Consider the following 113,424-nt stretch of genomic DNA (forward strand, 5'->3'; position numbering starts at 1 on the left):
CGTCGTCCTCGGGCCCGTCACCTACCTCCTCCTGGCCAAGCCCGCGCCCGGCGCCGCCCCCGGTTTCGCACCGCTCACCCTCCTCGACCGGCTGCTGCCCGTGTACGCCGAGGTCCTCGCCGACCTGCGGGCCGCCGGGGCGGCGTGGGTGCAGCTCGACGAACCCGCCCTCGTCCAGGACCGCACGCCCGCCGAGCTGAACGCCGTCGCCCGCGCCTACCGCGAGCTGGGCGGCCTCACCGACCGGCCGAAGCTGCTCGTCGCCTCCTACTTCGACCGCCTCGGCGAGGCCCTGCCGGTCCTGGCCAAGGCCCCCGTCGAGGGCCTCGCGCTCGACTTCACCCGGTCCGCCGCCGCCAACCTCGACGACCTCGCCGCCGTCGGCGGCCTGCCCGGCAAGCGCCTCGTGGCCGGCGTCGTCGACGGCCGCAACGTGTGGACCAACGACCTGGAGAAGTCCCTCGCCACCCTGGGCACGCTCCTCGGCCTCGCCGGCCGGGTCGACGTCGCCCCCTCCTGCTCCCTCCTGCACGTGCCCCTCGACGTCACGGCCGAACGCGACATCGACCCGCAGGTCCTCCGCTGGCTCGCCTTCGCCCGGCAGAAGGCCCACGAGGTCGTCACCCTCGCCAAGGGCCTCGCCCACGGCACCGGCGCCATCGCCGCCGAACTCGCCGCCAACCGCGCCGGCCTCGCCTCCCGCGGGGGCTCCGCCCTCACCCGCGACCCGGCGGTCCGCGCCCGCGCCGCCGCCGTCACCGACGCCGCCACGCACCGCTCGCAGCCCTACGCCGAACGCGCCGCCGCCCAGCGCGCCCACCTCGGGCTGCCGCTGCTGCCGGTCACCACCATCGGCTCCTTCCCGCAGACCACCGGCCTGCGCACCGCCCGCGCCGACCTGCGCGCCGGACGCATCGGCAGCGCGGCGTACGAGGAGCTCGTCGAGGCGGAGATCCGCGAGGTCGTCTCCTTCCAGGAGAAGGCGGGCCTCGACGTCCTCGTCCACGGCGAGGCCGAGCGCAACGACATGGTGCAGTACTTCGCCGAGCAGCTCACCGGCTACCTGGCCACCCGGCACGGCTGGGTCCAGTCCTACGGCACCCGCTACGTCCGCCCGCCGGTCCTCGCCGGCGACGTCTTCCGCCCCGCCCCGATGACGGTCCGCTGGACCCGCTACGCCCGGTCCCTCACCCGGCGGCCCGTGAAGGGCATGCTCACCGGCCCGGTCACCATGCTCGCCTGGTCGTTCGTCCGCGACGACCAACCACTCGCCGACACCGCTTGCCAGGTCGCCCTCGCCCTGCGCGACGAGGTGCACGACCTGGAGGCCGCCGGCACCCCGGTGATCCAGGTGGACGAGCCGGCGCTCCGCGAGGCCCTGCCGCTGCGGGCCGCCGACCGCCCGGCGTACGTGGCGTGGGCGACCGAGGCGTTCCGCCTCGCCACGAGCGGCGTCCGGCCGGACACCCAGATCCACACCCACATGTGCTACGCCGAGTTCGGTGACGTCCTGGCGGCCATCGACGCCCTCGACGCCGACGTCATCAGCCTGGAGGCCGCCCGCTCGCACATGCAGGTCGCCGCCGAGCTGGCCGCCGCCGGCTACCCGCGCGAGGTCGGCCCCGGCGTGTACGACATCCACTCGCCGCGCGTCCCCGCCGTCGCCGAGGTGACGGAGCTGCTGCGGACGGCCCTGACCGCCGTCCCCGCCGACCGCCTCTGGGTCAACCCCGACTGCGGCCTGAAGACCCGCACCTGGCCCGAGGTCCGCGCCGCCCTCGACCACCTCGTCCAGGCGGCCCGCATCCTGCGCGAGGAGCTGGGGCACCGGGCACCCTGACCCCGGGAGCCGGCGGACCGGACCGGCCTGCCCTGCCGGCGGCGACCGGTTCCGGCCGGAGGTTCCTGGGTACGGCTGGGGGAGCGAGGCTTTCCACGGAGGTGGCGCGGATGACGGAGGAGCCGGGGCCGGGGCCGTTCCCCACGATGACGGCGGCGGTCCAGGAGACGTACGGCCCGGCCGACCTCGGGGCCACTCCGCTGTTCGGCGGCGGTTTCATCAACTTCGGCCACTGGGAGGGCATCCCTCTCGACCCCTTCCCGGACGCGGCGGACCGGGCCCGCAGCCAGCAGGCCCTGTACCACCGGGTGCTCGCCTCGCTCGGCCCCACCCGGGGCCTGAGCGCGGTGGAGGTGGGGTGCGGGCTGGGTACAGGCTGTGCCCTGGCGCTCGAAGCGTACGGGGTCGCGCAGGTCACCGGCGTCGACATCCATCCCCAGCAGCTCGACCGGGCCCGCCGCGCCCACGCCGGGCTGCTGGCCGGCGGCACGGAGCGGCTGCGGTTCGTGCGGGGCGCGGCGGAGAGCATGCCGTTCGGCGACGCCGCGTTCGACCGTCTGTACAGCGTCGAGGCCGCCCAGCACTTCCGGGACCTCGACGCGTTCGCGCAGGAGGCGGCCCGCGTCCTGAAGCCCGGCGGCCGTGCCGCCGTCAGCAGCTTCTTCGTGCCCGACGCCGACCCGGCCCGGCCCGCGCAACTGGCCGGGCTGCTCGACACGTTCGCCACCGGCCTGGACGTGGCCCACAGCGTCCCGGAACTCACCGGATGCCTGGAACGGGCCGGGCTGACGGACGTCCGCGTCACCTCGATCGGCGCCGCGGTGTGGCCCGGCTGGGACCGCTGGCTGTCGGCCACGTGGGAGCCGGGCACCTGGCCGCGCAACTTCCTGCGGTCCTATCGCGAGGGCCTCCTCGACTACTACACGGTCACCGCTGCCCGGCCCGCGCCCGTCACGACACCAGGGGACCGTCCTCCAGCTCCGTCAGCCTGACCGTGCACAGGCCGCCGCGTTCCGTCCGGACGTCCGTGACCTTGAGCTGGGTGCCCGGCAGGAGGATGTACTCCTCCTCCTCGGTGAAGGCGGAGAAGTCGCGGATGCCCACGGCACGGACCGGGGTCACCTCGAACAGGGTCCGTCTGCCGCGGCTGCCGAGGAACGCGCGCGCCACGTGGAGCTTCGGTGTGCACGAGGACACACCCCACCAGGTGACCGTCCTGCCCGGCGGGTACTGGGCGCGCAGGTCCAGCGACACGCCGCGCCACAGCGGCTCGGTACGGGCGGGCAGCCCGGAGACGGCCGAGAACAGCAGGCGGAGGTACGGGAGGTAGGGGGTGAGCCGGGAGCGGTCCGGGGTGCGCAGGATCGCGTTGATCTCCCGGTAGAACGCGGACTCGCACGTGTAGAGGTGGAGGGCGGCGATCGCGTCCGCGGACAGGCCGCCAGGCGCCGCGTCCGCCCGCCGCTTGCCGAACTCGTGGGACCGCCGGACGTGCCCGTCGAGCCCGGCCAGCACCTGCGCGACCGGCCCGGTCGCGTCGCGGAAGTCCATGAGCGGCGTGTCGAAGACCCCCGTGACGGCGGGGAGGACGAGCCCCTCGTCCTTCACGCTCGACAGCCGCTCCAGGTACAGCTGGTGCAGCTCCATGGTGGAGGTGATGAACGCACCCATGCGCGCCGCCACGTCGCGGTCCGTGCCGCCACCGTCGTCCGCCGGCTCGTTCCACCCCTTGGCCGGCAGCCAGTCGACCGCGTCGGCGCCCAGCGACGCGAGGGCGTCGTTGACCACGGCGAAGTGGTCGCCGTCGCAGAAGACGTCGCCCTGTGCGGCCGGGTTGCAGTGGTCGATGTGCCGGACCTCGACGCCGGGGTACTTCTCCTGGAGCCGCAGGACCACCTTCTTCAGGTTCCGCGCGTGCGCGCCCCACCAGGCGAAGACGACGCCACGGTCCTCCTCGTCCGCGTCCTGCTTGGCCTTGAGGATCTCCTCGACGATCCGCTCGACGGCCGGCCGCCAGAAGGCGGTGTGCCGGTCCGTCGCCGTCGACCCGTCGCTGCTCGCGGTCAGCGCGGCGTTCAGCAGCAGCACGCCCTGCGTGAGCATCGCCTGGAACCACTCCGGCGGCTGGACGGTGTCCCGCTCCTTCAGCAGCGCGCGGACGTCCGCGATCGGCGTCTTCTTGGCGATGCCGTACTTCCACATCGCCGCCGCCTTGATGATGCAGCGGATGCTGACGACCCGGCCGAACTGGCTGTCCTTCCAGTCGTGGAAGGTGTTGTCGAACATGGCGATGCCGGTCGCGCTCTCCGGCCGCGGGTACGGGTTCTGGCCGAAGACGACGACCTTCCACTTGTGCGGTGGATGCGGCTTGAGCGCCTGGAAGGTCAGTTCGCGGACGGGAACGACGTCCGGGCCCCGCCCGGGGCCGATGAAGTCCGCCGCGCCGGGCTGTGCCTCGATGACGGGCCGCAGCAGCGGAAGCCACGGTTCCCCACCGCCCTTGAACAGGTCGGCGAGGGCCAGCGGGTCGTGCGCGCCGGGCGCACCGGGCGTGGACGAGGTGGTCGCATCACTCATGGCGGGGACGATAGGACAGGGCACTGACAGCCACCGGGGGCGTGCTTCTGACGGACCCTCTGTCAGTGGTGCGGGCTAGCGTTCCGGTCAGCCGAGTGGCCTTCCGATCGGAGTGAACCATGACCGAGTACCCCGTGCCGTCCCCGCTCAGGGTCGTGCTGACCGACATCGACACCGCGGTCGTCGAGGCGTGGCGGGCGGCCTTCGCCGACCACCCGGAGATCGAGATCCGCCGGGGCTCGATCCTCGACGAGGCCGTCGACGCGTGGGTCAGCCCCACCAATTCCCGCGGCCGGATGGACGGCGGCGTCGACGCGGCCGTCAAGCGGCACCTCGGGGCCGGCATCCAGCTGCGCGTGCAGCGGGCCATCCGCGACGGTTTCGCCGGGCGGCTCCCGGTGGGCAGCGCGGTGTGCGTTCCCTCCGGCGCCGTCACCCCGAAGTTCCTGATCTCGACGCCGACCATGGAGCACTCCGCGCAGAACGTGAGCGAGACCCTCAACGTGGCCCTGGCCTGCGCCGCCGCGTTCCAGGCCGTCCACCGGCAGAACGAGAGGGCGCCCGGCAGCATCCGGTCGGTGGCCCTCGTCGGCATGGGCGCCCGGACGGGCCGGGTGCCGGCCCGGGTGTGCGCGAACCTCATGTGGACGGGCTGGACGCTGTTCCAGGACCACCGTTTCGAGGACGACGACGAGTTGCGCAGCACCATCCTCGCGCAGCTCGACGACATCGAGAACGTGCCCCAGGACACGCGGGTCCGCATCACGCCGCCGCCCGCGCGCCCCGCCTCCCGCTCCCGCCGCCGCTGAGTGGCTGCACCCGGGTGACCACCCGGGTGACAACGCCGCCGACACCCCGCGCACACCGCACCGGTGTGCCCCGCGCCGCCCTTGAATGAGCCGGGACGCCCCCGGCACACAAGGAGTCACCCCCATGCGCGGTGTCATGATGCACGCCCCCGGCGACATCCGGGTGGAGCAGCGCGCCGACCCGGAGATCGTCGCCCCGACCGACGCGGTGATCCGCCTGTCGGCGACCTGCGTGTGCGGGTCCGACCTGTGGCCGTACCGCGGCATCGAACCCGTCGAGGGGCCGTCGCCGATGGGTCACGAGTACGTGGGCGTCGTCGAGGAGACCGGCAGCGAGGTGACGTCGGTCCGGCCCGGCCAGTTCGTGATCGGCTCCTTCTTCGCCTCCGACAACACCTGCGAGATCTGCCGGTCCGGCTACCAGTCGTCCTGCGTCCGGCGCGAACTGATGGGGCTGTACGGCGCCCAGGCGGAGCGGCTGCGCGTACCGCTCGCCGACGGCACGCTCGTCGCCACCCCCGAGGTCCCGCCCGACGACCTCGTCCCCGCCTACCTCGCCGCGTCCGACGTCCTCGGCACGGGATGGTTCGGGGCGCTCGCCGCCCAGGCCGGGCCCGGGAAGACGGTCGCCGTCGTCGGGGACGGCGCGGTCGGGCTGCTCGCCGTGCTGGCCGCGCGGCAGCTCGGGGCCGAACGGGTCGTCGCCATGAGCCGCCACGAGCCGCGCCAGAAACTGGCCCTGGAGTTCGGCGCGACCGACATCGTCACCGAGCGCGGCGACGAGGGCGTCGAACGCATCAAGGAGCTCACCGGCGGGCTGGGCGCGCACTCGGTCGTCGAGGCGGTCGGCACGCAGGAGTCGATGCTCCAGGCCATCCGCTCCACCCGCCCGGGCGGGCACGTCGGCTACGTCGGTGTCGCCCATGGCGTCGCCCTGGACGGGCAGGAGCTGTTCTTCTCCCACGTCCACCTGCACGGCGGCCCGGCACCGGTGCGCGCGTACCTGCCGGAGCTGATCGGCCTGATCCGCAACCGGACGATCGACCCCGGCAAGGTCTTCGACCTGACCCTGCCCCTGGACGAGGCCGCCGAGGCGTACCGGGCGATGGACGAACGCCGCGCCATCAAGGCCCTGCTGCGGGTGTGAGTGCGGAGGACGTCCCCGACGTGGCGCCGACGGCCCGCACGGCGGTGGCGTGGCTGCCGCCGCAGGAGCTGTGGCCCGCGATCCAGGACATCCGCTGGGAGCACGACCCGCAGGTACGGCGGTGGCCACCGCACGTCAACCTGCTCTTCGGCTTCGTGCCGGAGGAGGAGTTCGAGTGGGCGGTGCCGCTGCTCTGCGCCGCGGCGACGGACTGTGCGCCGTTCACGGCGCGGCTGGCCGGCGTCCGGTACTTCCGGCACCGGCACGACGCGACCGTGTGGCTGGACCCCGCCGCGGCCGGCGCGGCACCGTGGGCCCGGCTCCACCGGGCGCTGGAGCTGCGGTTCCCGCAGTGCCGCGGCCGCCGCGGCGGTTTCACGCCGCACCTGTCCCTGGGCCGCAGCCGGGACCCGCGGCGGCTGGCCGCGGAATGCGCCGCCCGGCTCGGCGCCCGGCCGGCCGTGGTGGAGGACGTCGTCCTGCTCTCCCGGCGCGGCGAGGAGCCGATGGAGCCCCGGGCCGTGATCACGCTGGGCGCGGGGGAGGTCCATCCGCCGCCCTAGCAACCGGGGCCCTACGGGGTGCGGCTGAGCCGCTCCAGCCACCAGTGCACCGTGCGGCGCAGTTGTTCGTCGACGGGTGTGGCCCGGACGGAGAACGCCGCTTCGTACGCGCTCGCGTCCACCACGAAGGGGCGGTCGAACTGGTACCGGATCTCCTTCAGCTCCCGCAGCAGAGGGGAGAACAGCGACGCGACGCCCAGCACCGCCGACGGGATCGCGCGGACCGGGACCGTGGCCGTCGCGGTGCGGTACGCGAGGCGGTCCACCATCTGCCGGACGGACTGCGGCGGCTCCGTCGGGACGTGCCAGGCCCGGCCCCAGGCCCGCTCGTCGCCCGCGACCTCGGCCATCACCCGGGCCACGTCGGGCAGGTACGTCCAGCTGTGCGGGGCGTCGGGGTCACCGAGCACGGAGACCGGCCTGCCGTGCAGCAGGCGGGGCATGACGCGTGCGGCCAGGTGTCCGCCGTCGGTCACGCCGGGGCCGAAGAAGTCCGAGGCCCGCACCTCGACGGCCTTGACGCGGCCCTGCTCGTGCAGCGTGCGCGCCTGCTCCCACACGGCGGCGCGTACGCGGCCCTTCGGGCCGGTGGCGGCGAGCGGGAGGTCCTCGGTCAGGGGCCCGTCGACGGGGCCGTAGCCGTAGAGGTTGCCCAACAGGACCAGGACGGCGCCGGTCGCCTCGGCCGCCGCGCAGAGCGACGAGGCCAGCGGCGGCCAGTCGCTCGCCCAGCGGTGGTACGCCGGCGCCGCGCAGCCGTGGATCGCGGCCGCACCGCGCGCCACCTCGGTCAGGCGCCCGGCGTCGGTCGCGTCGAGGGCGACGTGCTCGATGCCGGGCTCGTCGGTCCCGCCCGAGCGGGTGACGACGCGGACCGTGTGGCCCTGCCCGGCCAGCAGCCGGGCGGTGGCGGCCCCGGCGGGCCCGAAGCCGACGACGACGTGAGTGCTCATCAGCGCACCCTAGCGCGAGGGGTCCGGCCCCTCGCGCCAGGGTCTGCGGCGCACCGGGCCCCAGGGGCCCGGCTGCTCCTCGATTTCCTGCGTCGCCTCGTCGATGACTTTCCGTGAGATCCAGGCCAGAGGCTCGACGTCGCGGACCAGGGGCTCGTTGTCCGGGCCCCGCGCGGCCTCGCGGCCCCGGAGCAGCCAGGGGCGCACGCCCTCGCCCCGGAGCCGGGGGAGGTGGCAGTAGTCGTAGAGGCGGCGGGCGGCCCACAGCCGTATCGGCCGGTCCTGCCACCACGGCTCGACGTCCAGGGAGTTGGCGGACAGGCCGGGCAGCGGCGTGCCGGTGAGCTCGTCCACGCTGGAGGACGCCGCCAGGTCCACGCCGGGCCCGCGGGACCACCGTACGTACAGGTGCCGGGCGCGGGCCATCCACTCCGCCACCTCGTCCAGGGAGTGGAGCGTGGGAAGGTCGTCGGGGCTCTCGCTCATGGTCCTCCGCGGACGGGCCCGGCCGGCCGGGGCGAGAGCCGTGGTCGTCGTTCCCGTCCACCGCCCCGGCCGGCCGCCGGTCCTCCCGCCGCGTCCGTCACGTTCAGTCGCCGGACAGGACCTGCAGCAGGTCGCCGGCCTTCTGCTCCGGCAGGGCCCGCGCCACGTCCGCGAGGGCCACCATGCCCACCAGGTCGTGCCCGTCGATGACAGGCAGCCGGCGCACCTTGTGCTCGGCCATGGTCCGCACGACCACGTCGGCGTCGTCGTCCGCGCCGACGGTGACGGCCTCGCCCTGGGCCAGCTCGCCGGCCGTACAGCGCGCCGGGTCCTTGCCCTTGCCGAGCACCTTCACCACGATGTCGCGGTCGGTGAGCACGCCCTTGAGCCGCTTGTCGGTGCCGCACACCGGCAGCGCGCCGACGCTCAGCTCGGTCATCCTCCGCGCGGCGTCCAGGACGCTCTCCTCGGCGCCCACGCACTCCGCGCCCGGAGTCATGAGGTCTCGTGCCGTCGTCACGTGTCACTCCTTCCTCGTCGTCCGCCGGCCGCGGCCGGCGGGAGCGGGGGCTTCGCAACACGCCTGCCCGACGACGGGCGCCGTTAACGCGCGGGCAGCTCCGATCACCCGAGGCGGGCGCCTCAGCCGCCGACCGGCCGCTCCTCGAAGTGCCGCAGTTCCGCCGGGCGGGCGAAGAAGTGGTCGATCGCCTGCCCGAACCGCACGGCCTGCTCGCTCTTGAAGAAGTCCACCAGGTGGTGCTCCAGCGTCTCCCAGCCCACCCGCAGCAGGTAGCAGCCCGGGGACTCGGCGTCGCGGTGCAGGTCGACGGAGCGGCACCCCTCGGCGGACAGCAGGACGGGCCGCGCGGCCAGGAGGGCCTGCTCGAACTCCTCCTCTTGGCCGGGGGTGACGTAGAGGTACGCGTATTCGTAGATCATGGTCGGTCTCCTCAGGGGAAGGGCCGGGGTCCGGGGAAGGGGCGGGGAAGGTCAGGCCACGGCCTTGATGCGGGTGACGGTCAGGGCTCCGGCGAGCCCGACGAGCAGCGTGAACCCGTACAGCGCCGGGTAGTTGTGGCCACCGCCGAGGCCGAGCAGCAGGGGGGCGAGGGCCGGGCCGACGGACTGCGGCAGGACGTCCGCGCTGTTGATGACGCCCAGGTCCTTGCCCACCTCGTCCGAGCTGGGCAGCACCTCGGTGGCCAGCGCCATGTCCACGGCGAAGTAGAAGCCCGACCCGATGCCGAGCAGCGCCTGCGCCGCGTACACCTGCGGCAGGGCGTCCGCGGTCGCCAGCAGCGCCAGGCCGCCGGCGAGCAGCAGCGACGCGGCCGTCACGAAGGGCTTGCGGCGCCCGGCGCGGTCCGACAGCCAGCCGCACAGCACCGACGTCACCGCGCTCAGGCCGTAGTTCACCACGGTCAGCAGCGCGACGACGGCGGCCACCGAGCCCTCGCCGACGCCGAGCCGCGAGGTGAGGAAGTACGGCAGGTACGGCACCGGGGCGACGGACGCGAAGTAGGTCAGGAACCGGGTGAGCCACACCCACCCGAAGTCGGGGTGGGCGCGCGGGTCGGTCCAGAAGCTGCCGAGGAACTCGCGCACCGAGAACGGGGCGCGCCCGGCCGGGCCGGGCCGGTCGTGCAGCGGCACCGCGAACAGCACGACGACCGCCACGGCCACGGCGGCCGGCACGAGGAACCCGGCGGCGCCCGCCGAGAACACGGCGGCCGCCCCCATCCCCAGCGGCACGGCCAGCCGCTGGCTGAACCCCACGACGCCGGAGACCGTGCCGCGCTGGGCGGGCGGCACCTGCTCGGGCACCGTGGCCGCCAGCGCGGCGATCGTCGCGTTGAAGCACAGCTGGGCGAAGCACCAGCCCGCGGTGACGGCGGCGACCGACGGCACCAGGGCCACGACGGCCAGCCCGAGGCCCCCGCCGGCCACCCCGCCGACCATCCACGGCCGGCGCCGCCCCCACCGGGACGTGCTGCGGTCCGACAGCCGGCCCGCCAAGGGGTTGGCCAGCAGCGCGACCAGCGCCCCCAGGCTCGCCGCCACGGCCAGGCTGGTCTCCTTGTGCTGCGGGTCGACGTCCTCGATCCGCAGCGCGAGGGTGACGAGCGCGACCGACAGCACGGCGCTGTACAGGCCGAGGTAGCCCAGCCCGAGCCGGAGGACGAACGCCCGGGACACCCGCGCCCCGGCCCCGGCACCGGGGGACGTGCAGGACCCGGCGACGGGGCCCGAGGGCGCCGTCACAGCGCCGTGCTCCCGGGCCTCGTACCCCTCACGCCCCTCCGTCGCCATCAGCGGGCCCCAGGCGGGCGAGGGAGTCCGCCACGCTGTCGAGCAGGGCCTGCCACGCGTTCTCGAACGCCTCGACCCCCTCCTCCTCCAGGGTGCGGACCACGTCGTCGTAGTCGACACCGGCGCGGGCGAGCCCGGCGAGCACCGCGGCGGCGTCCTCGTGCCGCCCCCGGACCGTGTCGCCCTCGATCCGGCCGTGGTCCGCCACGGCGTCCAGCGTCTCCTCGGGCAGGGTGTTCACCGTGCCCGCCGTGACCAGCCCCGTGACGTACAAGGTGTCCGGGTAGGCCGGGTTCTTGGTGCTGGTCGACGTCCACAGCAGCCGCTGCGGCCGGGCGCCGGCGGCCAGGAGCGCCTGCCAGCGCGGCGTCCCGCTCAGCTCCTCGTACACCCGGTGCGCCAGCCGGGAGTTGGCGAGGCCGGTGCGGCCGCGCAGCGCCAGGGCCTCCTCGCCGCCGGCCTTCTCCAGCCGGCGGTCGGTCTCGGTGTCGAGCCGGGAGACGAAGAAGGAGGCGACCGAGGCGATGCGGCGGATGTCCAGGCCGTCGGCGCGCGCCTGCTCCAGGCCCTCGGCGTACGCCTCCCACACGGCGCGGTAGCGCTCCAGAGAGAAGATGAGCGTGACGTTGACGTTGATGCCCTCGGCGACGGCCCGGGCAATGGCGGGGAGGCCGGCCCGGGTCGCCGGGATCTTGATGAGGAGGTTGGGCCGGTCGACCGTCCACCACAGGTGCCGGGCCTCGGCCAGGGTGGCCTCGGTACGGTGCGCCAGCCGTGGGTCGACCTCCAGGGACACGTACCCGTCGAGGCCGCCGGTGCGGTCGTGCACCGGCCGCAGCACGTCGGCCGCGGCCCGGACGTCCGCCGTGGTCAGGGCGCGCACCGCCTCCTCGGCGGTGACGCCGCGCAGCGCGAGGTCGCGCAGCTGGTCCGCGTACGCGGAGGCGTTGCCGCCGGCGATGGCGCGCCGGAAGATGCCGGGGTTGGTGGTGACGCCGGTGACCGCCTTGTCGCGCAGGGCGGCCGTGAGGCCGCCGGAGACGAGGAGGTCGCGGCTGAGGTCGTCCAGCCAGACCGACACGCCGTGGCCGGTGAGCCGGCGGAGCGCTTCGGCCGGTGCTTCCGCAGGGGGTGCCATGGGGGGTGACTCCTGATCTCGTGGGGGGCGGCCCGTCAGGCCTTGATGGCGGCGCCGGCGTCGACGGGCAGGGTGGCCCCCGTGACGTAGCGGGCCTCGTCGGAGGCGAGCCACAGCACGGCGTTGCTGACGTCGGCCGACTCCACCCAGGGAACGGGCATCAGGCTCAGGGCGGTGGCGGCCTCGGCGAACTCCTCCAGGGTCGGGTCCTCCACGTCCGACAGCAGCAGCCGGCGGCCGGTGACGTTCTGCACCATGTCGGTGTCGACGTTGCCGGGGTGGATGCTGTTGACCCGGATGAAGTGGGGCGCCAGTTCGTTGGCCAGGGACCGCATCAGGCCCACGAGGCCGTGCTTGGACGCGGCGTAGTGCGCCATGTTGGGGCGGCCGAGGGTGCCGGCCACGGAGTTGGTGAAGATGATGGAACCGCCGCGGCCGGCCTCGATCATGTGCGGGACGACCGCGCGGATCGTGTTCCACGCGCCGGTGAGGTTGACGTCGATCATGTCGCGCCACTGCTTCTCGGACAGCTCCCAGGCCCGGCCCAGCGAGCCGATGCCGGCGTTGGCGCACACCACGTCGATGTGCCCGAACTCGGCGAGCCCGGCGGCGACGACCTCTTCGACCTGCCGCAGGTCCCGCACGTCGGCGCGGGCCGTGACGATCTTCGCGCCCTCGTTCTCGACGAGGCGGCGGGTCTCCTCCAGATCGTCGCCGGTGGCCAGCGCGTAGTGGGTGCTGCCGACCTCCTCGCAGATGTCGGAGGCGATGACGGACGCCCCCTCCTGTGCCAGCCGCACGGCGTGCGACCTGCCCTGGCCCCGGGCGGCGCCGGTGATCAGGACGACCTTGCCTTCCACACGTCCCATGGAGGAACTCCTTCTCGGTGTTCAGGCGGTCTCGGCGGTGACGGTGACGGGCCGGGCGTCCTCGGCCCTGGCCCGCAACGCCCGGACCGCGGCGCCGGGGTCGGCGGCGGCGTACACGGCCGAGCCGGCCACGAAGGAGTCGGCCCCCGCCTCGGCGCAGCGGGCGATGGTGGTCTCGTTGACGCCGCCGTCGACCTGGAGCCACAGCGGTACGCGGCGGCCGCCGAAGCGGGCGAGCGCGTCGATGGTGCGCCGGGCGCGGCGGACCTTCTCCAGCGTGAAGTCGAGGAACCGCTGGCTGCCGAAGCCGGGTTCGACGGTCATCACCAGGAGGGTGTCGGCCTCGGCGAGCAGGGCCTCGTAGGGCTCCAGCGGGGTGGCGGGGTTGAGCGCGAGCCCGGCCTGGGCGCCGGCCGCGCGGATGGCCCGCAGGGTGCGCACGGGCGTGATGGTGGCCTCGGCGTGGATGGTGACGCTGCGGGCGCCGGCCTCGGCGTAGCCGGGGGCCCAGCGGTCCGGGTCGGCCACGCCGAGGTGGATGTCGAGGGGCAGACGGACGTTCTTCACCAGGGACTCCACCACGGGCAGCCCCACGGTGAGGTTGGGCACGAAGTGGTTGTCCATGACGTCGACGTGGAGCAGGTCGGCGTCGTCGGCGACGGCGGCCGCCTCGTCGGCGAGCCGGGTGAAGTCGGCGGCGAGGATGCTCGGGGATATGCGCACGCTCATGACGGGACTCCCGGGGGGTCGCCGGGGACCGACAGGCGGATCCCGGCGGGCGTGACGGCGAGCGAGAGGGACCCCACGCCGTCCACGACGGTGTGGGCGGCGGCGAGTTCGGCGTCGCCGTGCCGGAAGCGGACGGCGACGGTGGTCATGCCGGCCGCGCGGGCGGCGGCGATGCCGTGCGGGGAGTCGTCGACGCCCACGGCGGTGGCGGGGTCGACGCCGAGCTTCTGCGCGGCGAGCAGGAAGCCCTCGGGGTCGGGTTTGGGGCGCAGGACGTCGTCGGCGCTGACGATCACGTCGGGGACGGGGAGGCCGGCGCTGCGCAGCCGCGCCTGCGCCACTTCGGTGTCGTTGGAGGTGACGAGGGCCCAGCGGTCGCGGGGCAGCGAGGCGAGCAGCTCCGCCGCGCCGGGCAGGGCGACGACCTTTGCCACGCGGGCGCGTTCGGCGAGCCGGACCTGCTCGGCGTGGTGCCGGATCTCGTCCTCGGTGAGGTGGGGGAGCAGGGTGCGCACGATGTCGGCGCGCTTCTGCCCGTAGAAGTCCGCGAGGTCGAACACGTCCCCGACGCCGGCGGACCGGGCCCACTCGCCCCAGCAGTCCTCGGCGTCCTGGTAGGAGTCGACCAGCGTGCCGTCGAGGTCGAACAGGACGGCGCTGTGAATGGTGGCCATGCAAGCAACTTCCCGTGTGGGGGTGGCTGAGTGGCATATTCACCCTACGGGCGCTCCCACCGATCACCCCTAGGGGGGAACCAGTCATTCCGGTCTGGTGCGGTGCCGCGCGGGGCGGCGGGGCATCGGTCCAGCTCGGCCGTCGTGCGCCGTGACCCGGCGCGGAGTGTCCCCTTCCGGCAGGCGCCCGGCCCCTCGCGCGGCGTGTACCCCGGGGGCCGTGCGTTCCCCGGGGTAAGGGCGCGCCGTGGGGCGCGGCCGGCGGGTGGCGCGAAGAGGTTGACACTTTGCGGGGCCCTGGGCGTACCCGCGGGATCAGGTGGCGGAGAGCGCCGTCCGGACGAGGCCGAGCACCTCCTCGTCGCTCAGCCCCAGCGCGCGGGCCTCGGCGACGAGCCGCCGGGCCCCGATGGTCAGCCGGGCGCGCCCGGCCGTCGGGCCTCCGGTGACGACGGCGCCGCGGCCGCGCCGCAGCTCCAGCAGCCCCTCCTCGCGCAGCCGCTGGTAGCCGCGCAGCACCGTGTGCATGTTGACGCCGAGCGACGTGGCCAACTCACGGGCGGACGGCAGGCGTTCGCCGGGCCGGACGGAGCCGTCGGCGAGGGCGCCGCGTACGCACGCCGCGATCTGGTCGCCGAGGGGGACGGGGGAGGAGAGGTCGACGCGGAACAGCACGGGTCAGCCTCCGTCGGGGGTGCGGCGGGCGCGGTCGGCCAGGGTGTTGAGGAGGGCGGCGGCGGTGGCGGCGTCGTCGACCGTGACGACGAATTCGCTGCCGGTCGTCAGCCGCAGGGAGATCGCGTCGCCGGAGCGCAGCACGATGCCGCTCGCGCCGGGCACGGCCCGGTAGCCCCAGCCGCCGAAGTCGCGCCACGGGTCGACGGTCCGCCGGCCTGCCTCGGCGATGCGCTCGAGCGGCACCGTGACGCGCGGCCAGGGGGCGAGGGAGGGCGTGACGGTGAGGCCGCGCCGGTCGGCGGTGACCCGGGCGCCGGCCAGCAGGGCTATGAGGGCCCCGGAGACGAGCAGCGGCAGGGCGGACGGCCACCCCGCCGTCCACCCGACGGGGAGGCCGGCGGCCGCCGTCAGCGCGCCGACGGCGGGCAGGACGCGGGAGCCGGCGACGCGCGACCAGCCGGCGGTCTCGGCGTCGCCGAGCGCGAGCCGCGCCGCACCGGCCACCGGACCCGAGGCGGCGGCGGGGGCTTCCGGGTCCCTGCCGCACAGCGGCCAGCACGCGCCGGCGACGAGAGCCGCGGACCCGAAGGCGAGTGCTGCCTGCGTGCCCGGCACGGTGGCGGAACTCGCCTCCTCCGCGCGGGCGTTGGCGAGCAGTACGGCGGTGATGATCCAGCCCAGGGCCACGGCGGTGCCCGCGCCGAGGACCGCCAGGGCGCGCTGCGGGCCGGGCGTGGAGCGCAGCCGGTACGTGAGCCCGCCGAGGAGGGCTCCCATGCCGAGGAGGACGGCCAGGGCCGTGCCGAGGAGGGCGCCCCGCCCCGAGAAGCCGTCGGCCTTCCCGCCGGCCCCGAAGTGGGTGGCGGGACGGTCGGGCAGCCGGCCGGCGACGGACAGGTACACCGCCAGGACGACGGCGGCGGCGAGCACGGACGGCACGACGGCGACCAGGACGCGCCGGACACCGACGGGCCCGGCGGGCCCCTCGGCCCCGTCGGACCCCGAGCGGCCCTTCACGAGCGAGTTCACTTTTCCTCCCCTTGTTCGCATCCAAGTAGAACAATTCCCGGGCCGGAAAGGGAAGAGGTGTAACCGCTCGTCGCACCAGGATTCGCAAGTTTGTGTGGCGCTGGACACCCGCATCGAAGGATCCGAGCCGCGTGGGGTTAGCATGTGAGCGCCGCCTAGCTCGAAAGAGACGCTTGTGACTGTCAACGAGGACTCGTTCACAAACTGGAAGCTGCGCGAGGAGATCGCGGAGTCGATGATCCCGGTCATCGGGAAGCTGCACCGGGAGCGGGACGTCACCGTCCTGGTCCACAGCCGCTCCCTGGTGAACAAATCGGTGGTCAGCATCCTGAAGACCCACCGGTTCGCCCGGCAGATAGCCGGTGAGGAGCTCTCGGTCACCGAGACCATGCCGTTCCTCCAGGCCCTCACCGCCCTCGACCTGGGCCCCTCCCAGATCGACATCGGCATGCTCGCCGCGACGTACAAGGCCGACGACCGCGGTCTGTCGGTGGCGGAGTTCACCGCCGAGGCCGTCGCCGGCGCCACGGGCGCCAACAAGATCGAGCGCTGTGAGCCGCGCGACGTCGTCCTCTACGGCTTCGGCCGCATCGGCCGCCTCGTCGCCCGCCTCCTCATCGAGAAGGCCGGCTCCGGCAACGGGCTGCGGCTGCGCGCCATCGTGGTGCGCCCGGGCGGCGGCCGGGCCGCCGACGACGTGGTCAAGCGCGCCTCGCTGCTGCGGCGCGACTCCATCCACGGCCAGTTCCAGGGCACGATCACCGTCGACGAGGCCAACGGCACGATCGTCGCCAACGGCAACGAGATCAAGATGATCTACGCCAACGACCCGTCGGAGATCGACTACACGGCGTACGGCATCAAGGACGCCATCCTCATCGACAACACGGGCAAGTGGCGCGACCGCGAGGGCCTCTCGCAGCACCTCCGCCCCGGCATCGACAAGGTGGTCCTCACCGCGCCGGGCAAGGGCGACGTCCCCAACATCGTCCACGGCGTCAACCACGACACGATCAAGCCGGACGAGCAGATCCTGTCCTGCGCGTCCTGCACCACCAACGCGATCGTGCCGCCGCTGAAGGCCATGGCCGACGAGTACGGCGTCCTGCGCGGTCACGTCGAGACCGTCCACTCGTTCACGAACGACCAGAACCTGCTGGACAACTACCACAAGGCCGACCGCCGCGGCCGCTCCGCGCCGCTCAACATGGTCATCACCGAGACCGGTGCCGCCTCCGCCGTCGCGAAGGCCCTCCCGGACCTCGACGCGCGCATCACCGGCAGCTCCATCCGCGTCCCGGTGCCGGACGTCTCGATCGCCATCCTGAGCCTCCAGCTCGGCCGCGAGACGAACCGCGAGGAGGTCCTCGACTACCTCCGCAACGTGTCGCTGACCTCGCCGCTCAAGCGGCAGATCGACTTCATCAGCGCGCCCGACGCGGTCTCCAGCGACTTCATCGGCTCGCGCCACGCGTCGATCGTGGACGCCGGCGCCACCAAGGTCGACGGCGACAGCGCGATCCTCTACCTCTGGTACGACAACGAGTTCGGCTACTCCTGCCAGGTCATCCGCGTCGTCCAGTACGTGTCGGGCGTGGAGTACCCGACCTTCCCGGCCCCGGTGGCCTGACACCCCTCCGCGAGGCACCGGCCCGCCCCGGCCCGTACGACGCCGTACGGCCCGGGGCGGCGGCCGAAAACACCCCGTTCCCCCGGCAGCCCCGGGGATCTAGGGTGGTCGGCTGTGACAGCTGAGGTGCGGGGGGCGGACGTGGCCGGGCAGGGCGTCGGAGCGCGGCAGGGCGCCGTGCTGGTCACCGGTGCCGCCGGGTTCGTCGGACGGCACACCGTCGAGGCGTTCCACCGGGCCGGTTTCCGCGTCACGGCCGTCGACCTCCGCCCCGCCCCCGTCCCCCTTATGCGCGCGGCCCGGTGGGAGCGCGCGGACTACGCCGACGCCGCACTGCTCGCCCAGGTCGCCGCGGGCCGGTTCGGCACCGTGGTGCACCTGGCCACCGCGGGCGACGAGGCGGCCGGCCCCGCCGAGGCGGCCCTCACGGGCCCGGCCCGGCTGGCCGACGCCTGCGCGGCGGGCGGCGCACGGCTGCTGTACGCCTCCTCGTACGCCGTCTACGGCGTCCAGCACCGGCAGGAGCCCCTTCCCGAGGACGCCGAGGACGACCGCACCCGCTGCTCGGGCCCGCTCGGCTCGTACGCCCGGTCGCTGCTGGCCCTCGACCGGCACATGCGGGCCCGCCACGCCACCGGCCTGGACTGGGCGGGGCTGCGCTGCACCCACGTCTTCGGCCCGGACGAGCAGGACAAGGGCCTGGCGGCCTCCTTCCTCAGCCGGCTCGTGCGCGCGGCCGCCTCCCGGGGGCGCGTCCGGCTGTACGACGACACGCTGACCGCCGCCCGCGACCACCTGCCCGTCGGCACGGTCACCGAGACCCTCGTCCTCCTCGCCCGCCGCCCCGAACCCGTCCCCCCGGACGTCTACAACCTCGGCAGCGGACACCCCGTCAGCTTCGCCGAGCTCCTCCAGTGGTGCGCCCGCGCGCGCCGCGAGGCGGGCGGCGGCGCCCTGGAGGTGGACCTCGTCGCCAACCCGGCCGCCGCCACCTACCGCCACTACACCTGCGCCGGCACCACCCGGCTCGACAAGGCGCTGCCCGGCCGGCCCACGGTGACGCGGCAGGACGTCGAGAGCCGCACCGCCGCGCTGTTCGCGCACTTCAGCCCCCTGTAAGGAGCGGCGCCGGGCCCCGTCGTGCGGGGAGCGCGCGCACGTGCCAGCGTGGAGGGAGGAGTGCCCGTACGCGCGGGAGGACGCCGTGAAGCTGTCGTTCCTCGACCGGCTGTACGAACAGCCGGGGCCCTGGGCCTCCGTCTACCTCGACACCTCCCGGGACGTCCGCGACCCCGAGAAGGCCCTCTCCCTGCGGTGGCGGCACCTGCGCGACGCCCTCGTCGCCGCGGGCGCGGACGACGACACCGTCGGCGCGCTGGGCGAGGTGATCGGCGCGGACCGCGAGGTGGCGGGCCGGCACGGCCAGGCGCTCTTCGCGGCGCGGGGGCGGCTCGTGCTCGTCGAGGAGCTGCCCGAGCCGCCCCCGCGCGACACGGCACGGTTCGGCCCGTTGCCGTACGCCCTGCCGCTGGCCGTGCAGTACGCGCCCGACATCCCGTACGCGGCCGTCGCCCTGGAACGCCTTGCGGACGGGGCCGAGGAGGTCGTGGTGGAGGTGGAGAGCGGCCGCTGGCCGATGAGCCGGGTCGTGCCCGGCCCGTCCGACCTGTACCGCGTCGCCGCCGCCGACTGGGAGCAGGAGGCGCCGCACCTGGCCGGCCGGCTGGAGGAGCTGGCCGGCCGGGGCGACGCCGAGGTGATCGTGGTGCGGGCCGACGCGGGCGACGAGTGGGCGCGCGGCGTGCTGGTGAACCGCCTGCCGCGGCGCGTGCGCGACCGCCTGCTCACCGTGCAGAGCGTCGCCACCGCCGAGGACGTGCCGCCCCGGCCGGGCGTCGGCCGCGCCCTCCTGGAGAACGAGCTGACCCGCCTCCTCGACGGCCGCTTCGCCGCCGCCGACCGCGGCCGGCTGGACCGCTACCGGGCCCAGCAGGCCCGCGAGCCCAGCGCGGCGGACGGCATGACCGCCGTCGTCGCCGCCCTGCACCGCGGCCGGGCCGACACCCTGCTGGTCAACGACCCCGTACGGCTGCCCGCCCGCGTCTGGGCCGGCGCCGAGCCCACCCAGCTCGCCCTGTCCGCGGAGGAACTCCGCGCGGCACGGGCGACCGCCGTCCGCGAGGAGGCCGCGGAGGACGCCCTGCTGTGGGCCGCCGTCGGCACCGGCGCCGAACTGCTCGTGGTGCCGTCCGGCACGCTGACCCTGCGGGACGGCGCCGGGGTGCTGCTCCGCTACTGAACCGGCGCGCCGGCCACGGAGCGGCGGCCGCCGTTGGCCTGCTGCCAGGAGCGGTAGACCGCCACGGCCTCCTCCCGCGGCTCGTACCGCATGGGCAGCCGGCGCTCGTCCCACGGCTTGGCGAACTCCTCGTAGAACGTCGCGAGTTCGAAATACTTCCGGTCGTCGACGTAGTGCGGTGCGTACGCCTCGCGGGTGGTCAGGAAGACCACCTCGTCGGGGGAGCAGTAGTAGAGCGAGCCCAGGCACATCGGGCACGGGTGGGCCAGCACGTAGATGGTCGTGCCGGTCAGGTGCTCGGTGCCGAGCCGGGTGCACGCCTCACGGATGGCGAGTATCTCGGCGTGGGCGGTGGGATCGCCGGTCTGCGCCACCTTGTTGGCGCTCTCGGCGAGGACCTCGCCGTCCTTGACGACGACGGTCGCGAAGGGACGGCCGCCCTCGGCGACGTTGCGGCGGGCGAGGTCGATGGTGCGCTGGACGAAATCCATGGCCGGCTCCGTGCTCAGAAGGGCTTGGTGGGCAGGTACTTGCCGTCGAGGGTGATGACGGCGCGCTCGCCGCCCTCGGGGTCGGCCACCTTCTTCACATCCAGCCGGAAGTTGATCGCCGAGATGATGCCGTCGCCGAACTGCTCGTGGACCAGCGCCTTGAGGGTGGTGCCGTAGACCTGGAGCATCTCGTGGAAGCGGTAGATCGTCGGGTCGGTGGGGATGCCGCCGGGGATCGAGCCGCGGGTGGGGACGGTCCGGAGCAGCAGCACCGCGTCCTCGTCGAGGCCGAGCAGCCCGGCGACGGCCCGGGCGGACGCCTCCGGGAGGGGGTGCTGGCCGAGGACGGCGGCGGTGGTGAAGGCGACGGACAGGCCGGCGGCGTCGGCGATCTGCTGCCAGGTGAGGTTCTTGCGGATCTTGGCCTCGACCGCGGCGTTGGCCAGGGTCTCGCGGGCGGTGGGGTCGAACTGTGCGTGCACCACGGGGTGCTCCTTTTCTTCGGGTGGTTTCGGGGAGTTCCGGGGTCAGGAATCCAGTTCCTCGACGGTCCCGGTCGGGATGTCGAAGAACCAGCCGCGCAGCCGCAGCGTGCCCTCGGCGAGGGCCCGGGCGACCGACGGGTGGGTGGCCAGGCTGGCCAGCTGGGCCCGGACGTTGGCACGCACCAGCGCGTCCACCGTGGCGGGCCGGGGGACACGGGCGGCGGACGCGTCGGCGTGCCGCAGCCAGCCGGCGACGGCCGGCGCGCCGGCCAGGTCGTGCCCCTCGGCGAGCGCCGTCATCGCGCCGCACGCCGAGTGGCCGCAGACCACGACCTCCCGCACGCCCAGCACCGACACCGCGTACTCGATGCTCGCCGCGACGCCGTCCGCGCCGGGGGTGTGGGCCGGCACGAGATTGCCGGCGGTCCGCACGACGAACAGCTCGCCGGGCTCGCAGCCGCAGATCAGCTCGGGCACGACCCGGGCGTCGGAGCAGCCGACGAACAAGGTGTGCGGCGTGTGGTCCGTGGCCAGGCGGGCGAACAGGTCCGCCTTGGCCGGGAAGACGTCCCGCCGGAATCGCGCGACGCCCTCGGCGAGGTCTCGCATGGGTCACTCCCTTCGGTGGCCGCCCACCTCCGTGGGCCGGCAGAAACCACCCTGCACGACCTGCACCTATAGCGTCCAAGACGTGGAACACATGCTTCCCATAGGTGCCGCCTATAATGGTCCTCATGGCTCTGGAACTGCGTCATCTGCGCTATCTGCTCGCCGTCGCCGAGCACGGCAGCTTCACCCGCGCCGCCGAGGACCTCCACCTGTCCCAGCCCACGCTGTCCCAGCAGGTCAAACAGCTGGAGCGGGCCCTGGGCGTCCAGCTCCTCGACCGCTCCGGGCGCACCGTGCGGCTCACCGACGCCGGCGAGGTCTACGCCGGTCACGCCCGCCGCGCGCTGCGCGACCTGGCCGCCGCGGAACGCGCCGTCCACGACGTGCTGGACCTCTCCCGCGGCCACCTGCGGCTGGGCGTCACGCCCACCTTCACCGCCTACCTCGTGGGCCCGCTCGCCGCCGCGCTGCACACCCGGCACCCCGGCATCGGCCTCACCGTCCGGGAAGCGACCCAGGACCGCATCGAAACAGCCCTGCTCGCCGACGAACTCGACCTCGGCATCGCCTTCGCCGGCCCCCACCTGCCCGGCACCGAGGCCACCGCCCTGTTCACGGAGACGCTCAGCCTCGTCACCGGCACGCCCCCCGACGCCACCACCACCGCCCCGGAACCGCTACCGGTCCACGCCCTCGAGGACCGGCAACTCGCGCTCCTCAGCGGTGACTTCGCCACCCGCGGCCACATCGACGCCTACCTCGCCCGCCACGGGGCCGCCCCCCGCATCGCGGTCGAGGCCAACTCGGTGCAGGCCCTCACCGAGATCGTCCGGCGCACGTCCGTGGCCACCGTGCTGCCCGACGCCATCACCGACGACCACCCCGCCCTGACGCCCGTCCCCCTGGACCCGCCCCTCCCGGTCCGCACGGTCGTCCTGCTGCGGCGCGAGGGCGCGTACCACAGCGCCGCGTCCCGCGCCTTCACCCGGCTCGTCCGCGAGCTGGTACGGGAGCGGGGCTACGCCCCGGCGACCTGACGCCCGCACGGGGCCCGGCGCGTCAGTTCTCCACCGTCTGCACCTGCGGCGGGTGGCCGTTCCACGTCACGAACACCGACGACGTCCGGGCGCCCGCCACGAAGTCCACCCGGATCCAGGCCGCTTGCGTCCACACCCGCATCTGCCGGCCCTCGTCGGGCGTCGCCGACACCAGCGTGGCCGAGGCCCCGCCTACGTCGAAGACCGCCCGGCCGCCCTTGACCACGTAACTGCGCACCCCACCCGAGGCAGCCGCCGTGAAGGACCCCTCCGGTGGCGCGGCGGGGACCGGCGAGGCCGACGGCGAGGGCGGCGCCGGCGACGGCGTCAGGGACGGGGACGCGGACGGCGCCGGCGATCCTGCGGTGCCCGGCGCGCCGGCCGTCGCCACGGTCGCCACGGCCGCCGGGGACGACGGCGCCGCCCGGCCGATCGGCAGCGCGCGCGGCGGTTCGTACGCCGTGCCCGTGAGCACCGTCCGTACCCCGTACCAGGACACCGCCGTCGCGGCGCCCGTCGCCAGCACCCACGCCAGTGCCGGCACCACACCTCGCCTCATGCGTCTCATCCTGCCTCACCCGTATGGCGTACGGTGCGGCCCATGGCAAGACTGCTCGTCGTGGAGGACGACCCGTTCGTCCGCTCCGCCCTCATCCGGCAACTCACCGAGGCGTCCCACACCGTACGCAGCGTCGGCACCGCCCTGGAGGCACTGCGCGAGGTCGCCCAGGTCGGCTTCGACGCCGTCGTCCTGGACCTCGGCCTGCCCGACCTCGACGGGGCCCAGGCCCTGAAGATGCTGCGCGGCATCACCGACGTCCCCGTCGTCGTCGCCACCGCCCGCGACGACGAGGCCGAGATCGTCCGGCTGCTCACCGACGGCGCCGACGACTACCTCGTCAAACCCTTCTCCGCCGCCCACCTGACCGCCCGCATCACCGCCGTCCTGCGCCGCGCCGGCTGCCGCACGGAACGGGGCGGCGGCACCGCCGGGGAGCCGCTGCCCGAACGCGTGCTGGAGGTGGGCGGCCTCCGCGTCGACCCGCTGCGCCGCCACGCCCAACTGGACGGACAGCCGCTGGAGCTGACCCGGCGCGAGTTCGACCTGTTGGCGTACCTGGCCGCCCGGCCGGGCGTCGTCGTCCCGCGCAAGGAGCTCCTCGCCGAGGTCTGGCACCAGTCCTACGGCGACGACCAGACCATCGACGTCCACCTGTCCTGGCTGCGCCGCAAGCTGGGCGAGACCGCCGCCCGGCCGCGCTACCTGCACACCCTGCGCGGCGTCGGCGTGAAGCTGGAGGCGCCCGGGGAGCACCCCACGGCATGAGAGGCATGCGATGGGCCCTGGTCAAGGTCTCGCTCGCGGGCACCGTGATGGTCGTGCTGGCCTTCGCCGTGCCGCTCGGACTCGTCGTCAAGGAACTCGCCCGCGACCGGGCCTTCGCCGACGCGGAGCGGCAGGCCGCCCAGATCCGGCCGGCGCTCGCCATCACCACCGACCGCGCCCAGCTCGAACGCGCCGTCGCCAGCACGCAGGCCGGCGAGACCGGGCGGCTCGCCGTGCACGTCCCCCGCACCGCCGACGGCCCGCACGAGGCGTACGCCGTCGGCCGGCCCCGGGCGGACCTGCGCGCCGTGGCGGCTGCCCGCCGCGGCCGCTCCCTCGTCGCCGCCGTGCCCGGCGGGTACGCGCTCCTCCAGCCGACCGCCCTCGACCCCGAGGCGTTCGCCGTCGTCGAGGTGTACGTGCCGCACGACGCCGTCGACAACGGCGTCACCACCTCCTGGATGATCCTCACCGGTGTCGGGCTGGCCCTCGTCGCCGGCTCCGTCGCCACCGCCGACCGCCTCGGCCAGCGCCTCGTCCGCCCCGCCGAACGCCTCGCCAGGGCCGCCGTGGAGCTGGGCGAGGGCCGGCTGGGCGTCCGCGTCCGCGAGGACGGCCCCGCCGAACTCCGCGCCGCCGCCGTCGCCTTCAACTCCATGGCCGACGACATCGTCCAGCTGCTCGCCGCCGAACGGGAACTCGCCGCCGACCTCTCGCACCGGCTGCGCACCCCGCTCACCGTGCTCCGCCTCAACGCCGCCTCGCTCGGCGACGGCCCGGCAGCCGACCAGACCCGCGCCGCCGTCGACCAGCTGGAACGCGAGGTGGACCAGCTGATCCGCACCGCCCGCGAGGAGAGCCGCAGCAAGCCGCAGCCCGTGCTCGGCTGCGACGCGAGCGAGGTGATCCGCGACCGCATGGCCTTCTGGTCCGCGCTGGCCGAGGACGAGGGCCGCACCGTGCGGCTCGCCGGCACCGGCACCCCCGTCCGCGTCCCCGTCGCCCGCGCCGACCTCGTCGCCGCCCTGGACGCCATGCTCGGCAACGTCTTCCGGCACACCCCGGAGGGCACCGGCTTCGCCGTGGACGTCCACCACAGCAAGGACGCCGTGATCGTGCTCGTCTCCGACGCCGGGCCCGGCATCGCCGACCCCGGCGCCGCACTGCGCCGCGGCCACGGCGCCGGCGGCGCCGGGTCGACGGGCCTGGGCCTGGACATCGTGCGCCGGGTCGCCGAGTCCACCGGCGGCGACGTACGGATCGGGCGGTCGGTGCTCGGCGGCGCCGAGGTGCGGGTGTGGCTGTCGCTCACGGGCGGCGCGCGCCCCCGCCGCCGGCCCCGGCGCGGCCGGGCACGCTCCCTGACGGCCCGGCTCCGACGCCCCGTCATTAACCGTCACCGATGCGATCCTTAAGGGCGTCATAAGAACCCGCGCCCGGGCCCCGATCGGGCGATTCGTCCCTTTCGCTGTCGCTAGCGTGCCGTCGTGTCGTCCCCCCGAACGAGAACAGGCAGGCACGCGATGGGTTCCTCCGCACACCGCCGGCGCACCGGCCGCAGGACGAAGGCGGCCGGTGCCGTCCTCGCCGCGGCGATCGCGACGGCCGCCGCCCTCACCCTCACCGGTACGGCCCAGGCGGCGTCCGTCGGCGCGGACTTCTCCACCACCAGCAGCTGGTCGGGCGGCTACACCGGGCAGTACGTCGTGACGAACGGCACCGGACACGAAGTGCGGGGCTGGAAGCTGACGTTCGACCTCCCGGAGGGCGCACGGATCACGTCGCTGTGGAACGGCCGCCACACCGTGAGCGGCCGCAGCGTCACCGTCGAGCCGGAGAGCTGGAACGCCACCCTCGCGCCCGGCGCCTCGGCGGCCGTCGGGTTCGTCGTCGGCGGACCGGGCACCGCACCCACCAACTGCCGCATCGACGGGGCGAAGTGCTCCGTCGACCGGAACCCGGAACCGCGGCCCACGCAGCAGCCCACCGGCCGGCCCACGCAGCAGCCCACGGGGCAGCCCACCGGGCAGCCCGGCGGTGCCGCCGCCCGCTTCGCCCCCTACGTCGACACCTCCCTCTACCCGGCGTTCGACCTGACGGCGGCCGCGGAGAAGACGGGCGTGAAGCACTACACCCTCGCCTTCGTCACCTCCGGCGGCGGCTGCACGCCCAAGTGGGGCGGGGTCACCGACCTCGGCAACGACGCCGTGGCGGCGCAGATAGGCAAGCTGCGGGCGGCCGGAGGTGACGTCCGCGTCTCCTTCGGCGGCGCCGCAGGATCCGAACTGGGCCTCACCTGCTCCTCCGTGGACGAGCTGGCGGCCGCCTACGGCAAGGTGGTCGACACCTACCGGCTCACCAAGGCCGACTTCGACATCGAGGGCGGCGCACTGCCCGACACCGCCGCCAACACCCGGCGCGCCAAGGCCATCGCCCGGCTCCAGCAGCAGCACCCGGGCCTGGACGTGTCCTTCACCCTGCCGGTGATGCCGACCGGCCTCACCCAGGCCGGCGTCGACCTCGTCGCGAACGCGAAGCAGAACGGTGTCGCCGTCTCGTCCGTCAACGTCATGGCGATGGACTACGGCGCGTCGTTCAACGGCGACATGGGCCAGTACGCGATCGACGCCGCCACCGCCACGCAGCGCCAGATCAAGGGCGTGCTGGGACTGGGCGACGCGGCCGCGTGGAAGGCTGTGGCGGTCACCCCGATGATCGGCGTCAACGACGTGGCGAGCGAGGTCTTCACCGTGCAGAACGCGACCCGGCTCGCCGCGTTCGCCCGCGAGAAGGGCCTGGGCTGGCTGTCCATGTGGTCCGCGACCCGCGACAAGCCGTGCCCCGGCGGCCCGCAGAACTCCGCGTCCGCGACCTGCAGCTCCATCCAGCAGGACGCGTTCGCCTTCACCAAGGCGTTCGCCGCCGCCCAGCGCGGCTGACGCCCCCGCAGACCGCCCCGCACGCCGGCGACCCCCCACCACGAGCCGGCGTGCGGGGCACCCCCACCCCCACCCAAGGAGCACCCCCATGCGCACGCACCACCGTGCCGTCGTCGTGACGTCCCTGTTCGGCGCCGCGCCCCTCGCCCTCGTCACGCTGGCGGCGGGGCCGGCCGCGGCCCACGGCTCCCTGACCGACCCGGTCAGCCGGGTGTCGGCCTGTTTCGCGGAGGGTCCGGAACACCCGCGGTCGGCGGCCTGCAAGGCCATGGTCGCGGCCGGCGGCACCCAGCCGCTGTACGACTGGAACGAGGTCAACATCGGTGACGCCGCCGGCCGGCACCGCAGCATCATCCCCGACGGCCGGCTGTGCAGCGCCGGACGCGACAAGTACCGCGGCCTGGACCTGCCGCGCGCCGACTGGCCGGCGTCGAAGCTGGCCCCCGGCCCGCACACGTTCCGCTACCGGGCCACCGCGCCGCACCGCGGCACGTTCGAGCTGTACGTCACCAAGGACGGGTACGACCCGAAGAAGCCGCTGAAGTGGTCCGACCTGGAGGCCAAGCCGTTCGCCAAGGTCACGAACCCCCTGCTGCAGAACGGCAGCTACGTCTTCCGGGGCACCGTCCCGAAGAAGTCCGGCCGCCACCTCGTCTACAGCATCTGGCAGCGCTCGGACAGCCCCGAGGCGTTCTACACCTGCTCCGACGTGGACTTCGGCGGCTCCCGCGGGGTGGCTGCCGCCGCGGCGCCGAGCGACGACCAGATCGACCGGGAGGCGGCCCGGTCGACGGTCTCCCACGCCGGGCACGGCGGCGACGCCCACGGCCCGGCGGCGCAGGGCGGCACGGGCCACGCCGTCCCCGCCGCGGCCGCCGGTGCCACGACCGTCCAGGCACCGGCCGCCCCCGGCCAGGGCGGCAACCTCGCCGAGACCGGCGGCGACGGCACGAGCACGCAACTGGCGCTCGCGGGCGCCGCGACCCTCGCGGCCGGCGCGACCACGCTCCTCCTGGTCACCCGCCGCCGCGCGGCCCGCAACCGCGCCTGAGCCGGGTCAGCCCTCCACGCTCAAGTGGGTGAACGCCGTCGTGTGGCGCAGGCCCCCGGGGAGGGCGCAGTCGGTGGGGAGGGCGGCCGGGAGGGTCTGGATCGTCTTCTCCGCCGTGGCGCCCTTGCCCCGGCCGGCGACCACCACGCCGTGCAGGGTCGCGGTGTTGACGCCCGCCAGGCGCGTCGAGGGCCCGGAGCGGTAGGCGATGACGGTGGTGCTGCCGTCGCGATAACGCAGCGTCTCCCGCGACTGGTTGGGGGCGAACAGCACGCACTCGCCGCCGGTGGTGCCCTCCGTGTGGTACGTGGCCGTGACCTCGCGCCCGGGGGCGACGGTGCAGTGGTAGACGCCGTCGACTGTCACGGGCGTGGGCGCCGAGGACAGCAGGTGGAGCCCGCCGTACGTGATGTCCTCCCGGCCCGAGCAGGCGAACGACGCCGCGCGTCCGGGGTGCCCGTGGCCGGCCGGGGCCCAGGCGGTGGTCGCCGCCAGCGCCCCGGCGACGGCGAGGGCCGCCAGGACGGTTCTCACGCCTCGCGTGCGGGTCATGCGTTCTCCTTCGTCGGCTTCGTCGGCCCTGGCGGGGTCCCCGGGCGTGGTCTGGTTACCCCGGTGCCCCGCCGTTCCCCCCGCCGCCCACCACGGCGCCGGAGCGCGCGCCCCCGCGACCGGCGCACCTCCGGCCCCCGGCGCCCTGCCCGTACGCCCCGTCACCCCGGCACCGTGAACCGGCATGAGCGACACGAGCGCCACGAGTTGCACGAAGGCAGGGCCGGCGGCAGCTCCGCGCGTGGCCGCCGTCGCGGTCGCCGTCCCGCCGCACCGGCACCGGCAGCGGGACATCGCGGCGGTGTTCGCCGAGGCGTTCCTCTCCGCCGACGCGGCGGTGCGCCGGCAGTTCACGGCGATCGCGGCGCACTGCGGCATCGCCCACCGCAACCTCTCGCTGCCCCTGGAGGAGTACCGCCGGCGGCGCACGTTCACCGAGTACAACGCGCTCTGGGCGGCGACCGCGGCCCGGGTCGGCCACGAGGCCCTGACCGGGGCCCTCGCGGCGGCCGGCGTACGGCCGGACGAGGTGGGGGCCCTCGTCACCACCACCGCCACGGGTGTCACCCTGCCGTCGTACGACGCCGGGCTCGTGCACGGCGCCGGCCTGCCGGAGGACGTGACGCGCCTGCCGTTGTTCGGCCTCGGCTGCGCCGGGGGAGCCGCCGGTCTCGGCCGGGTGCGCGACCACCTGACGGCCTACCCGGACGGGGTGGCCGTCCTGGTGGCGGTCGAGCTGTGCTCGCTCGCCTTCCAGTGCGCCGACACCTCCCCGGGCAACCTCGTCGCCACGGCGCTCTTCGGCGACGCCGCCGCTGCCGTCGTGGTGGTCGGTGCCCGCCGCGCCGATCGCACCCACCACGCCTCCGGGCCGTCCCTCGTCGCCGGGCGCAGCCGCCTCCACGCCGGCACCGCGCACCTGATGGGCATGCGCGCGGGCTCGCACGGCCTGGCCGCGTTCCTCTCCCCGGAGATCCCCGCGCACGCCGAGAAGCACCTGCCCGACGCCGTGCACCGCTTCCTCGCCGGCCACGGACTGACGGTGGACGACATCGCCGCCTGGGTGGTCCACCCCGGCGGCCCGAAGGTCATGGAGGCCGTGGTCCGCTCCCTGGGCCTGCCGCCCGCCGCCCTCACGTCGTCCCGCGCCTGCCTGGCCGAGCGCGGCAACATCTCCTCCGCCTCCGTCCTCGACGTCCTCCGCCGCACCATGGCCGCGCCGCCGGCCCCCGGCGCGTACGGCCTGCTGCTGGCCCTCGGCCCCGGCGTCACCACCGAACTGCTGCTCCTGCGCTGGTAGCCGTCCGGCCCCGTTTCCGCCGTGCCCGCCGGGGTACCCGGTCGGCCGTGGGGCTTCTGACGCTTCCCGGGGTCTACGCGCCGCAGGAGGACAGCGCCCTGCTGGCGCAGGCCCTGCGGCAGGAAGGGCCGCTGCCCGGTGCCCGCGTCCTCGACGTCGGCACCGGCACCGGGGTCCTGGCCATCACGGCCGCCCGCGCGGGCGCCGAACGCGTCGTCGCCGTCGACGTGTCCCGGCGGGCCGTGCTCACCGCGCGGCTCAACGCCGTGCTGGCGCGGCAGCGCGTCCACGTCGTCCGCGGCGACCTGCTGGCCCCGGTGGCGGGGGAGCGCTTCGACCTGGTCCTGGCCAATCTGCCGTACGTGCCGTCGCGCCGGGCGGGCGTGCCGGACCACGGGCTCGCACGGGCCTGGGAGGGCGGCCGGGACGGCCGCGAGGTGGTGGACCGGTTCTGCGCCGGCGTGGGGCCGCTGCTGCGGCCCGGCGGGGTGCTGCTGATGGTGCACTCCGCGTTCTCCGGCCCCGGGGCCACCCTGGACCGGCTGCGGGAGGCGGGCCTGGCCGCCGAGGTCACCGGGCGCCGCGTCGTGCCGTTCGGGCCGGTGCTGCGCGGACGCCGCGGCTGGCTCCGGGCCCGCGGGCTGGCCGGGCCCGGCGAGGACAAGGAGGAACTGGTGGTGATCCGTGGCCGGCGCCCCGCCCCCTGACGAGCGGCCCGCCCGGCGGGTGTGGCACGACCCGGGCGGGCCCGTGGTGATCGAGGGGCCCGTCGAGGTCGTCATGGACGACGGCTCGGTGGTGCGCTCCGACCGGCCCGTCGTCGCCGTCTGCACCTGCCGGCGCAGCCGCATCCTGCCGTGGTGCGACACCAGCCACCGCGAACGGCCCGGCCCCGCCCCGCCGTCAGGCGGCCGGGAGCGGGACGCGCAGTGACGAGCCGCCCGAGCGCCACGCGCCGAGCACGGCGCCGGCGAACCGGTCCTCCAGCCACTGCGTGGCCCTGATGCCGAACACCACGTCGCCCGCCAGCCCCGGCTCGCGCCGCACCAGGTCCTCGACGACCTCGTGCCGTACGAGCTGCTCGTGCACGGCGTCCGCCTCCACGTGCTCGGCGTAGAACCGCACCGCCGCCGGCCCCGCCCCGAGCCGTTCCAGCGCGCGCACCAGCCGCCGGGAGGCCGGCGACGAGGTGATCTCCAGCACCGCGAAGTGGCCCACCAGGCTGCCGCGCAGCGCCCGGTGCAGCCCGAACAGCGACATGACGTTGACGGTGGCCAGCGTCGTGCCGGGCACGTGGCCGGCGTAGTGCCCGTACGTGTCGTCGAGGCCCAGGTCCCGCATCAGGTCCGCGTACAGCCGGGAGTGCACCCGGTCGGCGCGGCCGGCGCCGAACTCGTCGTACTCCACGGCGACCAGGCCCGCCTTGGCCCGGCCCGTCAGCCGGGGCACGGCCCACAGGTGCGGGTCGGCCTCCTTGAGCTGGTAGAGCGAGCGGTGGACGGCGTACTCGCGCAGATGCGACGTCCCGCCCTCGTCCTGGAGGAAGCCCGACACGCCGCCGCCGTCACCGGGTTCGGCCAGGACGCGGCGCAGGGCGGCGGTGACGTCGTCGCCGGGCGGGACGTCCGCGCGCAGCTGCTCCAGGAACCGGCGTTCCAGCGCGGCCCGGAAGCGCAACAGGTCCGGGTCCCACTCCCAGGCGTCCGGCACTCCGTCGAGGCCGTGGTAGTGCAGCTCGTAGCAGAGGCAGAGGGCCAGGTGGAGGTCGTCGCCGTACGGGTCGGCCGCGGCGGCCGCGGCACCGCCGGGCGGCGCCCGGTGGCCGGGCGGGCCGTCGAGCAGCTCCAGCAGGGCGGCGGACAGCTCCCCGCGCGGGTGCGGGCGTCTCATCCCTCCTGCCTACCACGCCGGGGCCGGTTCCGCCGCTCGGGGGACGCCCGGCTGCTCGCCCGCCTTGCGTGATCCCCGGGTGTTAAGGTAAGCCTTACCTACTCTTTGCCGACGGTGCCGATCACTCCGCCTGGGGGTCTCGTGACGACTGCAGTGGACGTCGCTTCCACGACCGGGACGGTCGCCGTGCCCTCGGCACCGGCCCGCGTGGACGTGCTGCGCGAGACCTACGAGGGGACCGCCGCCGCGCTGGGCTCCCTCGTCCGTCTGGAGGTGCCGGCCCGCGCCGGCGCCGGCCAGGTCACCGGCGCACGGCTCGTCAAGGACCCCGCCCTGCGCGAATGGCTCGTCGACCTGGCGGGCCGGCGCATCACGGAGACCCACGGCGTGACGCCGCGGCGCGACGTGGCGGCCCTGGAGGCCCTCCACCAGTACGCCTTCCTCGCCACCGCCGCCATGAGCGGGCCGTGGTTCCTCACGCGGCGCGTGCCCTGGCTCGGGCCCGACGGCATCGGCTACGACGAGACGTCCGGCACGCTGACCGTCTCCCCCTCCTACGTCACCTGCCTGCCCGGTGACCCGGCGGCCGGACTGCCCGGCGTCCGCGTCGTGCCGGACGAGGAGCAGCTGCGCGCGGTGCTGCGCGCCGCCGTCGCCCACCACCTGGGGCCCGTCCTGGAGGAGTTCCGCCCGCTGCTGCGCCGTGGCCCCCGCGCCGTGTGGGGGCTGGCCACCGACGAACTGGCCGAGGGCATCTGGTACGTGGGCCGGGTCACCGGCCAGGAGGGCCGCGCGGTGGCCGCCGCCGGCGCGCTGCTGCCGGGCTCGACCCCGCCGTTCGTGGGCGCCGCCGGTTTCCGGCCCTGTGGGGAGGGTGACGAGGAGGCGGACGGCGAGGCCACCCGCACCCGCGTCAACTGCTGCCTCTGGTACACCGTCACCCCGCAGAAGCTCTGCGGCACCTGCCCGCGCCGCAGCCGCTGAGGGCGGCACAAGAAGAGGCCGGGCGCTCCGTCACGGAGCGCCCGGCCCTTCCGCGTGCGGTGGTCAGGCGCGGGCGGCGTCGACCCCGTACGTCTTGGCGACGTCGTCCAGCACGGAGTTGGCGCCGTACAGGCCCACGGCGAGCATCCAGGTGGTGTCGTCCACCTCGTGGACCTGGCCCTTCAGCTGCTTCCAGAGCGGGTTGGCCTGGAACTTCTCCTTGTTCTTCGTGCCGGCCCCCGACGGGTCGGGGTAGGCGGTGACGAAGATGTCGTCCGCGTCGACCTTCTTGATCTGCTCCTCGGAGATGTCGGCGTTGAAGCCGGTGCCCTTGGCGTCCTGCGGCTTGTCGAAGCCGAGGTCCTTCAGGACGACACCGATGTAGGTGTCCTCCTTGTACAGGCGCGTCGGGCCGTCCACGAACCGGACGACGGAGACCGAGGGGTTGGCGCCCTTCTTCTTGCGGACCTCCTCGCCGACGGCCTTGGCGCGCTTGTCGTACGCGGCGATCTTCTCGTCGGCGAGCTTCTCCTTGCCGAGCGCCTTGCCGACGAGCTTGAGGTTGTCCTTCCACGTCGCGCCGGTGTCCTCGGTGAAGACGGTGGGCGCGATGCCCGACAGCTGCTTGTACAGCTTCTCGTGACGGACCTTCGCGGAGAGGATGAGGTCCGGCTTCAACGCCTGGATCTTCTCCAGGCTGGGCTCCTCGAGCATGCCCACGGGCTTGGCCTTGCCGGCGTACGCGGCGGCGTCCTTGCCGAAGTAGGCGGGCAGCTTCTCGTCAGGGGCGGCGAACGTGGTGTAGCCCACGACCTCCGACTGGAGGGCCAGCGTGGCGTCGACGAACGTCATGTCGAGGGCCACGATGCGCTTCGGGGCCTTCTTCAGCTCCGTCTTGCCCATGGCGTGCTCGATGGTGCGGGGGAAGGCCGAGCCGACGGCGGACGAGGAGTTGTCGCTCTTGTCCGTATCCTTGTCCGAGTTGCCGCCGCAGGCGGCAGTGGCGAGCAAGCCCGCGGTAACAGCGACGGCTCCGACAGTGCGGCTGAAACGGCTGAGCCAACGGGCTCTCATCTACGGGGTCCCTTCTCTGTTCACGTGGTACGCCATAAGGATAGGCTCACCTAAGTGGCCGGAAATCGTCGTGGAGGGGATCGTGACCGAAGCGCTACCTGCACCACCCAGGGAAACGCCCCGGAAACAGGGGCGGATCCAGCAGGTGGCGACCGAAAGAACCAGGAAACGGCGGACGGCGACGGCCGCCCTGACCGGCCTGCTGGCCCTGGCCGTGCTGCTGAGCATCGCGCTGGGCGCCGAACCCCTGACCCCGGGCCAGGTCTGGCACGGCCTGTGGCACGCCTCCGGCTCCGAGGGTGACGTCATCGTCCGCTCGCTGCGCCTGCCCCGGACCGTGACCGCGCTGGTCGCCGGCGTCGCCCTGGGTGCCGCGGGCGCCCTGATGCAGGGCCACACCCGCAACCCCATCGCCGACCCCGTCGTCCTCGGCATCAGCGCCGGGGCCGGCATGGGCGTCGTCGCCTCCCTCTTCCTCATCGGCGTCAGCAGCCTGTACGGCTACGTGTGGTTCGGCTTCCTCGGCGCCGCGCTGGCCGGGACGCTGGTGTACGCGGTGGGCGCGCTCACGCGCGGCGGCGCCACGCCCGTGACCCTGGCCCTGGCCGGCGCCGCGGCGCACGCGCTGTTCACCGCCGTCACGGCCGGCATGGTGCTCTTCGACCGGCAGGCCCTGGAGACATACCGTTTCTGGACGGTGGGCTCGGTCGCCGGCCAGCCGCTGGAGCTCACCGCGAAGGCACTGCCGTTCGTCCTGGCCGGGCTGGTGCTGGCCGCCCTGAACACGCCGGGCCTCAACGCCCTGTCGCTGGGCGAGGACGTGGCCCGGATGCTCGGCGTGCGCATCGGCCCGACCCGCGCCGTCGGCATGGCGGCGGTCACCCTCCTCACGGGCACGGCGGTGGCGATGTGCGGGCCCATCGGCTTCGTCGGCCTGGTCGGCACGCACGTCGCCCGGTACTTCTCCGGGCCCGACTACCGCTGGATCGTGGCGCAGGCCGCGCTCATCGGCGCGGCCCTCATGCTCCTCGCGGACACCCTCGGGCGGCTGGTGGCGCGCCCCGGGGAGCTCCAGGTGGGCATCATGCTGGCGCTCATCGGCGCGCCGGTCTTCATCCAGCTCGTCCGCCGCCGCGAGGCGGTGCGGATATGACCACGGACGTGAGGACCGGCAGGAGGAAGGCCGTCGTCCCCGGGCGCACGCCCCTGCGGGCCGGCCCCGTCTCGGCGGTGTGGCGGCCGCGCACCCTGCTGATCCCGCTGCTGACCCTCGCGGTGCTCCTCCTGGGGGTGCTCGTCAACTGCGGGCGCGGCGACATCGACATCCCGGTCGGCGACGTGGCCCGCGCGCTGCTGGGCATGGGCGACGAGACGAACCGCTCGGTGGTGACCGAGCTGCGGCTGCCCCGCTCGGTGACCGGCGCCCTCGTCGGCGCCGCGCTGGGGCTGGCCGGCGCCGTCGTCCAGGGCCTGGCGCGCAACCCGCTGGCCAGCCCCGACGTCCTGGGCATCACGGCGGGTTCGGGCGTGGGCGCGGTGACCGTCATCGTCTTCGGCGGTGCGTACGGCGGCGTCGGCGGCTCCCTGGGCGACATCGGCATCCCGGCGGCCGCGATGGCCGGCGGCCTGGTGGCGGCCCTGCTGGTGTACCTGCTGGCGGTGCGGCGCGGGCTGACGGGCTTCCGTGTGCTGCTGGTGGGCGTGGGCGTGAACGCCATCCTCACCAGCGTGCTGTCCTGGCTGCTGCTGAAGGCCGACATCGTCGACGCCGGCCGCGCCCTGCTGTGGCTCAACGGCAGCCTCAACGGCGCCTCGTGGGACACCGCGCAGCCGGTCCTGTGGGTGCTGGTGGTGCTCCTGCCCGTCGCCCTGCTGCTGTCGTTCCCCTTCGGCGCGCTCGTCTTCGACGAGGACACCGCGCGCGGCCTCGGCGTCCGCATGACCGCGACGCGGGTGGCGCTGCTGTTCACGGCGGTGCTGCTGACGGCCGCCGCGACCGCGAGCGCCGGCCCCGTCGCGTTCGTGGCGCTGGCCTGCCCGCAGCTGGCGGTCCGGCTGCTGCGCACGGGCACCCCGCCGCTGCTCGCCTCGGCGCTCGTCGGCGCGGCGGTCACCGTCTGGGCCGACGTGCTCGGCCGTACGGCCTTCGGCGCCGTGGAACTGCCCGTGGGCATCCTCACCGCCGCCCTCGGCGCCCCCTACCTGCTGTACCTGCTGATCCGGAGCGGAAGGGCCCGCACGTCATGACCGAGACCACCCGCACCCCCGTCGCCCCGGCCGGCGCGGCACCCGAGGACGCCCTCCCGGGGCGGCCGGCCGTCCGGCTGAGCGCGCGGGGCCTGACGCTCTCCTACGGGGACCGCACCGTCGTCCGCGAGCTGGACCTGGACGTCGAGGACGGCACGGTCACGGCCGTCATCGGGCCGAACGGCTGCGGCAAGTCCACGCTGCTGCGGGCCTTCGGGCGGCTGATGAAGCCCACCGCCGGCACCGTCCTGCTCGACGGCCGCCCGATCCACACCGTCCCCACGCGGGAGGTCGCCGAGCGGGTGGGGCTGCTCCCGCAGTCGCCGGCGGCCCCGGAGGGGCTGAGCGTCGCCGACCTGGTGGCGCGCGGCCGGCACCCGCACCAGACGTGGTACCGGCGGTGGTCCTCGGACGACGAGGCCGCCGTCGAGCAGGCGCTGCGCGCCACCGGCACCTTCGACCTGGCGGAGCGGACGCTGGACGAGCTGTCCGGCGGGCAGCGGCAGCGCGCCTGGATCGCGATGGCGCTGGCGCAGGAGACCGAACTGCTGCTGCTGGACGAGCCCACCAACCACCTGGACCTGGCCCACCAGATCGAGGTGCTGGACCTGGTGCGCGAGCTGCACCTGACGACGGGCCGCACCGTCGTCGTGGTCCTGCACGACCTCTCGCTCGCCGCCCGGTACGCCGACCGGCTGGTGGCCATGAAGGACGGCCGGGTCGTGGCCCAGGGCGCCCCCACCGAGGTGCTGACGGAGGAGCTGGTGCAGGAGGTGTTCGGGCTGCGCGCCCGCGTGCGCGTGGACGAGGAGACCGGGGCGCCCCTGGTCGTACCGCTGAGCCGGCACGACTTCAAGGCGACTGACGGGGTGTGAGGCGCCGGGCGGGACGGAAAGGCAGGGCACCTGAGGGTTGCGTCCACCATTTGCTAGGTTAGCCTTACCTAAGTCGGTGGATGGCGGAAAACCGCTCTCCCCCACCGGGCTTCGCCCTGCCCGTCCTGCCCCGCTCGTGACCGAAGGATCCCACCATGCTGCGTGCTCGTCTCCTCGACCGACAGGCGCAACGTGAGTCCGCCGCCCGCACCTACGCCCGGTCGATCCCGGTGGCGCCCGTGGCCGCCGCCGGCGCCGAGGTGACCGGTGCCGACGGCCGTACCTACCTCGACTGCCTCTCCGGTGCGGGCACGCTCGCCCTCGGCCACAACCACCCGGACGTCATCGCCGCCCTCCAGCAGGTGATCGGCTCCGGCGCCCCGCTGCACGCCCTCGACATGATCACCCCGCAGAAGGACGCGTTCAGCGAGGAGCTGCTCAAGCGCCTGCCGGGCACCCTGCGCGAGGACGCCAAGCTGCACTTCTGCAGCCCCGCCGGCACCGACGCCGTCGAGGCCGCGCTCAAGCTGGCCCGCAACGCCACCGGCCGGCAGGGCGTGTTCGCCTTCACCGGCGCCTACCACGGCATGACGCTCGGCGCCTCCTCCGTCTCCGGCCCCGGCCGGATGCGCCGCGGCTCCGCCGCGTTCGGCCCGGCCGAGGCCCAGCCCGTCACGCGGCTGCCCTTCCCGTACGGCTACCGCTGCCCGTTCGGCGTGGGCGCCGAGCAGGCCGGTGAGCTGTCGGCGCGGCTGATGGAGAGTTACATCACCGACCCCAGCAGCGGCGTCGGCAAGCCCGCCGCCGTCATCCTCGAAGTGGTCCAGGGCGAGGGCGGCGTCGTGCCCGGCCCCGACGCCTGGCTGCGCGAGGTGCGCCGCATCACCGCCGAGCACGGCGTGCTGCTCATCATCGACGAGGTGCAGACCGGCGTCGGCCGCACCGGCGACTTCTGGGCCTGCGAGCGCGCGGGCGTCACGCCCGACATCCTCGTCACCTCCAAGGCCGTGGGCGGCGGCCTGCCGCTCGCACTCATCGCCTACCGGCCCGACCTCGACACCTGGCAGCCGGGCGACCACACCGGCACCTTCCGCGGCAACACCCTCGCCATGGTCGCCGGCGAGGTCACGCTGCGCACCATCGCCGAGCAGCAGCTCGCCGAGCACGCCGCCAAGCTGGGCGAGCGCATCCGCGCCGGCCTGCGCGAACTGGCCGCCGAGCACCCGCAGATCGCCGAGGTGCGCGGCCGCGGCCTGATGATCGGCGCCGAACTGGTCGACCCCGCCGCCGAGCCCGACGCGCTGGGCTCCCGCCCCGGCGACCCGGCGTTCGCCCGCGCCCTCCAGCAGGCCTGCCTGGACCGCGGCCTCATCCTCGAACTCGGCGGCCGCGGCGACACCGTGCTGCGCCTGCTGCCGCCGCTCGTCCTCACCGACGAGCAGGCCGACGCCGTCCTGGACCGCCTCGCCGGCGCGTTCGCCGCCGTCACCGCCGAGCGTGCCGCATGACCGACGCCTCCCGCACCCCCGACGCCGGCACCGTCCGCGCCGACGCCGTCGCCGACCCCGCGACGCCCTACGCCCTGCGCCGGCTGACGTCCGTCGCCCTCGACGCCCTGGCCGACGGTGCCGCCGCCCGCGGCGGCCCGCTGCCCGCCGGCGGCCCGGAGCAGGTCGCCGCCCGCACCCGCGCCCTGTGCGCGCCCGTCCTGCCCGAGGAGGGCCTGGGCGCCGAGGACGCCGTGTACGGCGTGGCCCGCGCCGCCGCCGAGGGCGCCGCGGACCCCTCCGACCCGCACTGCGTGGCGCACCTGCACTGCCCGCCGCTGGCCGTGGCCGCCGCGGCCGACCTGGTGGCGTCCGCGCTCAACCCCTCGATGGACTCCTGGGACCAGGCACCCGCCGCCGCCGTCATCGAGGAGGAGGTCACCGCCGCGCTCGCGCAGCTGGTGTACGCCGGCCGGCCGGACCCCGACGCGGTCGTCACCAGCGGCGGCACCGAGTCCAACCTCGTCGCCCTGCTGCTGGCCCGCGAACGGGCCCGCGCCACCGGAGGCCGCCCGCTCCAGGTGCTGGTCGGCGCCAACGCCCACCACAGCGTGCGGCGCGCCGCGTGGATGCTGGGCCTGCCCACGCCGGTGGTCGTCGACTGCCCCGGCGGCCGGATGAGCCCGGCGGCGCTGGACCGCGCCCTGGCCGAGGCGGCCGGCGGGCCCGCGCTGGTGGTCGCCACGGCCGGCACCACCGACGAGGGCCTGATCGACCCGCTGCCCGAACTGGCCGCCGTGGCCCGCGAGCACGGCGCCGAGCTGCACGTCGACGCGGCGTACGGCGGGCCGCTGCTGTTCAGCGAGCGGCTCGCGCCGCGCCTGGCCGGCATCGAGCACGCCGTGTCGGTCACGTACGACCTGCACAAGCTGGGCTGGCAGCCGGTGGCCGCCGGGGTGCTGGCCGTCGCCGACGCCGCCCTGCTGGAGCCGCTCGCCCTGACCGCCGACTACCTCAACGCGGACGACGACACCGAGGCCGGCCTGCCCGACCTGCTCGGCCGCTCCATCCGCACCTCCCGCCGCCCCGACGTGCTGAAGATCGCCGCCACGCTGCGGGCCCTCGGCCGCCGCGGCATGGCCCGCACAGTGGAGCACTGCGTCGACACCGCCGCAGAGTTCGCGCGCGCCGTCGACGAGCACCCCGCGCTGCGCCGCCGCCCCGGCGACGTGGGCATCAGCACCGTGCTGTTCCGGCCCGCGGCCGCCGACGCGCTGGACGACGAGGCGGGCGACGCGCTCGTGGCGGCCGTCCGGCGGGAGCTCCTCGCCGAGGGCCGGGCCGTGCTGGGCCGGGCCCTGGTGGCGGACGGCGACGGCCGGCAGCGGCTGTGGCTGAAGGTGACGCTCCTTCACCCCCGCAGCACGGCCGCGGACCTGGATGCCCTGCTCAAGCTCGTCGCCGAGCGGGCCGAGGGCCCCTCGCCCGCATAGCGCGACGGCTTGGCATACCGCCCGGAATGAATTAGCTTAGCCTCGCCTAACCTGCTGGGGTGCCCGGATGCCGCCGGGCACCCCAGCCCCTGGTCCGCCGGGCACCCCGGGAACACCCCACGCCCCGTCAACTCCCACGCAGCAAGGCAACCGCCGTGTCCATAGAACTCCCGCCCTCCGCCGCCCCCCGCCCCGCCCTCCCGCAGGACGTCCTGCCCGCCGCCGTGCGGCGCCGGCTCCTCGGCCTCGCCGGGACCGGGACGCCCGTGGCGGCCTACCTCTACGACGGCGACGTCGCCGCGGCCCGCGCCCGCGAGCTGCGCGCCGCCCTGCCGGACTGGGCGTCGGTGTACTACGCGGTCAAGGCCAACTCCTTCCCCGGCATCGTCCAGGCCCTCGCCCCCCACGTCGACGGCTACGAGGTCGCCTCGCTGTCCGAGCTCGCCCTCGCCACCGCCGCCAAGCCCGCCGCGCCCGGCGCCCCCGCGCCCGTCGTCGCCGCCGGCCCGGCCAAGTCGCTGCCCGTCCTGACCGGCCTGGTCGAGGCCGGCGTCGAGGCCATCAACGCCGAGAGCCCCCTCGAACTGCACCGCATCAGCCGCATCGCCGTCGAGCGCGGCACCACCGCCCGCGTCGCGCTGCGCGTCAACCCCGCCGAGATACCCGTCACCGGCTCCCTCCACATGGGCGGCGAGCCCTCCGCGTTCGGCGTCGCCGAACCCGACGTCGCCGAGGCCGTCCGCCTCGCCCTGAAGCTGCCCGGCATCGACCTCGTCGGCTTCCACATCCACGCCGCGTCCAACAACCTCGACGCCGGCTCCCACGCCGCGTACCTGCGCTGGTGCATCGAGTGGAGCGCCGCCACCGCCGCCGCGCACGGCGTCGACCTGCGCCACATCGACGTCGGCGGCGGCATCGGCGTCGCCTTCGAGCAGGACTTCAAGGACGAGACCCCCTTCGACGTCGCCCTGTTCGGCGAGCTCGCCGCCGCCACCCCGCCCCCCGCCGGCGTCAAGGTCGCCCTGGAGCCCGGCCGCTTCCTCGTCGCCGACTGCGGCTGGTACGCCGCCGAGGTCACCGACGTCAAGCACTCCTACGGACAGTCGTTCGCCGCCCTGCGCGGCGGCATCAACCACTTCCAGCTCCCCACCTCGTGGGACATCGTCCACAACGTGGCCGTTCTGCCCGTCGACGCCTGGCCCGAGGACGTCCCGCGCCCCGAGGCCACCGGCCCCGTCACCTTCGTCGGCGAGCTGTGCACCCCCGAGGACACCCTGCTGCGCGACGTCCGGGTCGGCCGCGTCCGCGCCGGCGACATCGCCGTGTTCCCGTACGCCGGCTCGTACGGCTGGGAGTTCGCCATGCACGCCTTCCTCGGCCACCCCGTCGCCGACCGCATCCTCCTCTGAGCCGGGCCCCCGGCCCGACCCGCACCCGGAGCACCCGATGACCCTCCCGCCGAACCGGACCACGGCAGCCGGACCGGACCCCCTCGACCACCCGGACCCGGCGCGCGCCGCCGACGCGGCCGCCACCGAGACGCTGCTGCGCGCCTACGTCCGCGAGACCGGCACCCCCGTACCGCCCGCCGGCCACGACCTGGAACTCGGCTTCCCCGCCAGCGGGCTGCGGCTCGCCGTCCCCGTCCGGCACCGCTCCGCCACCGGCTGGCACCGCTTCGGCACCCCCACCGTCCTCGGCACCGGCCACACCGAACCCCCGGCCGCCGACGTCGCCCTCGTCGCCTCCGCCGCGATCCGCGAGTCCACCACCGGCCGCGGCCACCCCGCCCACCTGGGCACCGACGCCACCGCCCGGGTCCTCAACTCCGCCGCCCGCGTCGCCGCCCACCTCACCGCCCGCCGCGCCGAACCCGCCGGCACCACCGGCCCCACCCCCTTCCTCGACGCCGAACAGGCCCTCCTCCTCGGCCACCCCTTCCACCCCGCGCCCAAGAGCCGCGAGGAGGCCACCGCCCACGAACTGGCCGCCTGGTCGCCGGAGCTGCGCGGCTCCTTCGCCCTGCACTGGTTCGCCGCCCACCCGGACGTCGTCGTGGGGGAGAGCTGGGACGGCCGCCCCGTCACCGACCTGCTGCGCCCGCTCGCCGCCGGCCTCGACCTGCCCGCCGGCACCGTGCCCGTACCCGCCCACCCCTGGCAGGCCCGCGAGGTCCTTCAGCGCCCCGAGGTACGGCAGCTCGTCGACGACGGCCTGCTCCACCCCCTCGGCCCCGGCGGCGACCCCTGGCACCCCACCTCCTCCGTGCGCACCGTCCACCGGCCCGGCGCCGACGTGATGCTCAAGCTGTCCCTCGGCATGCGCATCACCAACTCCCGCCGCAACAACCTGCGCGGCGAGATGCGCCTCGGCGTCAGCGCCGCCCGCCTCCTCGCCGCCGGCCCCGCCGCCTGGCTGCGCGCCGAACATCCCGAGTTCGGCATCCTGCGCGACTTCGCCTGGATCTCCGCCGGCACCTCCGGCGCCGAGACCGGCCTGGAGACCGCCCTTCGCGACAACCCCTTCCACGGCGGCACCGGCGAAGGACTGTGCGTCGCCGGCCTGCTCGCCGAACGCACCGGCCCCGGCGACGGAACGGCCCCCCGCCACCGCTCGCTGCTCGCCGCCGCCGTGACCCGCGCCGCCCGCGCCCACGGCTGCACCGTCGCCGAGGCGGCCGCCCGCTGGCTCGAGTACTACCTCGACGTCCTCGCCGTACCCCTCATCAGGCTCCAGGCCCGGTACGGCATCGCCCTCGAACCCCACCACCAGAACACCCTGGTCTCCCTCGGCGAGGACGGCCTGCCCGCCGCCGGCTGGTACCGCGACAGCCAGGGCTACTACCTCGCCGCCTCCCGCGCCGCCGACATCGAGCGCCTGCTGCCGGGCGCCACCGACGGCGTCGAGCTCGTCTTCGACGACGCCTTCGTCGACGAACGCGTCGGCTACTACCTCTTCATCGGCAACCTGCTCGGCCTCGTCGGTGCCATGGGCGCCCAGGGCCTGGCCGCCGAGGAGGACCTGCTGCGCCTGCTCGGCGCCCGCCTCGAACGGCTCCGCGCCACCGAACCCGGCGCCAAGGGCCTGCTCGGCCTGCTGCTCGACGCACCGGTGCTGCGCTGCAAGGGCAACTACCTGACCTGCGTGGACGGGCTCGACGAACTCGTCGGCGACGTGCACACCCAGTCCGTCTACATCGACCTTCCCAACCCCCTCGCGGAGGCCCTGCGGTGAGCGCCCAGACCCCCTACGACCTCGTCGGCGTCGGCATCGGCCCGTTCAACCTGTCGCTGGCCGCCCTCGCGGACGGCGTGCCCGGCCTGAACGCCCTCTTCCTCGACGCCAAGCCCGCGTTCTCCTGGCACCCCGGCCTGCTCCTGGAGGGCACCACCCTCCAGGTGCCCTTCCTCGCCGACCTGGTGACGATGGCCGACCCCACCAGCCCCTGGTCGTACCTCAACTACCTGCGGTCCCACGACCGGATGTTCCCGTTCTTCTTCTCCGAGCGGTTCCTCATCCCGCGCCGCGAGTACGACCACTACTGCCGCTGGGCCGCCGAACGGCTGCCCTCCTGCCGCTTCGACGCCCGCGTCACCGCCGTCGCGTGGGACGCCGGCGCCGGCGCGTTCGCGCTGACGTACCGCTCGTCCGACGGCACCACCACCCGGGTCCTGGCCCGCCAGGTCGTCCTCGGCGTCGGCACCGACCCCGTCGTGCCCGCACCCCTGCGGCCCCTCCTCGCCGACGAGCACCGCGGCCGCGTCCTGCACAGCGCCGACTACCGCACCCACCGCGCCGCCCTCGCCGCCGCCGACGACGTCACCGTCATCGGCGCCGGCCAGTCCGGCGCCGAGGTCGTCCTCGACCTCATACGCCACCAGGACGGCCAAGGCCTCGGCGGCCCCTTCACCCGCTGGCTCGCCCGCACCCCCGCCTTCGCGCCCATGGAGTACTCCAAGATCGGCCTGGAGCACTTCACGCCCGACTACATCCGCTACTTCCGGCACCTCCCCGAGGACCGCCGCGAACAGCTCGTCCGCGAACAGTGGCAGCTGTACAAGGGCGTCAGCGCCGACACCCTCGGCGCCATCCACGACGAGCTGTACGAGCGCACCATCGGCGGCGGCCGCCCCCGCGCCGACCTGCACCCCGGCACCGAACTCGTGGCCGCCGAGCCCACCACCGACGGCTACCTGCTCACCTGCCGCCACGCCCCGCAGGACAGCGAGTTCACCGTCCGCACCTCCGCGATCGTCGCCGCCACCGGCTACAGCGCCCGGCGCCCCGCCTTCCTCGACACCCTCGGCGACCTCGTCGACTGGGACGACAAGGGCCGCTACCGCGTCGACGGCCGCTACCGGGTCGCCCTCGACCCGCGCGTCGACGGCACCCTCTACGTCCAGAACGCCGAGATGCACACCCACGGCGTCGGCGCCCCCGACCTCACCCTCGGCGCCTGGCGCGCCGCCACCATCCTCAACGCCGTCTGCGGCCGCACCGTCCTGCCCGTGCCCGACCGGGCCGCCTGGACCACCTTCGGCGCCCCCCAGGGCACCCCCGCACCGGCCGGCGCCCCCACCCCGGCCGCCGAACGGCGACCGGACACCGTCGGGACCCCGCGATGACCCCCGCCCGGCAGGCCGGGGGAGCGGCCCCGGCGCGGCCGGGCCTGCCGCTGCGGGCCGTCCTCATCGCGGTCATCGCCCTCTACCTGATCGCCGAGACCGCGCTGGCCCCCTTCCTCCCCCAGCTCTTCGACCGCCTCTACGGCGTCGACGACCCGGGGGCGACGGGCCTGTACCTGTGGATCTGCCGCATCGTCGGCCTCGTCGCGCTGCCCCTGTGGGGCCTGGCGGCCCGCCGCCGGCCCCTGCACCAGCTCGTCGTCACCGGGCTGTGCGCCGCCGCCGTCGTCGACCTCTGCCTCGGCCTCGCCCCCAGCTACGCCGCCTACACCGCACTGTCGGCCGCCTCCGTCGCCGCCAACGCCTCGCTGCTCCTGGCCTACCCGGCGTTCATCGCCGAGCACACCCGCAAGGCCACCGAGGAACAGAGCGACCCCGAACACGCCGAACTCGCCGCGGTGCGCTCCATCGTCCTCGTCATCCACCTGGCGGGCGTCGCGGCCACCCTCGTCGGCGCGGGCGTGCTCGCCCTGCCCGACCCGCGCCTGGGCGTCTCCGCGTTCGCCGTGGTCGACGTGGTCCTCGCCGCCCTCATCGTCCGCGTCCTGCGCCGCCTCCCCGCGGACCGGAAGCCGGACGCCGCGTCGGCGCCCGAGGCCCCGGCCCGCGCCGCGGTGCCGCTGCGCCGCCGCTGGCCGCTGCTGGTGCAGGCCGCCCTCATCGGCGTCGCCTTCGACTTCGCGCTGTCCGTGGCCCGCCCGTTCTTCACCGAGTTCGCCGAGGACCTCGGCAGCGGCTCCCTCGGCGGCGCCGTGCTGTTCTTCCTGCCCAGCCTCGGCGCCCTGGCCACGCTGCCGCTGGCCCGCCGCTGCCACGACCGGTTCGGGCCCCGGCTGCTGCCGGCGGCGGCCCTGGTCAGCGCCGCCGGGTTCCTGTGGCAGTACGCCGCCGACGGCCTGCCCGCCCTCGTCGCCGGCCGTCTCCTGGCCGGCCTCGGCCTCGGCCTCACCCAGGTCGCCGTGGAAATGCGCATGTTCCACTCCACCGGCACCGCCGGCCCGGCCTTCACCGCCGTCGAGACCGTCCGCTCCGCTGGGCTGCTCGCGGCGCCCCTCGTCTCGGCCGCGGTCGTCTCCCACGACCTCGCCCTGCCCCTCACCGTCGCCGCCGCGGGCCTCGCCTGCGTCGCCGTCGCCTCCCTCACCCGGACCCCGCGCCCGGCGCCCCCGCCGGACCGGGCCCCGGCCCCCGTTGCCGCGACCGCCCCCGCCGGTCTCCCCGACCGGACCCCGGTCACCGTCCCCGCCCCCGCCAAGGAGTACGACCGATGAACCGCGCCACCCGAGACACCTGGGCCGAGGCAGGACGCCGGCTGCTGGTCAAGGCCGTCGAGGAGTTCGCCTACGAGGAGCTGCTGACCCCGCTCCCCGACGCGGCCGCCGGCCCGGACGCGTACCGCCTCGACCTCGCCGACGGCGTCCACTGGACGTTCCGCGCCGGCCGCGGCACCTTCGGCACCTGGCGCCTGGCCGGCACCCCCGTGCGCCACCCCGCGCCCGAGGACGGCGAGGCCGGCCCCGAGCGGTTCCTCCTCGACGCCCGCACCGTGCTGGGCTGGGACGGCCCCACCACCGCCGAGGTGCTGCGCGAACTCACCGCCACCCGGCGCGCCGACGCCGGCTCCCTCGCCCGCGACCTGCCCGCCGCCCGCCTCGCCGACCTGGACCACCTCGACCTGGAGGCGTACCAGGACGGCCACCCCTGCATGCTGCTCAACAAGGGCCGCCTCGGCTTCTCCGCCGCCGACTCGGCCGCCTACGCGCCCGAGGCCGGCGGCACCGTCCGCCTCGTCTGGGCCGCCGTGCACAGCAGCCTCGCGGCCTACGCGGGCGTCCCCGGCCTCGACGCGGAGACGCTGCTGAAGGAGGAGCTGGACGACGACGTGCGCGAACGGTTCGCCGGCGTCCTCGCCGCGGCCTGCGCCGACGGCCCGTACGCGCCCTCCGGCTTCGTCTGGCTGCCCGTCCACCCCTTCCACTGGGACGAGGCCGTCGAGACGCTCTTCGCCGCGTACCTCGCCGAGGGCCGCATCGTCCGGCTCGGCGAGAGCCCGGACCGCTACCGGCCCCTCCAGTCGATCCGTACGCTCGCCAACCTCGACCACCCGCACCGCCGCAACGTCAAGGTGCCCCTCCTCATCCGCAACACCCTCGTGTGGCGCGGCCTGTCCACGCGGCCCACCCACGCCGCCCCCGACGTCAGCGCCTGGCTGCACGGCATACGCGCCGGCGACCCCTACCTCCGCGACGAGCTGCGCTTCCACCCCCTGGGCGAGGTCGCCTCCGTCGCCGTCGCCCACCCGCTGTACGAGTCGGTCGAGGACGCCCCGTACCGCTACCACGAACTGCTCGGCGCCGTCTGGCGCGAGCCCGTGGGCGCGCTGCTCGCCGACGGCGAGCAGGCCCGCACGATGGCGGCGCTGCTCAAGGTCGGCTCGGACGGCCGCGCCCTCGTCACCGAACTCGTCGAACGGTCCGGCCTCCCGGCCCGCGCGTGGCTGGAACGCTTCCTCGCCGCCCTGCTGCCCGGCCTCCTCCACCACCTCTACCGCTACGGCGTCGCCTTCTGCCCGCACGGCGAGAACACCGTCGTGCTCTACGACGCCCACGACGTCCCCATCGGCATCGCCGTCAAGGACTTCGCCGAGGACGTCAACCTCCTCCCGGACAACCGGCCCGAGTACGCCGGGCTGTCCGAGCGCGCCGACCGCGTCCTGCTGCGCTGGCCCGCCCACGAGCTGGCCCACTCGCTGCTCAGCGCCGTCTTCGCCGGCCACTTCCGCTTCTTCGCGCCGCTCGTCGCCACCCACCTGGGCGTCCCCGAGACCGAGTTCTGGGCGGCGGTCCGCGCCGAGGTCGGGAGCTACCACGACCGCTTCCCCGAACTCGCCGACCGCTTCGACGACTTCGGCCTCCTCGCCCCCGAGTTCGACCGCGTCGCCCTCAACCGCGAGCAGCTGCTCGGCGGCGGCTTCCACGACCGCGCCGAGAAGGACGAGGGCTTCGACGTCGTCCACGGCCGCGTCGCCAACCCGCTCGCCACCGCCGGGGAGGACCAGTGACCACCGGAACACCTGCTTTCGCCGACCTGCGCGCCGAGGCCGCGGCCGGCCGCCTGGAGGAGGTCGTCGTCGCCGTGCCCGACCTCCAGGGCCGGCTCCAGGGCAGCCGCCTCGCCGCCCCCTACTTCCTCGACGAGGCCGCCGCCAACGGCTTCCACGCCTGCGTCTACCTGCTCGCCACCGACGCCGAGATGAACACCGGCCCCGGCTACGCCATCGACGCCTGGAAGTCCGGCTTCGGCGACTTCGTGCTCCGCCCCGACCCGGACACCGTCCGGCTGCCCGGCTGGGACCCCGGCACCGCCGTCGTCCTCGCCGACGCCACCTGGCCCGGCGGCGAACCCGTCCGCGTCGCGCCCCGCCGCATCCTGCGCGAGCAGCTCGACCGGCTCGCCGCCCGCGGCCTGACCGCGTTCGCCGGCACCGAGCTGGAGTTCCTCGTCTTCAACGACTCCTACGAGCACGCCTGGGACCGCCGCTACCACGGCCTCGAACCCGCCACCCGCTACAACGTCGACTACTCCCTCCAGGGCCTGTCCGGCGTCGAACCCCTCGTCCGCCGCATCCGCCGCGAGATGACCCGCGCCGGACTGCGCATGGAGACCGCGCGCGGCGAGGTCCACCCCGGCCAGTACGAGATCGTCTTCCGCTACGACGAGGCGATGAAGACCTGCGACAACCACGTCTTCTTCAAGAACGGCGTCAAGCAGCTCGCCGCCGAGGAGGGCCGGGCCGTCACCTTCATGCCCAAGTTCGACGAGGGCGAGGGCAACTCCTGCCACATCCACCTCTCGCTGCGCGGCACCGACGGCAGCGCCGTCCTCGCCGACCCGGCGGCCGAGGACGGCATGTCGGACCTCATGCGGCACTTCATCGCCGGCCAGCTCCACTGCCTGGCCGACTTCACACTGCTGATGGCCCCCAACATCAACTCGTACAAGCGGCTGCGCCCCGGCGCCTTCGCGCCCACCGGCATCGGCTGGGGCCGCGACAACCGCACCTGCCCCGTCCGCGTGGTCGGGGCCGGCCACTCGCTGCGCATCGAGCACCGCGTGCCCGGCGGCGACGCCAACCCGTACCTGTCCGTGGCCGCCGCCGTGGCCGCCGGCCTGTACGGCATCGAGAACGAACTGCCGCTGCCGGCGCCCCACGCGTCGAACGCCCTGGCCGACGCCTCCGTGCCCCGCCTCCCGGCCACGCTCACGGCGGCCCTCCACCGGTGGGAGAACAGCGCGGTCGCGGCGAAGGTGTTCGGCGACGACGTCGTGGCGCACATCGCACAGGCCGCACGCACCGAACTGGAGGCGTTCGAGGGCGCCGTCACGGACTGGGAGCGGGTCCGGGGCTTCGAGCGCCTCTAGACGGCCCGTGCGGGCCGTGTCGCCGCGAGCAGCGCCACGATCTCCTCCGTGGTGCCGCGCTCGCCCAGGCGCGGGAAGACGTGGTCGACGCTGTGCCGGTGCGCCCCGGGCGCGAGGTCCGTCATGGCGTCGGTGGCGAGCGTGACGTGGTAGCCGTGCTCGTGCGCGGCGCGGGCGGTGGACTCGACGCCGATGCTGGTGGCGATGCCGGCCAGCACGACCTGCGTGACGCCGCGGCGGCGCAGCTGGAGGTCGAGGTCGGTGCCGTGGAAGGCGCCCCAGGTGCGCTTGGTGACGGTGACGTCCCCGGGGTGCCCGGTCACCTCGTCCACGAGGACGTCCCAGCCCTCGGGCATGCCCGCCGCCGGCCGGCCGAGCTCGGTGCGGCCCGGCGTGGCGGTCTCCGGTGTGGACGTGACGCGTACCAGGACCACGGGGAGCCCGTGGGCCCGGAACGCGTCCGCCAGGGTGACGGCGCAGGTGACGACCTCCGGCCCGGTGTACGGGGTGGTGGGCGCGGCGACGATGCCGTGCTGGAGGTCGACGAGGACGAGGGCGGTCCTCGGGTCGAGGGTGGTGAGTGCCATGGTGGTGCGGGGCCTTTCGGTCGTGTCGGGTGTGCCGGCCGGTGGTCTGCTCACGGCCGGTCCGTGCCGCGGCCGATCCGGCGCAGGGAGCGGTCCGGCAGGGTCACGGCGACGAGCAGGGCGGCCGTGCCGGCCAGGAACCAGGCGAGGTGGTGCAGGCCGGCGGTGGTGACGCCGTGCCGGAAGAACGCGGCGTTCGCGGACGAGGCGACCATGGCGCCGAGGTAGGCGAAGGTGCGCAGCAGCCCGGCGGAGGAGCCCATGCGCCCGGCGTCGGCCTGGTGGAAGAGGGCGTTCTGGTTGGCGAGGTTGTTGAGGCCCTGCGGGACGCCGGCGACCAGGGTGACGGCCAGGAGGAGCCACACGGGGCTGCCGGCGTGCACGAGCAGCAGCAGGAGGCACGCCGCGGCCTGGAGCAGACCGCCGGTCAGCAGTTTGCCGCGCACCTCGGGGCGGCGGCCGGTGAGGGCGGTGACGGCCATGGCGGTGAGGAACATCGGCGTCTGCACCAGCCCCGCCTGCGAGGCGCTCAGCCCGCGCCCCTCCTCCAGCCACTGGGAGAAGCCGTAGAGGAACGCGTACGTGACCGTGAACGCCAGCACTTGGCGGGCGAACGTGGCGAGCACGGCGGGGTTGCCGCGGAGGAGCCGCAGGTCGATGAACGGCTCGGGCGTGCGCAGCTCCCGCACGGTGAACGCCACGGACGTGGCGGCGGCGAGCGCGGGCAGGTACCAGTGGGCGGCCCGGGGCTCCGTCACGAACAGCAGGGCCGCGGTGAGCGACACGGCGAACAGCGCCATGCCGGCGGTGTCGAGGCGGGGCCTGCCGCCGGTGCCGGTGCCGGCCTGGGCGGCCAGGGGCAGGGCGGACCGTTTCGGCAGCCGCCGGGCGCCGAGGACGAGGCAGGCCGCGGCGAGCGGGACGTTGACGGTGAACAGGGTGCGCCACCCGCCGAGGCCGATGAGCAGCCCGCCGAGGGCGGGGCCGACGACTGCCACGGTCTGGTTGGCGAAGGAGAGGGCGGTCAGGACGCCGCCGGGGCTCTTCCGCCCGGTGCGGACGGCCTCGCTGCGGGTCAGGTGCATCGCGGCCGGGTAGGCGGCGCAGGTGCCGAGGCCGAGGAGGACGCGCGCCACGACGAGGACGTGCAGCGACGTGGCGACGGTGCCCAGCGCCCCGGCGACGCCGACCAGCGCGGCACCGCACAGATAGAGGAGACGGGGCCCGTAGGCGTCCACCAGGCGCCCCGCCACGGGCTGGCCGACGGCCGTGGCCAGGTACAGCGCGGAGAGCAGCCAGGCCGTGCCGGCCGGCGACGCGCCGAGGGCCCGGCCGATCGGCACCAGGGCGACCGAGATCATCACCGAGTTGACCGGGTTGAGGACCGAGCCCAGCAGCATCGGGGCGATCAGGCGGCGGTCGAACCCCTCCGGCGGGCCGTTCCGCGCGCCGCGCGGTGCCCGCACCGCGCGGACGGGGTGCCGGGTCACGGCTGCGTCAGCCGTTCGAGCACCGCCATGGCCTCGACGACGGTGCGGCGCTCGTCCTCCGTGCAGTGGTCCTGCAACGCCCGCGCCAGCCACTCCTCGCGGGCGTGCCGGCTGTCCGCGACGCGCTCGCGGCCCGCGGCGGTCAGGGAGAGCAGCTGCCGGCGACCGTCGTCCGGGTCGGGCCGGCGCTCGATCAGGCCGTGCCGGCCGAGCGCGGCGAGCGTGGCGGCCATCGACTGCGGGCGGACGCCCTCGGCGGCCGCGAGGTCGCTGGCGGAGGCCGCCCCGCCCTTGCTCAGCCGGCTGAGGACGGAGGTCTGCGACGGCGTGAGGTCGTCGAACCCGGCGACCTCACGCAGCCGGCGCCGCATGCGGCTGAACACGACCCGTACCTCGCGCGCGGCACGGACGGCGGAAGGGGAGAGGGCGGTGGTGGTCTCTTCCATGCCCCCACGTTAAAACCGTCAGCTGAAACTGTCCAGATCAGACTGTTCAGTTTTACCTGTCTATTGGATGGGTCCGGGGCGGGCCCCTTCGCCCGGGTGGCCCGTACGCCGGGCGGCGTGGGCGGGGGAGTGACAGGGTGGCGGGTGAGGTGAGGCGCCGGTGGACTTCGACACGGTCGCCGGCGAGCTGTACGGGCTGCCGCCGAACGCGTTCACCGCCGCGCGGGACCGGTGCGCCGCCGAGGCCCGGCGCGCCGGCGACAAGGAGCTGGCCCGGCGGATCGCCGCCCTGCGCCGGCCGACGCTCGCGGCGTGGGCCGTCAACCTGCTGGCCCGCGGCCGGCCCGACGACATCCGCTCGCTCGCGGCCCTGGGCGAGGCGCTGCGCGAGGCCCACCGGGCGCTGGACGGCGCGCAGCTGCGCGACCTCACCCGGCAGCAGCGCACCCTGGTCGACACCCTGGCCCGGCAGGCCGCGCAGCTGGCGGCGGAGGCCGGACACCGCCTCGGCGACGCCGCCCAACGCGACACCGAGGCCACGCTCCAGGCCGCGCTGTCCGACCCGGAGTCCGCCCAGGAGGTGGCCGCCGGCCGCCTCGCGACGGCGCTCGCCGCCCCCACCGGCTTTCCGGCCGGGGGCGACCGCGCCCGCACGGCGACCGTGACCACGCTGGAGGCCGCGCGGGAGCGCCGCCGCCTCCGCGAGGAGGCACCGTCCCGCGAACGCGAGGCGCGCCGGCGGAATGCCGAGGCGGAAACGGCCGAACGGGCACGGGACGAGGCCCTCCGGGAGGTCGAGACCCTGCGCCACCGCCTGGAACAGGCCCGGGCCCGGGCGGAGGAGGCGACGGCCCGGGCCGCCGAGGCCCGCGCCCGGGCGGAGGAGGCCGGGCAGCCGCCGGAGGAGGACCCCGGCTGACGGGCACATGCCCAGGCGCCCAACGGGCGGGTCCTCCCGCCCCCGCGGGCATGGCGGTGGTTCCTCCCGGAGGGCGTGGTGTAAGCAGGAGGCATGGACCTCCGGCGACTTCCGCGGCGGCCGGGCGACGTGCTCCTCGTGGTGCCGCTCCTGATCGTCGTGGCCGTCACCGTCGTGGACGTCCTGGCCCCTCCCGACGTGCACCTCGGGCCGTTCCTCGCCGCCGCCCCCGCCGTCACCGCGTCCTTCCGCGGTCCCCGGATGACGGCGTTCATCGGCTTCGTCGCCGTCGTCGCCCAGACCGTCGTCGCCGTCAGCCGGACGCGGCTCGACGACCTCAACCACACCCTCCAGATCACCGCGCTGGTCCTCATCTCCGCGATCGTCACGCTCTTCTCCCACCACCGCGAGCAGCGCGAGCGGCAGATGGTGCAGCTCCGGTCCGTCGCCGAGGCGGCCCAGGGCGTCCTGCTGCGGGCTCTCCCGCGGCGGCTCGGGCCGCTGCGCGTCGCCTCCGTGTACCTCGCGGCCGAGGCCGAGGCGCGGATCGGCGGCGACCTGTACGCCGTCGTCCGCACCGACCGCGGCAGCCGGTTCCTCATCGGCGACGTCCGCGGCAAGGGCCTGGACGCCGTCGGCGAGGCCGCGCTCGTCCTCGGCGCCTTCCGGGCCGCCGCCCACCGGCAGGCCGGACTGCCCGCCCTCGTCGCCCACCTGGACGGCGCCGTCGCCTCCGACCTGAGCGACCCCGGGACGCGCCGCCAGGCCGAGACGTTCGTGACCGCCGCCGTCGCCGAGGTCCCCGACGGCGACCCGGTGCTGCACCTCGTCAGCTGCGGCCATCCACCCCCGCTGCTGCTGCGCTCCGGCCGCGTCACCGCGCTGGAGGTGGAGCGGCCCGGCCTGCCGCTGGGCCTCGCCGAGTTCGCCGGCGGCGGCTTCGCCGTGGAGTCGTTCGCCTTCGCGCCCGGCGACGTCGTCCTGCTGTACACCGACGGCGTCGTCGAGGCCCGCGACGCGGCCGGCACGTTCTACCCCCTGGCCGAACGCGTGGCGGCGCGCGCCGGCACCGCGCCGCAGGACCTCCTCCACTTCCTGTGCAAGGACCTGCTCGCCCACTCCGGCGGGACCCTCGGCGACGACGCCGCCATGGTCGCCGTCCAGCGCCTCCCCGCCTAGGGCACGGTGTTCGGGACGCGTCTTCCGGGGCGTGGCTTCGTCCCCCTTTCGGCGGATCCTGTGAAGATCTTGTAGGGTCCCGGGGACGGCTGGGGGAGTTCCATGGACGACGTTCTGCTGCGGCTGGCCGGTGTCGGCCGTACCTACGGGGACCGCGAGGTCCTCCGCTCGGTGACCCTCGACCTCGCCCCCGGCGAGATCGTGGTGCTGCGGGGCGACAACGGATCGGGCAAGTCCACGCTCCTGCGCGTGGCCTGCGGCCGGGAACGCCCCACCACCGGCTCGGTGCTGTTCGGCGGCGAACCCCTCGACGAGGACGCGCCCGCCGCCCGCACCCGGATCGCCACCGTGATGGACACGGGCGCCCACTACCCGGACCTGACGGTGCACGAGCACCTCATGCTGGTCGCGCTCGCCCACGGCCTGGGCGCCGGCGCGGTCGGCGCCGTCGACGCCGTGCTCGACGAGCACCGGCTCGCCGGGCACGCCGACGCCCTGCCGTCCGCGCTCTCCTCGGGCCAGCTCCAGGCGCTCGCCCTGTGCGCGGCCTTCGTCCGCCCCCACGACCTGCTCGTCCTCGACGAGCCCGAGCAGCGGCTCGACCGGCACGCCCGGCAGGAGCTCGCCGACCGGCTCGCCGCCCACCGCGACCGCGGCACGGCCGTGCTGCTGGCCACGCACCACGACGCGCTGAGCGCCGTCGCCGACCGGGTGTTCACCGTCGTCGGCGGGACGCTCGACGCCACGGGAGCAGGCCGGTGACCGTCCTCACGCCTCCCGGAACTGCCGCTGTCCCCGACGGTTCGCACACCGCCGCCGCCCTCGCCCACCTGCACGAGGTCCGCGGCGCCTTCCGGGCCCGCCGGCGCAAGAGCGCCGCCATGGCGCTGTACGTCGTCGCCCTGGCCGGCGCCGGCTGGGGCCTGCCCCTCCTCGTCCACGCCGCCCGAGCGGACCGGCACCGGCCCCGCGCCGGCACGGCCGCCGCCGGCCTCCTCACGAGCCTCCCGCCGGCCGCCGCCGTGGTCTGCCTGCTGGTGCCGCTGCTGCTGGCGCGCGGCGCGGTGTGGCGCGGCCCCGTCGTCGTCGACCTGGCCACCGTGACCTGGCTGCTGCCCACCCCGGTGGCCCGCGCCGCGGTGCTGCTGCCCCGGCTGGCCTCGGCCGCGACGCTCGCCGGACTCGTGGGCGCCGCGACCGGCGCCGTGGCGGGCCTCCTGCTCGCCGCCACCGGCGCCGCGACCTGGCCCGCCGCCGCGGGGGCCGGCGCCTGGGCGGGCGCGGCCACCGCGCTCACCGGCACCGCCGCCGGTGTCCTCGTCGAACGCCACGACCGGCTGATGGCCCGCCACGGTGCACGGCTCTTCGGCACCGCCTGGGCGGTCACCGCCCTGTTCGCCGCCGGCGCCGCGGCAGCGGCCCTCCGCGGCAGCCGGCCCCCGTCCTGGCTCGGCCCGTTCTTCCTGTGGTCCGGGCCCTGGGGCTGGGCGGCCCAGCCGCTCGCCGCCGCCACCGGCACCGGCACCCCCGCGTGGTGGGCGGGCGCCCTGCTCTCGGCCGGCTTCACCACGGCCACACTGCTCCTGGCCCGCCGCGAGGCGCCGCACATCGGCCGGGCGGCCCTGCGCCTCCGCGCCACCGCCGCCACCCGGGTCGGCACCGCCCTGTCCGCCCTGGAGCTCCGGCAGGCCCGCGCGGGCATCCCGGCCCTGCGCGAACGGGGTTCGCGGCCCGTGCTGCGGCTGCCCGCCCCGCGCCGCACCTGGCTCCTCATGCCCTGGCGGGACGCCACGGGCCTGCTGCGCGCACCGGGCCGGCTCGGCTGGGCCGCCGTGTGGGCCGCCGCCGCGCCCGCCCTCACCGCGCTCGCCCCCCACACCGGCGGCACCACGCAACGGTGCGTCGTGGCCGGCGGGCTCGTCGCCGCGTACCTCGCCGCGGCGCAACTCGTCGAGCCCGCCCGCCTGGACAGCGACGACCCCCGCCGGTCCGCCCACCTGCCCCGGACGCCGGGCGCCCTCGCCCTGTGGCACGCGGTCGTGCCCGGCCTCCTCCTGGCCGGGCTGCTCGCGGCCGGCGGCGCCGCGGCCCTGGCCGCCGGCCGGCTGCACCCGCCGGCCGCGGCGGCCCTCCTCGCCACGGCACCGGCGCTCGTGGGCGCGGCGCTGGTCGGTGCGTACCGGGGCAGCGTGCCGACGTCCGTCCTCGTCGGCGTCCAGACCGCCATGGGCAACACGGGGCCCGTCCAGACCGTCGTCTGGTACGTGCGCGGGCCCCTGGTCGCGCTGCTGCTCACCGGCCCCGCCGTGGCCCGCACGCTGTGCGGCGGCACGTACGGTCCCTGGCACCTGGCCTGGCAGCTGCTGCTCGGCGCCGGCTGCCTGGAGTGGGCCCGCCGGACGGCACGCCGGCTCCACCGGGGCTGAACGGGCCCCGACGGCCCGTCAGGCGGCCGGGCCGGCCGCCCGTACCGTCTGGCCCTGCGTCGTCTGGCCCACCGGGCGGCCGGCCGCGTCGCACAGGTCGGTCTGCACCACGATCAGCGTCCGGCCCACGTGCAGCGGGCGCGCCGTGGCCCGTACCTCGCCGGAGCGCACCGGCCGGAAGAAGCGGGTCGACGACTCCGCCGTGGACGTGACGCAGCCCGCCGGCAGGTTGAGGTACGCGCACACCGCGCCCACCGTGTCGGCCAGCGCCATCAGGGCGCCGCCGTGCAGCGTGTCGCCGGCCGTGCACAGCGACCGCGACCAGGGCAGCGTGCCCTCGACCCGGTCCGGCCCGGCCTCCGTGAGGCGCAGGCCCAGGTGGCCGGCCAGGGGCATGAGGGCGACGAGGTCCTCCGGTTCGGGCATGGGGGTGGTCCTTTCCGGGCGGCGCGGGCGCCGTGAGACGGTGGGTGCACCGGATTCTGACAGCACCCACCGATCACCGAGGACCTTCCGTGCCCGAATCAGCCATCTCCCGCCGCTCGTTGGCCGCATCGGCCGTCGCGCTGCTCACCGGCGTGCTCGTGTCCCCCGCGGGCCCCGTGGACACGGCCGTCGCCGCCGGCGCACCGGTGCGGATCACGGAGGGACAGGTGCGCGAGGCGCCCCGCGGCGGCGTCATCCTCTACCCGTCGGTGACCAGTTGCCTCACCGTGACGGTCCGTCTGGAGGGCGGCGCGAAGGTCGGGGCGCACGCCAGCCTGTTCCAGGTGCCCGGCGAGTACCGCTCGGACGAGATCCTGCCCGCCGTGCGCCGAGCCGCCGGCGGGCGGAGGGTGCGCGCGGTGGAGGTGCGGGGCGCGGTCGGAGCCTGGTACCCGGGCTACTTCACCAAGGCGGTGGAGAGCTACGGCCCGGGCGAGGAGGTGCCGTACCCCACGAAGCCCGACCCGGACGGCATCGCCGACGCCGTGGCGCGCGGCCTGGGCGTGCCGCGCGCCTGCGTCACGGTGGAGGACCTCCCGGACGGCGACATCACCGTCCGCTGAGGCCCGTTCAGGTGTCGAGCAGGTGCGGCAGCCCGCGCCGCCAGCGGTCGCGGTCCACCAGCCGGGCCGCGGCGAACTCCGGCGCCTCGTAGCCGCGGAACGTGGGCACGGCCCGGGCGCCGTCCGCTCCGGCCGCCGCGAGGACGGCCGCGGCCGCGCGGCGGCCCGCCTCGTTGGCGGTCTCCATCGACGTGAAGTCGACGTTCGCGTACGTGCGGACGTAGTCCGCGGCGAGGAAGAGGTTGGGGACGGCGGTCGCCGCGTCCGGCCGCAGGTCCCACGAGCCGGTGTGGTTGAGCAGGTACGGATCGTCGTTGGCCAGGCCGTGGCCCGTCTCGGCGATGGCCTCGTCGAGGTACCAGGAGTGCAGCTGCGTGTCGGCCAGGACGGGCCGGCCGGCGGTGTCGTTCAGGTGCGCCTTCATCTGCTCCCACACCTCGCGGGCCACCTCGGCCCGCGTGCACTCCCGGGCGGGCCGGCCGTAGAGGATGCCGGGCGTGTCCCAGTCGGAGACGTCCACGGACACGCATTCCTGCACCTGCCCGTCGCCCCACGTGCGGGCGAAACCGGCCCGCCACAGCTTGGACTGGTGGATGGAGATCAGCTTCCAGGGCGAGTCGACGTGCACGATGTGCCCGCGCACGGCGGGGGCCGGGGCACGGAGGTAGTACTGGATGCCGTTGCACCAGGTCTGCTGGAGCCGGTCCATGGCGGCCAGCCGCGGGTCGGCCCGGCGCAGCGCGCCGTCCCACAGCCGGACGACGCGGTCGGAGGGCAGGGCGGCGACGAACCAGTCGGCGTCGATCCGGGCGGTGCCGCCGCGCGCCGTACGGGCCCGGGCGCCGGTGATGCGGCCGGAGCGCAGCTCCAGGCCCTCCACCGTGCAGCCGTGGACGAACCGCACGCCGAGCGCCCGCAGGTGGGCGGCCCACGGTTCGAGCCACGCCTCGCTGGTGGGGGCGTCGAAGATGCGGTCGGCGGGGCCGTCGCTGCCGCGGCCGAGGAGGTCGTAGAGGATGGCCTCGAGGCCCTGGCCGCAGGTGCGGGCGCTGGCGTTGGCGGGCCGCAGCGCCTGGAGGAGCTGGACGCCGCCGCCCAGCAGCCGCTGGTAGTCCGTCGACATGCGGCCGGCCTGGATGTAGTCCCACCAGCCCACGTACTCCCACTGGCCGAAGCGGCGCCCGGTGCAGCTGGTGAAGAGGATGACGGCCCGGCGGGCGAAGAACGCGGCCTCCTGGGGCGGCAGGCGCAGGGCCTGCTGGAGCAGCCCGGCGAGGGACTGGACGAGGCGCAGCGGGTCGGAGAGGGCGGGGAGCAGGGGCCGGACGGGGAGGGGGATGTCGAGGCGGCTGCCGGTGCGGGCCAGTTCGATCCAGTGGACGGCGGTGAGGTGGTCGAAGACGGTGCCGCCGCCGGGGTGGGGGATGCGCCGCAGCGTGTCGGGCAGGTTGTGGTAGAAGCCGAAGACACCGCGGTGGCCGTGCTCGCCGGGCAGGTCGCGGCGGCCACCGGTGCCGCTGTGCGGGACGTACAGGGAGCGGGCCTTGCCGCCGGGCACGGTGCGGCGTTCGTACACCGTCACGTCGAAGCCGCGCTCGGCCAGTTCGTGGGCCGCCGTCAGGCCGCCGACGCCGGCGCCGAGGACGGCCACGCGGCGGCGGGCGGGCCGGCGGGCGCGGGCGGCCGCGGTGCCGGCGGCGACGGGGGCCGCGGCGGCTCCCGCGGCGGCGGCCGTGCCGTACCGCAGGACGTCGCGACGCGGTACGGGGCGGGGCTGTCGGGGCGTGGTCATGCGGTCGTCCCCCTGCTGGTCGGCTCTTCCGGTCCGCCGGGGACGCTACGGTGCGGAAGGGGCACGCGGGGGAGAAACGGAATCCTCTCCACCGATCGGGCGGTGCCGTCAGCCCGGGAGCCGGCCGAGCGCGGCGGCCACGTGGCCCGTGCCGTCCTCCGCGGCGATGCGGGCGGCCAGGTCCCGGGCCCGTCGGCGGTACTGCGGATCGGTGGTGGCCCGGACCAGCGCCCCGGTGAGGGCGGGTGCGGTGAGCCGGCGCAGGGGCACGGCGCGCGGTGCCACGCCCAGGGCGACGAGGCGGGCGGCCCAGAAGCCCGCGTCGAACTGCACCGGGACCGGCACGGCCGGGACGCCGGCGCGCAGGCCGGCCCCGGTGGTGCCCGCGCCGGCGTGGTGGACGACGGCCGCCATGCGCGGGAAGAGCACGGAGTGCGGCACGTCCCCGACGGTGATCATGTCGTCGCCGGTGGCACGCAGTCCTGCCCAGCCCTCCTGGAGCACGCCGCGCAGGCCGGCCGCGCGCAGCGCGCGCACCACCTCGCCGCTCAGCCGGGCGGGGTCGGGGACGGTGGCGCTGCCCAGCCCGACGAAGACGGGCGGGGGACCGGCGGCGAGGAAGTCCAGCAGCGGCTGCGGCAGGGCGGGTTCGGGGTCGTAGGGCCACCAGTAGCCGGCGACCTCCAGGCCGGGCCGCCAGTCACGCGGGCGGGGCACCACGAGGGGGCTGAAGCCGTGCTGCACCGGCCAGTCCCGCCGTTCGCGGGCGCGCTGGGCGGCGCCGGCGGTCATGGGCGGCAGGCCCAGCCGTTTCCGCAGGTCGCGCACGGCCGGTGTGAAGATGTGCTCCATCGCCCGCAGCAGCGCGTGGCCGGCCCACCGGTTGCCGGCGGGCCCCAGCGACCCGCCGCCCGTCATCGGCGGGGCGAAGTCCCGCGTCGGGTGGACGGGTTGCAGGTTCAGGCCCATGCTCGGCAGGGAGAGGCCCTCGGCGATGGTGTGCCCCATCGGCGACATCGACCCCGCCGGCAGCACCACGTCGGAGGCGCGGGCCGCCTCCAGGAGGCTGTCCGCCATCTGCCCGACCAGCCGCCGGGCCATGACCGCCGCCCGTACGAACTTCCCCGGCCCGGTCGTGCTGCGGTGCAGCCCGCGCCCCCACTCCGACTCCAGGACGTCCCGCGGGTCCACCGGCATCGCGTGGAACCGCACGCCCGAACCGGCCACCAGCGGCGCGAACCGCTCGTGCGTCACCAGGGTGACGTCGTGCCCCGCGCCCACCAGGGCGTGGCCCACCCCGGTGTACGGCGCCACGTCGCCCCGGGAACCCGCCGTCATGATGGTGACCCGCACGGGGCCAGTATGGCGGGAACACCGGCTCCTGACACGGACGTCCCGCCCGGTCGCGTGGTCCGGGCGGGACGGTCCGGGGCCGGCCGCGTGGTGTCAGTCGCTCTTCTGCAGCCGCAGCAGCGACTCCACCAGCCGGTCCACCTCCTCGCCGGTGTTGTAGAGCGCGAGGGAGGCGCGTGCCGCAGCCTGCACGCCGTAGTGCGCGAGCGAGGGCTGGGCGCAGTGGTGGCCCGCACGGACGGCGATGCCGTCCCGGTCCAGCCACCCGGCGATGTCCGCCGGGTCCCGGCCGGCCAGGGTGAAGGTGAGCACCCCGATCCGTTCGGCCGCGGTGCCCAGCACCTCCAGTCCGGGCACCGCGGTCAGCGCCTGCTGCGCGTACGTCATCAGCTGTGTCTCGTACTGCGCCACCGCGCTCCGGCCGAACGACGACAGCCACTGGAGGGCGGACAGCAGGCCGACGACGCCGGATATGTGCCCGGTGCCGGCCTCGAACCGGTGCGGCGCCGGCGCGAACGTCGTCCGCTCGAAGCTCACCGACTCGATCATGTTGCCGCCGCCCTGCCAGGGCGCCATCTCCTCCAGCACCTCCGGCCTGGCGTACAGGGCGCCGATGCCGGTGGGCCCGTAGATCTTGTGGCCGGAGAAGACGTAGAAGTCGGCGTCCAGGTCCTGCACGTCGACGGGGAAGTGCGCGACCGCCTGCGCCCCGTCGACCAGCACCTTGGCCCCGTAGCGGTGGGCGAGCGCCGCCATCTCCTTCACCGGCGGCACGGTGCCCAGCACGTTGGAGGCGTGGCTGAGGACGACCAGCTGCGTCCGCATCGAGAGCAGGTCGGCGTACGCGTCCTGGTCGATGCTGCCGTCGGGCCGCAGCGGCACCGGCACCACCCGTGCCCGCGTCTCCTTGGCCACCTGCTGCCAGGGGACGATGTTCGCGTGGTGTTCGAGCACCGGTACGAGGATGTCGTCGCCGGGGCCGAGGTTGTCGCGGCCCCAGCTCTGCGCCACCAGGTTGATGCCCTCGGTGGTGCCGCGGACGAAGACGATGCTCTCCGGCGACGGCGCGCCCAGGAACTGCGCGACACCCGCCCGGCCCGCCTCGTACATCTCCGTGGCCTCGCGCGCCATGGTGTGCGCGCCGCGGTGGATGTTGGAGTTGGCGGTCGCGTAGAAGCCCGCCAGCGCCTCGATCACCTGCCGGGGCTTCTGCGTCGTGGCCCCGTTGTCCAGCCAGACGAGCGGCCGGCCGTTGACCGTCCGGTGCAGGATCGGGACGTCCCGGCGTGCCGCCTCGGGCGAGAAGCCGGGAACGTCAGGAGTAGTCATGGTACTTGGACACCTCGACGTTCTGGAGGACGGCGATCGCGTCCTCCACCAGCACCGCGGCGTTGAAGTACGCCGTCATCAGGTACGAGGTGATGCCCTTCTGGTCCACGCCCATGTTCCGCATGGCCAGGCCCGGCTCGATCTCGTCGGCGACCTTGGACGGGCGCAGGCCCACCACGCCCTGCTCGGCCTCGCCCATGCGCATCAGCAGGATCTCGGTGGTGCCGATGCCGGCGCCGCCGGAGAACCGCACCTTGTCGGAGGGCAGCAGGGGGACGCCGCGCCAGGTCAGCAGCGGGCTGCCGAAGCGGTTCTCGATGACCGGGGGCACGCCCCGGCGGGTGCACTCGCGGCCGAAGGCGGCGATGGCCTTGGGGTGCGCGAGGAAGTAGGCCGGCTGCTTCCACACGCGGGTCAGCAGCTCGTCCATGTCGTCGGGGGTCGGCGCGCCGGTGCGGGTCTGCACGCGCTGGCCGGGGGCGACGTTGTTGAACAGGCCGTACTCGGGGTGGTAGAGGATCGACGCCTCCTGCCGCTCGCGCAGCGCGTGGGCGGTGAGGTTCGACTGCGCCCGGGTCTGGTCGATGGGCCCGTTGTACAGGTCCGAGACGCGGGTGTGCACGCGCAGCACGGTCTGCGCGAGGGTCATGTGGTACTCGCGGGGAGCGTCCTCGTAGTCGACGAAGGTGCCCGGCAGGTCGGGCTCGCCGATGTGGCCGGAGCTGAGGTCGACGGGCACCTCGGCACCCGGCATGACCCCGCCGCCGGAGACGTACGCCTCGACTGCTGCCCGCAACGCCTCGTCGCGCTCGCACAGTCCGGCGAGCGCGCCGCGGTCCAGGCACAGCGCCGTGCCGGCGGTGACGGCCCGGACGCCGTACGGCATCGGCTCCGAGCGGGTCCAGGCGCCCAGGTCGAAGAACTGGCCGTCGCCGATGACCTCCAGCAGGATGTCGTCGCCGTACTGGCCCGTCGCCCGCTTCTCGGCGCGGCCGTGCACCAGCACCCAGAACCGGTCGGCGGCGGCGCCCTCGCAGGCCAGTTCCTCGCCGGGCCCGAAGGAGACCTCTGTGAACGCCCCGGCCAGGTGCTCCAGCACCGCGTCGTCGCTCTCCCGCAGGTACGGCAGTTCACGCAGGTCGCCGGGGATGACGCGGGGCGTGCTGTCGTCCGTGGTGCTGATGCGGTCGTCGCCCACGACGTAGGTGCGGCGGCGGTTCACGCGGTAGACGCCCGAGTCGATGTCCACCCAGGGCAGCGCCCGCAGCAGGTAGCGCGGCGTGATGCCGCGCATCTGCGGGGCGGTCTTGGTGGCCGTGGCCAACTGCCGTGCGGCATCCGGGCCGAGACTCAGCCGGTCGTTCATGGAGTTCCTCCTCCGCGCACAGACGTGTCACCCTGCGCGACGGCAGGGTGACACGGGATGACGAGGGAAATCCTGGCGGACGACGTGCTGATTCATCTGCTCGTCGCACCGGAACGACCGGTATTCGCCTCATGTGCCTGCTTTGCGAAACTCCAAGGCCGGCTTATGACGTGGCGTCACCCGCCGGCGTACACGTCCTCCACATAGCGCCCCTCGTCGGCCAGCGAGCCGAGCCATTCCTCGGCCGCGGCGGCTCCGCCGCCCTTCCGCCGGGCGTACAGGTCCCGCAACGCCGCGCGGACGCCCGGCGCCATGCGGGCGCCGTCGCCGCACACGTACACGCGGCCGCCCGCCTCCAGCATTGACCAGATCTCGTCGCTCTCCGCGGCGATCCGGTGCTGCACGAACGGCCCGGCCGGGCCCGGCCGTTCGCTGAACGCCGGACGCAGCGCCACCACACCCGCCTCCTCGGCCGCGCGCAGCTCCGCGGCGTGCAGGAAGTCGGCGTCCGGGTCGTCGCAGCCGAAGTACAGCAGCGCCGGCGCCAGGGACGCGCCGGATGCGGCGAGCGCCGCCCGGTCGGCGACGGCGCCGCGGAACGGCGCCAGGCCCGTACCGGCGGCCACCATCACCAGCGGCGCCGGGTCGCGGTGGTCGATGCGGAAGGCCGCACGGCACGGCTGCACGCGTGCCAGCACCGTGTCGCCCGGCCGCAGCGAGGCCAGGTGGTGCGAGCCGGTCCCGCGGAACTCGCCCGTGCCGGAGCGGGCCGGCGCGGTGAGCACCGACACCATCAGCTCGGCGTGGCCGGGGGAGACGGCGGGCGAGGACGATATCGAGTAGTGCCGCGGCCGCATCGCGGGCAGCAGCTCCAGGACGTCGGCGGCGCTCAGCGCGCCGCGCAGCGCCGGGTGGCCGGCCACCAGCTCCAGTACGGTCCGCGGGTCGTCGTCCGCCACGGCGCGCAGTGCCGCCTGCTCGGGCGGGCAGGGGTTGCGCTCGGCGAGCAGCGCCCGCTGCCGGCCGGTGGCCCGCTGCCCCAGCTCCAGGTGGTACGTCAGCAGGTCGCGCACCGTCAGCGGCCGGTCGACGGGCAACGTGTCCCGCCCGGCCCGCCGCGGCCGCACGGACAGCACCGCATCGGGGTCGAGCCCCAAGGTGGCAGCGGCCTCTTCGGCGCGGGCGCGGTCGTTCGCCGGCAGGACGGTGAGGTGGTCGGCCGTGCGGTAGGTGACACCGCCGGGCAGCGCGACCCGGACGAAGCGCTTGATACGCGGGTGGCCGGGCGCGGTCAGGTCGTGGGCTTCGGTGACCGTCATCGGCAGCAGGCCGTGCCGCTCGGCGAGCGCGTCCAGCGGGCCGCCGGTCACCTCCACGACCTCGTACGCGGAGGACTCCGGCGACGCGGTGCCGTCCGCCGTGAACTCCTGCGCGTCCGGGTCGCCGTACCGCTCCAGCAGCGTGCGGACGAGCGCGCGGGTGAACTCCTCCACCGACCCGGCCAGGTCGCCGGAGGCGTCGGCCTCGCCGCGGGGCAGCAGACGGGTGCCGCCGAGCGCGGCCAGGCGCTCGTCGAGGAGCGTGGGGACGCGCTGGTAGGTGGCCATCCAGTTGCGGTCGCCCACGCCCAGCACCGCGTACGGCACGCCGGCGGCGGCGTCCGGCGCGGCACCCTCCGTCAGCCACGTGGTGAACGCGGCCGCGTCGTCGGTGGGCCGGCCGTTGTACGACGCGGCCACGACCACCACCGGCCGGTCCGCGGGCAGCGCGCCGGTGTGCGCGTCCAGCGGTGCGACGACCGCCTCGCAGCCGAGCCGCCCCGCCTCGTCGGCGAGGTCCCGCGCCAGGTCGCGGCAGGTGCCGAAGTTCGAGCCGTGCAGCACCAGCAGCCCGGTGCCGCGCCGTACGCGCGCCGGCAGCCCGCCGTCACGGCCGGCGCCGCCGTCCTCCGCGCGGCCCGCCGCGGCCCGCGCGCCCGGCACCGCGGAACCGCTCGCCGCACGGTCGGCGGACGTACGGCGCGCCAGCGACAACGTGAAGCCGTCCGGCTTGAGCGTGAGCGTCTCCTTCACGCGCAGCCGGTACGCGGCGGTGTCGAGGAAGCGGTAGCGGTGCACCAGCAGACCCAGCAGCAGCGTCGCCTCGTGCAGCGCGAACTGCCGCCCGATGCACGCCCGCTCGCCGGTGCCGAACGGCTTGTACGCGTGCGGGGAGCGCGCCGCCTCCGCCGCCGGCGCGAACCGGGTGGGGTCGAACAGCTCGACGTTGTCGCCCCACACCGGGTCGCGGTGCAGCATCGGCGTCAGCACCGTGACGCCCTCCCCGGCCCGCAGCGGGTAGCGGCCGCCCAGCAGGGTGTCCTCGCGGGCCTCGCGCCCGAACGCGGCCGCCGTGGGCCACAGTCGCAGCGCCTCGTTGATCACCTGCCGGGTCCAGCGCAGCCGGCCGATGTCCTCGAACGCGGGCTCGGGATCGGCGACGTCGCCCCACAGCTCGTCGGCCTCCCGCTGCGCCAGCCGCAGCGCCACGGGGTTCTTCAGCAGGTAGTACAGGGCGAACGACAGCGCGCCGGAGGTGGTCTCGTGACCGGCGATGAGGAAGGTGATGACCTGGTTGCGGATGTTCGCCGCGCTCAGGGGGCGGCCGTCCGAGGGGTGGGGGACGCCCAGCATCAGGCCGAGCAGGTCGTCGGTGCGGGTGTCGCCGGACGCCTGCCGGGCGCTGATCACCTCGTCCACGACGCCGGCCAGGAACGCCGCGTCGGCGTGGAACGCCGCGTCGCGTGCCGAGTGGTCGAGCTCCGGGTCCCGGCCCAGCTTGGTCATCGCCCAGTCCAGGCAGCGCACCATGGACGCCACGAAGGGGTGCGGCTCGCCACCCCGGTCGAACGAGCGGAAGTCGTAGCCGAAACCGGTCAGCCCGATCGTGTCGAGCGTCATCCGGGTCATGTCCTCGGCCACGTCGACCGGGGTGCCCTCGGCCAGGTGCCGGTCCCAGGCACCGATCAGCCGGCGGGCCACGGTCAGCATGGCCGGGTGGTAGGCGCGCATCGAGCCCAGGGCGAAGGCCGGCAACAGGATGTCGTGGGCGCGGGCCCAGTCCGGCTCGTCGTTGTAAGCGGTGAACAGCCCGTCCGCGGTGAACTCGCGGACGTTCTCCAGGGCCGGCCCCACGTGCTTGGCGAAACGGTCCTCGTCGGCCAGCTCGGCCACCAGGTCGAGGGAGGTGACGAAGAGCCGCTCGTTGCCGTGCTGCCGGCGGCGGAACACCGGGCCGTGCTCGCGGGCCAGGTCCATGGCCTGCTGGAGGGGGGTGTCGGTCGCCCCGTTGGCCGAACGGCACGAAGGTGTGACGTCGACGACCGGGACGGCGGCCGTGCGGGTGGGTGTCGCAAGGGTCATGCGTCTCAGGGTCGCCGCCCCGCGGCGCTCCGCCGGACCGGCGGACTGCATGATTGTGTAGCGGTGCCCGGCGTGTCGGCCTTGCGCCGCGACCGAGGACCGTACTGGCGGTAAGGGGGGCGGGGGCGGTGCGCGACGCGGAACCGGAGAGACGTGAGGGGCCCGAGGGGTGCGGGGAACACGTCATGTGGCGCAACTACTTCCTCATGCTGCTCGACCGGCTCCCCACGCCGGTCGCCATCTGCCGCGCCGACGGCACGATCACCGTGGTCAACCCCGCCATGGCCGCGGAGTGGGGCATGCCGCCCGGCCGCGTGCGGGGCCACCACCTCCTCGACCTGTTCCGCCCCGCCGACAGCGCCGCCGGGCAGCTGGGCCGCCTCGCCGAGGCGCTGCGCCTCAACCGCCGCTCCCGGTACACCATCCCCGTCCGCTGGCCCGCGGGCGGGGCGGACGGGGACGGCGGTGCGGAACGCCGGGGCGAGCTCGTCGTGGAGCCGGTCGGCGAACCGTCGCCCACGCACCCCGCGCTGCTGACGGTCCTGCGGCCGGCGGACGACGCGCCCGCCCGTCCGCCCGAGGCCGAGGTCGGGCCCCTGGAGGCCCGCATCCTCGCGCTGGTGGCCGCCGGTGCCACGACGGCCGCCGTCGGCAAGGCGGTGGGCCTGACGCCCGACGGCGTCAACTACCATCTGGGCCGCCTCAGCCGCCGCTGGCGCGTCCGCAACCGTACGGCGCTGGTGGCGCGGGCGTACGTGCTCGGCGTGCTCGACCCCGCGAGCTGGCCGCCCGCCCCCCGCGCCTGACGCCCTGTCAGGAAGCGGGGATCGCCGTCACGACGCCGCCGTCCACCAGGAGGTCGGCGCCGTTGACGAAGGACGCCGCGTCCGAGGCCAGGTAGGCCACCGCCTGCGCCACCTCCTCGGGCGTGCCCACCCGGCCCAGCACCGACTGGCGGGCACTGTCCGCGCGGGCCTCGTCCGTGGTGACGTTCTCGTGGTACATCTCGGTCTCGATGTAGCCGGGGCTCACCGAGTTCACCCGGATCCGGCGGCCGGCCAGGTCGGCGGCCAGCGTCCTGGTCAGGCTGCCCACCGCGGCCTTCGACGCCGCGTAGACGGAGCCCGTGGGCAGGCCGCGGTGCATCGTCCAGGACGCGTTGACGACGATCGCACCGCCGTCGCGCAGCAGCGGCAGCGAGCGCTGCACGGTGTAGAGGACGCCCTTGACGTTCACGTCGAGGACGAGGTCGACGTCCTCCTCCGTGAACTCCTCCACCGGCTTGAACACGCCGACGCCGGCGTTGGCGAACACCACGTCCAGGTGGCCGAACCGCTCACGGACCGCCTCCATCACCCGGTCCAGGTCGGCGGGGCGCGCGACGTCGGCGGGCACGGTCAGCACCCGGCCGGGCGCGCCGAGCCGCGCGGCGGCGTCCTCCAGCCGGCCGGCGCGGCGGCCGGTGAGGACGACGTTCGCGCCCTCGGCGAGGAAGAGTTCGGCGGCGGCGTACCCCATGCCGGAGGCGCCACCGGTGATCAGGACGGTCCTGCCGGCGAAACGGGCGGAGCTGTTCGTGGTGTCGTGGGTCATGACGTGATCGTGTCCCGCCCCGCACGGCCGTGGAGAGAGCCCGCCACCGGTGGTGTCCCCACCACCAGGCAGAAGGCCGGGTGGACACCGCCCCGCACTGACGCCCACGCCATTCACAACCCGCATGCGTGAATAGCCCCCCATCAGGTGTTGGACCGCCGGGGCCGGCCGCGGCGAGGGTGGGGGGCATGCCCCAGGTCCCCGCCCCCCGCCCGCCCCTGCTCGCCGTCTCCGGTGCCACCCTCGTCGCCGCCGCCCGGCCGGCGGCCCGCCGCACCGCGCCGCCCGGCCCGTACGCGCGGCTCTTCGCCGTTTCCGGCACCCGTGCCTTCACGCTGTGGGGGCTGCTCGCCCGGTTGCCGGCGGGCATGAACGGCGTCGCCGCCGTGCTGATGATCACCGCCGCGCGCGGCTCGTACGCCCTCGCCGGCGCCGTCACCGCCACCGGCCTCGCCGCGACCGCCGTCGTCGCGCCGTGGACCGCGCGGCTCGTCGACCGGTACGGGCAGGGCCGCGTCGCCGTGCCCGCCGCGCTCGTCGCCGCGCTCGGGTCGCTCGCCCTGGTGGCGTGCGTACGGTACGGCGCGCCGGCGTGGGCGCTGTGCGCCGCGTACGCCGCCACCGCGACCGCGCCCAACACCGGCGGGATGGCGCGGGCCCGCTGGGCCCACCTGTTCCGCGACGACCCCGCCGCCCGGCACACCGCGAACGCCTTCGAGCAGGCCGCCGACGAGGTGTGCTTCATGCTCGGCCCGGTGCTCGCCGCCTTCCTCTGCACCACGCTCGCCCCCGAGGCCGGCACGCTCACCGGTACCGCCCTGTTCGTGGCCGGCACCGTCCTCTTCGCCACCCGGCGCCGCACCGAGCCCCCCGTGGCGCCCGCCCCCGCCGACCGGCGCTCGCCGCTCCGGGACAACCCCCGCCTGGCCCTGCTGCTGGCCGTCTTCCTCGGCACCGGCGCCCTCTTCGGCTCCCTGGAGGTGGTGACCGTGGGCTTCGCCGACGCCCAGGGGCACCGGGGCCTGGCCGGGGCGGTGCTCGGGCTCCAGGCGGCGGGGTCCTGCGCCGCCGGGCTGGTGTACGGGCGGGTACGGCCCGCCGGGCCGGCCGGCGCCCGGTTCCGGCGCTGCCTGGCCGCGATGGCCGCTCTGGCGCCCCTGCCGCTGCTCGCCGCGCACACCGGCGGCCTGCCCGCCCTGGCCGGCGCGCTCCTGGTGGCCGGCATGGCCACCGCGCCCACCATGGTCACCGGCATGGGCCTGGTCCAGGCCGCCACACCCCCCGGCCGGCTCAACGAGGGCATGACCCTCGCGGTGACCGCCCTGCTCGGCGGCATCGCCGCGGGCTCGGCGGCCGGCGGCTGGACCGTGCAGCACCTGGGCGCGCCCGCCGGCTACGCCGTTCCCGCGGCGGCCGCCGCGCTGGCCCTCCTGACCGCCGTGGCCGGCCGGGCCGGGGACGGGCCCCGCCCCCGGGGCCGGGGCGGCGGCCACCCGGTGCGGGGCCCCGGTCGAACGGCGGGCCGACAGGAGATATCTTGATGTCGAGCAATGTTACAGACGTGAAGCGGAGCACACCGGTGACTGACTCGACCATCATCTACACACACACCGACGAGGCCCCGGCCCTGGCGACGTACTCGTTCCTGCCCGTGGTCCAGGCGTACGCCGGGGCCGCCGGGGTCAAGGTCGAAACCCGCGACATCTCCCTCGCGGGGCGGATCATCGCCGCTTTCCCCGAGTACCTCGCCGAGGACCAGCGCATCGACGACGCCCTCGCGGAGCTCGGCCGGCTGGCCAAGACCCCCGAGGCCAACATCATCAAGCTGCCGAACATCTCGGCCTCGATCCCGCAGCTGAAGGCCGCGGTCGCCGAGCTCCAGGGCCAGGGCTACGCGCTGCCGGACTACCCGGACGACCCGAAGAGCGACGAGGAGCGCGAGATCCGCGCCCGCTACGACAAGATCAAGGGTTCCGCCGTGAACCCGGTCCTGCGTGAGGGCAACTCGGACCGCCGCGCCCCCGCCTCGGTGAAGAACTACGCCAAGACCCACCCGCACCGCATGGGCGCCTGGTCGGCCGACTCGAAGACCAACGTCGCCACCATGGGCGAGAACGACTTCCGCTCCACCGAGAAGTCCGTGGTGATCGAGCGGGACGGCGCGCTGCGCATCGAGCTCGTCGGCGACGACGGCTCCACCACCGTGCTGCGCGAGTCCGTGCCGGTCCTCGCCGGCGAGGTCGTCGACGCGTCGGTGATGCGCGTCGCCGCGCTGCGCGAGTTCCTCGCCGCGCAGGTCGCCCGTGCCAAGGCCGAGGGCGTGCTGTTCTCCGTGCACCTCAAGGCCACGATGATGAAGGTCTCCGACCCGATCGTCTTCGGTCACGTCGTGCGCGCCTTCTTCCCGAAGACGTTCGCCAAGTACGGCGAGGTGCTGGCCTCGGCCGGCCTGACCCCGAACGACGGCCTCGGCGGCATCTTCAAGGGCCTGGAGGCCCTGCCCGAGGGCGCCGAGATCAAGGCGTCCTTCGACGCCGAGCTCGCCGAGGGCCCCGAGCTGGCGATGGTCGACTCCGACAAGGGCATCACCAACCTGCACGTGCCGTCCGACGTCATCGTCGACGCCTCCATGCCGGCCATGATCCGCACCTCCGGCCACATGTGGGGCCCGGACGGCCAGGAGCACGACACCCTCGCCGTCCTCCCGGACAGCAGCTACGCGGGCGTCTACCAGGCCGTCATCGAGGACTGCCGCGCCCACGGCGCCTACGACCCGGCCACCATGGGCTCCGTCCCGAACGTCGGCCTGATGGCGCAGAAGGCCGAGGAGTACGGCAGCCACGACAAGACCTTCGAGGTCCCGGTCACCGGCACCGTCCGCCTGGTCGACGAGGCCGGCAACGCCGTCCTGGAGCAGGCCGTCTCCGCCGGCGACATCTTCCGCGCCTGCCAGACCAAGGACGCCCCGATCAAGGACTGGGTGAAGCTGGCCGTCACCCGGGCCCGCGCCACCGGCGACCCGGCCGTGTTCTGGCTGGACGAGACCCGCGCCCACGACGCGCAGCTCATCGAGAAGGTCAAGGCATACCTGCCGGAGCACGACACCGAGGGCCTGGACATCCGCATCCTGGCCCCCGTCGAGGCGACCAAGCTGTCCGTCGAGCGCATCCGTCGGGGCGAGAACACCATCTCCGTCACCGGCAACGTGCTCCGCGACTACCTGACCGACCTCTTCCCCATCCTGGAGCTGGGCACCAGCGCCAAGATGCTGTCGGTCGTCCCGCTGATGGCGGGCGGCGGCCTCTTCGAGACGGGCGCCGGCGGCTCCGCGCCGAAGCACGTCCAGCAGCTGGTCAAGGAGAACTACCTGCGCTGGGACTCCCTCGGTGAGTTCTTCGCCCTGGTGCCCTCGCTGGAGCAGTACGCGAAGACCACCGGCAACGCCCGCGCCCAGGTCCTCGCCGACACCCTGGACCGCGCCACCGCCACGTTCCTCAACGAGGACAAGTCGCCCAGCCGCCGCCTCGGTGGCATCGACAACCGCGGCAGCCACTTCTACCTGGCCCTGTACTGGGCGCAGGAGCTGGCCGGCCAGACGGCGGACGCCGAGCTGGCCGAGGCGTTCGGCCCGCTGGCCAAGACGCTGGCCGAGCAGGAGCGGACCATCGTCGACGAGCTGATCGCCGTCCAGGGGCAGCCGGCCGACATCGGCGGCTACTACCACCCCGACGTCACCAAGGCCGCGGCCGTCATGCGTCCGTCGGCCACGCTGAACCAGGCGCTGGCCACCCTGGCCTGACGCCTCGCCCGACCGGGCGTACAGACGGGTGTGCCCCGGCCGGCGGTTGCCGGCCGGGGCACACCCGTGCCTGTGGGGGGTGTCAGCTGGTGGCGCTGCCCAGCCCGATGACGCTCGCGAAGAAGATGAAGAGCACCAGCGGGATCAGCACCGTGGCGACGATGCCGCAGATCAGGCCGCCGGTCGCGGCGCCCTTGTTCGTGGCCTCGCCGCGGTTGGCCTTGCCGCGGCCCAGCGCGCCGAAGATGATCGCGAGGATGCCGAGGATGACGCCGACGAACCAGAAGATCAGCGTGAAGTCCAGGACCACGCCGATGATGCCGCAGACCAGGCCCGCGGTGCCGAGGCCGTTGCTCGGCTGCATGCCCATGGCGTAGCCGGGGGCGGCGGGGTAGCCCGGTGCCGCGTACGGCTGCTGGACGGGGGGAGCGGCCGGATAGGCGGGGCCGGCGCTCGGGTAGCCGTACCCCGGCTGCGGGGGCGCCTGCGGCGGCTGCGGCGGTGGGGCGGGCTGCCCCGAGCCGTACGGATTCTGGTAGTAGTCGGACATTCCGAACATCCCCTCCTGTGGCATGTGCCGGGCAATCCTATGGGTACGGATCACGCCACGGCAGCCGGGTTGTCCGCCGGACCCCGGGGCGCGGTGGAGGGGAGGGCCGCGCCCGGGGCGGGCTCAGGCGCGGACGAGCTCCGACCTGAGCACGACCGCGGCGCTGTGGTCGCGGTCCTTCGTGGCGGTCAGCAGGGTCAGCGGCCCGTGCCGGGCCTCCTCCTGGAGGTGCCGCAGGGCCTCGGAGTGCCGGGCGTCGTGCAGTTCGGCGCGGTAGCGGCGGTCGAACTCCTCGAACTTCACGGGGTCGTGCCCGTACCACTCGCGCAGCTCCGTCGAGGGCGCGACGTCCTTGCACCACTCGTCGAGACGGGCCTCGTCCTTGGCCACGCCGCGGGGCCAGATCCGGTCGACCAGCACACGGCGGCCGTCACCCTGGGTGGCGGGCTCGTAGATCCTGCGGACGTGGACGCGTCGTCCCTGAGCCATCTCTTTTCGCCTCCTCCCGTCCACGCTACCGCGCGGCGACGGCGCCTGCCGTGCGGGCGCGGGCGGCGTCGTAACGGCGCAGCACCAGGCGCGCCACCGCCTCGTGCGCGCCCAGCGGAGCGGACACGAGCGCATTGCCGGGGCCCGCCGCCGCGGCCGCGCGCCGGGCGAAGTCGCCGGGCGCCAGCAGGTACGGAGCGACCGCGACCGGCCCGTGGCCCTGCTGCCGCAGCGCGGCCACCGCCTCGGCCGGGCTTGGCGAGCCGCCGAGGAACGCCGGCACCACCGGCCGTCCCAGGTGGCCTGCCAGCTGCGCGGCGGCCGTCGCCACCGCGGTCCGCGCACCCGGCTCGCGCGAGGCCGCCGCGGCCAGCACCACCGCGCCCCGCCCGGCCCAGCCCGCTTCCCGCAACCGGTCCGCCAGGGCGCCGGCCAGCAACGGGTCGGGGCCCAGGGGAGCGGCGGTACGGATCAGGGGCCGCCGCCCGGCGCGCCGCACGGCCGCCGGGATATCCGTCCGCACGTGGTAGCCGGGCCCGAGCAGCAGCGGCACCACCACGGCCGGCCCCGTCACGTGCTCCAGCACCTCGTCCAGCCCGGGCAGCGCGGGTCCCACGAAGCCGCACACGACCGGTGTCCCGGGCCGCAGGGCCCGCACGCGGTCCAGCACCTGCGCGACGGTCCGCAGCCCGGCGGGGTCCCGGGTGCCGTGGGCGACGGCCACGAGGACGGGCGGGGCGGACCCGGCGGCCCCCGGGCCGGCGAACGGGCTCATCGCGCCCCCGCCAGGCAGTAACCCCGCTTCGGCACCGTGCGGACGAGCGCCGCGCGGGGGCCCAGGGACTTGCGGAGGCGGGCCACGGTCACCTCGACCGCGTGGCCGTCGCCGCGGCCGTCCGGCCAGGCGCGGTGCAGGAGTTCCGTACGGCTCAGCACCCGGCCGGCCGCCTCGGCCAGGGTCCGCAGGACGGCCGCCTGGAGCGGGGGCAGCCACACCGGGGCGTCCTCGCCCAGCAACGCGTTGCCCTGGAGCACCACCGGGCCCAGGTCGCGGCGGGCGTGCTGCGGCAGGACGTGTTCCAGGGCCCGGACGAGCGAGCCGAGGCGGCCCCGCTCGGGCACGTGCGCCGGGACGCCCGCCTCCCGCAGCGGCTGCGCGCACAGCGTGCCGACGCAGAACGCCGGGACGTCCCGGCGCAGCGCGGCCAGCAGCCGTTCGCGCAGGCCGGCCGAGGCCGCCGCCTCCAGCAGCGCCACCGCCGCGGGTGCGCTGGTGAAGGTCACGGCGTGCACCTCGCGCCGCACCGCGCCCTCCACGAGGCGGCGCAGCGCGGCGGGGTCCTCGGGCGGGCCCCAGCGGTAGACGGGTACCTCGATCACCTCCGCGCCCCGCTCGCGCAGTGCCGCGCCGACGTGTTCCAGGGGTGCCCCGTGCTCCTGCACCGCCACCCGGCGGCCGCGCAGGTCGCGGGCGAGCAGCCAGGCCAGCAGCTCCTGGCTGGCCTCGGTGGAGGGGGAGAACGCCTCGGCGAGGCCGCTGGCGCGGACCGCGCCGGTGGCCTTGGGGCCGCGGCTGACGACGGTGGCCGTGCGGCACGCGCGCAGCAACGGCTCGGCCAGGCCCCAGCCCTCGGCCGCGCTCATCCAGCCGCGCCAGCCCACGCCCGTGGTGGCGATGACGTAGTCGGGCGGTGTGGCGGCGCAGCGTTCCGTGGCGTGCCGCAGCGCGGTGTCGTCGCCGAGCGGCACCATGCGCAGCGCGGGCGCCTCCAGCACACGCGCCCCACGGCGCGTCAGCAGTGCCACCAGTTCCTCGCGGCGGCGCGCGGCCGTCACCCCGACGGTGAAGCCGGTCAGCGGACCCACCGTGCCGTGCCGTTCGTCGTGGGTCGTCGGCCGGGTCGTCCCGGTCCTGCTCGTCGTGCCCATGGAGGCAGGCTCCCGCCGTCTTGTTACCGGCTGGTTGCGTTCAGGTGAGGTCCCGGTCAGCGCTGCCGCCCCCGTGTTACGGCCGGGTGCACCGCGCCTCACCGCGGAGCTGCGGCGCGGTGAGGAATCCGTACCGCCGCCGCAACGAGAAGGAACCGGTGCCGTAACGGCTTCGGCCCAGGCTCACTGCCATGACACCGACCGACACCCACTGCCCCTACTGCGCACTGCAGTGCGGCATGCGACTGCACCCCGCGGCGGCCCCGCGGGACCCGGGCGCGCCCCCGGTGGAGGTCGGTGAACGACCGGACTTCCCCGTCAACCACGGGGCGCTGTGCGGCAAGGGCCGCACCGCCGCCGCGGTCCTCTCCCGCGCCGCCCGCCTGACCGCGCCCCTGGTCCGCGACCGGGCCGGCGGGTCCCTGCGCGAGGCGTCGTGGGACGAGGCCCTGGACCGGGTGGCCGACGGGCTGCGGCGGACCGCCGCCCGGCACGGGGCCGCCGCGGCCGGCGTCTTCGGCGGCGGCGGGCTCACCAATGAAAAAGCGTATCTGCTGGGCAAGTTCGCCCGCGTGGTGCTGCGCACCCCCAACATCGACTACAACGGCCGCTTCTGTATGTCCTCCGCGGCCGCCGCGCACCGCGCCGCCTTCGGCCTCGACCGCGGCCTGCCGTTCCCGCTGGAGGACGTCGCCGGCACCGGCTGCGTCCTCCTCGCCGGCGCCAATCCCGCCGAGACCATGCCGCCCGCCCTGCGGTACTTCACCCGCCTGCGGGAGAACGGCGGCCGGCTGATCGTCGTCGACCCCCGGCGCACCCGCACCGCCGCCCAGGCCGACCTGCACCTGCGGCCCCTGCCCGGCACCGACCTCGCCCTGGCCCGCGGCCTGCTCCACCTGATGATCACCGAGGGGTACCTGGACGAGGAGTTCATCGCCGCCCGCACCACCGGCTTCGCCGGCGCCCGCGCCGCCGCCATGGCCCACTGGCCCGAGCGCGTCGAGCAGATCACCGGCGTGCCCGTAACCCAACTCCACGCCGCAGCCCGCCTGTTCGGCGCGGCCGCCACCGGCATGGTGCTCACCGCACGCGGCAGCGAACAGCACAGCAAGGGCACCGACACCGTGCGCGCCTGGATCGACCTCTGCCTGGCCACCGGCAAGGCCGGCCGCCCCGGCAGCGGTTACGGCTGCCTCACCGGCCAGGGCAACGGGCAGGGCGGGCGCGAGCACGGCCAGAAGGCCGACCAGCTGCCCGGCTACCGCTCCCTGACCGACCCCGCGGCCCGCGCCCACGTGGCCGGCGTCTGGGGCGTGGACCCCGCGACGCTGCCCGGCCCCGGCCTGTCCGCGTACGAGATGCTCGACACCGCCGGCACCCCGGGCGGCGTCCGGGCCCTGCTGGTCATGGGCTCCAACCCGGTGGTGTCCGCGCCCCGCGCCGCCCACGTCACCCGCCGGCTGCGCGCCCTGGACTTCCTCGCCGTCGGCGACGTCGTGCTGTCCGAGACCGCCGAACTGGCCGACGTCGTCCTGCCCGCCGCCCAGTGGGCCGAGGAGACCGGCACCACCACCAACCTGGAGGGCCGCGTCATCCTCCGGCAGGCCGCCGTCGAACCACCCCCCGGCGTCCGCACCGACCTGCAGGTCCTCGCCGGCCTCGCCGCACGCCTCGGCACCACCGACGGCTTCCCCACCGCACCCGAGGCCGTCTTCGACGAACTGCGGCGGGCCTCGGCCGGCGGGCCCGCCGACTACGCGGGCATCGACTACGCCCGCATCCGGGCCGAGGCCGGAGTGTTCTGGCCCTGCCCCGGCCCGGACCACCCCGGCACGCCCCGCCTCTTCCTCGACCGCTTCGCCACCCCCGACGGGCGGGCCCGCTTCTCCACCGCCGGCCACCGCCCCGAGGCCGAACCGCCCGACGCGCGCCACCCGTTGCACCTCACCACCGGCCGCGTCACCGCCCAGTACCAGAGCGGCGCCCAGACCCGCCGCGTCACCGAGCTCAACGCCGCCGCCCCCGGCCCCTTCGTCGAGCTCCACCCCCACCTCGCCGAACGCCTCGGCATCACCGAGGGCGAGGTCGTGGCCGTCACCAGCCGCCGCGGCCGCGCCCTCGCCCCCGCCCGCATCACCACCACCATCCGGCCCGACACCGTCTTCATGCCCTTCCACTGGGCCGGCGACGGCCGCGCCAACACCCTCACCAACCCGGCCCTCGACCCCGTCTCGAAGATGCCCGAGTTCAAGGTCTGCGCCGTCCGCGTGGAGAAGCTGCCCGGCGGCGGTGCGCCGTGACCCGCCCCCACCGCATCGCGGTCGCCGGAGCCGGCATGGCTGCCGCCCGCCTCGCCCAACAGCTCCGCGACCGCACGCCCCCGGACGCCGCCGAGGTCACCCTCTACGGCGCCGAACCCCACCCCCCGTACAACCGCGCCCTGCTCACCGCCGCCGTGATCGGGCGCCACGACCCGGAGACGCTCGGCCTGCCGTACGGCGACGGCACCGTCCTGCGCACAGGCACCCGGGTCGCCGCCGTCGACCCGGCCGCCCGCGTCCTGCGGCTGTCCGACGGCACCACCGCCCCGTACGACACGCTGGTCCTCGCCACCGGCGCCGCCCCCGTCCTGCCGTACGAACTGCGCGGCCCCCGCCCGGCCCGGGTGCACCTGCTGCGCACGCTCGCCGACGCCCGCGCCCTCGCCCGCGACGCGCGGGACAGCGCACGGGCCGTGGTCGTCGGCGGGGGAGTGCTCGGCGTCAGCACGGCCCACGCCCTCGCCGGGCTCGGCACCCGCACCGACCTCGTCCACGCCGGGCCCCACCTGATGCACCGCCACCTCGACGCCGGGTCCGCCGCCGACCTGCACCGCCTCCTGGCCGGGCTCGGCATCACCGCCCGCACCGGCACCCGCCCCACCGGCCTGCACGGCAGCCCCGCCGTCACCGCCGTCACCCTCGCCGACGGCGACAAACTCGAGGCCGACCTCGTCGTCCTGGCCTGCGGCGTCCGCCCCCGCACCGGCCTGGCCCGCGCCGCCGGGCTGCGCGTGGCCCGCGGCGTCGTCGTCGACGACCGCCTCACCACCTCCGACCCCCACGTGCACGCCGTCGGCGACTGCGCCGAACACCGCGGCACCCTCCACGGCCTGGCCGGACCCGCCTGGGACCAGGCCGACGTCCTCGCCGCCCGGCTCGCCGACCACGTCACCGGTGTCCCGCCGCGCGCCCGCCACACCGGGTCCCGCCCCGTGCTCCGGCTCGCCGCCGACGGCCTGCACCTGGCCGCCTTCGGCGACCCCGCGGCCCCCGCCGGCCACGACGTCCTGCGGCTGGCCGACGCCCGCCGCGGCACCTCCACCCGCCTCGTCCTGCACGGTGACCGGCTCACCGGAGGCGTCCTCCTGGGCGACACCGGTACCGCCGGCGACCTCCTCACCCTCTGGCGGCGCGCCGACCCCCTCCCCGGCGACCCCGCCCGCCTGCTCGTCCCCGAAGGAGCCCCCACGTGACGACCACGTCGCCGACCACGCCGCCCCCCGGAACCGCCGCCGCGCCGCGCCGCCTGGTCCTCGTCGGCCACGGCATGGCCGGCCAGCGCTTCCTGGAGGCCCTGTACGCGCACGAGGACGCCGGCCGGCAGTGGCACACCACCGTCCTCGCCGCCGAACCCCGCCCCGCCTACGACCGGGTCCACCTCACCGCCACCTTCAGCGGCACCAGCGCCGAGGACCTGTCCCTCTGCCCGCCCGGCTTCCTCGACCGGCACGGCATCGACCTGCGGCTCGGCGACCCCGCCACGGCCGTGGACCGCGCGGCCCGCACCGTCACCACCGGGGCCGGCCACCGGGTGCCCTACGACGTGCTGGTCCTGGCCACCGGCTCGTACCCCTTCGTGCCGCCCGTCCCCGGCCACGACGCGGACGGCTGCCACGTCTACCGCACCATCGAGGACGTCGACGCCATCCGCGCCCGCGCCGCCCGGGCCACCACCGGCGCCGTCATCGGCGGCGGCCTCCTCGGCCTGGAGGCCGCCGGCGCCCTGCGCGCCATGGGCCTGCCCACCCACGTCGTCGAGTTCGCGCCCCGCCTGATGGCCGTGCAGGTCGACGACGCCGGCGGCGCCCTGCTCCGCCGCAAGATCGAGGAACTCGGCGTCACCGTCCACACCGGCGCCGGCGCCCAGGCCGTCGAGACCAACCCCGACGGAAGCGTCCGCGCGCTGCGACTGTCCGACGGCACCACCGTCGAGGCCGACCTCGTCGTCTTCTCCGCCGGCGTCCGCCCCGAGGACCGCCTCGCCCGCGCCTGCGGCCTGCCGGTCGGCGAGCGCGGCGGCATCGTCGTCGACGCCCGCTGCCGCACCGCCGACCCGCACGTCCTGGCCATCGGCGAATGCGCCCGCGCCGCCGACGGCACCGTCTACGGACTCGTCGCCCCCGCCTACGCCATGGCCGACACCGCGGCCCGCGAACTCCTCGGCCTGGACGGCGAGTTCACCGGCGCCGACACCTCCACCAAGCTCAAGCTGCTCGGCGTGGACGTGGCCTCCTTCGGCGACGCCCACGGCACCACCGAGGGCGCCCTCGACGTCGTCTACGCCGACAGCCGCGCCGGCGTCTACAAGAAGCTCGTCGTCGGCGCCGACGGCACCCTCCTCGGCGGCGTCCTCGTCGGCGACACCGACGCCTACGCCACCCTGCGCCCCCTCGCCGCCGCCCGCGCCCCTCTGCCCGGCCCCGCCGAACGCCTCCTGCTGCCCGCCGGCGACGGCGACACCGGCACCGCCGTGGGCCCCGCCGCCCTCCCCGACGAGGCCATCGTCTGCTCCTGCCACAATGTCACCAAGGGCACCATCCGCACCGCCGTCACCGAGGGCGGCTGCCACTCCGTGCCCGCCGTCAAGAAGTGCACCAGGGCCGGGACCGGCTGCGGCAGCTGCGAGAAACTCCTCGGCACCCTCGTCACCGGCGAACTCGCCGCCGCCGGCGTCGAGACCACCCGCGGCCTGTGCGAGCACTTCACCCACACCCGCGCCGAGCTCTACGAGATCGTCCTGGTCAAGGGCATCACCACCTTCGCGGAGCTCGTCGCCGAACACGGCACCGGACAGGGCTGCGCCGTCTGCAAACCCGTCGTCGCCTCCATCCTCGCCGGCCTCGGCGACACCCCCCACGTCCTCGACGGCGAACAGGCCGCCCTCCAGGACACCAACGACCACTTCCTCGCCAACCTCCAGCGCAACGGCTCCTACTCCGTCGTCCCCCGCGTCCCCGGCGGCGAGATCACCGCCGAGGGCCTCATCACCATCGGCGCCGTCGCCCGCGACTTCGGCCTCTACACGAAGATCACCGGCGGCCAGCGCATCGACCTCCTCGGCGCCACCGTCGACCAGCTCCCCGCCATCTGGCGCCGCCTCGTCGACGCCGGCTTCGAGTCCGGCCACGCCTACGGCAAGGCCCTGCGCACCGTGAAGTCCTGCGTGGGCCGGACCTGGTGCCGCTACGGCGTGCAGGACTCCGTCGCCCTCGCCGTCGAACTCGAACTCCGCTACCGCGGCCTGCGCGCCCCCCACAAGATCAAGGCGGCGGTCTCCGGCTGCGCCCGCGAGTGCGCCGAGGCCCAGAGCAAGGACTTCGGCGTCATCGCCACCGCCGAGGGCTGGAACCTCTACGTCGGCGGCAACGGCGGCATGCACCCCCGCCACGCCGACCTGCTGCTCACCGACGCCGACCACGACACGCTCGTCCGCACCATCGACCGGTTCCTCATGTTCTACATCCGCACCGCCGACCGCCTGGAGCGCACCGCGCCCTGGCTCGAACGACTCGAAGGGGGCCTGGACCACCTGCGCGCCGTCGTCGTCGACGACAGCCTCGGCATCGCCGCCGACCTCGATGCCCAGATGGCCCGGCACATCGACGGCTACCAGGACGAGTGGGCCGCCACCCTCGCCGACCCCGACCGCCTCCGCCGCTTCGTCTCCTTCGTCAACGCCCCCGGCACCCCCGACCCGTCGGTGCGCTTCGTGCCCGAACGCGGGCAGATCCGCCCCGCCCGCCCCGACGAGACGGCCGGCCGGCAGCCCGCCACGCCCGCGCCCCCGTACACCCTCACCCCCACCCGTACCCGCACCCGTGAGGTGGCCGCACGATGACCGACACCGCCCTGCCACCCGTCACCGCCGCCCCCCACCCCCACCCGGACGCCGTCGTCGAGATCGGCGACGGCACCCGCTGGACCGCCGTCTGCCGCTACGGCGACCTCACCCCCGGACGCGGCGTCACCGCCCTCGTCGACGGTGACCAGGTCGCCCTCTTCCGCGACGACACCGGGGCCCTCCACGCCGTCGACAACCGCGACCCGTTCAGCGGCGCCTGCGTCATCTCCCGCGGCCTGACCGGCAGCCGCGAGGGCGTGCCCACCGTCACCTCGCCCATGTACAAGCAGACGTACGACCTGCGCACCGGCGCCTGCCTCGACGAGGACACCGCCCCCGGCGGCGCCCCCGCCGCCCTGCGCACCTGGCCCGTCCGCACCACCGGCCCGGCGGCCCCCCAGCCCGGTCCCCCACCCCCGGAGACCGCCGAGGACCGCCCCCGCACCCGTACGCGTCGGCGCACCCTCGACGAGTGGCGGCCCGAGGACCCCGCCTTCTGGGAGAGCACCGGCGCACGCATTGCACGACGCAACCTCGTCCTGTCCGTCCTCACCGAGCACATCGGTTTCTCGGTGTGGAGCATGTGGTCGGTGCTCGTGCTCTTCCTCGGCCCCGAGTACGGCATCGACCCGGCCGGGAAGTTCACGCTCACCGCCGTGCCCACCGCCCTCGGCGCCCTGCTGCGCGTCCCCTACACCTACGCCGTCGACCGCTTCGGCGGCCGCAACTGGACCGTGTTCTCCGGGCTGCTCCTGCTGCTGCCCACCGCCCTGATGGCCCTGGTCCTGCGGCCCGGCGTCCCCTTCACCACCCTGCTGCTGGTCGCCGCCGTCGCCGGGGTGGGCGGCGGCAACTTCGCCTCCTCCATGGCGAACATCAACGCCTTCTACCCCGAGCGCCTCAAGGGCCGCGCGCTCGGCATCAACGCCGGCGGCGGCAACCTGGGCGTGCCCGCCGTGCAGCTGGTGGGCCTGCTCGTGCTCGCCACCGCCGGTGCGGCGCACCCGCGCCTGCTGCCGCTGTGCTACCTCCCGCTGATCGCGGCCACCGCCGTGCTCGCCGCCCTGCGCATGGACAACCTGCCGCGCGGCCGGCGGCAGCCGAGCGTGCGCGAGATCGCCGGGGACCGCGACACCTGGCTGCTGTCCGTGCTCTACCTGGGCACCTTCGGGTCGTTCATCGGCTTCTCCTTCGCCTTCGGGCAGGTGCTCCAGGTGCAGTTCCACGACACGTTCGACACCCCGGTCAAGGCCGCCGCGCTCACCTTCCTCGGGCCGCTGCTGGGCTCGCTGGCCCGCCCCTTCGGCGGCGCCTGGGCCGACCGGCGCGGCGGCGCCCGGGTCACCCTCACGGTCTTCGCCGCCATGGCCGCGGCCGGCGCGCTCATCCTTGTGGCCGCCCGGCAGGGCCTCGCGGGCGGGTTCCTCGCGGGGTTCGTCGCCCTGTTCGTGCTCAGCGGCCTCGGCAACGGCTCCACGTACCGCATGATCGTCGCCGTCCACCACGCCCGGGCCCGTACGGCAGTACGGGCCGGCGCCGACCCCGCGGCGGCCGAGGCCGGTGCCCGCCGCCGGTCCGCGGCCCTCATCGGCCTGGCCGGCGCGGTGGGTGCGCTGGGCGGCGTCCTGGTGAACATCGCCTTCCGGCAGTCGTTCCTGGCCACGGGCGGCGGCGAACCGGCGTACGCCGCGTTCCTCGCCTTCTACGTCGGCTGTGCGGCCGTCACCTACGGGGTGTACGGGCGGGGCCGGCGTGTCTGAACCTCCCGCGCCGGCCCCGTGGCCGTCCCCGTACCGCCCCGTACCGCCGTGGTCAGCGGAAGCGCCGCAGCCGCAGGCTGTTGGTGACCACGAACACCGACGAGAAGGCCATCGCCGCACCCGCGATCATCGGGTTGAGCAGGCCGGCGGCCGCCAGCGGCAGCGCCGCCACGTTGTAGCCGAAGGCCCAGAAGAGGTTGCCCTTGATGGTGGCCAGCGTCCTGCGCGAGAGCCGGATCGCGTCGGCCGCCACCAGCAGGTCGCCGCGGACGAGGGTGAGGTCGCCGGCCTCGATGGCCGCGTCGGTGCCGGTGCCCATCGCCAGGCCCAGGTCGGCGGCGGCCAGCGCGGCCGCGTCGTTCACACCGTCGCCGACCATCGCCACCGTACGGCCCTCGGCCTGGAGGCGCCGGACGACGTCGACCTTGTCCTGCGGGAGGACCTCGGCGATCACCTCGTCGATGCCCACCTCGCGGGCCACGGCCCCGGCGACGGCCTTGTTGTCGCCGGTCAGCAGGACGGGCGTGAGCCCGAGGCGGCGCAGCTCGGCGACGGCCCGCGCGCTGGTGTCCTTGACGGCGTCGGCGACGGTGAGGACGCCGCGGGCCGCGCCGTCCCAGGCGACGGCCACGGCGGTACGGCCCTCGGCCTCCGCCGCGGCCTTGGCGGCGGCGAGCTCGGCGGGCAGTTCGATCACCCACTCCGCGAGGAGCTTCTCGCGCCCGACGAGAACCGCGTGGCCCTCGACCACGCCCTGCACACCGAGCCCCGCGACGTTCTCGAAGCTCTCCGGCACCGGCAGGGCGCCGGTGCGTGCGGCGGCACCGTCGGCGATGGCGCGGGCGATGGGGTGCTCGGAGGCGTGCTCCAGGGCGCCGGCCAGCCGCAGCAGCTCGTCCTCGGCGACGCCGGGCGCGGTGACGACGTCGTGCAGGGCCATCGTCCCGGTGGTGACGGTGCCGGTCTTGTCCAGGACGACGGTGTCGACGCGGCGGGTGGACTCCAGGACCTCGGGCCCCTTGATGAGGATGCCCAGCTGCGCGCCGCGGCCGGTGCCGACCATCAGGGCGGTGGGGGTGGCCAGGCCGAGGGCGCACGGGCAGGCGATGATCAGCACGGCGACGGCGGCGGTGAACGCGGCAGTGGCGTCCCCGGTCACGAAGAGCCAGGTCAGCAGCGTGCCGAGGGCGATGACGAGCACGACGGGGACGAAGACGCCGGAGATGCGGTCGGCCAGGCGCTGGACGGCGGCCTTGCCGTTCTGGGCGTCCTCCACCAGCCGGGCCATGCGGGCCAGCTGGGTGTCCGCGCCGACGCGGGTGGCCTCGACGACCAGGCGGCCGGAGGTGTTGACGGTGGCGCCGGTGACGGCGTCGCCCACGGTGACGTCCACGGGCACGGACTCGCCGGTGAGCATCGAGGCGTCGACGGCCGAGCTGCCCTCGACCACGGTGCCGTCGGTGGCGATCTTCTCCCCGGGGCGCACGACGAACCGGTCGCCGGTCATGAGCTCCGCGGTCGGGACGCGCACCTCGCGGCCGTCGCGCAGGACGGCCACGTCCTTGGCGCCCAGCTCCAGCAGCGCCCGCAGGGCCGCCCCGGCCTTGCGCTTGGACCTCGCCTCCAGGTAGCGGCCGGCGAGGATGAAGGAGGTGACGCCGGCCGCGGCCTCCAGGTAGATGGCGGACGAGCCGCCGGCGCGGGAGACCGAGAAGTCGAAGCCGTGCCGCATCCCCGGCATCCCCGCGTCGCCGAAGAAGAGCGCCCACAGCGACCAGCCGAGCGCGGCGAGCGTCCCGATCGACACCAGCGTGTCCATGGTGGCGGCCCCGTGCCGGGCATTGGTCCACGCCGCCCGGTGGAAGGGGAACGCGCCCCACACCACGACCGGCGCCGCCAGCGTCAGCGACAGCCACTGCCAGTTGTCGAACTGGAGGGCCGGCACCATCGCCATCAGCACCACGGGCACCGACAGCACCAGCGAGACCAGCAGCCGCTGCCGCAGCGCGCCGGTCTCGTCGCCGTGGTCCTCCCGCTCCCCGGCCGGGGCGGACGCCTCGGACGGGGCCGCCGGCCGCGGCGGCTCCTGCGCCGTGTAGCCGGTCTTCTCGACGGTGGCGATGAGATCGGCTATCCCGACCCCCTCCGCGTAGGAGACCTTCGCCTTCTCGGTGGCGAAGTTCACCGTCGCCGTGACGCCGTCCATGCGGTTGAGCTTCTTCTCGATGCGGGCGGCGCACGAGGCGCAGGTCATGCCGCCGATGGAGAGCTCGACTTCCGCGGTGGCCGGGGCGGCCGCCGCCCGTTCGGGGGCGATGCTGGTCATGAGGGCTCCTGGGGAGAGAACCGGTGTCGTGTTCCGACAGAGGAACCATATACCCCCCAGGGGTATTCCGACAGGGCCGGGGTGCGTCGCCGGCATGAGGGCGCACAGCACGGCGCCCCCGCCACGGGGTCCGTGACGGGGGCGCGCGGTGGAGCGTGCGCTGCGGCGGCTCAGCCGGTGACGGGGACGGCGACCTGGTGTCGCCGGGCCCGGTCGCCCGCCGGGTCCGTGCCCGCGCCGGCCAGCGGCGTGCCGGTGCCGAGTGCGCCGACCGTGCTGGTCGACAGGGGCAGCGCCAGCTCGTACGGCGTGTGCCCGAGCGAGCCCAGGACGAGGTGGGCGGAGGCCGTGGCCCGCCCGGTGGCGGCCGCGTTGGCCTCGGTGTTGAAGGGCTGCGCCGCCACGGCCGTGTTGAGGCCGAACTCGAGGGCGCCGGCCAGGGCGTGGCCGGGGTGCAGCGCGAACAACCGCTCCAGCTCCGCCCCCGCGGCGGCCGACCCGGCCGCCGCCGCCTTGAGGCCGGTGACCGTGCCGTGGTCCACGGAGAGGACGAGGGGGTAGTGGAACAGACCCGTGAGGCGCTCGTACACCTGCTGTGCGCTCCCGGCCCGTGCGTCGCGGGCGCGGACCACCGGCCGGCCCTTGACCGTGACCTGCCCGTCGAGCCCCGACCCCGTGGCGGCCGCGCCGGCGGCCAGTCTCAGGCGGCCCGTCGGCGCGGGCAGCGCACTGCCCGGCCGGAAGAACCCGGCGTCCCACTCGGACCAGGTGGGGGAGGCGTACGACAGGACGGCCGTGGCGCCCGTCAGCGGGTCGTCGACCCGGAGCCCGGCCGCGCCGTCGACCGCCGAGGCCAGCTCCTCGGCGCGGCACCGCAGGTCGCCGGGGTCGCTCTGCTCCAGCGCCGCCAGCAGGGCGCGCGCCCGCACGCCGGCGGGCCCCTCGCCGCCGGCCCGTACCGTGGCCACCGTGCGGCCGGGGCCCACGGCGGCGGGCGGCGCGCTCAGCAGGGCGTCGGCGGCGGCCACCACCAGGACGTCGCAGTCGTCCGGCAGCTCCGTGCGCAGCAGGTCGGCGAGGGTGTGGCCGGGCGCCGCGACGACGGTGCGGCACTCCTCGTACGGCGACCCGCCCGCGGCGGCCTCGACCTGGAAGGAATCGGCCGCGCCCTGCTCCACGACGAGCGCGAACCGGCGGTGACCGGAAGGGAATTGGCGGTAACGGCCGGGGCGGACGACGACCGGTGTCCCGTCGTGGGCCGTGGCGCTGGTGACACCCATCATCGGCATTCCCCCCGAGGCAGATCATCTGACCATAGGCAAACAACATGTGCCGAACGCACCGCAACATAGCGCGCCCGCAGAGAGGACGACCCGTCAAAACCAGTCAAGATCGGCGTTGCGCACGGGTGATCGGCGGTGGTATGCGGCATACGCTCCCTCTGTGCTCAATGTGACGGAGCTCCTCAAGCGACTGGCGGTGGGCCGGGCCCTGCGCAGCGAGGAGCTGCACGAGACCCTGCTCCCCAAACGGCTGGCCCTGCCGATCTTCGCTTCGGACCCGTTGTCCTCGGTGGCCTACGCCACCCAGGAGATCCTCCTCGTCCTCACCCTCGGCGGCCTCGCCTACCTCCACTTCACCCCGTGGATCGGGGCCGCCGTCGTGGCCCTGATGGTCGTGGTGGTGCTCTCCTACCGGCAGGTGGTGCACGCCTACCCCAGCGGCGGCGGCTCCTACGAGGTGGTCTCCACCAACCTCGGCCCCGCCGCGGGCCTCGTGGTCGCCGCCTCCCTGCTCGTCGACTACGTCATGACGGTGGCCGTGTCCGTCGCCTCCGGCGTGGACAACATCATCTCGGCGGTGCCGGCCCTCGCCGAGCACCGGGTGGCGATGGCCCTGACCTTCGTCGCCGTGCTCACCGGCGTCAACCTGCGCGGCGTCCGCGAGTCCGGCCGGGCCTTCGCGGCCCCCACCTACCTCTTCATCACCGGCGTCCTGGTGATGGTGGCCACCGGCCTGCTCCGCCACCTCCTCGGCCACACCCCGCTGGCCGAGAGCGCGGGCTACGGCATCAAGGCCGAACCCGGCGACGCCGGACTGGCCGGATTCGCCCTCCTGATGCTCTGCCTGCGCGCCTTCTCCAGCGGCTGTACGGCCCTCACCGGCGTGGAGGCCATCTCCAACGGCGTGCCGGCCTTCCGCAAGCCCAAGTCGAAGAACGCCGCCAACACGATGGCGATCATGGGGGCCATCGCCATCACCATGTTCGCCGGCGTCACCGTCCTCGCGCTCGTGGCGAAGGTGCGCATCACCGAGGACCCGTGCCGGCTCACCGGCCTGACCGGCGACTGCTCCGCGCACACCCAGCGGACCGTCATCGCCCAGCTCGCCTCGGCCGTCTTCGGCGGCGACGGCAGCCCCGGCTTCTACTACATCCAGACGGCCACGGCCCTGGTGCTGATCCTGGCCGCCAACACCGCCTACAACGGCTTCCCGCTGCTGGCCTCCATCCTGGCCCAGCACCGCTACCTTCCCCGGCAGCTGCACAACCGCGGCGACCGGCTGGCCTTCTCCAACGGCATCCTGGCCCTGGCCGTCGCCGCCGGCCTGCTGCTGTGGTTCTACCGGGCCAACGTCACCAGCCTCATCCACCTCTACATCCTCGGCGTCTTCACCTCCTTCACCCTCTCCCAGACCGGCATGGTCCGGCACTGGAACCGCGAGCTGCGCGAGGACACCGAGCCCGAGCAGCGCGCGCACCGGCGGGTGGCCCGGGCCGTGAACGCCGTCGGCGCCGTCGTCACCGGCCTCGTCCTGGTGATCGTCCTGGCCACCAAGTTCGTCCAGGGCGCCTGGCTCGCAGTGGTCGCCGCCACGCTGCTCTGGCTCATGATGCGCGGCATCCGCCGCCACTACGACGCCACCGCCGCCGAACTCGCCGTCGTCGACCCCCGGTCCGAACTCGTCCGGCCCTCCCGGGTCCTGGTGATCGTGCTGGTCTCCAAGGTGCACAAGCCCACGCTGCGCGCCCTGGCCTACGCCCGGGCCTTCCGGCCCGACAGCATGGAGGCCCTCACCGTCGCCGTCGACCGGGAGGAGACCGCCACCCTGGAACGGCAGTGGCGCGAACTCGACGTCGACGTGCCGCTGAAGGTCATCGACTCGCCGTACCGGGAGATCACCCGGCCCGTCGTGGACTACGTGCGCTCGCTGCGCGGCACCAGCCCGCGCGACGTGGTGAGCGTCTTCATCCCCGAGTACATCGTCGGCCACTGGTGGGAGCACCTGCTGCACAACCAGTCCGCGCTCTGGCTCAAGAGCCGGCTGCTGTTCACCCCCGGGGTCATGGTGACCAGCGTGCCCTGGCAGCTGAACTCCTCGGCGCGCGCCGACCACCCGGCGGGCCGGGCGCCCGGCTCGGTGCGGCGCGGCGAGCCGGTCCGGCAGCCCCGGCCGCCGCGCCGCACCGACGTCGCCGCGGAGTGACGCCCCGCCGGGGTCAGGTCCCGGCGGCCCGCTCGTAGAGGGCCTTGACCTCGTCGCCGAAGTACGGCCCGAACATGCGGTTGGGCAGGAACGTGTAGCCGAAGCTGTTCACCGACGCCTGCAGGCCGGTGCCGCCGGCCTCGTCGAACGAGGCGAACCAGGGGCCGCCGCTGGAGCCGCCCGTCATGTTGCAGCCGAGCCCGTGGTCCTGCGTCAGCAGGAAGTCCTTGCTCGACCTGCCGGAGCAGTGGATCAGCTTGGTGCCGTCGTACGGCGAGGCGGCCGGGAAGCCGAACGCGTACATGTCCTCGTTGTACGCCCCGTTGAACTGCACGCCCTGGCCGCCGACCACGTCGGTGAGCCGCTTGCCGTCCAGGGTGCCGACGACGGCGGCGCCGACGTCGTAGTTCATCTCCTCGCTCGCCTCCCACTGCGGGGTGGTGAGGGTCTTGCTCGCCGTCCAGGTGCCGTAGGGCGTCTGGCCGTCGTGGTAGCCGGGCACGAACGTCCAGTTGGTGTGCCAGCTGCCCTGGTACTTCACGCAGTGCCCGGCCGTGAGGACGGTGCTGCCGTTGGCGCTGGTGACCGCGTCGCCGGAGCAGGAGGCGTTGCGGCCGTTGAAGGTGAAGAACACCCGGCCCGAGGTCTTCACGATCGCGCCGCCCCCGGTCCACGGCCCACCGGGCTGCGGGAAGCTGCGGAGCTCCGGGGCGGGAGCAGTGGGGGCCGTGGGGGCGACGGTGGCCGTCGCGCCCTGGTGCCGGGGCGCCGCCGCGGTGCCGGCCCGGGGCGCGGGCAGGTCCAGCGGGGTGGCCGAGCGCATCCGCTCGGGCGTCCAGTAGTCCCGTACCCGCTGCTGTGCCGCGGCCGAGGCCGCGAGCGGGGGAGAGGCAGCGGGGCCGGCTGCGGGACCGGGGGCGGGGGCCGCCCCCGCCGGCGCGGTGGCCGCGGCCGTGGCCAGCAGGGTCCCGGCGGCCAGCAGGGCACCGGCGGTCGTACGACGGGAACGTCTCACGCGCGTACTCCTTCCGCCATGGCCGCGCCGTCCGCGCGCGGCCGTCGCGGTGAGCAGGGTGCCACGCCACCACGTGAATTGACAGGGGCGCGTCAAGAGCGGCGGGTCGTCGGGGTGCTGACCAGCAGCGGAGGGGCGGGAGTTGACGTGTTATCTTCACCGAATTGACGGGACCGGCCCGTCAATTCGGGGGGATCACCGGTGCGTTCACGTGCGCTGCCGGGCGCATCGCCCTGCCGCCACGACTTCTTTCTCGTAACGGGAGACCGCACCATGAACGCCATCGACACCCCCGCGACCGGCACCGAGGCCGTCCGCATCCTGGCTATATCCGGCAGCCTCCGCGCCGGCTCCGTCAACTCCGCCCTGCTGCGCGCGGCGGCCGCACTGGCCGGCCCCGAGGTCAAGGTCGAGCTGTGGGACGGCCTCGCCACCGTGCCGCCCTTCAGCGAGGACGACGAGGCCGCGCCCGGTGCCGCCGTCGAGGCGCTGCGGGCCGCCATCACCGACGCCGACGCCCTGCTCTTCGCCACGCCCGAGTACAACACCTCGATCCCGGGCCAGCTGAAGAACGCCCTCGACTGGGCCTCCCGCCCCTACGGCGCCGGCGCGCTGACCGGCACCACCGCCGCCGTCATCGGCGCCAGCCCCAGCGGCTTCGGCGCCAAGTGGGCCCAGGCCGAGCTGCGCAAGGTGCTGTCCGCCTGCGGCGCCCAGGTCGTCGGCGAGGAGCTGTGCGTCGCCAAGGCCCACACCGTTCTCGGCGAGGACGGCCTGCCCACCGACGAGGAACTGCGCACCGCGCTGACCGGGCTGGTCGGCACGCTGGCCGAGGCCGCCCGCGCCGCGAAGGCCGCCGCTGCCTGAGCCGTGCCCCGGTGATTCCCCGGGGCCGTGCCCGGCGAGCGCCGGGCACGGCCCCGTCGTGCTCTACGCGCTTCGCGCGTCGCGGCGTTCGCAGGTGGCCTGATTCGTTCGCACACGAACGAGCCGGAGCCGGAACATCGCACGCCGTAACCGATCCGGTGGGAACATCATTCCGCCGTTGGTGCGGTGACAGGAGTGCCGGCAGGAGTCAAGAGGGGCCTCGTCGCCTCCGCCATGAACTGGGGGCCGATGTGGCAGCGGATCAGGCGTCCGTCATCTCCGGGTGGGTCCTGCCCGCCGTCGTGTGCGCACCCGTGACGTGGGTGTGCCTGGTGTTCCGCTTCCGCGGGGAGGGACGGCTGCTGGGCAGCGTCCGCTCGGCGGCGCTGGCGCTCTGCGTGGCGCTGTGGACCTCCGGCATGGCCGCCGTCGCCGGTGGGCTGCTGCTGCCGCACGCGTCCAGTGTGCCGCCCGCGGCGCTGGGCGTCGTGACGGGCTGGGGCGTGGGCCCGCGGGGCCGCGGCGAGCAGGGCGGCGGGCGCGCCGCGCTGGCGGTGCTGACCCTGGGCAACTCCCTGCTGCTGCACCAGCTCGCGCTGCGGCTGCGCACCGACCGGGCCGAGTGGTGCGAGCGGATGGCGCAGGGCTTCCCCGACTGCTGGGACCTGGACGCCTTCGCGGCCGACCTGCGGGCGCACCTGCTGCTGCGGGTGGACGTGCCGGGCCGGGCCAAGGGGGCGCGGGCGGCCGTGCGGCGCGAGATCACCGAGCGGCACAAGGAGGTGCGGGCCGCCGCCCAGAAGTGGATCACCCTGGAGACGAAGGTGCAGAAGGCGTGCGACGAGCAGGGGCGCGCGCCCGGCCGCGAGGAACTGCGCCAGCTGCGGCGGGCGTTCGGCGAGGCGGAGCAGTACCTGACGTACCTGCTGGAGCTCGCGCACGCGCACGGCAAGCGGAGCGACGCGGCCCGCCTGCGCGAGCTGCGGGCCCGGTACGTGCCGGCCCGGGACGGCCGGGACGGGGACGGTGACGGGCGCGGCGACCGGGACGACACCTCGGGCGCGGCGCGGGAGCCGGAGAACGCGCCGCCGGTAGCCAGGGGCTGAGGGCGGGCCGTCCGGGGGCGCTGCTCAGTGGCGCCGTTCGGTGGCCGTGCTCGGCGACGCCGCTCGGCGGTGCTGCTCGGTGGCGCCGCTCAGCGGCGTGACGAGGGCGCGGCCGGGTGGAGCGGGGCCGGTTCGGCCGGTTCCGTCAGGGCGGGTTCCGCGGTGGCCGGCTCGCGGCGCGCGGGGGTGTCGTGGAAGGTGATCTCCACGCGGGCGTCGAGGGCGTCGGCGACGGCGGCCAGTGAGTGCAGGGTCAGGTTCTCCCCGCCGGAGAGGATCTGGCTCACCCGTCCCGGGGAGACGCCCATACAGTCGGCCAGATCCTTACGGGTCATGCCGCGCTCGGCCAGGAGGCCGGCCAGGGAGGCCGTCGCCTGCCGTGCCAGCCGGGGGCCCGCCGCCCCGGCCGCTCGGTCGTCTTCCCCGTACTTCGCCACGGAACGCCGCCAGGCCATGTGCTACCCCCACGTGCGATGCGGATGCCTCTTGTGCGATGCCTCTTGCCGGTACCTCTCGCTGATGAGCATGCCACCTTTAGCGTTAGCTAAAAGCCACTCGTGGGGAATCCTGCCGCCGCGTGTCGCGGAGGGGGCCCTTCCCCACCGGATGACCAGGGCATTCGGCAGAACCATCAAGTTCCGGCCAGATTTGCGGAGTTCACCCGTCCAGGGGCGCGCAGGGGTGTGCGCACGGAGTCTGGCCAACCCCGCGGGCGCCTCCTACGATGCGAACGCTCCCAGCCCGGCCGGGGCGGCAGGACGTTTCATGCTTTGACATGTGCATGGCACATCTTACGCCTCGGTTCCCGCAGCGACAACCGAGACAACCGATTGGAGCACCATGCCCACCGGTCTCTTCACAGCGGGCGCCCTCGCGGCGTTGCTCGCCACGCCGCTCGCCACCCACAACCCCTCGGTCATCACCAACCCGCCGCCGGACAAGATCGTGATCGAGGTCGCCACGGTCAACGGCTCGGGCTGCCGGGCGGGCACCGCCGCCGTCGCGGTGTCCCCCGACAACACGGCCTTCACCGTGACATACAGCGACTACCTGGCCCAGGTCGGCGTCGGCTCCAAGCCCACCGACTTCCGCAAGAACTGCCAGCTGAACCTGAACGTGCACGTGCCGCAGGGCTTCACCTACGCGATCGCCGCCGCCGACTACCGGGGCTTCGCCAAGCTCGAGGCGGGGGCGACCGGCACGGAGAAGGCGTCGTACTACTTCCAGGGCTCGCCCGTGACGACGCCCAGCGCCCACACCTTCACCGGCGCCTACGCCGACAACTGGCAGATCACGGACAGCGTCCCGGTCGCCGCGCTGGTCTGGCACCCCTGTGGCGAGCTGCGCAACTTCAACATCAACACCGAGCTGCGGGTGAACGCGGGCACCTCCGACCCGTCGAAGACCACGAGCTTCATGACCATGGACTCGACCGACGGCAGCATCAGAACGACCTACCACCTCGCGTGGAAGGAGTGCCCGGCGAAGTGACGGCCACGGCCGTACGGGTTCCCGGGCCGCCGGCCCGGGAACCTCGCCGGCCGTACGCCTTCGTGGCCCCGGTCACAACGATTTCGGCCCGCCGTACCCGGCCCCACCTGCGGTGATCGCAAACTGTCAGATAACGGTGACGCTCAGGGTATAGACCTTTGGCGGGAAGCGAGCGACTGTGGGGAAAACCCTCACACCTCCGGACAGCATCCGAGCCCCATGCCTCCCTTCAGTCGCGACACGGCCCCCCTCGCCGCCTGGCCGGCTCCGCCCCGGCGGCTCGACGGATTCCGGGGCGCCGGCTTCCCCTCCTGCTCCCACAGCCCCGTCGCCCCCTGGACGCTCCGCGGTCTGCCGCCGGGCCCGCCACCCGCCCGCTCCCTCACGCTCCCCCCGGTCACCACGTCCGTGGCCGTCGCCCGCCGGTTCACCCACCGGCTGCTGACCGAGTGGGGGCTGCCGGAACTGGCCGACGACGCCACCCTGCTCCTGTCGGAGCTGGTCACCAACGCGATCGTGCACGTGCCCGGGGACGCCGGGGACGTCCGCGTCGCCGTCAGCCGTACCCCCGGCCACCTCGTCGTCCAGGTCAGCGACCGCGGCGGCCGCCTGCCGCGGTGCGCCGAGGCCGGCGCGGACAGCGAGGGCGGGCGCGGCATGTGGCTGGTGGAGCAGCTGGCCGCGGCCTGGGGCCACCACGCCGCCGCGGGCGGCAAGACCGTCTGGTTCGCGCTGCCCCTGCCCCCGGGCGCCTAGCCGGTCTCCGCCGTCCGGCCCGGTGCGGGCTGCGCGGCGGGGCCGATCGGGGGGAACATGGAAACGCTGCGGCGTGACGGACGAGGAGAGGACGACGGAGGGCCGGGCCGCCGGCACGAGGCCGCCGCACCACCCCGAGCGGGCGGAGGGAGGACCTCGCATGGGCACCGCCGACGCGTACCGGCCGGAGCCGGACCGGCCGGGCCCGGCCCCGTACCGGACCGGCAGCCTGCTCGACGTGCTCAGCGTGGCCGCCGCGGTGCTCGACCGGGACGGCCGGATCGTGCTGTGGAGCCCCCAGGCCGAGGACCTGTTCGGCTGGTCCGCCGCCGAGGCGCTCGGCCGGTACGCGGCGAAGCTGCTGGTCGACGAGGCGCACCGGGACGACGTCCTGGAGCTCTTCGCCAAGGTCATGGCCGGCGGCAGCTGGGCCGGGGTGTTCCCCGCCCGGCACAAGGACGGCCGGTCCCTGCTCCTGGAGTTCCGCAACGTCCGGCTGGAGGACCAGGAGGGCGAGGTCTACGCCCTCGGCATCGCCACCGACCGCGAGGTCCTGCGGCATGTCGAGCGCGACCTGGCGCTGTCGCTGCGGCTGGTGGCGCAGTCCCCGATCGGCCTGGCCGTCCTGGACACCGGGCTGCGGTACGTCATGGTCAACCCCGCGCTCGAGCGGATGCACGGCCTGGCGGCCGGGGAGCACCTGGGGCGGACCGTGCGGGAGGCGCTGCCGTTCGTCGACGCCGACCGCGTGGAGGCGGCCATGCGGCAGGTGCTGGCCACCGGCACACCGCTGGTGGACCAGTTCGTCGTGGGCCCCACGGCCGACCCGTCGGCCGGTGCGCGGGCGCGCCTGGTCTCGTACTACCGGCTGGAGGACCCCGGCGGCCATGAGCTGGGGCTGGCCACGTCGGTGGTGGACGTCACCGACCGGCAGCGGGCCGCCGACGAGGCCCGGCGCCGGCTGGCGCTGATCGCCGACGCGTCGGTGCTGATCGGCACCACCCTGGACCTCGACCAGACCGCCCGCGAGCTCGCCGAGGTGGTGGTGCCGGCGCTGGCCGACGTGGCCGCCGTGGACGTCCTGGACTCCGCCCTGCACGGCAACTCGGCCCCGGCCGGCGCGGAGGCCGCCGTCTTCCGGGCGCTGGCCGTTGCCGCCGCCCCCGGCGCGGAGGACGCGGCGGGCGCCGCCGACCCGCCCGGCGAGATCGCCCAGTACGCCGCCGACCGGCTGGTCACCCGCTGCGTGCGCAGCGGCCGCCCGGTGCACCTGCCGCACGTGGCCGCCGCGGACCTGCCGCGGGTGGCGCGGGACGACACGGCCGCCGGCCGGCTGGGCCGGGCGGGCCTGCACTCGTACCTGGCGGTGCCGCTGATCGCCCGGGGCGAGGTGCTGGGCGCCCTGGACCTGAAGCGGACCCGCAACCCCGAGCCGTTCGGCGACGACGACGTGGTGCTGGCGGGCGAGCTGGCCGCCCGGGCCGCGGTCTGCATCGACAACGCCCGCTGGTACCAGCGCGAGCGCACCACCGCCGTCACCCTCCAGCGCAACCTGCTGCCCCAGCGGCCCGAGAACCTGGTGGGCCTGGACGTCGCGTACCGGTACCAGCCGGCGGGGGCCGCCGGCCAGGTCGGCGGCGACTGGTTCGACGTCATCCCGCAGCAGGAGGGGCGCACCGCGCTGGTCGTCGGTGACGTCATGGGCAGCGGCATCACGGCCGCCGCGGCCATGGGCCAGCTGCGGACCGCCGCCCGGACGCTGGTGGAGCTGGGCCTGGACCCGGCGCAGGTGCTGAGCCACCTCGACCGCACCGCCAGTGGACTGGACCAGTCGATCGCCACGTGTCTGTACGCCCTGTACGACCACCGCGAGGGCTGGTGCCGCGTCGCCAACGCCGGCCACCTGCCGCCCGTCCTGGTGCGTCCGGGGCAGCGGCCCGTCCTGGTGGACCTGCCGACGGGCGCGCCGCTGGGCGTCGGCGGCGTCCCGTTCGAGAGCGTGGGCGTGGCCCTGGCCCCGGGGGACCGGCTGGTGCTCTACACCGACGGCCTGGTGGAGACCCGCGAGGACGCGATCGACAGCCGCCTGGAGGTCCTGGTCGACCTGCTCGCCGCCGCCCCGCCGGACCTGGAGGCCACCTGCGACCTCCTCCTGCACGACCTGCGCGAGGACAACGACCAGGACGACGTGGCCCTGCTCATCGCGCGCGTGCGCGAGGACGGCGGCCGTGACCCGGGGTAGCCCGCACTCCTCGTTGTACAGTAGGGGAATCGCCCTTGACCTGCACAAATGCGGGCAGGGAGCCTACCTTTCGGGAGTACCTCGATGTACCGCACCATGATGAAGTCGAAGATTCATCGTGCCACCGTGACCCAGGCCGATCTGCACTACGTGGGATCGCTCACCGTCGACGCGGACCTGATGGAAGCCGCCGACCTGCTGCCCGGCGAGAAGGTCGACATCGTCGACATCAACAACGGTGCGCGGCTGTCCACCTACGTCATCGAGGGCCCCCGCGGCAGCGGGGTGATCGGGATCAACGGCGCCGCCGCCCGCCTGATCAGCCCCGGCGACCTGGTCATCGTCATCGCCTACGGCACGATGGACGACGCCGAGGCGCGCACGTTCGAGCCGCGGGTCGTCTTCGTCGACGAGCGCAACGCCGTGGTCGACCTGGGTGCGGACCCGGCCGCGGTGCCGGAGGGGTCGGGGCTGCTGCGCGGCGACCTGGTGGCGGCCGCCGAGGCCGAGCTGGGCTGAGCAGGGCTGAGCGGGGAACAACCGGTAATCGCTGGTGCGGGCGCCGCGGCGCCCGCACGTCAGTGTGCGGCGGGGGGCTCCGGCGACTGGCCGTTCCGGCTGGTCGGGAGGCCCTCCAACTCGCGTACCCGCTCGATGACCTCGTTGATCGACTGAAGGCTCCGCGAGGACAGGCCCGCCGCGCGCAGCGCCACCCGCTGCACCTGGGTGTCGCGGAGCGCCACGAGCAGGCCCAGGTCGGCGTTGACCTCCTCGGTCACCTTGTCGTCGAAGAAGTAGGCCGGAGGTACGCCGAAGAACTTCGCCAGCGCTTCCACGTGACGGAGCGTCGGATTGGTCCGCTGGCCCCTGCGCAGCAGCCAGATGTAGCTGCCCGAGATCGACACGCCTCCGGCGGTGATCGCGCGCGCCACCTCTTCCGTGCTGTACGGCTCCCGTCCTGCCGGTACCACCGTCCGGAACAGGTGGTTGAGTTTGTCGGCCAGTGTTTGCCCGGCCGTGGCGTCGGGTTCGTTCATGATCGCACCTCCCTCCGCGGCCAATCTAGCTTACGGGGGAGGGGGTCGGTCCATGTCCCGTTGGACTCAATGCGGTTGACAGCGCACATGCTCACTGCCTAGCGTCCTGGGTGTCGGAGGATCGACTGGTGTTGGACCCCTTCGAAAGAAGGGCCGCACACCAGTTGGCGGGGGAGGGGGATGACGTGACGGTTCCGCAGCCGGAACAGTGCATCACCGTGGTCCCTGTCGACTCGCTGCTGCCGGGGGAGTCCCCCCGGCTGGCCGGCGAGGATCCCCGGCACGTCCAGCGGCTCGCCCGGCTGGACGGAGCACTGCCCCCCATCGTCGTCCACCGCGCCACCGCGCGGGTCGTCGATGGTATGCACCGGCTGCGAGCCGCTCGTCTACGGGGGGATGAGCGGATCGCGGTCCGGTACTGGGACGGCAGTCAGGAGGACGCCTTCGTCTACGCGGTCCAGGCCAACAGCCGGGACGGACTGCCCCTGACCCAGGCCGACCGGTCGGCCGCCGCCGAGCGCATCATCCTCAGCCATCCGCACTGGTCGGACCGGCTGATCGCCTCGGCGGCCGGCCTGGCCGCCAGCACCGTCTCCGCCCTGCGCAGACGCACGGCGGACCGGGCGCCGCAGGTCACGGTGCGCGTCGGCCGCGACGGCCGGGTACGGCCGCTCAACGCCGCCGAGGGCCGGCGCCGTGCCGGTGCCCTCATCGCCGCCCGGCCGCACGCCGGCCTCCGCGAGATCGCGGACAGCGCCGGCATCGCCGTGGGCACCGCCCGCGACGTACGGCTGCGGCTGCGCCGCGGCCAGGACCCGGTGCCGAAGAAGCTGCGCGACGCGGAGAGCCGCGAGACCACCGGGCCCGTCCGGCGGACGGCCACCGACCGCGCCACCGCCGCCGGGAGCCCGGCCCGGCCGGTCGTGACCGCCGTGGGCGAACCACCGCTGCGCAGGCTCCGGTCCGACCCCTCGCTGCGCCTCACCGAGGGCGGCCGGGCCCTGCTCCAGCTGCTCAGCGCGCACGCCATCAGCGGCGACCGGTGGCGGCGCCTGCTCGACGCCGTTCCCGACCACCGCCGTTCGACGGTGGCGCAGGCGGCCCGGCTGTGCGCCGAGTCGTGGCTGCGCTTCGCCGTCGAACTGGAACGCCGCGCGATGTAACGGCGCGGACCCGGGTGGCGCTGTGGAAGACGAACAACCATGCGGGCCGCGTGCCCGGAGTGGACGGACGTGCGCGGCGAGCGCCGCAGGTTACGGGGGCCGGCAGTGAGCACTGTACGAGCCGTGGGCAACGACTCGCGGACGATCGCCTTCTCTCTACTGGGGCCGCTGACGGCCAGCGTGGGCGAGGAGCCCGTCGCCATCGAGGGCCGCCGGCAGCGCGTGGTGCTGGCGCTGCTGGTGCTGGCCCGGGGCCGGGCCGTCCCGGCGGACGTGCTGGCCCGCGCGGTCTGGGGCGAGCACCCGCCGGTGTCCGCCCGTACGCATCTCGCGCTGTGCGTCCGCGCGTTGCGCCGGGCCTTCCGCGCCGCCGGCCACCCGGGACCCCTCATCACCACGGCCCACCCCGGCTACCGGCTGCACACCGACGGCGTGGGCGTGGACGCCCAGGACTTCGAGGCCCTCGTCGACGCGGCCTGCGAGGCCGCCGGGCGCAGCGACCGCGAGGAGACCGCCGCCCTGTGCCGCCGGGCCTTGGCCCTGTGGAAGGGCCCGGCCCTGGAGGACGCGGGCGGCAGGGTGGCCGGCCCGGACGCCCGCCACCTGGAGGAACGGCGCCGCACGGCCTGCGAGGTCCTGCTGGCCATCGGCCGCCGCCAGGCCGAGGACGGCTACTTCGAGGAGGCCGAGGACAGCCTCCGCGACGCCGCCGCGGCGGCCGACGCCATGGCCGAACCCTGCCTGGCCGCCGAGGCCCACCTCGCCCTCGCCCGCCTCTGCGGCACGCTGTACCGCACCGCGGAGGCCCGCCGCCACCTGTGGTCGGCGACCTGCGCCTTCCGCGTGGCGGGCCTCGCCACGGGCGAGGCCCGCGCGGAAGCGGAAGCCCTCCGCCTCACGGAACGCCCCACGGCGGCCCTGGGACCGCTGGGCCTGATCCCACGCCAGTCGAAGAGGTGAGGCGGGGCTGTCTCTCAGCCCAGTTCCTCCGCCGCCGGGTACGACGTCTGCGCGCCCGGGCGCGTGACCGACACGGCCGCCACGCGCACGGCCAGGCGTGCCGCCTCGCCGAGGCGGTCCCCCTGGGCGAGGCGCCAGGCCAGGGCGCCGGTGAAGGCGTCGCCGGCGCCGGTCGTGTCGACGGCCTCCGCCGGGACGCCCGGCACGGTGGTGGCGCCCTCGTCGTCCAGGGTCAGCGCGCCGTCGGCGCCGAGGGTGACGACCACCGAGCGGGCGCCCCGGCGGCGCAGGGCGTGGGCCCGGTCGGCGGGGGAACCGTCCGCCACGCCGGACAGCAGACGGGCCTCGTGCTCGTTGACCACCAGTGGGTCCGCCGCCGTCAGCAGGTCGTGCGGCAGGTCGTGCGGTGGCACCGGTGACGGGTTGAGGACCACGCGCGTGCCGGCGCGGCGGGCCGCCCTCGCCGCCGCGGCCGTCGTCTCCCACGGCACTTCGCCCTGCAGGCTCAGCACGGCCGAGTCCGCGATCAGCGCGTCGGCCGCGGCCACGTCCTCCGGCGACAGCCGCGCGTTGGCGCCCGGCGACACCACGATCGCGTTGTCCCCGTCCGGGCCGACCACGATCATCGCCGTGCCGGTGCGGGCGCCCGCTTCGACGCGTACGTGCCCCACGTCCGTGCCCGCCGCGCGCTGCGCCTCCAGCAGCAGCTCCCCGTACGCGTCGTCGCCCACCCGTGCCAGCAGCGTCGTCCGCGCACCGAGGCGCGCGGCCGCCGCGGCCTGGTTGGCGCCCTTGCCGCCGGGGGACTCCACGAGGTCCGAGCCCGGCACGGTCTCGCCCGGCCCCGGCCGCCGCCCGACCCGGACCGTCAGGTCGGCGTTGGCCGACCCCACCACCAGCACGTCGTAGCGCCGTCCGCCGTTCGTCATCGGCACCGTCCTCGTCATCGGTGTCGCACCACCTTCGCCTCACGGATTCGCGATCACCCGCATTCTCGCCGCTGCCCGTCGCTGCCCGCCGCCGACCGCCCCCGTCACCCGTACGGCCGACGTCCGGCCGGGCCCGGCACAGGCCCGGACGGCCCAGTTCCGGCCGGTTCCGGCAGGTCATCGCGGTGCGTGAAGGAGCCGCTGCCCCGAGTCGCGCGACATGCGGGCGGGGGTGATCCTGGGCACGACCGTGGCCGATACGGCCGGCCCGGCACCGGGTTTCCGGCGCCGTTTGCGATCGGGGCGCGAGGGCAGCCGCCCTCCCGGAAGGCGCCCGGCCGGCAGGCACTCCTTGACGCACGAGCGAGGGGACATCCGTGACCATGGCTGACACAACGCTCTCCGCCTCCCCGGCCGGCCCCCGGGCCGCCTCCCCGGCCGGCCCCCCGGGACGGGCCCCCTCCCCGCCGTCCGGCGACTTCGACCGCCTGGCCGCACTGCCGGCCGGCCCGGAGCGCGACCGGCTGCGCCAGGAGATCATCGCGGCCTGGCTGCCCATGGCCGACCGCATCAGCCTGCGGTTCCGCAAGTCCGGCGAGAGCCTCGCCGACCTGCGGCAGGTGGCCGCGCTCGCCCTGGTCCACGCCGTGGACCGGTTCGACCCGCGGCGCGGCTACGCGTTCGAGTCGTTCGCCATCCCCACCATCAACGGCGAACTGAAGCGGCACGTCCGCGACCACGTCTGGTCCCTGCACATACCGCGCCGCGACCAGGAGCTGCGCGCCACCGTGCGCGCCGCGCGCACTCGGCTGGAACAGACCGGGGCGGGCTCGGAGGTCACCGTCGCCGAGCTGGCCGCCGAGACCGGCCTCTCGGAGGACGAGGTGCGGCGCGGCCTGGACGCGGACGGCGTGCACTACACGCTCTCCCTCGACCACCCCGTCGCCGGCGCCGACGAGCTGCCGCTCGCCGACACCCTCGGGCGGGCCGACCTCGCGCTGGACCTGGTCGTGGACCGGCAGTCGCTCAAGCCGCTGCTGGCCGCACTGCCCGAGCGGGAGAAATACGTTCTCTACTGGCGCTTCTTCGGCAATCTCACACAGAAGCAGATAGGCGCCCGGCTCGGTGTCTCCCAGATGCAGATTTCCCGCATTCTCACCCGCACCTGCGCCCGGCTGCGCCAGCAGTTGCTCGCCACGGCCTGAGCGCCATTCCTGTCATTCCTGAAGCGTGATTTGAGGCAGGCGAAACACCATGACATCAGAGCATTCAGGGCTCACCCCGGATCTGCCGCCGATCGTGGAGATCCCCGACCTGCCCCTCTCGGGGGAGGGGCACGGCGAACAGGGGGACCCCGCCGCGGGCAGCGGACGCGGCAGTGGGCACGGCGGCGCGCACGGCAGCGGATACGGCAGTGGCGCCCATCAGGGTGCTGATGGGCGCCACGGTCGCGCGGGGGAGGGGTCCGGCGGCTGACTGCGACCCGGTTCCCCGCGCGGGCGCGCTGTCCGGCTGTGACGCGCGCGCCTGGGGGGGCAAGAACTCAGTCGTTGACGCAGACGTTGCCGAACGTGGGGTTCAGCAGCCCGACGATGTCGATCGTGTTCCCGCAGAGGTTGATCGGGACGTGGATCGGGATCTGAATTACGTTGCCGGAGACGACGCCGGGGGAGCCGACGGCCGCACCCTGCGCGCCGGCGTCGGCGGAGGCAACACCGGCGGCACCGCTGATGGCGGTACCGGCGGCAGCGGTCAGGATGGCTGCCTTGGCGATACGCGACATGGTCAAACCTTTCTAAGGGGTGTTGAGACGCAATTGTGGCGGCTGTTTTGTGGCAGGTGCGCACAATAAGGTGGAACCGGGCATCAATTAACCCGGAGAGCCCAATAAGTCGGATGTAATGCAGAATCGGGAAATCGGGCGGAAAAACACTCCGGGCGCCGTTGCCGGCCCGCCCCCACGGGCCGGGGCCCCGGCCGCCCCCTCCTGCCCCGCCCGCCACCGGGTTTGGCGCTCCCGCGCTCTGCTACGTACAGTTCACCGGAAGGCTTGTAGAACATAAGGACTGGAAACGACAGCGGCCATGACCGTCACCGAAGAGAACCGCGACGGCGCAGACCGCACGTCGGCCCCCGGCATCGACCCCGAGCGCATGGCGATCTGCCTGAGCGTGCTCCAGGAGCTCGACGAGCTGCCGGTCGACCACCCCGACGCGATCGCGGTGCGCCGCGCCACGTCCGGCATCTACCGCATGGTGAAGCAGCGCCGCCGCCAGGAGCGGCGGGCCGCCAAGACCGCGCACGACCGGGCCGTCACCGAGGCCACCGCCACCGGCTCGGCGGACCGCATCGACGACGAGACGCAGGGCCTGCTGCCCAGCTCCAGCGCCGCCGGTGAGATCGCGGGCATCCTCCAGCGCCCCCGGTCCTGCTACATCTGCAAGGCCCGCTACGTCGAGGTCGACGCCTTCTACCACCAGCTCTGCCGCGACTGCGCGGCCGAGAACCGCGCCCGCCGCGACGCCCGCACCGACCTCACCGGCCGCCGCGCGCTGCTCACCGGCGGCCGCGCCAAGATCGGCATGTACATCGCGCTGCGGCTGCTGCGCGACGGCGCGCACACCACGATCACGACGCGCTTCCCCAACGACGCGATCCGCCGCTTCAAGGCCATGCCGGACAGCGACGAGTGGATCCACCGGCTGAAGGTCGTCGGCATCGACCTGCGCGACCCGGCGCAGGTCGTGGCGCTCGCCGACTCGGTGGCGGCCGAGGGCCCGCTCGACATCCTCATCAACAACGCCGCCCAGACGGTCCGCCGCTCCCCGCGCGCCTACAGCGAGCTGATCGCGGCGGAGAGCGCGCCGCTGCCGGCCGGCGAGCTGCCGGCGTCCCAGGTGATCGGCGCGTTCGGCAGCGGCGCGGTGGACGCCGTGGCCGCCCTGCCGGGCCCGCGCGGCGAGGGCCTCACCGCCCAGGAGGTCACCGACCTGGCGCTGGTCAGCGGCTCCGCCTCGCTGGCCCGCATCGAGGCGGGCACGGCGATCGACGCGGGCGGCCTGGTGCCGGACCTGGACCCGACGAACAGCTGGATCCAGACCGTCTCGGAGGTCGACCCGGTCGAGCTCCTCGAAGTCCAGCTCTGCAACTCGACCGCGCCGTTCATCCTCATCAGCCGGCTCCGCCCGGCCATGGCGGCGTCCGCGGCGCGCCGCACGTACGTGGTGAACGTCTCGGCCATGGAAGGCGTCTTCAGCCGCGGCTACAAGGGCGCGGGCCACCCGCACACCAACATGGCCAAGGCCGCCCTGAACATGCTGACGCGCACCAGCGCCCAGGAGATGTTCGAGTCGGACGGCATCCTCATGACCGCCGTCGACACCGGCTGGATCACCGACGAACGCCCCCACCCCGACAAGGTCCGCCTCGCCGCCGCCGGCTTCCACGCCCCCCTCGACCTCATCGACGGCGCGGCCCGCGTCTACGACCCGATCGTCCGCGGCGAAGAGGGCGAGGACCTCTACGGCTGCTTCCTGAAGGACTACCGCAAGGCCAACTGGTAAACGGGCCGGCCCCGGCCGCGTTTGGGCATGCGCCCCGGGACTATGCGTTCCTTTGGTGAGATCTTCACTCAATCGTAGGTTGCTCATGAGGACCGGCGGTTCCTGACCGCCGCCCTTGGGATGCTCCCCTCCCATCGATTCGATCACTGAGGGGGAGCGGACATGTCCGATCAGGCAGCTGCGGGCCCGGCCAAGGGCGGCAAGTGGAAGAAGGGCTGCGGAGGGTGCGCCGTCGGCACGACGGTGCTGGTGGGCATCCTGGTGGCTGTCGCCGCCTCGTCGGGCGGCGGCAAGCAGCCGGCGGACCGGACCGACGCCGCGACCGGTTCCGCGCGGGACGGCGCGGTCGCCCGGCCGCAGCCGGGCAAGGCCGCCGCGCAGCCCCGCACGGTGCTGACCGAATCCGGCAGCGGCATCAAGTCCACGGCGAAGTTCACCGTGTCCGGCGACTGGGACCTCCGGTACAGCTACGACTGTTCCTCGTTCGGTACCGACGGCAATTTCATCGTCTCGGAAGGCGGCACCCTGGGGAACACGCTGGTCAACGAGCTGGGTGCGCAGGGCAAGGACGTGACACACCGGCTTGACGGCGGTACCAAGTACCTGGAGGTCAACTCCGAGTGCTCCTGGAAGGTGGAGGCCGTCGACCTGCCCTGATACACGGCCCGCCCCCGTCCCTCAGCCCAGCGTCTCCCGCAGCCACCTGACCGCGCCCGCCACGTCCGGCGTCTCGGGCACGTTCTCGGGGGACGGGGGGCGGCGGATGACGACGACCGGGATGCGGGACTCCCGGGCCGCCGTGAGTTTCGCGGACGTGGCGGCGGCGCCGCTGTCCTTCGTCACCAGGACGTCGATCGCGTACCGGTGCAGCAGGGCGCGTTCGCCGTCCAGGGTGAAGGGGCCGCGGTCCAGGAGGACTTCGGTGCGGGGTGGCATCGGGGGCTCGGGGGCGTCCACGGAGCGGACGAGGAACCACTTATCCTTCAGGTGCGCGAAGGCGCCGAGGCCCATGCGGCCCGTCGTCAGGAACACCCGCTCGCCCATGCCGGACAGCGCCCGTGCCGCGTCGTCCAGGGAGGCGACGTCGTGCCAGTCGTCGTCCGGGCCCGCCACCCAGCCGGGGCGGCGCAGGGCCAGCAGGGGGACCCCGACGGCGGCCGCGGCCCGTGCCGCGTTGAAACTGATCGTTCCGGCGAAGGGATGGGTGGCGTCGATGAGCGCGGCCACGTGCTGCTCGCGCAGCCAGCGGGCGAGGCCCTCGGGCCCGCCGAACCCCCCGATCCGCACCTGCCCGGCCGGCAGCCGCGGCGCGGCGACGCGTCCCGCGAGCGAACTGGTCACCCGCAGCGCCGGATCGGCGGCCAGCTCGGCGGCGAGCCGCCGCGCCTCCGTCGTACCGCCCAGGATCAGGACGTGCCGCTCGGCGCTCACCCTCACCTCGTGCCTCTCGTCCGGTGCCGCAGGGATGCACCAGCCTAAGCGGCGGGCCCGCCGTGGCTGACGGGGGACCCGGCGGCGGCCGCGCCGCACAGCTGAAGCACACCGGCCTGCGCCACGGCTGGACCACCGGCGCCTGCGCCACCGCGGCCACCACCGCCGCGTACACCGCGCTGCTCACCGGCGAGTTCCCCGACCCGGTCACCATCACGCTGCCCAAGGGCCAGACCCCGGCGTTCGCCCTCGCCGCCGAGGAGCTGGGCGACGGCCGGGCCATGGCCGGCATCGTCAAGGACGCCGGTGACGACCCCGACGTCACCCACGGCGCTCTCGTCCGCGCCACCGTGCGGCCGCTCCCGCCCGGTTCCGGTGTCGTCTTCCGGGCCGGCCCCGGCGTCGGCACCGTCACCCGCCCCGGCCTGCCCCTGCCCGTCGGCGAGCCGGCCGTCAACCCCGTGCCGCGGCAGATGATGCGCGACCACGTCGCGGAGGTCGCCGCCCGGCACGGCGGCAGCGGCGACGTGGAGATCGAGGTCTCGATCGACCACGGCGAGGAGATCGCCCGCTCCACCTGGAACCCGCGGCTCGGCATCCTCGGCGGCCTGTCCGTCCTCGGCACGACCGGCATCGTCGTGCCGTACTCCTGCTCGGCGTGGATCGACAGCATCCGGCGCGGCGTGGACGTGGCGCGCGCGGCCGGCCGCCGGCACGTCGCGGGATGCACCGGCGCCACCTCGGAGAAGGTGGCCGTCGCCGTGCACGGCCTGCCGGAGGACGCCCTCCTGGACATGGGCGACTTCGCCGGCGCCGTGCTCAAGTACCTGCGCCGCCACCCCGTGGACCGGCTCACCGTGGCGGGCGGCTTCGCCAAGCTGTCCAAGCTGGCCGCCGGCCACCTCGACCTGCACTCGGCGCGTTCCCAGGTCGACAAGGGGTTCCTGGCGGACCTGGCCCGCCGCGGCGGCGCCGGCCCGGCGCTGGCGGAGGCGGTCGCCACCGCCAACACCGGCCTGGAGGCCCTCACGCTCTGCCGCGACGGCGGCGTCCCCCTGGGCGACCTCGTGGCCGCGGCCGCCCGCGACGAGGCCCTGGGCGTGCTGCGCGGCGCACCCGTCGCGGTCGACGTGATCTGCATCGACCGCGGCGGGACGATAGTGGGCCGCGCGGAGCCCAAGGGCCCGCCCCCGCCCCCGCGCCCGCGCGTCAGTCGCTGACGACCGTCCGTCCGCAGGTGTCCCGGTCCCGCGCCACCGAGTACAGGTAGCTGTCCGGGAACTGTTCCGCCGCCAGCGTCCGCCCGACCAGGATCACGGCCGTCCGTACGATCCCCGCCGCCCGCATCCGGTCCGCGATGTCGGCGAGCGTGCCGCGCAGCACCACCTCGTCCGGGCGGCTGGCCATGGCGACCACCGCGGCCGGGCAGTCGGCGCCGTAGTGCGGCAGGAGTTCGGCGACGACGCGCCCGGCGTGCCGCGCAGCCAGGTGCAGCACGATCAGCGCGCCGCTGCGGCCCAGCGTGGCCAGGTCCTCGCCGGGCGGCATGGGCGTGGCCTGGTGCGCGACCCGGGTGAGGATGACGGTCTGGCCGACCGTGGGCACCGTCAGCTCCCGGCCCAGCGCCGCCGCGGCGGCCGCGAACGCCGGTACGCCGGGCACCACCTCGTACGGGATGCCGGCCGCGTCCAGCCGCCGCATCTGCTCGGCGACGGCGCTGAAGACGGACGGGTCGCCGGAGTGCAGCCGGGCCACGTCCTGGCCGGCCTCGTGCGCGCGGACGAACTCCGCGGTGATGGCGTCCAGGTCGAGCGTGGCCGTGTCGACGAGCCGCGCGTCCGGCGGGCATTCGGCGAGCAGTTCGCGCGGCACGAGGCTGCCGGCGTACAGGCAGACCCCGCACCGGGCCAGGAGCCGGGCGCCGCGCACCGTGACGAGGTCGGCGGCGCCGGGGCCGGCGCCGATGAAGTACACGGTCATGCGGGGCGTTCTCCTTCGGTGGGGGCGGAGGTGGGGGCGGACTTGACCACGGACCACTGGGTGACCGGCATGGCCTGCCGCCACCCGGTGAAGCCGCCGACGGGCACCGCGTGCGCGACGGCCAGGCGCGTCAGCTCGCCGCCGTGCCGCCGGTACCAGTCGGCCAGCAGCGCCTCGGACTCCAGCGTGACGGTGTTGGCGACGAGCCGGCCGCCGGGCGGCAGCGCCTCCCAGCACGCCGGCAACAGGCCGGGCACGGTGAGGCCGCCGCCGACGAAGACGGCGTCCGGCGCGGGCAGCCCGGCCAGCGCGGCGGGTGCCGCGCCGGTGACCACGCGCAGGCCCGGCACGCCCAGCGCCTCGGCGTTGCGGGTGATGCGCCCGGCCCGTACGGGGTCGCGTTCGACCGCGACGGCCCGGCAGGAGGGGTGGGCGCGCATCCACTCGATGCCGATGGAGCCGGAGCCGCCGCCCACGTCCCACAGCAGTTCGCCGGGGGCGGGGCCGAGCGCGGCCAGGGTCGCGGCCCGCACGTGGCGCTTCGTCAGCTGGCCGTCGTGCTCGTACGCCTCGTCGGGCAGGCCCGGCGTGAGCGGCAGCCGGAGCGCGCCGGGCGCGCTGCGGCACTCGACGGCGACGACGTTGAGCGGGTCGCCGGGCGGGTACGCCCAGTCGTCGGCCGTCGTCCCGCCGCCCACCAGGCGCTCCGCGGGGCCGCCCAGCTGCTCCAGCACCGTCATGCGGCTGGGCCCGAAGCCCCGTTCGCGCAGCAGCGCGGCGACCTCGCCGGGCGTGTGCGCCCCGGCGCTCAGCAGCAGGACCCGGCGCCCGTCGTGCAGCGCGGCGGCCAGTGCGGCCAGGGGGCGCCCGACGGCGCTGACCACCTCGGTGCCGTGCAGCGGCCAGCCCAGGCGGGCGCAGGCGTACGACACGGACGAGGGGTGCGGCAGGACGCGCAGCCGTTCGGCGCCGACGACCTCGGCCAGGGTGCGGCCGATGCCGTGGAACATGGGGTCGCCGCTGGCCAGGACGCACACCCGGCGCCCGGCGTGCGCGGCGAGCAGCCCCGGCACCGCGGGCCGCAGCGGCGAGGGCCACGGCACGCGCTCGGCACCGCACTCGGGCGGCAGCAGGTCGAGTTGGCGGGGGCCGCCGATGACGGCCTCGGCGCGCAGCAGCTCCTCGCGGGAGGCGGGGGCCAGGCCGGCCCAGCCGTCGGCGCCGATTCCGACGACGGTCAGGGGGGCGTGGGTCACGGCGTCTCCTCGTCGGCTTCCGGACAGCACCGGAACTCTACTGACCTGCGGTGACGGCACCCACCCCGGGCCCAGGCCGCCGCCCTTGCTGCATAGGATGTGCAATTACCCAATCAATGCAAGAAGTGTCGATGCAGGAAGTGCAGGAGGTGTGCCCGTGAAGCGCTCGCCCGTGGTGCTGGGGATCGAATCGTCCTGCGACGAGACCGGCGCCGGAATCGTCCGCGACGGCCGGCTGCTGGGGCACGCGGTGGCGTCCAGCATGGACGAGCACGCCCGCTACGGCGGTGTCGTCCCCGAGATCGCCGCCCGCGCCCACGTGCACGCCGCCGGGCCCGTGGTCCGCGCCGCCCTGGACCAGGCCGGCCTGGCCCTGCGCGACATCGACGCCGTCGCCGTCACCACCGGCCCCGGACTCTCCGGCGCCCTCCAGGTGGGGCTGGCCTCCGCCAAGACCCTGGCCTACTCCCTGGGCGTACCGCTGTACGGCGTGCACCACCTCGCCGGGCACGTGGCCGCCGACACCCTGGAGCACGGACCGCTGCCGAACCCGTGCGTGGTGCTCGTCGTCTCCGGCGGGCACACCTCGCTGCTGCTCGTCCGCGACCTGGCCCGCGACCCCGTCGTCCACCTGGGCGACACCCTCGACGACGCGGCCGGCGAGTGCTTCGACAAGGCCGCCCGCATCCTGGGCCTGCCCTACCCCGGCGGCCCCGCCGTCGACCGCGCCGCCCGCGCCGGCGACCCCGCCGCCGTGGCCTTCCCCCGCCCCCTCACCGGCCCCGGCGACGATCCCTACGCCTTCTCCTTCTCCGGCCTGAAGACCGCCGCCGCCCGCTGGGCCGAGGCCCACCGCGCCGCCGGCCGCGAGCTGCCCGTCGCCGACGGTGCCGCCGCGCTGCAGGAGGCCGTGGCCGACGTGCTCACCCGCAAGGCCGTCGCCGCCTGCACCGACCACGGCGTCTCCACCCTCGTCGTGGTCGGCGGCGTGGCCGCGAACTCGCGGGTGCGGGCGCTGGCCGAGGCGCGCTGCGATGCTGCCGGTGTCGAGCTGCGCGTGCCGCCGCTGCGCCTGTGCACCGACAACGGCGCGATGATCGCCGCGGTCGGCGACCTCCTCGTACGGGCCGGGGCCGCACCCGCACCGCTCGACGTCTCCGTCGACCCGTCCGCCCCGCTGGAGTACGCCGCGCTCCACCCCGTCGCCCGTACGAAGCCCCGCACCGCAGCCGTCGCCTGAACCCCCGTCCGGAGGACACCGTGCGCACCGCCGACATCCGCAGCCGCTTCCTCGACTTCTTCGCCGCGCGCGGACACCACGTGGTGCCCAGCGCGCCGCTGCCCACGCCCGACCCGACGCTGCTGTTCGTCAACGCCGGCATGGTGCCGTTCAAGCCGTACCTCACGGGCGAGGCGCCCGCGCCCTGGCCGCGCGCCACCAGCGTGCAGAAGTGCGTGCGCACCCTCGACATCGAGGAGGTCGGCAGGACCACCCGGCACGGCTCGTTCTTCCAGATGAACGGCAACTTCTCCTTCGGCGACTACTTCAAGGAGGAGGCCGTCGCCTTCGCCTGGGAGCTCTCCACCGCCCCGCAGGCCGACGGCGGCTACGGCCTCGACCCCGGCCGCATCTGGGTGACGGTCCACCACTCCGACGACGAGGCCGCGGCCATCTGGCGGCGCGTGGCCGGGCTGCCGGCGGAACGCATCGTCCGCCGCGGCGACGAGGACAACTTCTGGTCCATGGGCGTCCCCGGCCCCTGCGGCCCCTGCTCCGAGCTGTACTACGACCGCGGCCCGGCGTACGGGCGCGAGGGCGGCCCGGCGGTCGACGAGGACCGCTACATGGAGTTCTGGAACCTCGTCTTCATGCAGTACGAGCGCGGCGAGGGCGCAGGGAAGACCGGCTACCCCCTCCTCGGCGAACTGCCGCGCCGCAACATCGACACCGGCATGGGCCTGGAACGCATGGCGACGCTGCTCCAGGGCGTCGACAACCTCTACGAAATCGACGAGACCCGCCCGGTCCTGGACCGGGCCGCCGAACTGACCGGTACGCGCTACGGCGCCGACCACCGCTCCGACGTCCGGCTGCGCGTCGTCGCCGACCACGTCCGTACGGCCCTGATGCTGCTCGCCGACGGCACCGCACCCGGCAACGAGGGCCGCGGCTACGTCCTGCGCCGCATCCTGCGGCGCGCCGTGCGCTCGGTACGGCTGCTCGGCTACGAGGACCCGGCCCTGCGCGAGCTGCTGCCGGCGGCGCGCGACTGCATGGCGCACAGCTACCCGGAGGTCGCCGAGGACTTCGACCGCATCTCCCAGCAGGCGTACGCCGAGGAGGACGCCTTCCGCAGCACGCTGCGGCAGGGCACCACGGTGCTCGACACGGCGGTCGCGGAGGTCAAGGCCGACGGCGGCCGGCTGCTGCCCGGCGCCAAGGCGTTCCTGCTCCACGACACGTACGGCTTCCCCATCGACCTGACGCTGGAGATGGCCGAGGAACAGGGCGTCGAGGTCGACCGCGACGGCTTCGCCGCGCTCATGGCCGAGCAGCGCGAACGGGCCCGCGCCGACGCCCGCGCCCGCAAGTCCGCGGGCGCCCTCGACACGTCGTTGCTGCGGCCGGTGCTGGACGCGCACGGCCCCACGGACTGGCGCGCGTACGACACGCTGCTGACCGAGTCGAGGGTGCTGGCGCTGCTGGGGCCGGGCGGCGGGCCGGTGCGCGCGGTCCGCAGCGGGGAGATCGCGACGGTGGTGCTGGACCGCACGCCGTTCTACGCCGAGTCGGGTGGCCAGGACAGCGACGCGGGCCGGCTGACGGGGGCCTCGGTGGAGGCCGAGGTGCTCGACGTCCAGCGGCCACTGCCGGGGCTGGTGGTGCACCAGGTGCGGGTGACCGCGGGTGAGCTGGGAGTGGGGGACACCGTGCAGGCCGCCGTGGACGCCGAATGGCGGCTCGGCGCCCGCCAGGCCCACTCCGCCACGCACGTCCTGCACGCCGCCCTGCGCCAGGTGCTCGGCCCCGGAGCGCTCCAGTCCGGCTCGTACAACCGGCCCGGTCACCTGCGCCTGGACTTCCCCTGGCGCGGCCCCCTCGGCCCGATGGCCCGCGCCGAGGTCGAGGAGGCCGCCAACCGGGCGCTCCGCCGCGACCTGCCGGTCGACGTGCGCTGGATGCCGCTGGCCGAGGCGAAGGCGCTGGGCGCGCTCGCCCTGTTCGGCGAGACGTACGGCGAGCGGGTACGGGTCGTCGAGATCGGCGGGGCGTGGTCCCGCGAACTGTGCGGCGGCACGCACGTCGACCACGCGTCCCAGGTCGGCGTGGTGGCGCTGACCGCCGAGTCGTCGGTGGGCGCCGGCATGCGGCGGCTGGAGGCGGCCGTCGGCTTCGAGGGCTTCGGCTACCTGGCGCGCGAACGCGACCTGGTCGCCCGCCTGGCCGAGCAGCTCCAGGCGCCGCGCGACCGCCTGCCCGAGCGCGTCTCGGCCCTCCTGGACCGCCTCAAGACCGCCGACCAGCAGGCCGCTGACCTCCGCCGCCGCACGGCACAGGCCCACGCCGCCGAACTCGCCGCGTCAGCGGCCGACGTGCACGGCACGCTGCTGGTCACCACAGTGACGGACGACGACGCCCGCGCCCTGGCCCTGGCCGTCCGCGACCGCCTCCCGGCGGACCGCCCGGGCGTCGCGGCCATCGCCACCACGACATCCGGCCGCGCCACCCTGACGATCGCCCTCAACCCCCGCGCCACGACGGCGGGCCTGTCGGCCGCGACCCTGGTGAAGTCCGCTCTCTCGGGCCGCGGCGGCGGCACGGCGGAAGTGGCCCAGGGCGGCGGCATCCCGGCGGAGGAGCTGGGGGCGGCGCTGAATGGGCTGAAGGGCCTGCTGGCACGGGAGTGAGGGCGGTACGGTGCGGAGAGCGACGGAAGAACGGAGACCCACGTGACCGCACAGCACGCCGAGGAACCGGGCGAACTCGTGCCCCGGCCCGAAATGACCTTCCCCGCTCTCCGCGCCGCGCTGGCGCGAGTCGCCTCCTCCCGGCTCGCGGAGTTCCAGGCGGACCGTGACTCGGCGTTCACGGCAGCCACGCAGCACGCTTCGTTCCGGCCGATCAGGGCCTTCCAGCTCAAGTGGGCGACCGAGATCGAGATCGAACGCCGGCCCGCGCTGGCGGCCCGCTACCGCGCCGCACTGGACGCCGCCAACACACTCGACCGTGCCGACCCACGATGGCGGACGGCCATGGACGAGTGCATGGCCGTCCGCGAGGAGGCCAGGGCGGCGGTGACCGATGACTGACGCCTGGGGGTGGGAGTACGACCCCGACCCCGCCTACGTGATCGGCGGCATCGACAACCTCGCGTTCGTCGCGAAGGTCGAGGAACGGGCGGACGAGCTCGTCCGGGCCGCGGCGGCGCTCTACCTGGACGGGGTGAAGTACACCGGTGCTTCGCCCCGTATGCAGGAGGAGACCGTCGACGCCTCGGGCATGTTCGTCTACCAGGTCATCCCGCGCCACCAGCGGGTCTACATCCGACAGGTGACCTTGCTCGGTCCCTGAGCGCTCACCCCTCCGGGTACCGGCGCGGTGTCCACACCACCGTTTCCGGGGAGCCGTCGGCCGCGCGGCGGGAGACGCGGGTCTGCGTCGATCCCACGATCAGCAGCGTGCGCATGTCCACCTCCGCCGGGTCCAGCTCCCCGAGCGGCACGATCCGGATCCGCTCCGCCGGGCCGCCCACGTCGCGGGCCAGGACCACCGGTGTTTCCGGGGATCGGTGCTCCAGCAGCAGGTCGCGGGCCTTGCCCACCTGCCAGACGCGGCTGCGCGAGCCCGGGTTGTACAGGGCCAGGACCAGGTCCGCCGCGGCCGCCGCGCGCAGGCGTTCCTCGATGACCTCCCACGGCTTGAGGCGGTCGGAGAGGGAGACGACCGCGTAGTCGTGGCCCAGCGGGGCGCCCGCGCGGGACGCCGCCGCGTGGGCGGCCGTCATGCCCGGGACCACGCGGACCGGGACGTCCCGGTACGGGTCCTCGGACGCGACCTCCAGCACCGCCGTGGCCATCGCGAACACGCCCGGGTCGCCCGACGAGACCACCGCCACGCGCCGGCCCTGCCGGGCCAGGTCGAGGGCGAACTCGGCGCGCTCCGACTCGACCTTGTTGTCCGAGGCGTGCCGCCGCTGTCCCGGGCGGGCCGGGACCCGGTCGACGTACGTGCTGTAGCCGACGACGTCCTGCGCCGCGGCCAGCACGCCCCGCGCCTCCGGCGTCAGCCACTGCGGGCCGGCCGGGCCCAGCCCGACCACCGCGACCTCACCGCGACCGCCACCCGCCGGCGCGGCGTCGACGCGGCTCGGCAGCACCGCCACCGAGAAGTACGGCACCGACGCGGGGTCGACGTCCGCCACGTTCCCGGTGCGCTCCCCGTCCATCGTGGCGCGCTCGACGTAGCGCGCCTCCTCCAGGCGCCCCGCGCGGTCCAGCGCGCCGCGCACGGTGG

General features: G+C 75.1%; 101 protein-coding genes and 1 pseudogene (2 of these 102 cut by a window edge). 58 read left to right on the plus strand and 44 right to left on the minus strand.

Annotated elements, in window-relative coordinates; genetic code table 11:
* On the plus strand, positions 1–1,840 hold the 3' portion of the coding sequence (metE, locus tag IE305_RS03310) for a 5-methyltetrahydropteroyltriglutamate--homocysteine S-methyltransferase (RefSeq protein ID WP_190127812.1). Its footprint begins 485 nt before the window's first position; 1,840 of the gene's 2,325 nt are visible here — the last part of the coding sequence; its start codon lies beyond the left edge, outside the window; it ends in the stop codon at positions 1,838–1,840.
* 110 nt (positions 1,841–1,950) lie between these two features.
* On the plus strand, positions 1,951–2,832 hold the full coding sequence (locus IE305_RS03315; protein ID WP_229890479.1) for a class I SAM-dependent methyltransferase: 882 nt from the start codon (positions 1,951–1,953) through the stop codon (positions 2,830–2,832).
* Here the strand turns inward: IE305_RS03315 and IE305_RS03320 are convergent.
* Entirely contained in the window at positions 2,792–4,417 is a 1,626-nt protein-coding gene (locus IE305_RS03320) for an ADP-ribosyltransferase domain-containing protein (protein WP_190127813.1), read from the minus strand. The genes IE305_RS03315 and IE305_RS03320 overlap by 41 nt on opposite strands.
* A gap of 119 nt (positions 4,418–4,536) precedes the next feature.
* Between IE305_RS03320 and IE305_RS03325 the strand changes: the two genes are divergently transcribed.
* The 3 genes from IE305_RS03325 to IE305_RS03335 all read left to right on the plus strand — a co-directional run bounded on the left by IE305_RS03325 (position 4,537) and on the right by IE305_RS03335 (position 6,936).
* Positions 4,537–5,226 (plus strand): macro domain-containing protein, encoded by a 690-nt coding sequence (locus tag IE305_RS03325; protein ID WP_190127814.1) that lies wholly within the window; start codon positions 4,537–4,539, stop codon positions 5,224–5,226.
* Between the two features lie 124 nt (positions 5,227–5,350).
* A complete protein-coding gene (locus IE305_RS03330) occupies positions 5,351–6,373 on the plus strand; it encodes a zinc-dependent alcohol dehydrogenase family protein (RefSeq protein ID WP_190127815.1) in 1,023 nt (340 codons plus the stop codon).
* Entirely contained in the window at positions 6,370–6,936 is a 567-nt protein-coding gene (locus IE305_RS03335) for a 2'-5' RNA ligase family protein (RefSeq protein WP_229890481.1), read from the plus strand. The genes IE305_RS03330 and IE305_RS03335 overlap by 4 nt, the downstream gene beginning before the upstream one ends.
* Positions 6,937–6,947: 11 nt before the next feature.
* Here IE305_RS03335 and IE305_RS03340 read toward each other — a convergent pair whose 3' ends face one another.
* From IE305_RS03340 to IE305_RS03390, 11 genes are all read right to left on the minus strand, one after another.
* Positions 6,948–7,889, minus strand: coding sequence for an NAD-dependent epimerase/dehydratase family protein (locus IE305_RS03340; RefSeq protein ID WP_190127816.1), 942 nt, complete (start codon positions 7,887–7,889; stop codon positions 6,948–6,950).
* 9 nt (positions 7,890–7,898) lie between these two features.
* Positions 7,899–8,375 (minus strand): DUF6098 family protein, encoded by a 477-nt coding sequence (locus IE305_RS03345; protein ID WP_190127817.1) that lies wholly within the window; start codon positions 8,373–8,375, stop codon positions 7,899–7,901.
* Between the two features lie 103 nt (positions 8,376–8,478).
* Entirely contained in the window at positions 8,479–8,895 is a 417-nt protein-coding gene (locus IE305_RS03350; protein WP_190127818.1) for a CBS domain-containing protein, read from the minus strand.
* Between the two features lie 122 nt (positions 8,896–9,017).
* Positions 9,018–9,317, minus strand: a complete 300-nt coding sequence (locus IE305_RS03355; protein WP_190127819.1) for an antibiotic biosynthesis monooxygenase family protein — start codon at positions 9,315–9,317, stop codon at positions 9,018–9,020.
* 51 nt (positions 9,318–9,368) lie between these two features.
* Positions 9,369–10,688, minus strand: a complete 1,320-nt coding sequence (locus tag IE305_RS03360) for an MFS transporter (protein ID WP_190127820.1) — start codon at positions 10,686–10,688, stop codon at positions 9,369–9,371.
* A complete protein-coding gene (tal, locus tag IE305_RS03365) occupies positions 10,669–11,826 on the minus strand; it encodes a transaldolase (protein ID WP_190127821.1) in 1,158 nt (385 codons plus the stop codon). The genes IE305_RS03360 and tal overlap by 20 nt, the downstream gene beginning before the upstream one ends.
* 35 nt (positions 11,827–11,861) lie before the next feature.
* On the minus strand, positions 11,862–12,695 hold the full coding sequence (locus IE305_RS03370; protein ID WP_190127822.1) for a mycofactocin-coupled SDR family oxidoreductase: 834 nt from the start codon (positions 12,693–12,695) through the stop codon (positions 11,862–11,864).
* Between the two features lie 21 nt (positions 12,696–12,716).
* Positions 12,717–13,424, minus strand: a complete 708-nt coding sequence (gene rpe, locus IE305_RS03375; RefSeq protein WP_190127823.1) for a ribulose-phosphate 3-epimerase — start codon at positions 13,422–13,424, stop codon at positions 12,717–12,719.
* The gene (locus tag IE305_RS03380; protein WP_190127824.1) at positions 13,421–14,098 is read right to left on the minus strand and encodes an HAD family hydrolase; all 678 of its coding nucleotides are present in this window, start codon (positions 14,096–14,098) and stop codon (positions 13,421–13,423) included. Before IE305_RS03380 ends, rpe begins: the two co-directional genes overlap by 4 nt.
* 315 nt (positions 14,099–14,413) lie before the next feature.
* Entirely contained in the window at positions 14,414–14,773 is a 360-nt protein-coding gene (locus IE305_RS03385) for a GntR family transcriptional regulator (RefSeq protein WP_190127825.1), read from the minus strand.
* Between the two features lie 3 nt (positions 14,774–14,776).
* Positions 14,777–15,805 carry a DUF1648 domain-containing protein gene (locus IE305_RS03390; RefSeq protein ID WP_190127826.1) on the minus strand — a complete coding sequence of 343 codons (1,029 nt, stop codon included), beginning with the start codon at positions 15,803–15,805 and terminating at the stop codon, positions 14,777–14,779.
* 175 nt (positions 15,806–15,980) lie between these two features.
* On the opposite strand from IE305_RS03390, the gene IE305_RS03395 reads away from it, so the two are divergent.
* The 3 genes from IE305_RS03395 to IE305_RS03405 all read left to right on the plus strand — a co-directional run bounded on the left by IE305_RS03395 (position 15,981) and on the right by IE305_RS03405 (position 19,734).
* On the plus strand, positions 15,981–17,435 hold the full coding sequence (locus tag IE305_RS03395; protein WP_190127827.1) for a glyceraldehyde-3-phosphate dehydrogenase: 1,455 nt from the start codon (positions 15,981–15,983) through the stop codon (positions 17,433–17,435).
* Positions 17,436–17,549: 114 nt separating this feature from the next.
* Positions 17,550–18,554: an NAD-dependent epimerase/dehydratase family protein gene (locus tag IE305_RS03400; RefSeq protein WP_190127828.1), complete on the plus strand. Its 1,005-nt coding sequence runs from the start codon at positions 17,550–17,552 to the stop codon at positions 18,552–18,554.
* A 40-nt stretch (positions 18,555–18,594) separates the two neighbouring features.
* The gene (locus IE305_RS03405; protein ID WP_190127829.1) at positions 18,595–19,734 is read left to right on the plus strand and encodes a baeRF2 domain-containing protein; all 1,140 of its coding nucleotides are present in this window, start codon (positions 18,595–18,597) and stop codon (positions 19,732–19,734) included.
* Here the strand turns inward: IE305_RS03405 and IE305_RS03410 are convergent.
* Genes IE305_RS03410 through IE305_RS03420 form a run of 3 tightly spaced genes read right to left on the minus strand, consistent with a single transcriptional unit; the run spans position 19,728 to position 21,319 of the window.
* The gene (locus IE305_RS03410; RefSeq protein ID WP_190127830.1) at positions 19,728–20,225 is read right to left on the minus strand and encodes a nucleoside deaminase; all 498 of its coding nucleotides are present in this window, start codon (positions 20,223–20,225) and stop codon (positions 19,728–19,730) included. The genes IE305_RS03405 and IE305_RS03410 overlap by 7 nt on opposite strands.
* Before the next feature lie 14 nt (positions 20,226–20,239).
* The gene (gene cynS, locus IE305_RS03415; RefSeq protein WP_190127831.1) at positions 20,240–20,710 is read right to left on the minus strand and encodes a cyanase; all 471 of its coding nucleotides are present in this window, start codon (positions 20,708–20,710) and stop codon (positions 20,240–20,242) included.
* Positions 20,711–20,752: 42 nt separating this feature from the next.
* Positions 20,753–21,319 carry a carbonic anhydrase gene (locus IE305_RS03420; protein ID WP_190127832.1) on the minus strand — a complete coding sequence of 189 codons (567 nt, stop codon included), beginning with the start codon at positions 21,317–21,319 and terminating at the stop codon, positions 20,753–20,755.
* A gap of 125 nt (positions 21,320–21,444) precedes the next feature.
* On the opposite strand from IE305_RS03420, the gene cynR reads away from it, so the two are divergent.
* Positions 21,445–22,356 (plus strand): transcriptional regulator CynR, encoded by a 912-nt coding sequence (cynR, locus tag IE305_RS03425; RefSeq protein WP_190127833.1) that lies wholly within the window; start codon positions 21,445–21,447, stop codon positions 22,354–22,356.
* Between the two features lie 22 nt (positions 22,357–22,378).
* On the opposite strand, the gene IE305_RS03430 is transcribed toward cynR, so the two are convergent.
* A complete protein-coding gene (locus IE305_RS03430) occupies positions 22,379–22,915 on the minus strand; it encodes a hypothetical protein (RefSeq protein WP_190127834.1) in 537 nt (178 codons plus the stop codon).
* A 42-nt stretch (positions 22,916–22,957) separates the two neighbouring features.
* On the opposite strand from IE305_RS03430, the gene IE305_RS03435 reads away from it, so the two are divergent.
* The 4 genes from IE305_RS03435 to IE305_RS03450 all read left to right on the plus strand — a co-directional run bounded on the left by IE305_RS03435 (position 22,958) and on the right by IE305_RS03450 (position 27,673).
* Positions 22,958–23,683, plus strand: coding sequence for a response regulator transcription factor (locus IE305_RS03435; protein ID WP_190127835.1), 726 nt, complete (start codon positions 22,958–22,960; stop codon positions 23,681–23,683).
* 5 nt (positions 23,684–23,688) lie between these two features.
* A complete protein-coding gene (locus IE305_RS03440) occupies positions 23,689–25,098 on the plus strand; it encodes a sensor histidine kinase (protein WP_190128195.1) in 1,410 nt (469 codons plus the stop codon).
* Between the two features lie 108 nt (positions 25,099–25,206).
* Entirely contained in the window at positions 25,207–26,622 is a 1,416-nt protein-coding gene (locus IE305_RS03445; protein WP_190127836.1) for a cellulose binding domain-containing protein, read from the plus strand.
* Between the two features lie 88 nt (positions 26,623–26,710).
* Complete coding sequence (locus IE305_RS03450) at positions 26,711–27,673, plus strand: lytic polysaccharide monooxygenase auxiliary activity family 9 protein (protein ID WP_190127837.1); 963 nt, start codon at positions 26,711–26,713, stop codon at positions 27,671–27,673.
* A gap of 6 nt (positions 27,674–27,679) precedes the next feature.
* On the opposite strand, the gene IE305_RS03455 is transcribed toward IE305_RS03450, so the two are convergent.
* Positions 27,680–28,225, minus strand: a complete 546-nt coding sequence (locus IE305_RS03455; protein WP_190127838.1) for a hypothetical protein — start codon at positions 28,223–28,225, stop codon at positions 27,680–27,682.
* Positions 28,226–28,409: 184 nt separating this feature from the next.
* Between IE305_RS03455 and IE305_RS03460 the strand changes: the two genes are divergently transcribed.
* Genes IE305_RS03460 through IE305_RS03470 form a run of 3 tightly spaced genes read left to right on the plus strand, consistent with a single transcriptional unit; the run spans position 28,410 to position 30,458 of the window.
* Entirely contained in the window at positions 28,410–29,525 is a 1,116-nt protein-coding gene (locus tag IE305_RS03460) for a type III polyketide synthase (RefSeq protein ID WP_190127839.1), read from the plus strand.
* Between the two features lie 47 nt (positions 29,526–29,572).
* Positions 29,573–30,232, plus strand: a complete 660-nt coding sequence (locus IE305_RS03465; RefSeq protein WP_190127840.1) for a HemK2/MTQ2 family protein methyltransferase — start codon at positions 29,573–29,575, stop codon at positions 30,230–30,232.
* Entirely contained in the window at positions 30,210–30,458 is a 249-nt protein-coding gene (locus IE305_RS03470; protein ID WP_229890483.1) for a CDGSH iron-sulfur domain-containing protein, read from the plus strand. Before IE305_RS03465 ends, IE305_RS03470 begins: the two co-directional genes overlap by 23 nt.
* On the opposite strand, the gene IE305_RS03475 is transcribed toward IE305_RS03470, so the two are convergent.
* Positions 30,429–31,415, minus strand: coding sequence for an iron-containing redox enzyme family protein (locus IE305_RS03475; protein WP_190127841.1), 987 nt, complete (start codon positions 31,413–31,415; stop codon positions 30,429–30,431). The genes IE305_RS03470 and IE305_RS03475 overlap by 30 nt on opposite strands.
* 141 nt (positions 31,416–31,556) lie before the next feature.
* Here IE305_RS03475 and IE305_RS03480 point away from each other — a divergent pair, with 141 nt between their 5' ends.
* Positions 31,557–32,399 (plus strand): (2Fe-2S)-binding protein, encoded by an 843-nt coding sequence (locus IE305_RS03480; protein WP_190127842.1) that lies wholly within the window; start codon positions 31,557–31,559, stop codon positions 32,397–32,399.
* 63 nt (positions 32,400–32,462) lie between these two features.
* Here IE305_RS03480 and IE305_RS03485 read toward each other — a convergent pair whose 3' ends face one another.
* Entirely contained in the window at positions 32,463–33,410 is a 948-nt protein-coding gene (locus IE305_RS03485; RefSeq protein ID WP_229890485.1) for an ABC transporter substrate-binding protein, read from the minus strand.
* A gap of 208 nt (positions 33,411–33,618) precedes the next feature.
* Between IE305_RS03485 and IE305_RS03490 the strand changes: the two genes are divergently transcribed.
* From IE305_RS03490 to IE305_RS03540, 11 genes are all read left to right on the plus strand, one after another.
* Positions 33,619–34,626 carry a FecCD family ABC transporter permease gene (locus IE305_RS03490; RefSeq protein WP_229890487.1) on the plus strand — a complete coding sequence of 336 codons (1,008 nt, stop codon included), beginning with the start codon at positions 33,619–33,621 and terminating at the stop codon, positions 34,624–34,626.
* Entirely contained in the window at positions 34,623–35,720 is a 1,098-nt protein-coding gene (locus tag IE305_RS03495) for a FecCD family ABC transporter permease (protein ID WP_190127844.1), read from the plus strand. The genes IE305_RS03490 and IE305_RS03495 overlap by 4 nt, the downstream gene beginning before the upstream one ends.
* Complete coding sequence (locus tag IE305_RS03500; protein WP_190127845.1) at positions 35,717–36,595, plus strand: ABC transporter ATP-binding protein; 879 nt, start codon at positions 35,717–35,719, stop codon at positions 36,593–36,595. The genes IE305_RS03495 and IE305_RS03500 overlap by 4 nt, the downstream gene beginning before the upstream one ends.
* Positions 36,596–36,750: 155 nt before the next feature.
* The gene (locus IE305_RS03505; protein ID WP_190127846.1) at positions 36,751–38,103 is read left to right on the plus strand and encodes a diaminobutyrate--2-oxoglutarate transaminase family protein; all 1,353 of its coding nucleotides are present in this window, start codon (positions 36,751–36,753) and stop codon (positions 38,101–38,103) included.
* Complete coding sequence (locus IE305_RS03510) at positions 38,100–39,575, plus strand: pyridoxal phosphate-dependent decarboxylase family protein (protein ID WP_190127847.1); 1,476 nt, start codon at positions 38,100–38,102, stop codon at positions 39,573–39,575. The genes IE305_RS03505 and IE305_RS03510 overlap by 4 nt, the downstream gene beginning before the upstream one ends.
* 155 nt (positions 39,576–39,730) lie before the next feature.
* Positions 39,731–40,984: a type III PLP-dependent enzyme domain-containing protein gene (locus IE305_RS03515; protein WP_229890489.1), complete on the plus strand. Its 1,254-nt coding sequence runs from the start codon at positions 39,731–39,733 to the stop codon at positions 40,982–40,984.
* A 37-nt stretch (positions 40,985–41,021) separates the two neighbouring features.
* The gene (locus IE305_RS03520) at positions 41,022–42,809 is read left to right on the plus strand and encodes an IucA/IucC family protein (RefSeq protein WP_190127848.1); all 1,788 of its coding nucleotides are present in this window, start codon (positions 41,022–41,024) and stop codon (positions 42,807–42,809) included.
* Positions 42,806–44,200: a lysine N(6)-hydroxylase/L-ornithine N(5)-oxygenase family protein gene (locus IE305_RS03525; protein WP_190127849.1), complete on the plus strand. Its 1,395-nt coding sequence runs from the start codon at positions 42,806–42,808 to the stop codon at positions 44,198–44,200. The genes IE305_RS03520 and IE305_RS03525 overlap by 4 nt, the downstream gene beginning before the upstream one ends.
* Complete coding sequence (locus IE305_RS03530) at positions 44,197–45,531, plus strand: MFS transporter (RefSeq protein WP_190127850.1); 1,335 nt, start codon at positions 44,197–44,199, stop codon at positions 45,529–45,531. The genes IE305_RS03525 and IE305_RS03530 overlap by 4 nt, the downstream gene beginning before the upstream one ends.
* On the plus strand, positions 45,528–47,321 hold the full coding sequence (locus IE305_RS03535) for an IucA/IucC family protein (RefSeq protein ID WP_190127851.1): 1,794 nt from the start codon (positions 45,528–45,530) through the stop codon (positions 47,319–47,321). The genes IE305_RS03530 and IE305_RS03535 overlap by 4 nt, the downstream gene beginning before the upstream one ends.
* The gene (locus tag IE305_RS03540) at positions 47,318–48,682 is read left to right on the plus strand and encodes a glutamine synthetase family protein (protein WP_190127852.1); all 1,365 of its coding nucleotides are present in this window, start codon (positions 47,318–47,320) and stop codon (positions 48,680–48,682) included. Before IE305_RS03535 ends, IE305_RS03540 begins: the two co-directional genes overlap by 4 nt.
* On the opposite strand, the gene IE305_RS03545 is transcribed toward IE305_RS03540, so the two are convergent.
* Genes IE305_RS03545 through IE305_RS03555 form a run of 3 tightly spaced genes read right to left on the minus strand, consistent with a single transcriptional unit; the run spans position 48,679 to position 51,205 of the window.
* Positions 48,679–49,269, minus strand: coding sequence for an isochorismatase family protein (locus tag IE305_RS03545; RefSeq protein WP_190128199.1), 591 nt, complete (start codon positions 49,267–49,269; stop codon positions 48,679–48,681). The genes IE305_RS03540 and IE305_RS03545 overlap by 4 nt on opposite strands.
* 50 nt (positions 49,270–49,319) lie before the next feature.
* Positions 49,320–50,759: an MFS transporter gene (locus tag IE305_RS03550; protein ID WP_229890491.1), complete on the minus strand. Its 1,440-nt coding sequence runs from the start codon at positions 50,757–50,759 to the stop codon at positions 49,320–49,322.
* Positions 50,756–51,205: a MarR family winged helix-turn-helix transcriptional regulator gene (locus IE305_RS03555; protein ID WP_190127853.1), complete on the minus strand. Its 450-nt coding sequence runs from the start codon at positions 51,203–51,205 to the stop codon at positions 50,756–50,758. The genes IE305_RS03550 and IE305_RS03555 overlap by 4 nt, the downstream gene beginning before the upstream one ends.
* A 160-nt stretch (positions 51,206–51,365) precedes the next feature.
* Here IE305_RS03555 and IE305_RS03560 point away from each other — a divergent pair, with 160 nt between their 5' ends.
* The 4 genes from IE305_RS03560 (at position 51,366) to IE305_RS03575 (ending at position 55,729) form a co-directional block, all read left to right on the plus strand.
* Positions 51,366–52,124, plus strand: a complete 759-nt coding sequence (locus IE305_RS03560; RefSeq protein WP_190127854.1) for a hypothetical protein — start codon at positions 51,366–51,368, stop codon at positions 52,122–52,124.
* A 93-nt stretch (positions 52,125–52,217) separates the two neighbouring features.
* A complete protein-coding gene (locus tag IE305_RS03565) occupies positions 52,218–53,303 on the plus strand; it encodes a PP2C family protein-serine/threonine phosphatase (protein WP_190127855.1) in 1,086 nt (361 codons plus the stop codon).
* Between the two features lie 102 nt (positions 53,304–53,405).
* Positions 53,406–54,065 (plus strand): ABC transporter ATP-binding protein, encoded by a 660-nt coding sequence (locus IE305_RS03570; RefSeq protein ID WP_190127856.1) that lies wholly within the window; start codon positions 53,406–53,408, stop codon positions 54,063–54,065.
* Positions 54,062–55,729: a DUF6297 family protein gene (locus IE305_RS03575; RefSeq protein WP_190127857.1), complete on the plus strand. Its 1,668-nt coding sequence runs from the start codon at positions 54,062–54,064 to the stop codon at positions 55,727–55,729. Before IE305_RS03570 ends, IE305_RS03575 begins: the two co-directional genes overlap by 4 nt.
* An 18-nt stretch (positions 55,730–55,747) precedes the next feature.
* On the opposite strand, the gene IE305_RS03580 is transcribed toward IE305_RS03575, so the two are convergent.
* Positions 55,748–56,218 (minus strand): PaaI family thioesterase, encoded by a 471-nt coding sequence (locus IE305_RS03580; protein WP_373311518.1) that lies wholly within the window; start codon positions 56,216–56,218, stop codon positions 55,748–55,750.
* A gap of 26 nt (positions 56,219–56,244) precedes the next feature.
* Here IE305_RS03580 and IE305_RS03585 point away from each other — a divergent pair, with 26 nt between their 5' ends.
* On the plus strand, positions 56,245–56,778 hold the full coding sequence (locus IE305_RS03585) for a hypothetical protein (RefSeq protein ID WP_229890492.1): 534 nt from the start codon (positions 56,245–56,247) through the stop codon (positions 56,776–56,778).
* A 7-nt stretch (positions 56,779–56,785) separates the two neighbouring features.
* On the opposite strand, the gene IE305_RS03590 is transcribed toward IE305_RS03585, so the two are convergent.
* The 5 genes from IE305_RS03590 to IE305_RS03610 all read right to left on the minus strand — a co-directional run bounded on the left by IE305_RS03590 (position 56,786) and on the right by IE305_RS03610 (position 66,019).
* Positions 56,786–58,570, minus strand: coding sequence for a hydroxysqualene dehydroxylase (locus tag IE305_RS03590; protein WP_190127859.1), 1,785 nt, complete (start codon positions 58,568–58,570; stop codon positions 56,786–56,788).
* Positions 58,571–58,678: 108 nt separating this feature from the next.
* Positions 58,679–59,908 carry a glycosyltransferase gene (locus IE305_RS03595; protein ID WP_190128202.1) on the minus strand — a complete coding sequence of 410 codons (1,230 nt, stop codon included), beginning with the start codon at positions 59,906–59,908 and terminating at the stop codon, positions 58,679–58,681.
* A 108-nt stretch (positions 59,909–60,016) separates the two neighbouring features.
* Entirely contained in the window at positions 60,017–61,252 is a 1,236-nt protein-coding gene (locus IE305_RS03600; protein ID WP_190127860.1) for a cysteine desulfurase, read from the minus strand.
* Positions 61,239–62,618 (minus strand): family 2B encapsulin nanocompartment shell protein, encoded by a 1,380-nt coding sequence (locus IE305_RS03605; protein ID WP_190127861.1) that lies wholly within the window; start codon positions 62,616–62,618, stop codon positions 61,239–61,241. The genes IE305_RS03600 and IE305_RS03605 overlap by 14 nt, the downstream gene beginning before the upstream one ends.
* A gap of 176 nt (positions 62,619–62,794) precedes the next feature.
* Entirely contained in the window at positions 62,795–66,019 is a 3,225-nt protein-coding gene (locus IE305_RS03610; protein ID WP_190127862.1) for a cytochrome P450, read from the minus strand.
* Between the two features lie 185 nt (positions 66,020–66,204).
* On the opposite strand from IE305_RS03610, the gene IE305_RS03615 reads away from it, so the two are divergent.
* The gene (locus IE305_RS03615; protein ID WP_190127863.1) at positions 66,205–66,825 is read left to right on the plus strand and encodes a PAS domain-containing protein; all 621 of its coding nucleotides are present in this window, start codon (positions 66,205–66,207) and stop codon (positions 66,823–66,825) included.
* Between the two features lie 7 nt (positions 66,826–66,832).
* Here the strand turns inward: IE305_RS03615 and IE305_RS03620 are convergent, their stop codons facing one another.
* Positions 66,833–67,612: an SDR family NAD(P)-dependent oxidoreductase gene (locus IE305_RS03620; protein ID WP_190127864.1), complete on the minus strand. Its 780-nt coding sequence runs from the start codon at positions 67,610–67,612 to the stop codon at positions 66,833–66,835.
* Positions 67,613–67,800: 188 nt separating this feature from the next.
* Here IE305_RS03620 and IE305_RS03625 point away from each other — a divergent pair, with 188 nt between their 5' ends.
* Both IE305_RS03625 and IE305_RS03630 read left to right on the plus strand, forming a co-directional pair.
* Complete coding sequence (locus tag IE305_RS03625) at positions 67,801–69,153, plus strand: MFS transporter (RefSeq protein ID WP_190127865.1); 1,353 nt, start codon at positions 67,801–67,803, stop codon at positions 69,151–69,153.
* A 38-nt stretch (positions 69,154–69,191) separates the two neighbouring features.
* Positions 69,192–71,411: an NADP-dependent isocitrate dehydrogenase gene (locus tag IE305_RS03630; RefSeq protein WP_190127866.1), complete on the plus strand. Its 2,220-nt coding sequence runs from the start codon at positions 69,192–69,194 to the stop codon at positions 71,409–71,411.
* Between the two features lie 82 nt (positions 71,412–71,493).
* On the opposite strand, the gene IE305_RS03635 is transcribed toward IE305_RS03630, so the two are convergent.
* The 4 genes from IE305_RS03635 to IE305_RS03650 all read right to left on the minus strand — a co-directional run bounded on the left by IE305_RS03635 (position 71,494) and on the right by IE305_RS03650 (position 74,379).
* Positions 71,494–71,961 (minus strand): DUF4190 domain-containing protein, encoded by a 468-nt coding sequence (locus IE305_RS03635; protein ID WP_190128203.1) that lies wholly within the window; start codon positions 71,959–71,961, stop codon positions 71,494–71,496.
* 123 nt (positions 71,962–72,084) lie between these two features.
* A complete protein-coding gene (locus tag IE305_RS03640) occupies positions 72,085–72,450 on the minus strand; it encodes a DUF488 domain-containing protein (protein WP_190127867.1) in 366 nt (121 codons plus the stop codon).
* Positions 72,451–72,475: 25 nt separating this feature from the next.
* Complete coding sequence (locus IE305_RS03645) at positions 72,476–73,225, minus strand: sirohydrochlorin chelatase (RefSeq protein WP_190127868.1); 750 nt, start codon at positions 73,223–73,225, stop codon at positions 72,476–72,478.
* Positions 73,222–74,379 (minus strand): uroporphyrinogen-III synthase, encoded by a 1,158-nt coding sequence (locus IE305_RS03650; protein WP_190127869.1) that lies wholly within the window; start codon positions 74,377–74,379, stop codon positions 73,222–73,224. The genes IE305_RS03645 and IE305_RS03650 overlap by 4 nt, the downstream gene beginning before the upstream one ends.
* A 191-nt stretch (positions 74,380–74,570) precedes the next feature.
* Between IE305_RS03650 and IE305_RS03655 the strand changes: the two genes are divergently transcribed.
* The 5 genes and pseudogenes from IE305_RS03655 (at position 74,571) to IE305_RS03670 (ending at position 82,301) form a co-directional block, all read left to right on the plus strand.
* The gene (locus IE305_RS03655; RefSeq protein WP_190127870.1) at positions 74,571–76,679 is read left to right on the plus strand and encodes a molybdopterin oxidoreductase family protein; all 2,109 of its coding nucleotides are present in this window, start codon (positions 74,571–74,573) and stop codon (positions 76,677–76,679) included.
* Positions 76,676–77,893: an NAD(P)/FAD-dependent oxidoreductase gene (locus IE305_RS03660; protein ID WP_190127871.1), complete on the plus strand. Its 1,218-nt coding sequence runs from the start codon at positions 76,676–76,678 to the stop codon at positions 77,891–77,893. The genes IE305_RS03655 and IE305_RS03660 overlap by 4 nt, the downstream gene beginning before the upstream one ends.
* A complete protein-coding gene (gene nirB, locus IE305_RS03665) occupies positions 77,890–80,538 on the plus strand; it encodes a nitrite reductase large subunit NirB (protein WP_268255843.1) in 2,649 nt (882 codons plus the stop codon). Before IE305_RS03660 ends, nirB begins: the two co-directional genes overlap by 4 nt.
* Positions 80,535–80,912 (plus strand): annotated as a pseudogene (nirD, locus tag IE305_RS32800) (nitrite reductase small subunit NirD); the annotation flags it as partial. The gene nirB and the pseudogene nirD, both read left to right, overlap by 4 nt.
* Positions 80,898–82,301 carry a nitrate/nitrite transporter gene (locus IE305_RS03670; protein WP_373311519.1) on the plus strand — a complete coding sequence of 468 codons (1,404 nt, stop codon included), beginning with the start codon at positions 80,898–80,900 and terminating at the stop codon, positions 82,299–82,301. The pseudogene nirD and the gene IE305_RS03670, both read left to right, overlap by 15 nt.
* Positions 82,302–82,353: 52 nt before the next feature.
* Here IE305_RS03670 and IE305_RS03675 read toward each other — a convergent pair whose 3' ends face one another.
* Both IE305_RS03675 and IE305_RS03680 read right to left on the minus strand, forming a co-directional pair.
* Complete coding sequence (locus IE305_RS03675) at positions 82,354–84,627, minus strand: heavy metal translocating P-type ATPase (protein WP_190127873.1); 2,274 nt, start codon at positions 84,625–84,627, stop codon at positions 82,354–82,356.
* A 170-nt stretch (positions 84,628–84,797) separates the two neighbouring features.
* Positions 84,798–85,910, minus strand: coding sequence for a hypothetical protein (locus tag IE305_RS03680; RefSeq protein WP_190127874.1), 1,113 nt, complete (start codon positions 85,908–85,910; stop codon positions 84,798–84,800).
* A 160-nt stretch (positions 85,911–86,070) separates the two neighbouring features.
* Here IE305_RS03680 and IE305_RS03685 point away from each other — a divergent pair, with 160 nt between their 5' ends.
* Positions 86,071–88,113 carry an APC family permease gene (locus IE305_RS03685; protein WP_190127875.1) on the plus strand — a complete coding sequence of 681 codons (2,043 nt, stop codon included), beginning with the start codon at positions 86,071–86,073 and terminating at the stop codon, positions 88,111–88,113.
* A gap of 13 nt (positions 88,114–88,126) precedes the next feature.
* On the opposite strand, the gene IE305_RS03690 is transcribed toward IE305_RS03685, so the two are convergent.
* Positions 88,127–89,128, minus strand: a complete 1,002-nt coding sequence (locus IE305_RS03690; protein WP_190127876.1) for a trypsin-like serine peptidase — start codon at positions 89,126–89,128, stop codon at positions 88,127–88,129.
* 273 nt (positions 89,129–89,401) lie between these two features.
* Here IE305_RS03690 and IE305_RS03695 point away from each other — a divergent pair, with 273 nt between their 5' ends.
* Both IE305_RS03695 and IE305_RS03700 read left to right on the plus strand, forming a co-directional pair.
* Positions 89,402–89,995 carry an NADPH-dependent FMN reductase gene (locus tag IE305_RS03695; RefSeq protein ID WP_190127877.1) on the plus strand — a complete coding sequence of 198 codons (594 nt, stop codon included), beginning with the start codon at positions 89,402–89,404 and terminating at the stop codon, positions 89,993–89,995.
* A gap of 251 nt (positions 89,996–90,246) precedes the next feature.
* Positions 90,247–91,101 (plus strand): hypothetical protein, encoded by an 855-nt coding sequence (locus IE305_RS03700; protein WP_190127878.1) that lies wholly within the window; start codon positions 90,247–90,249, stop codon positions 91,099–91,101.
* Between the two features lie 89 nt (positions 91,102–91,190).
* Here the strand turns inward: IE305_RS03700 and IE305_RS03705 are convergent, their stop codons facing one another.
* On the minus strand, positions 91,191–91,556 hold the full coding sequence (locus IE305_RS03705) for a helix-turn-helix domain-containing protein (RefSeq protein WP_190127879.1): 366 nt from the start codon (positions 91,554–91,556) through the stop codon (positions 91,191–91,193).
* Between the two features lie 385 nt (positions 91,557–91,941).
* Here IE305_RS03705 and IE305_RS03710 point away from each other — a divergent pair, with 385 nt between their 5' ends.
* From IE305_RS03710 to panD, 4 genes are all read left to right on the plus strand, one after another.
* Positions 91,942–92,592 carry a DUF4360 domain-containing protein gene (locus IE305_RS03710; RefSeq protein ID WP_190127880.1) on the plus strand — a complete coding sequence of 217 codons (651 nt, stop codon included), beginning with the start codon at positions 91,942–91,944 and terminating at the stop codon, positions 92,590–92,592.
* Between the two features lie 219 nt (positions 92,593–92,811).
* The gene (locus IE305_RS03715) at positions 92,812–93,348 is read left to right on the plus strand and encodes an ATP-binding protein (RefSeq protein ID WP_190127881.1); all 537 of its coding nucleotides are present in this window, start codon (positions 92,812–92,814) and stop codon (positions 93,346–93,348) included.
* Between the two features lie 160 nt (positions 93,349–93,508).
* Positions 93,509–95,590 (plus strand): SpoIIE family protein phosphatase, encoded by a 2,082-nt coding sequence (locus tag IE305_RS03720; protein ID WP_190127882.1) that lies wholly within the window; start codon positions 93,509–93,511, stop codon positions 95,588–95,590.
* A gap of 84 nt (positions 95,591–95,674) precedes the next feature.
* The gene (gene panD / locus IE305_RS03725; RefSeq protein ID WP_190127883.1) at positions 95,675–96,109 is read left to right on the plus strand and encodes an aspartate 1-decarboxylase; all 435 of its coding nucleotides are present in this window, start codon (positions 95,675–95,677) and stop codon (positions 96,107–96,109) included.
* Positions 96,110–96,168: 59 nt separating this feature from the next.
* On the opposite strand, the gene IE305_RS03730 is transcribed toward panD, so the two are convergent.
* Entirely contained in the window at positions 96,169–96,627 is a 459-nt protein-coding gene (locus IE305_RS03730) for a helix-turn-helix domain-containing protein (RefSeq protein WP_190127884.1), read from the minus strand.
* Between the two features lie 185 nt (positions 96,628–96,812).
* Here IE305_RS03730 and IE305_RS03735 point away from each other — a divergent pair, with 185 nt between their 5' ends.
* Complete coding sequence (locus IE305_RS03735) at positions 96,813–97,790, plus strand: ParB/RepB/Spo0J family partition protein (RefSeq protein WP_190127885.1); 978 nt, start codon at positions 96,813–96,815, stop codon at positions 97,788–97,790.
* Positions 97,791–97,895: 105 nt separating this feature from the next.
* Positions 97,896–98,750 (plus strand): AfsR/SARP family transcriptional regulator, encoded by an 855-nt coding sequence (locus tag IE305_RS03740; RefSeq protein WP_190127886.1) that lies wholly within the window; start codon positions 97,896–97,898, stop codon positions 98,748–98,750.
* A 14-nt stretch (positions 98,751–98,764) separates the two neighbouring features.
* Here IE305_RS03740 and IE305_RS03745 read toward each other — a convergent pair whose 3' ends face one another.
* Positions 98,765–99,697, minus strand: coding sequence for a ribokinase (locus IE305_RS03745; protein ID WP_229890493.1), 933 nt, complete (start codon positions 99,695–99,697; stop codon positions 98,765–98,767).
* Positions 99,698–100,062: 365 nt separating this feature from the next.
* Between IE305_RS03745 and IE305_RS03750 the strand changes: the two genes are divergently transcribed.
* Positions 100,063–100,884 (plus strand): SigB/SigF/SigG family RNA polymerase sigma factor, encoded by an 822-nt coding sequence (locus IE305_RS03750; RefSeq protein WP_190127887.1) that lies wholly within the window; start codon positions 100,063–100,065, stop codon positions 100,882–100,884.
* Between the two features lie 338 nt (positions 100,885–101,222).
* Here the strand turns inward: IE305_RS03750 and IE305_RS03755 are convergent, their stop codons facing one another.
* Positions 101,223–101,462: a chaplin gene (locus IE305_RS03755; RefSeq protein ID WP_190127888.1), complete on the minus strand. Its 240-nt coding sequence runs from the start codon at positions 101,460–101,462 to the stop codon at positions 101,223–101,225.
* 301 nt (positions 101,463–101,763) lie between these two features.
* On the opposite strand from IE305_RS03755, the gene IE305_RS03760 reads away from it, so the two are divergent.
* Both IE305_RS03760 and IE305_RS03765 read left to right on the plus strand, forming a co-directional pair.
* Positions 101,764–103,242: an SDR family NAD(P)-dependent oxidoreductase gene (locus tag IE305_RS03760; RefSeq protein ID WP_190127889.1), complete on the plus strand. Its 1,479-nt coding sequence runs from the start codon at positions 101,764–101,766 to the stop codon at positions 103,240–103,242.
* Between the two features lie 162 nt (positions 103,243–103,404).
* Entirely contained in the window at positions 103,405–103,899 is a 495-nt protein-coding gene (locus tag IE305_RS03765; RefSeq protein ID WP_190127890.1) for a hypothetical protein, read from the plus strand.
* A gap of 21 nt (positions 103,900–103,920) precedes the next feature.
* Here the strand turns inward: IE305_RS03765 and IE305_RS03770 are convergent, their stop codons facing one another.
* Positions 103,921–104,679 carry a cobalt-precorrin-6A reductase gene (locus IE305_RS03770; RefSeq protein WP_190127891.1) on the minus strand — a complete coding sequence of 253 codons (759 nt, stop codon included), beginning with the start codon at positions 104,677–104,679 and terminating at the stop codon, positions 103,921–103,923.
* 56 nt (positions 104,680–104,735) lie between these two features.
* Here IE305_RS03770 and IE305_RS03775 point away from each other — a divergent pair, with 56 nt between their 5' ends.
* Complete coding sequence (locus tag IE305_RS03775) at positions 104,736–105,893, plus strand: cobalt-precorrin-5B (C(1))-methyltransferase (protein ID WP_190127892.1); 1,158 nt, start codon at positions 104,736–104,738, stop codon at positions 105,891–105,893.
* Here IE305_RS03775 and cobM read toward each other — a convergent pair.
* Together cobM and cbiE are read right to left on the minus strand one after the other, a co-directional pair.
* Positions 105,883–106,653, minus strand: a complete 771-nt coding sequence (gene cobM, locus IE305_RS03780) for a precorrin-4 C(11)-methyltransferase (RefSeq protein WP_190127893.1) — start codon at positions 106,651–106,653, stop codon at positions 105,883–105,885. The two genes, IE305_RS03775 and cobM, sit on opposite strands and share 11 nt — an antisense overlap.
* Complete coding sequence (cbiE, locus tag IE305_RS03785) at positions 106,650–107,909, minus strand: precorrin-6y C5,15-methyltransferase (decarboxylating) subunit CbiE (protein WP_229890494.1); 1,260 nt, start codon at positions 107,907–107,909, stop codon at positions 106,650–106,652. The genes cobM and cbiE overlap by 4 nt, the downstream gene beginning before the upstream one ends.
* 172 nt (positions 107,910–108,081) lie before the next feature.
* On the opposite strand from cbiE, the gene tsaD reads away from it, so the two are divergent.
* From tsaD to IE305_RS03805, 4 genes are read left to right on the plus strand one after another with little or no spacing between them, the layout of a single operon-like run.
* Positions 108,082–109,149: a tRNA (adenosine(37)-N6)-threonylcarbamoyltransferase complex transferase subunit TsaD gene (gene tsaD, locus IE305_RS03790; RefSeq protein ID WP_229890588.1), complete on the plus strand. Its 1,068-nt coding sequence runs from the start codon at positions 108,082–108,084 to the stop codon at positions 109,147–109,149.
* Positions 109,150–109,169: 20 nt separating this feature from the next.
* On the plus strand, positions 109,170–111,818 hold the full coding sequence (gene alaS, locus IE305_RS03795; protein WP_190127895.1) for an alanine--tRNA ligase: 2,649 nt from the start codon (positions 109,170–109,172) through the stop codon (positions 111,816–111,818).
* A 42-nt stretch (positions 111,819–111,860) separates the two neighbouring features.
* Complete coding sequence (locus IE305_RS03800) at positions 111,861–112,220, plus strand: hypothetical protein (protein WP_190127896.1); 360 nt, start codon at positions 111,861–111,863, stop codon at positions 112,218–112,220.
* A complete protein-coding gene (locus IE305_RS03805; protein WP_190127897.1) occupies positions 112,213–112,482 on the plus strand; it encodes a hypothetical protein in 270 nt (89 codons plus the stop codon). Before IE305_RS03800 ends, IE305_RS03805 begins: the two co-directional genes overlap by 8 nt.
* 4 nt (positions 112,483–112,486) lie before the next feature.
* Here the strand turns inward: IE305_RS03805 and IE305_RS03810 are convergent, their stop codons facing one another.
* Positions 112,487–113,424, minus strand: the 3' portion of a protein-coding gene (locus IE305_RS03810; RefSeq protein ID WP_190127898.1) for a precorrin-2 C(20)-methyltransferase. It continues 577 nt past the right edge of the window; the window shows 938 of its 1,515 coding nt (coding positions 578–1,515); its start codon lies off the right edge, out of view; its stop codon occupies positions 112,487–112,489.

Origin of the sequence: Streptomyces mashuensis, assembly GCF_014654785.1 — a bacterium.
GTDB classification, from domain to species: Bacteria; Actinomycetota; Actinomycetes; order Streptomycetales; family Streptomycetaceae; genus Streptomyces; species Streptomyces mashuensis.

What these genes read in the sequence shown, in the direction of transcription:
- IE305_RS03315 (WP_229890479.1), top strand. Translation starts at nt 1,951, where the DNA reads ATGACGGAGGAGCCGGGGCCGGGGCCGTTCCCCACGATGACGGCGGCG.
- IE305_RS03320 (WP_190127813.1), bottom strand. Translation starts at nt 4,417, where the DNA reads ATGAGTGATGCGACCACCTCGTCCACGCCCGGTGCGCCCGGCGCGCAC.
- IE305_RS03325 (WP_190127814.1), top strand. Translation starts at nt 4,537, where the DNA reads ATGACCGAGTACCCCGTGCCGTCCCCGCTCAGGGTCGTGCTGACCGAC.
- IE305_RS03330 (WP_190127815.1), top strand. Translation starts at nt 5,351, where the DNA reads ATGCGCGGTGTCATGATGCACGCCCCCGGCGACATCCGGGTGGAGCAG.
- IE305_RS03340 (WP_190127816.1), bottom strand. Translation starts at nt 7,889, where the DNA reads ATGAGCACTCACGTCGTCGTCGGCTTCGGGCCCGCCGGGGCCGCCACC.
- IE305_RS03345 (WP_190127817.1), bottom strand. Translation starts at nt 8,375, where the DNA reads ATGAGCGAGAGCCCCGACGACCTTCCCACGCTCCACTCCCTGGACGAG.
- IE305_RS03355 (WP_190127819.1), bottom strand. Translation starts at nt 9,317, where the DNA reads ATGATCTACGAATACGCGTACCTCTACGTCACCCCCGGCCAAGAGGAG.
- IE305_RS03360 (WP_190127820.1), bottom strand. Translation starts at nt 10,688, where the DNA reads ATGGCGACGGAGGGGCGTGAGGGGTACGAGGCCCGGGAGCACGGCGCT.
- tal (WP_190127821.1), bottom strand. Translation starts at nt 11,826, where the DNA reads ATGGCACCCCCTGCGGAAGCACCGGCCGAAGCGCTCCGCCGGCTCACC.
- IE305_RS03370 (WP_190127822.1), bottom strand. Translation starts at nt 12,695, where the DNA reads ATGGGACGTGTGGAAGGCAAGGTCGTCCTGATCACCGGCGCCGCCCGG.
- rpe (WP_190127823.1), bottom strand. Translation starts at nt 13,424, where the DNA reads ATGAGCGTGCGCATATCCCCGAGCATCCTCGCCGCCGACTTCACCCGG.
- IE305_RS03380 (WP_190127824.1), bottom strand. Translation starts at nt 14,098, where the DNA reads ATGGCCACCATTCACAGCGCCGTCCTGTTCGACCTCGACGGCACGCTG.
- IE305_RS03410 (WP_190127830.1), bottom strand. Translation starts at nt 20,225, where the DNA reads ATGGATTTCGTCCAGCGCACCATCGACCTCGCCCGCCGCAACGTCGCC.
- IE305_RS03420 (WP_190127832.1), bottom strand. Translation starts at nt 21,319, where the DNA reads ATGCGAGACCTCGCCGAGGGCGTCGCGCGATTCCGGCGGGACGTCTTC.
- cynR (WP_190127833.1), top strand. Translation starts at nt 21,445, where the DNA reads ATGGCTCTGGAACTGCGTCATCTGCGCTATCTGCTCGCCGTCGCCGAG.
- IE305_RS03430 (WP_190127834.1), bottom strand. Translation starts at nt 22,915, where the DNA reads ATGAGGCGAGGTGTGGTGCCGGCACTGGCGTGGGTGCTGGCGACGGGC.
- IE305_RS03435 (WP_190127835.1), top strand. Translation starts at nt 22,958, where the DNA reads ATGGCAAGACTGCTCGTCGTGGAGGACGACCCGTTCGTCCGCTCCGCC.
- IE305_RS03440 (WP_190128195.1), top strand. Translation starts at nt 23,689, where the DNA reads ATGCGATGGGCCCTGGTCAAGGTCTCGCTCGCGGGCACCGTGATGGTC.
- IE305_RS03445 (WP_190127836.1), top strand. Translation starts at nt 25,207, where the DNA reads ATGGGTTCCTCCGCACACCGCCGGCGCACCGGCCGCAGGACGAAGGCG.
- IE305_RS03450 (WP_190127837.1), top strand. Translation starts at nt 26,711, where the DNA reads ATGCGCACGCACCACCGTGCCGTCGTCGTGACGTCCCTGTTCGGCGCC.
- IE305_RS03455 (WP_190127838.1), bottom strand. Translation starts at nt 28,225, where the DNA reads ATGACCCGCACGCGAGGCGTGAGAACCGTCCTGGCGGCCCTCGCCGTC.
- IE305_RS03460 (WP_190127839.1), top strand. Translation starts at nt 28,410, where the DNA reads ATGAGCGACACGAGCGCCACGAGTTGCACGAAGGCAGGGCCGGCGGCA.
- IE305_RS03475 (WP_190127841.1), bottom strand. Translation starts at nt 31,415, where the DNA reads ATGAGACGCCCGCACCCGCGCGGGGAGCTGTCCGCCGCCCTGCTGGAG.
- IE305_RS03495 (WP_190127844.1), top strand. Translation starts at nt 34,623, where the DNA reads ATGACCACGGACGTGAGGACCGGCAGGAGGAAGGCCGTCGTCCCCGGG.
- IE305_RS03500 (WP_190127845.1), top strand. Translation starts at nt 35,717, where the DNA reads ATGACCGAGACCACCCGCACCCCCGTCGCCCCGGCCGGCGCGGCACCC.
- IE305_RS03505 (WP_190127846.1), top strand. Translation starts at nt 36,751, where the DNA reads ATGCTGCGTGCTCGTCTCCTCGACCGACAGGCGCAACGTGAGTCCGCC.
- IE305_RS03510 (WP_190127847.1), top strand. Translation starts at nt 38,100, where the DNA reads ATGACCGACGCCTCCCGCACCCCCGACGCCGGCACCGTCCGCGCCGAC.
- IE305_RS03520 (WP_190127848.1), top strand. Translation starts at nt 41,022, where the DNA reads ATGACCCTCCCGCCGAACCGGACCACGGCAGCCGGACCGGACCCCCTC.
- IE305_RS03530 (WP_190127850.1), top strand. Translation starts at nt 44,197, where the DNA reads ATGACCCCCGCCCGGCAGGCCGGGGGAGCGGCCCCGGCGCGGCCGGGC.
- IE305_RS03535 (WP_190127851.1), top strand. Translation starts at nt 45,528, where the DNA reads ATGAACCGCGCCACCCGAGACACCTGGGCCGAGGCAGGACGCCGGCTG.
- IE305_RS03545 (WP_190128199.1), bottom strand. Translation starts at nt 49,269, where the DNA reads ATGGCACTCACCACCCTCGACCCGAGGACCGCCCTCGTCCTCGTCGAC.
- IE305_RS03555 (WP_190127853.1), bottom strand. Translation starts at nt 51,205, where the DNA reads ATGGAAGAGACCACCACCGCCCTCTCCCCTTCCGCCGTCCGTGCCGCG.
- IE305_RS03565 (WP_190127855.1), top strand. Translation starts at nt 52,218, where the DNA reads ATGGACCTCCGGCGACTTCCGCGGCGGCCGGGCGACGTGCTCCTCGTG.
- IE305_RS03570 (WP_190127856.1), top strand. Translation starts at nt 53,406, where the DNA reads ATGGACGACGTTCTGCTGCGGCTGGCCGGTGTCGGCCGTACCTACGGG.
- IE305_RS03590 (WP_190127859.1), bottom strand. Translation starts at nt 58,570, where the DNA reads ATGACCACGCCCCGACAGCCCCGCCCCGTACCGCGTCGCGACGTCCTG.
- IE305_RS03595 (WP_190128202.1), bottom strand. Translation starts at nt 59,908, where the DNA reads ATGACGGCGGGTTCCCGGGGCGACGTGGCGCCGTACACCGGGGTGGGC.
- IE305_RS03600 (WP_190127860.1), bottom strand. Translation starts at nt 61,252, where the DNA reads ATGACTACTCCTGACGTTCCCGGCTTCTCGCCCGAGGCGGCACGCCGG.
- IE305_RS03605 (WP_190127861.1), bottom strand. Translation starts at nt 62,618, where the DNA reads ATGAACGACCGGCTGAGTCTCGGCCCGGATGCCGCACGGCAGTTGGCC.
- IE305_RS03610 (WP_190127862.1), bottom strand. Translation starts at nt 66,019, where the DNA reads ATGACCCTTGCGACACCCACCCGCACGGCCGCCGTCCCGGTCGTCGAC.
- IE305_RS03615 (WP_190127863.1), top strand. Translation starts at nt 66,205, where the DNA reads ATGTGGCGCAACTACTTCCTCATGCTGCTCGACCGGCTCCCCACGCCG.
- IE305_RS03620 (WP_190127864.1), bottom strand. Translation starts at nt 67,612, where the DNA reads ATGACCCACGACACCACGAACAGCTCCGCCCGTTTCGCCGGCAGGACC.
- IE305_RS03625 (WP_190127865.1), top strand. Translation starts at nt 67,801, where the DNA reads ATGCCCCAGGTCCCCGCCCCCCGCCCGCCCCTGCTCGCCGTCTCCGGT.
- IE305_RS03635 (WP_190128203.1), bottom strand. Translation starts at nt 71,961, where the DNA reads ATGTCCGACTACTACCAGAATCCGTACGGCTCGGGGCAGCCCGCCCCA.
- IE305_RS03640 (WP_190127867.1), bottom strand. Translation starts at nt 72,450, where the DNA reads ATGGCTCAGGGACGACGCGTCCACGTCCGCAGGATCTACGAGCCCGCC.
- IE305_RS03645 (WP_190127868.1), bottom strand. Translation starts at nt 73,225, where the DNA reads ATGAGCCCGTTCGCCGGCCCGGGGGCCGCCGGGTCCGCCCCGCCCGTC.
- IE305_RS03650 (WP_190127869.1), bottom strand. Translation starts at nt 74,379, where the DNA reads ATGGGCACGACGAGCAGGACCGGGACGACCCGGCCGACGACCCACGAC.
- IE305_RS03655 (WP_190127870.1), top strand. Translation starts at nt 74,571, where the DNA reads ATGACACCGACCGACACCCACTGCCCCTACTGCGCACTGCAGTGCGGC.
- IE305_RS03675 (WP_190127873.1), bottom strand. Translation starts at nt 84,627, where the DNA reads ATGACCAGCATCGCCCCCGAACGGGCGGCGGCCGCCCCGGCCACCGCG.
- IE305_RS03680 (WP_190127874.1), bottom strand. Translation starts at nt 85,910, where the DNA reads ATGATGGGTGTCACCAGCGCCACGGCCCACGACGGGACACCGGTCGTC.
- IE305_RS03695 (WP_190127877.1), top strand. Translation starts at nt 89,402, where the DNA reads ATGAACGCCATCGACACCCCCGCGACCGGCACCGAGGCCGTCCGCATC.
- IE305_RS03705 (WP_190127879.1), bottom strand. Translation starts at nt 91,556, where the DNA reads ATGGCCTGGCGGCGTTCCGTGGCGAAGTACGGGGAAGACGACCGAGCG.
- IE305_RS03710 (WP_190127880.1), top strand. Translation starts at nt 91,942, where the DNA reads ATGCCCACCGGTCTCTTCACAGCGGGCGCCCTCGCGGCGTTGCTCGCC.
- IE305_RS03715 (WP_190127881.1), top strand. Translation starts at nt 92,812, where the DNA reads ATGCCTCCCTTCAGTCGCGACACGGCCCCCCTCGCCGCCTGGCCGGCT.
- IE305_RS03720 (WP_190127882.1), top strand. Translation starts at nt 93,509, where the DNA reads ATGGGCACCGCCGACGCGTACCGGCCGGAGCCGGACCGGCCGGGCCCG.
- panD (WP_190127883.1), top strand. Translation starts at nt 95,675, where the DNA reads ATGTACCGCACCATGATGAAGTCGAAGATTCATCGTGCCACCGTGACC.
- IE305_RS03730 (WP_190127884.1), bottom strand. Translation starts at nt 96,627, where the DNA reads ATGAACGAACCCGACGCCACGGCCGGGCAAACACTGGCCGACAAACTC.
- IE305_RS03745 (WP_229890493.1), bottom strand. Translation starts at nt 99,697, where the DNA reads ATGACGAGGACGGTGCCGATGACGAACGGCGGACGGCGCTACGACGTG.
- IE305_RS03750 (WP_190127887.1), top strand. Translation starts at nt 100,063, where the DNA reads ATGGCTGACACAACGCTCTCCGCCTCCCCGGCCGGCCCCCGGGCCGCC.
- IE305_RS03755 (WP_190127888.1), bottom strand. Translation starts at nt 101,462, where the DNA reads ATGTCGCGTATCGCCAAGGCAGCCATCCTGACCGCTGCCGCCGGTACC.
- IE305_RS03760 (WP_190127889.1), top strand. Translation starts at nt 101,764, where the DNA reads ATGACCGTCACCGAAGAGAACCGCGACGGCGCAGACCGCACGTCGGCC.
- IE305_RS03765 (WP_190127890.1), top strand. Translation starts at nt 103,405, where the DNA reads ATGTCCGATCAGGCAGCTGCGGGCCCGGCCAAGGGCGGCAAGTGGAAG.
- cobM (WP_190127893.1), bottom strand. Translation starts at nt 106,653, where the DNA reads ATGACCGTGTACTTCATCGGCGCCGGCCCCGGCGCCGCCGACCTCGTC.
- IE305_RS03805 (WP_190127897.1), top strand. Translation starts at nt 112,213, where the DNA reads ATGACTGACGCCTGGGGGTGGGAGTACGACCCCGACCCCGCCTACGTG.